Annotated in this window: 98 protein-coding genes, 1 tRNA gene and 1 riboswitch (1 of these 100 running past the window's edge); of the genes, 63 read left to right on the forward strand and 36 right to left on the reverse strand. The window is 39.9% G+C overall.

The window, feature by feature from the left end:
- From NPE20_RS01130 to NPE20_RS01140, 3 genes are all read left to right on the forward strand, one after another.
- Window positions 1-576, forward strand: the 3' portion of a protein-coding gene (locus tag NPE20_RS01130) for an alpha/beta hydrolase (RefSeq protein WP_256536751.1). It extends 426 nt beyond the left edge of the window; 576 of the gene's 1,002 nt are visible here — the last part of the coding sequence; its start codon lies beyond the left edge, outside the window; the stop codon is at window positions 574-576.
- A gap of 26 nt (window positions 577-602) precedes the next feature.
- The gene (locus NPE20_RS01135; RefSeq protein ID WP_256536752.1) at window positions 603-1,076 is read left to right on the forward strand and encodes a Dps family protein; all 474 of its coding nucleotides are present in this window, start codon (window positions 603-605) and stop codon (window positions 1,074-1,076) included.
- Between the two features lie 277 nt (window positions 1,077-1,353).
- A tRNA-Cys gene (locus tag NPE20_RS01140) sits at window positions 1,354-1,423 on the forward strand.
- Window positions 1,424-1,525: 102 nt separating this feature from the next.
- Here NPE20_RS01140 and NPE20_RS01145 read toward each other — a convergent pair.
- On the reverse strand, window positions 1,526-2,011 hold the full coding sequence (locus tag NPE20_RS01145) for a hypothetical protein (RefSeq protein ID WP_256536753.1): 486 nt from the start codon (window positions 2,009-2,011) through the stop codon (window positions 1,526-1,528).
- 59 nt (window positions 2,012-2,070) lie between these two features.
- A complete protein-coding gene (locus NPE20_RS01150; protein ID WP_256536754.1) occupies window positions 2,071-3,261 on the reverse strand; it encodes a right-handed parallel beta-helix repeat-containing protein in 1,191 nt (396 codons plus the stop codon).
- 201 nt (window positions 3,262-3,462) lie between these two features.
- Between NPE20_RS01150 and NPE20_RS01155 the strand changes: the two genes are divergently transcribed.
- From NPE20_RS01155 to NPE20_RS01270, 24 genes are all read left to right on the forward strand, one after another.
- Window positions 3,463-3,852 (forward strand): response regulator, encoded by a 390-nt coding sequence (locus NPE20_RS01155; protein ID WP_256536755.1) that lies wholly within the window; start codon window positions 3,463-3,465, stop codon window positions 3,850-3,852.
- Window positions 3,852-4,967 (forward strand): right-handed parallel beta-helix repeat-containing protein, encoded by a 1,116-nt coding sequence (locus NPE20_RS01160; protein WP_256536756.1) that lies wholly within the window; start codon window positions 3,852-3,854, stop codon window positions 4,965-4,967. The genes NPE20_RS01155 and NPE20_RS01160 overlap by 1 nt, the downstream gene beginning before the upstream one ends.
- A gap of 498 nt (window positions 4,968-5,465) precedes the next feature.
- Window positions 5,466-6,122, forward strand: coding sequence for a polysaccharide biosynthesis/export family protein (locus NPE20_RS01165; protein ID WP_256536757.1), 657 nt, complete (start codon window positions 5,466-5,468; stop codon window positions 6,120-6,122).
- Window positions 6,123-6,156: 34 nt separating this feature from the next.
- A complete protein-coding gene (locus NPE20_RS01170) occupies window positions 6,157-8,418 on the forward strand; it encodes a GumC family protein (protein ID WP_256536758.1) in 2,262 nt (753 codons plus the stop codon).
- A gap of 320 nt (window positions 8,419-8,738) precedes the next feature.
- Window positions 8,739-9,263: a UpxY family transcription antiterminator gene (locus NPE20_RS01175; RefSeq protein WP_256536759.1), complete on the forward strand. Its 525-nt coding sequence runs from the start codon at window positions 8,739-8,741 to the stop codon at window positions 9,261-9,263.
- Between the two features lie 12 nt (window positions 9,264-9,275).
- The gene (locus NPE20_RS01180) at window positions 9,276-10,577 is read left to right on the forward strand and encodes a nucleotide sugar dehydrogenase (RefSeq protein ID WP_256536760.1); all 1,302 of its coding nucleotides are present in this window, start codon (window positions 9,276-9,278) and stop codon (window positions 10,575-10,577) included.
- A 20-nt stretch (window positions 10,578-10,597) separates the two neighbouring features.
- Window positions 10,598-11,620 carry an SDR family oxidoreductase gene (locus tag NPE20_RS01185; RefSeq protein ID WP_256536761.1) on the forward strand — a complete coding sequence of 341 codons (1,023 nt, stop codon included), beginning with the start codon at window positions 10,598-10,600 and terminating at the stop codon, window positions 11,618-11,620.
- Window positions 11,595-13,049 carry a lipopolysaccharide biosynthesis protein gene (locus NPE20_RS01190; protein WP_256536762.1) on the forward strand — a complete coding sequence of 485 codons (1,455 nt, stop codon included), beginning with the start codon at window positions 11,595-11,597 and terminating at the stop codon, window positions 13,047-13,049. Before NPE20_RS01185 ends, NPE20_RS01190 begins: the two co-directional genes overlap by 26 nt.
- An 83-nt stretch (window positions 13,050-13,132) precedes the next feature.
- Window positions 13,133-14,272 carry an O-antigen ligase family protein gene (locus NPE20_RS01195; protein ID WP_256536763.1) on the forward strand — a complete coding sequence of 380 codons (1,140 nt, stop codon included), beginning with the start codon at window positions 13,133-13,135 and terminating at the stop codon, window positions 14,270-14,272.
- Window positions 14,269-15,327, forward strand: a complete 1,059-nt coding sequence (locus NPE20_RS01200) for a glycosyltransferase (RefSeq protein ID WP_256536764.1) — start codon at window positions 14,269-14,271, stop codon at window positions 15,325-15,327. The genes NPE20_RS01195 and NPE20_RS01200 overlap by 4 nt, the downstream gene beginning before the upstream one ends.
- A gap of 27 nt (window positions 15,328-15,354) precedes the next feature.
- Entirely contained in the window at window positions 15,355-17,199 is a 1,845-nt protein-coding gene (gene asnB / locus NPE20_RS01205) for an asparagine synthase (glutamine-hydrolyzing) (RefSeq protein ID WP_256536765.1), read from the forward strand.
- 30 nt (window positions 17,200-17,229) lie between these two features.
- On the forward strand, window positions 17,230-18,291 hold the full coding sequence (locus NPE20_RS01210) for an NAD-dependent epimerase/dehydratase family protein (protein ID WP_256536766.1): 1,062 nt from the start codon (window positions 17,230-17,232) through the stop codon (window positions 18,289-18,291).
- Window positions 18,292-18,371: 80 nt separating this feature from the next.
- The gene (locus tag NPE20_RS01215; protein WP_256536767.1) at window positions 18,372-19,433 is read left to right on the forward strand and encodes a glycosyltransferase; all 1,062 of its coding nucleotides are present in this window, start codon (window positions 18,372-18,374) and stop codon (window positions 19,431-19,433) included.
- 168 nt (window positions 19,434-19,601) lie between these two features.
- Complete coding sequence (locus tag NPE20_RS01220) at window positions 19,602-20,780, forward strand: hypothetical protein (protein WP_256536768.1); 1,179 nt, start codon at window positions 19,602-19,604, stop codon at window positions 20,778-20,780.
- 110 nt (window positions 20,781-20,890) lie between these two features.
- Entirely contained in the window at window positions 20,891-22,063 is a 1,173-nt protein-coding gene (locus NPE20_RS01225) for a glycosyltransferase family 4 protein (protein ID WP_256536769.1), read from the forward strand.
- Between the two features lie 3 nt (window positions 22,064-22,066).
- Complete coding sequence (locus tag NPE20_RS01230; RefSeq protein WP_256536770.1) at window positions 22,067-23,044, forward strand: glycosyltransferase; 978 nt, start codon at window positions 22,067-22,069, stop codon at window positions 23,042-23,044.
- 79 nt (window positions 23,045-23,123) lie between these two features.
- On the forward strand, window positions 23,124-24,278 hold the full coding sequence (locus NPE20_RS01235; protein ID WP_256536771.1) for a glycosyltransferase family 4 protein: 1,155 nt from the start codon (window positions 23,124-23,126) through the stop codon (window positions 24,276-24,278).
- A 42-nt stretch (window positions 24,279-24,320) separates the two neighbouring features.
- The gene (locus NPE20_RS01240; protein ID WP_256536772.1) at window positions 24,321-24,950 is read left to right on the forward strand and encodes a sugar transferase; all 630 of its coding nucleotides are present in this window, start codon (window positions 24,321-24,323) and stop codon (window positions 24,948-24,950) included.
- A 13-nt stretch (window positions 24,951-24,963) separates the two neighbouring features.
- Window positions 24,964-26,001 (forward strand): GNAT family N-acetyltransferase, encoded by a 1,038-nt coding sequence (locus NPE20_RS01245; protein ID WP_256536773.1) that lies wholly within the window; start codon window positions 24,964-24,966, stop codon window positions 25,999-26,001.
- 18 nt (window positions 26,002-26,019) lie between these two features.
- Complete coding sequence (locus NPE20_RS01250) at window positions 26,020-27,207, forward strand: aminotransferase class I/II-fold pyridoxal phosphate-dependent enzyme (RefSeq protein WP_290427153.1); 1,188 nt, start codon at window positions 26,020-26,022, stop codon at window positions 27,205-27,207.
- A gap of 38 nt (window positions 27,208-27,245) precedes the next feature.
- A complete protein-coding gene (locus tag NPE20_RS01255) occupies window positions 27,246-29,204 on the forward strand; it encodes a polysaccharide biosynthesis protein (RefSeq protein WP_256536774.1) in 1,959 nt (652 codons plus the stop codon).
- A 160-nt stretch (window positions 29,205-29,364) separates the two neighbouring features.
- A complete protein-coding gene (locus tag NPE20_RS01260) occupies window positions 29,365-29,778 on the forward strand; it encodes a helix-turn-helix domain-containing protein (protein WP_256536775.1) in 414 nt (137 codons plus the stop codon).
- 97 nt (window positions 29,779-29,875) lie between these two features.
- A complete protein-coding gene (gene glmS, locus NPE20_RS01265; protein ID WP_256536776.1) occupies window positions 29,876-31,711 on the forward strand; it encodes a glutamine--fructose-6-phosphate transaminase (isomerizing) in 1,836 nt (611 codons plus the stop codon).
- Between the two features lie 166 nt (window positions 31,712-31,877).
- The gene (locus NPE20_RS01270; protein ID WP_256536777.1) at window positions 31,878-32,714 is read left to right on the forward strand and encodes an AraC family transcriptional regulator; all 837 of its coding nucleotides are present in this window, start codon (window positions 31,878-31,880) and stop codon (window positions 32,712-32,714) included.
- Here the strand turns inward: NPE20_RS01270 and NPE20_RS01275 are convergent.
- Window positions 32,706-33,533: a formyltransferase family protein gene (locus NPE20_RS01275; RefSeq protein WP_256536778.1), complete on the reverse strand. Its 828-nt coding sequence runs from the start codon at window positions 33,531-33,533 to the stop codon at window positions 32,706-32,708. The genes NPE20_RS01270 and NPE20_RS01275 overlap by 9 nt on opposite strands.
- Before the next feature lie 302 nt (window positions 33,534-33,835).
- Here NPE20_RS01275 and NPE20_RS01280 point away from each other — a divergent pair, with 302 nt between their 5' ends.
- Genes NPE20_RS01280 through cfa form a run of 3 tightly spaced genes read left to right on the forward strand, consistent with a single transcriptional unit; the run spans window position 33,836 to window position 38,306 of the window.
- Window positions 33,836-36,130 (forward strand): T9SS type B sorting domain-containing protein, encoded by a 2,295-nt coding sequence (locus NPE20_RS01280; RefSeq protein ID WP_256536779.1) that lies wholly within the window; start codon window positions 33,836-33,838, stop codon window positions 36,128-36,130.
- A 31-nt stretch (window positions 36,131-36,161) separates the two neighbouring features.
- Window positions 36,162-37,148 carry a histidine phosphatase family protein gene (locus NPE20_RS01285; RefSeq protein WP_256536780.1) on the forward strand — a complete coding sequence of 329 codons (987 nt, stop codon included), beginning with the start codon at window positions 36,162-36,164 and terminating at the stop codon, window positions 37,146-37,148.
- Window positions 37,149-37,166: 18 nt separating this feature from the next.
- Entirely contained in the window at window positions 37,167-38,306 is a 1,140-nt protein-coding gene (cfa, locus tag NPE20_RS01290; RefSeq protein ID WP_256536781.1) for a cyclopropane fatty acyl phospholipid synthase, read from the forward strand.
- Window positions 38,307-38,464: 158 nt separating this feature from the next.
- Here cfa and NPE20_RS01295 read toward each other — a convergent pair whose 3' ends face one another.
- Entirely contained in the window at window positions 38,465-39,019 is a 555-nt protein-coding gene (locus NPE20_RS01295; RefSeq protein WP_256536782.1) for a hypothetical protein, read from the reverse strand.
- 220 nt (window positions 39,020-39,239) lie between these two features.
- Window positions 39,240-39,827, reverse strand: coding sequence for a hypothetical protein (locus tag NPE20_RS01300; RefSeq protein WP_256536783.1), 588 nt, complete (start codon window positions 39,825-39,827; stop codon window positions 39,240-39,242).
- 242 nt (window positions 39,828-40,069) lie between these two features.
- On the opposite strand from NPE20_RS01300, the gene NPE20_RS01305 reads away from it, so the two are divergent.
- The 3 genes from NPE20_RS01305 (at window position 40,070) to NPE20_RS01315 (ending at window position 42,902) form a co-directional block, all read left to right on the forward strand.
- Complete coding sequence (locus NPE20_RS01305; protein ID WP_256536784.1) at window positions 40,070-41,062, forward strand: SH3 domain-containing protein; 993 nt, start codon at window positions 40,070-40,072, stop codon at window positions 41,060-41,062.
- Window positions 41,063-41,070: 8 nt separating this feature from the next.
- Window positions 41,071-42,084: a T6SS phospholipase effector Tle1-like catalytic domain-containing protein gene (locus NPE20_RS01310; protein ID WP_256536785.1), complete on the forward strand. Its 1,014-nt coding sequence runs from the start codon at window positions 41,071-41,073 to the stop codon at window positions 42,082-42,084.
- A 251-nt stretch (window positions 42,085-42,335) separates the two neighbouring features.
- Entirely contained in the window at window positions 42,336-42,902 is a 567-nt protein-coding gene (locus tag NPE20_RS01315) for a DUF6252 domain-containing protein (RefSeq protein WP_256536786.1), read from the forward strand.
- 3 nt (window positions 42,903-42,905) lie between these two features.
- Here the strand turns inward: NPE20_RS01315 and NPE20_RS01320 are convergent, their stop codons facing one another.
- Together NPE20_RS01320 and NPE20_RS01325 are read right to left on the reverse strand one after the other, a co-directional pair.
- The gene (locus NPE20_RS01320) at window positions 42,906-43,382 is read right to left on the reverse strand and encodes a DUF4112 domain-containing protein (protein ID WP_256536787.1); all 477 of its coding nucleotides are present in this window, start codon (window positions 43,380-43,382) and stop codon (window positions 42,906-42,908) included.
- A 37-nt stretch (window positions 43,383-43,419) separates the two neighbouring features.
- Window positions 43,420-44,358 carry a helix-turn-helix transcriptional regulator gene (locus tag NPE20_RS01325; RefSeq protein WP_256536788.1) on the reverse strand — a complete coding sequence of 313 codons (939 nt, stop codon included), beginning with the start codon at window positions 44,356-44,358 and terminating at the stop codon, window positions 43,420-43,422.
- 96 nt (window positions 44,359-44,454) lie between these two features.
- Here NPE20_RS01325 and NPE20_RS01330 point away from each other — a divergent pair, with 96 nt between their 5' ends.
- The 5 genes from NPE20_RS01330 (at window position 44,455) to NPE20_RS01350 (ending at window position 48,837) form a co-directional block, all read left to right on the forward strand.
- A complete protein-coding gene (locus tag NPE20_RS01330) occupies window positions 44,455-46,545 on the forward strand; it encodes a TonB-dependent receptor plug domain-containing protein (RefSeq protein ID WP_256536789.1) in 2,091 nt (696 codons plus the stop codon).
- Window positions 46,546-46,568: 23 nt separating this feature from the next.
- The gene (locus NPE20_RS01335; protein WP_256536790.1) at window positions 46,569-47,192 is read left to right on the forward strand and encodes an HmuY family protein; all 624 of its coding nucleotides are present in this window, start codon (window positions 46,569-46,571) and stop codon (window positions 47,190-47,192) included.
- A 99-nt stretch (window positions 47,193-47,291) separates the two neighbouring features.
- Entirely contained in the window at window positions 47,292-47,612 is a 321-nt protein-coding gene (locus NPE20_RS01340; protein WP_256536791.1) for a DUF6686 family protein, read from the forward strand.
- A gap of 192 nt (window positions 47,613-47,804) precedes the next feature.
- The gene (locus NPE20_RS01345; protein WP_256536792.1) at window positions 47,805-47,984 is read left to right on the forward strand and encodes a hypothetical protein; all 180 of its coding nucleotides are present in this window, start codon (window positions 47,805-47,807) and stop codon (window positions 47,982-47,984) included.
- Between the two features lie 142 nt (window positions 47,985-48,126).
- Window positions 48,127-48,837: a DUF92 domain-containing protein gene (locus NPE20_RS01350; RefSeq protein WP_256536793.1), complete on the forward strand. Its 711-nt coding sequence runs from the start codon at window positions 48,127-48,129 to the stop codon at window positions 48,835-48,837.
- Window positions 48,838-48,849: 12 nt separating this feature from the next.
- Here the strand turns inward: NPE20_RS01350 and NPE20_RS01355 are convergent, their stop codons facing one another.
- The 4 genes from NPE20_RS01355 to NPE20_RS01370 all read right to left on the reverse strand — a co-directional run bounded on the left by NPE20_RS01355 (window position 48,850) and on the right by NPE20_RS01370 (window position 52,134).
- Window positions 48,850-50,106, reverse strand: coding sequence for an aspartate kinase (locus tag NPE20_RS01355; protein ID WP_256536794.1), 1,257 nt, complete (start codon window positions 50,104-50,106; stop codon window positions 48,850-48,852).
- Window positions 50,093-50,911: a DUF3298 and DUF4163 domain-containing protein gene (locus tag NPE20_RS01360; RefSeq protein ID WP_256536795.1), complete on the reverse strand. Its 819-nt coding sequence runs from the start codon at window positions 50,909-50,911 to the stop codon at window positions 50,093-50,095. The genes NPE20_RS01355 and NPE20_RS01360 overlap by 14 nt, the downstream gene beginning before the upstream one ends.
- A gap of 2 nt (window positions 50,912-50,913) precedes the next feature.
- Window positions 50,914-51,333, reverse strand: a complete 420-nt coding sequence (locus tag NPE20_RS01365) for a GNAT family N-acetyltransferase (RefSeq protein ID WP_435529208.1) — start codon at window positions 51,331-51,333, stop codon at window positions 50,914-50,916.
- Window positions 51,334-51,444: 111 nt separating this feature from the next.
- Window positions 51,445-52,134, reverse strand: a complete 690-nt coding sequence (locus NPE20_RS01370; protein WP_256536797.1) for a YggS family pyridoxal phosphate-dependent enzyme — start codon at window positions 52,132-52,134, stop codon at window positions 51,445-51,447.
- 42 nt (window positions 52,135-52,176) lie between these two features.
- Here NPE20_RS01370 and NPE20_RS01375 point away from each other — a divergent pair, with 42 nt between their 5' ends.
- From NPE20_RS01375 to NPE20_RS01385, 3 genes are all read left to right on the forward strand, one after another.
- Window positions 52,177-52,764: a DUF4296 domain-containing protein gene (locus NPE20_RS01375; RefSeq protein WP_256536799.1), complete on the forward strand. Its 588-nt coding sequence runs from the start codon at window positions 52,177-52,179 to the stop codon at window positions 52,762-52,764.
- Window positions 52,745-55,108 (forward strand): endonuclease MutS2, encoded by a 2,364-nt coding sequence (locus tag NPE20_RS01380; RefSeq protein ID WP_256536800.1) that lies wholly within the window; start codon window positions 52,745-52,747, stop codon window positions 55,106-55,108. The genes NPE20_RS01375 and NPE20_RS01380 overlap by 20 nt, the downstream gene beginning before the upstream one ends.
- A 115-nt stretch (window positions 55,109-55,223) precedes the next feature.
- Window positions 55,224-56,297 (forward strand): SGNH/GDSL hydrolase family protein, encoded by a 1,074-nt coding sequence (locus tag NPE20_RS01385; protein ID WP_256536801.1) that lies wholly within the window; start codon window positions 55,224-55,226, stop codon window positions 56,295-56,297.
- A 170-nt stretch (window positions 56,298-56,467) separates the two neighbouring features.
- On the opposite strand, the gene NPE20_RS01390 is transcribed toward NPE20_RS01385, so the two are convergent.
- Window positions 56,468-56,920, reverse strand: a complete 453-nt coding sequence (locus NPE20_RS01390) for a hypothetical protein (protein WP_256536802.1) — start codon at window positions 56,918-56,920, stop codon at window positions 56,468-56,470.
- 516 nt (window positions 56,921-57,436) lie between these two features.
- Between NPE20_RS01390 and recR the strand changes: the two genes are divergently transcribed.
- From recR to NPE20_RS01405, 3 genes are read left to right on the forward strand one after another with little or no spacing between them, the layout of a single operon-like run.
- Window positions 57,437-58,051: a recombination mediator RecR gene (gene recR, locus NPE20_RS01395; RefSeq protein ID WP_256536803.1), complete on the forward strand. Its 615-nt coding sequence runs from the start codon at window positions 57,437-57,439 to the stop codon at window positions 58,049-58,051.
- 6 nt (window positions 58,052-58,057) lie between these two features.
- Window positions 58,058-58,897 (forward strand): glycosyltransferase family 2 protein, encoded by an 840-nt coding sequence (locus NPE20_RS01400; protein WP_256536804.1) that lies wholly within the window; start codon window positions 58,058-58,060, stop codon window positions 58,895-58,897.
- Window positions 58,881-59,696 carry an SDR family oxidoreductase gene (locus NPE20_RS01405; protein WP_256536805.1) on the forward strand — a complete coding sequence of 272 codons (816 nt, stop codon included), beginning with the start codon at window positions 58,881-58,883 and terminating at the stop codon, window positions 59,694-59,696. Before NPE20_RS01400 ends, NPE20_RS01405 begins: the two co-directional genes overlap by 17 nt.
- Before the next feature lie 53 nt (window positions 59,697-59,749).
- Here NPE20_RS01405 and NPE20_RS01410 read toward each other — a convergent pair whose 3' ends face one another.
- Complete coding sequence (locus NPE20_RS01410; protein ID WP_256536806.1) at window positions 59,750-60,694, reverse strand: ion channel; 945 nt, start codon at window positions 60,692-60,694, stop codon at window positions 59,750-59,752.
- Window positions 60,695-60,984: 290 nt separating this feature from the next.
- Here NPE20_RS01410 and trpD point away from each other — a divergent pair, with 290 nt between their 5' ends.
- The 13 genes from trpD (at window position 60,985) to NPE20_RS01475 (ending at window position 83,699) form a co-directional block, all read left to right on the forward strand.
- Window positions 60,985-61,974 (forward strand): anthranilate phosphoribosyltransferase, encoded by a 990-nt coding sequence (gene trpD / locus NPE20_RS01415; protein ID WP_256536807.1) that lies wholly within the window; start codon window positions 60,985-60,987, stop codon window positions 61,972-61,974.
- A 1-nt stretch (window position 61,975) separates the two neighbouring features.
- On the forward strand, window positions 61,976-62,617 hold the full coding sequence (locus NPE20_RS01420; RefSeq protein ID WP_256536808.1) for a phosphoribosylanthranilate isomerase: 642 nt from the start codon (window positions 61,976-61,978) through the stop codon (window positions 62,615-62,617).
- Window positions 62,601-63,782, forward strand: a complete 1,182-nt coding sequence (gene trpB / locus NPE20_RS01425) for a tryptophan synthase subunit beta (protein ID WP_256536809.1) — start codon at window positions 62,601-62,603, stop codon at window positions 63,780-63,782. The genes NPE20_RS01420 and trpB overlap by 17 nt, the downstream gene beginning before the upstream one ends.
- A gap of 221 nt (window positions 63,783-64,003) precedes the next feature.
- Complete coding sequence (locus NPE20_RS01430) at window positions 64,004-66,427, forward strand: ABC transporter permease (protein ID WP_256536810.1); 2,424 nt, start codon at window positions 64,004-64,006, stop codon at window positions 66,425-66,427.
- A gap of 38 nt (window positions 66,428-66,465) precedes the next feature.
- The gene (locus tag NPE20_RS01435) at window positions 66,466-68,880 is read left to right on the forward strand and encodes an ABC transporter permease (protein ID WP_256536811.1); all 2,415 of its coding nucleotides are present in this window, start codon (window positions 66,466-66,468) and stop codon (window positions 68,878-68,880) included.
- A gap of 85 nt (window positions 68,881-68,965) precedes the next feature.
- A complete protein-coding gene (locus NPE20_RS01440) occupies window positions 68,966-71,362 on the forward strand; it encodes an ABC transporter permease (RefSeq protein ID WP_256536812.1) in 2,397 nt (798 codons plus the stop codon).
- A 25-nt stretch (window positions 71,363-71,387) separates the two neighbouring features.
- Complete coding sequence (locus NPE20_RS01445) at window positions 71,388-73,841, forward strand: ABC transporter permease (RefSeq protein ID WP_256536813.1); 2,454 nt, start codon at window positions 71,388-71,390, stop codon at window positions 73,839-73,841.
- Window positions 73,842-73,886: 45 nt separating this feature from the next.
- Window positions 73,887-76,301: an ABC transporter permease gene (locus tag NPE20_RS01450; protein ID WP_256536814.1), complete on the forward strand. Its 2,415-nt coding sequence runs from the start codon at window positions 73,887-73,889 to the stop codon at window positions 76,299-76,301.
- A gap of 45 nt (window positions 76,302-76,346) precedes the next feature.
- Window positions 76,347-78,755, forward strand: a complete 2,409-nt coding sequence (locus NPE20_RS01455) for an ABC transporter permease (RefSeq protein ID WP_256536815.1) — start codon at window positions 76,347-76,349, stop codon at window positions 78,753-78,755.
- A gap of 289 nt (window positions 78,756-79,044) precedes the next feature.
- The gene (locus NPE20_RS01460) at window positions 79,045-79,722 is read left to right on the forward strand and encodes an ABC transporter ATP-binding protein (RefSeq protein WP_256536816.1); all 678 of its coding nucleotides are present in this window, start codon (window positions 79,045-79,047) and stop codon (window positions 79,720-79,722) included.
- Between the two features lie 13 nt (window positions 79,723-79,735).
- On the forward strand, window positions 79,736-81,073 hold the full coding sequence (locus NPE20_RS01465) for a TolC family protein (RefSeq protein ID WP_256536817.1): 1,338 nt from the start codon (window positions 79,736-79,738) through the stop codon (window positions 81,071-81,073).
- A gap of 111 nt (window positions 81,074-81,184) precedes the next feature.
- Window positions 81,185-81,787: an outer membrane beta-barrel protein gene (locus NPE20_RS01470; protein ID WP_256536818.1), complete on the forward strand. Its 603-nt coding sequence runs from the start codon at window positions 81,185-81,187 to the stop codon at window positions 81,785-81,787.
- A gap of 142 nt (window positions 81,788-81,929) precedes the next feature.
- Window positions 81,930-83,699, forward strand: a complete 1,770-nt coding sequence (locus tag NPE20_RS01475; RefSeq protein WP_256536819.1) for a glycoside hydrolase family 9 protein — start codon at window positions 81,930-81,932, stop codon at window positions 83,697-83,699.
- 4 nt (window positions 83,700-83,703) lie between these two features.
- Here the strand turns inward: NPE20_RS01475 and NPE20_RS01480 are convergent, their stop codons facing one another.
- Both NPE20_RS01480 and NPE20_RS01485 read right to left on the reverse strand, forming a co-directional pair.
- Window positions 83,704-84,660, reverse strand: coding sequence for a DUF3667 domain-containing protein (locus NPE20_RS01480; protein ID WP_256536820.1), 957 nt, complete (start codon window positions 84,658-84,660; stop codon window positions 83,704-83,706).
- 131 nt (window positions 84,661-84,791) lie between these two features.
- Window positions 84,792-86,051 (reverse strand): nucleoside permease, encoded by a 1,260-nt coding sequence (locus NPE20_RS01485; RefSeq protein ID WP_256536821.1) that lies wholly within the window; start codon window positions 86,049-86,051, stop codon window positions 84,792-84,794.
- Between the two features lie 150 nt (window positions 86,052-86,201).
- On the opposite strand from NPE20_RS01485, the gene NPE20_RS01490 reads away from it, so the two are divergent.
- Entirely contained in the window at window positions 86,202-86,810 is a 609-nt protein-coding gene (locus tag NPE20_RS01490) for a porin family protein (RefSeq protein WP_256536822.1), read from the forward strand.
- A gap of 57 nt (window positions 86,811-86,867) precedes the next feature.
- Here the strand turns inward: NPE20_RS01490 and NPE20_RS01495 are convergent, their stop codons facing one another.
- Genes NPE20_RS01495 through NPE20_RS01505 form a run of 3 tightly spaced genes read right to left on the reverse strand, consistent with a single transcriptional unit; the run spans window position 86,868 to window position 89,243 of the window.
- Window positions 86,868-87,467, reverse strand: a complete 600-nt coding sequence (locus tag NPE20_RS01495; protein ID WP_256536823.1) for a bifunctional nuclease family protein — start codon at window positions 87,465-87,467, stop codon at window positions 86,868-86,870.
- Between the two features lie 28 nt (window positions 87,468-87,495).
- Entirely contained in the window at window positions 87,496-88,473 is a 978-nt protein-coding gene (locus NPE20_RS01500; RefSeq protein ID WP_256536824.1) for an electron transfer flavoprotein subunit alpha/FixB family protein, read from the reverse strand.
- Between the two features lie 32 nt (window positions 88,474-88,505).
- Window positions 88,506-89,243, reverse strand: coding sequence for an electron transfer flavoprotein subunit beta/FixA family protein (locus NPE20_RS01505; RefSeq protein ID WP_256538659.1), 738 nt, complete (start codon window positions 89,241-89,243; stop codon window positions 88,506-88,508).
- 82 nt (window positions 89,244-89,325) lie between these two features.
- On the opposite strand from NPE20_RS01505, the gene NPE20_RS01510 reads away from it, so the two are divergent.
- Window positions 89,326-89,670, forward strand: coding sequence for a tetratricopeptide repeat protein (locus NPE20_RS01510; protein WP_256536825.1), 345 nt, complete (start codon window positions 89,326-89,328; stop codon window positions 89,668-89,670).
- Window positions 89,671-89,760: 90 nt separating this feature from the next.
- Here the strand turns inward: NPE20_RS01510 and dnaB are convergent, their stop codons facing one another.
- A complete protein-coding gene (gene dnaB / locus NPE20_RS01515) occupies window positions 89,761-91,323 on the reverse strand; it encodes a replicative DNA helicase (protein WP_256536826.1) in 1,563 nt (520 codons plus the stop codon).
- A gap of 282 nt (window positions 91,324-91,605) precedes the next feature.
- On the opposite strand from dnaB, the gene rlmB reads away from it, so the two are divergent.
- The gene (gene rlmB, locus NPE20_RS01520) at window positions 91,606-92,376 is read left to right on the forward strand and encodes a 23S rRNA (guanosine(2251)-2'-O)-methyltransferase RlmB (RefSeq protein ID WP_256536827.1); all 771 of its coding nucleotides are present in this window, start codon (window positions 91,606-91,608) and stop codon (window positions 92,374-92,376) included.
- A 108-nt stretch (window positions 92,377-92,484) separates the two neighbouring features.
- Here rlmB and NPE20_RS01525 read toward each other — a convergent pair whose 3' ends face one another.
- Window positions 92,485-93,570, reverse strand: a complete 1,086-nt coding sequence (locus NPE20_RS01525; RefSeq protein WP_256536828.1) for a mannose-1-phosphate guanylyltransferase — start codon at window positions 93,568-93,570, stop codon at window positions 92,485-92,487.
- 242 nt (window positions 93,571-93,812) lie between these two features.
- On the opposite strand from NPE20_RS01525, the gene recQ reads away from it, so the two are divergent.
- Window positions 93,813-96,005 (forward strand): DNA helicase RecQ, encoded by a 2,193-nt coding sequence (gene recQ / locus NPE20_RS01530; protein WP_256538660.1) that lies wholly within the window; start codon window positions 93,813-93,815, stop codon window positions 96,003-96,005.
- Between the two features lie 128 nt (window positions 96,006-96,133).
- On the opposite strand, the gene NPE20_RS01535 is transcribed toward recQ, so the two are convergent.
- Both NPE20_RS01535 and NPE20_RS01540 read right to left on the reverse strand, forming a co-directional pair.
- Complete coding sequence (locus NPE20_RS01535; protein ID WP_256536829.1) at window positions 96,134-98,038, reverse strand: OmpA family protein; 1,905 nt, start codon at window positions 98,036-98,038, stop codon at window positions 96,134-96,136.
- 39 nt (window positions 98,039-98,077) lie between these two features.
- Window positions 98,078-98,701, reverse strand: coding sequence for a 7-carboxy-7-deazaguanine synthase QueE (locus NPE20_RS01540; protein WP_256536830.1), 624 nt, complete (start codon window positions 98,699-98,701; stop codon window positions 98,078-98,080).
- 152 nt (window positions 98,702-98,853) lie between these two features.
- Here NPE20_RS01540 and NPE20_RS01545 point away from each other — a divergent pair, with 152 nt between their 5' ends.
- Both NPE20_RS01545 and NPE20_RS01550 read left to right on the forward strand, forming a co-directional pair.
- The gene (locus NPE20_RS01545; protein ID WP_256536831.1) at window positions 98,854-99,603 is read left to right on the forward strand and encodes a hypothetical protein; all 750 of its coding nucleotides are present in this window, start codon (window positions 98,854-98,856) and stop codon (window positions 99,601-99,603) included.
- A 6-nt stretch (window positions 99,604-99,609) separates the two neighbouring features.
- On the forward strand, window positions 99,610-99,942 hold the full coding sequence (locus tag NPE20_RS01550) for a Rieske (2Fe-2S) protein (RefSeq protein ID WP_256536832.1): 333 nt from the start codon (window positions 99,610-99,612) through the stop codon (window positions 99,940-99,942).
- A gap of 118 nt (window positions 99,943-100,060) precedes the next feature.
- On the opposite strand, the gene NPE20_RS01555 is transcribed toward NPE20_RS01550, so the two are convergent.
- From NPE20_RS01555 to NPE20_RS01620, 14 genes are all read right to left on the reverse strand, one after another.
- The gene (locus NPE20_RS01555) at window positions 100,061-100,942 is read right to left on the reverse strand and encodes a bifunctional 5,10-methylenetetrahydrofolate dehydrogenase/5,10-methenyltetrahydrofolate cyclohydrolase (protein ID WP_256536833.1); all 882 of its coding nucleotides are present in this window, start codon (window positions 100,940-100,942) and stop codon (window positions 100,061-100,063) included.
- 90 nt (window positions 100,943-101,032) lie between these two features.
- A complete protein-coding gene (gene lepA / locus NPE20_RS01560; RefSeq protein ID WP_256536834.1) occupies window positions 101,033-102,820 on the reverse strand; it encodes a translation elongation factor 4 in 1,788 nt (595 codons plus the stop codon).
- Window positions 102,821-102,878: 58 nt separating this feature from the next.
- On the reverse strand, window positions 102,879-103,646 hold the full coding sequence (locus NPE20_RS01565) for a CPBP family intramembrane glutamic endopeptidase (protein ID WP_256536835.1): 768 nt from the start codon (window positions 103,644-103,646) through the stop codon (window positions 102,879-102,881).
- 4 nt (window positions 103,647-103,650) lie between these two features.
- Window positions 103,651-104,193: a hypothetical protein gene (locus tag NPE20_RS01570; RefSeq protein ID WP_256536836.1), complete on the reverse strand. Its 543-nt coding sequence runs from the start codon at window positions 104,191-104,193 to the stop codon at window positions 103,651-103,653.
- A gap of 85 nt (window positions 104,194-104,278) precedes the next feature.
- Window positions 104,279-105,907: a hypothetical protein gene (locus NPE20_RS01575; RefSeq protein WP_256536837.1), complete on the reverse strand. Its 1,629-nt coding sequence runs from the start codon at window positions 105,905-105,907 to the stop codon at window positions 104,279-104,281.
- A gap of 137 nt (window positions 105,908-106,044) precedes the next feature.
- Window positions 106,045-106,569 (reverse strand): DinB family protein, encoded by a 525-nt coding sequence (locus NPE20_RS01580; RefSeq protein ID WP_256536838.1) that lies wholly within the window; start codon window positions 106,567-106,569, stop codon window positions 106,045-106,047.
- A 53-nt stretch (window positions 106,570-106,622) separates the two neighbouring features.
- Window positions 106,623-107,924: a DEAD/DEAH box helicase gene (locus tag NPE20_RS01585; RefSeq protein ID WP_256536839.1), complete on the reverse strand. Its 1,302-nt coding sequence runs from the start codon at window positions 107,922-107,924 to the stop codon at window positions 106,623-106,625.
- A gap of 39 nt (window positions 107,925-107,963) precedes the next feature.
- Window positions 107,964-108,350: an acyl-CoA thioesterase gene (locus tag NPE20_RS01590; protein WP_256536840.1), complete on the reverse strand. Its 387-nt coding sequence runs from the start codon at window positions 108,348-108,350 to the stop codon at window positions 107,964-107,966.
- A gap of 64 nt (window positions 108,351-108,414) precedes the next feature.
- Window positions 108,415-110,739 (reverse strand): 5-methyltetrahydropteroyltriglutamate--homocysteine S-methyltransferase, encoded by a 2,325-nt coding sequence (metE, locus tag NPE20_RS01595; RefSeq protein WP_256536841.1) that lies wholly within the window; start codon window positions 110,737-110,739, stop codon window positions 108,415-108,417.
- A gap of 171 nt (window positions 110,740-110,910) precedes the next feature.
- Window positions 110,911-111,102: riboswitch (cobalamin riboswitch) on the reverse strand.
- 57 nt (window positions 111,103-111,159) lie between these two features.
- Complete coding sequence (locus NPE20_RS01600) at window positions 111,160-111,639, reverse strand: nucleotidyltransferase (protein ID WP_256536842.1); 480 nt, start codon at window positions 111,637-111,639, stop codon at window positions 111,160-111,162.
- A gap of 2 nt (window positions 111,640-111,641) precedes the next feature.
- Window positions 111,642-111,806: a hypothetical protein gene (locus NPE20_RS01605; protein ID WP_256536843.1), complete on the reverse strand. Its 165-nt coding sequence runs from the start codon at window positions 111,804-111,806 to the stop codon at window positions 111,642-111,644.
- 60 nt (window positions 111,807-111,866) lie between these two features.
- The gene (locus NPE20_RS01610; RefSeq protein ID WP_256536844.1) at window positions 111,867-112,616 is read right to left on the reverse strand and encodes an EcsC family protein; all 750 of its coding nucleotides are present in this window, start codon (window positions 112,614-112,616) and stop codon (window positions 111,867-111,869) included.
- 49 nt (window positions 112,617-112,665) lie between these two features.
- On the reverse strand, window positions 112,666-113,943 hold the full coding sequence (locus NPE20_RS01615) for a DUF5690 family protein (RefSeq protein WP_256536845.1): 1,278 nt from the start codon (window positions 113,941-113,943) through the stop codon (window positions 112,666-112,668).
- Between the two features lie 47 nt (window positions 113,944-113,990).
- Complete coding sequence (locus NPE20_RS01620) at window positions 113,991-115,172, reverse strand: hypothetical protein (RefSeq protein WP_256536846.1); 1,182 nt, start codon at window positions 115,170-115,172, stop codon at window positions 113,991-113,993.
- Between the last annotated feature and the right edge of the window lie 171 nt (window positions 115,173-115,343).

A 115,343-nucleotide genomic window follows, 5' to 3' on the forward strand; every position in this document is an offset into this window, starting at 1 on the left:
GTGGCTATTAACCAAATTTATGCGGCTACAAAATGGGTTGCCGAAAACGGCGCGGAAATTAATGTAGATGGCAGCAGACTGGCAGTTGTGGGTAATAGTGTTGGCGGAAATATGACCGCGGCAACCTGCCTCCAGGCAAAAGCCAAAAACGGCCCTAAGATTAGCCTGCAGGTGATGATGTGGCCTGTTACAGATGCCGGTAGAGATACTGAATCTTATCATTTATATGCGCAGGATAGATTTTTAACAGCCCCGTTGATGAACTGGATGTTTGATCAATATACCACCGATCCGGATGAACTGAAATTGATAACCGTATCTCCTTTGCAGGCCAGTATTGACGAACTTAAAGATTTGCCACCGGCGTTAATTCAGGTTGCAGAAAACGATATACTCAGAGATCAGGGTGAAGCTTACGGGCGCAAGCTGAATGAAGCAGGGGTTACCGTAACCACTGTTCGCTATAACGGAATGATCCATGACTTTGGATTGTTAAATGCCCTGGCAACACTTCCAGGTGTTGGATCGCTTATTGTGCAAGCCGGCGCGGAATTGAAAAAATACTTATTCATTTAATCATACTTATCACAATAAATTAAATCATGAAAACTAACATAGGAATTAAAGACAAAGACCGGAAAGCTGTTTCAGACCAATTAGCCAGATTATTAGCAGACGAATTTGTATTATACACAAAAACCAGAAATGCACACTGGAACATTGAAGGCCCTGATTTTCATGCTATGCATATCTTTTTCGAAAGCCAGTATGAACAATTGGATGAAGTAATGGATAGTGTTGCAGAGCGTATCCGCAAGATAGGCCATTACGCACCGGGTACTTTAACCCAACTTTTACAGCTTACCCATCTTACCGAAAAAAGCGACAGCAAAAATGATAGCCAGGGCTTTTTGAAAGAGTTGCTGGAAGATCATGAAAGTATCATTGAATTTATCAGAGGTAATATAAATGCGATAGCGGATAAATACAACGATGCAGGCACCAGTGACTTTATTACCGGGCTGATGGAAACGCACGAGGGTATGGCCTGGATGATCAGGGCTCACTTCAGATAATTTATCAGATCTTAGATGCTAAAGGACAATTATTCACATTGTTCTTTAAGCATTATTAATTTGAGATTCCCCGGACTTTATGTGGTGCTTACACACAATTGTAAACCGGGTTATCAGTCGCAAATAGGCGTATTAAATATGAAAATGTGATAAAAAGTGTGTTTTTATACAGATTGATGCACAATATGTAAAAAGAGCTATTTTGATGAATTTTATGAATTAAGTTTACTTCAGATTTCAAATCAAGGAAATCTTTTCTAATCAAAACACTTCAAATGGTCAGATGGCTGAGAGGAAGGCAAAGGCCCGCAAGTCCTTGTACAGTGGTTCGAATCCACTTCTGACCTCAAATAAACGATGCGGAAAATGGTGATTAGGCGGAATCTCTAATGAGGTTCCGCTTTTTTGTTGTAAGCTAATTTTAATTATGCTTGTAAGCTATTAAAATCTTAATCCAGGCTTGTTAAGCTGGTTAAAAACAGCAGGCTTCTTTCTTCACGCTGTTTTAATTTTGTAAATAATTCAGCCTTTTCGGGCATCATTAGTGTTTCAGCATAAAAGCTCAATTTTTCATAACTTTTTATTTTAAAATCAATTACCTTTCTCATCCAGATACAAAACCAGGCTTTCTCTTCGGCTTCAGAGCAGCGCAATAAAGAGTTATTAAAATCTGTGATCAATTTCTCAAAAGCAGCATTTGTATGTAACTCCTTATCTAAATATTCATCTCTGAAATAAACTTCAAGGTGAAGAATATTTTGGTTGGTATGATGATAATACTTAAGTATAACTATTTTAAGATCTAACGAATGAACATCATTTACCCAATCAAATAACAATAATTTTAGCTGCATTTCTGCACTTATTAACTCTCCCGAATTCTTGTCTAACATTGTGAGAAAAGTGCTTTTAAAATTATTTTTATTTGTCATCATGTACAGACCAAATTAATTGCTTTAGCACTAATGAGGGCAGTAGGTAATCGTCCTAATCATTATAAGAAAGAAATTAAATAGTTTGAACTTAAATTAAGGTTATACTTATATGTAAGTACTGAGTATACAGAAGCATCTGACAATTGATTACCATCTATATCTTGTATAACCGGATCAACAATTTTTAACTGAATGGTTCTAACCAGCAGGTTTGCCTGTAATGGACTTAATGTGTTTTTCCTCCAGTATGGGTTAATAATATTAAGGTTGCCGGTAACAGTTTCATTAGCTACCTGGCGTGTAAGTATAGCACTTGTTTTGAAACCAACGCTTGAGCCCTTGTCCATATGAGCATTGATCTGAAAACCTATTGTTTTATTAGGGCCACCATATAAGCTTCTGAAACCGATCATCAAACCCGGGCCTGAATTATATTCAGTCCTGGCGCTATTTATAACAATGTTTTTAAATTCATCAGTATATGTCTCGGCTTCAAAGTCAATACCGGCCGAAGGCGGGGTTCCGTCACTATATCCAGCATATGGTGCTTCTAAAAGCAGCCCGTCAACACTGGTTACAGAGATGCCATTTCTGCGGTTATTTCTGCAATAGGCGTTATAAATTTTAATGTTTTTATTAGTGATCTTATCTTTTGCTGCCAAATAAATACCATCTCCCCAGCAATTAGTAACACGTATACCGTTTATAGTAATGTTATAAGCCCCATATAAGCCCAGCCCTTGTCCCCATTCTCCATTGTCCCCAATATGGTTATTTTTATCTCCAACAAGTACTGGGTTGTTTAAAGTAATATTTCCTGCATTTGAAATTCTTAATATGGTATAGTTACCGCTTGATGTAGGTTTTAACAGTAGCTGAGAGCCCGTCAAAAATGTAATTGTTTTATTAGACCCAATGAGCAACCCTTTATCATTAACCATGATGGGGAATGCCGGGAAAACTATTTCAGAATTCTTGTTTATTGCATCCTGCAAATAAGCGGTGTAGTCTCTGGACCCATCTCTTACATAGTTTGATGGTAAAGAACGTGTTACATCATAACCTGTAACAGGGATAGCGGTTGCGCTAAATTTTGTTTTAAGAAAAGGACTCTTTGCGGTGTCGTACTTGTCGACTGCAAGGTCATCTACGTTTTCTTTTTTACATCCCTGATAAACAATAGTTTGTGCAAGTAGGATTGGTATTACCAATAATTGCTTAATTCTAAAAGTAAAGTTTTTTGCTTTCATAGGGCCCAAAATTACAAGCTTATGTTATAGGGCTGATAAGCAATTTTAGGCACATTAATGTGTAATTATTTGTTCAAGCCAAATACTATTATTATAGTTTAACTTGAGCCGTATTATGTTCGGAAATTGTATAACGTTTAGAAATTTAATTACAAAAGATAGGAGTAATTTAGTGATGCATAATAATAGTTTAGTATAACCATGAAAAAGGTGCTGGTAATTGATGATGACCCAATGTATCACCGTATTATGCAACTTATGCTTAGTAAGTATCAGCTATTTGAACCTAGCTTCTATTTTAACGCAACCGAGGTATTGGATTATCTTGAAAAAAACAGAAATACAGTTAACAACCTTCCTGATGTTATAATTAGTGATCTGTATATGCCAAAAATGACGGGCTTGAAATTTTTGGAAATGTTAAAAGAAATATATCCGTTGTTGAGTAAAAAAATTATTATTTATATCGTTTCATCTTCTATAGACCCCAAGGATTTAGCATGTTCAAAAGAATATGAATTTGTAAAAGCATATTTTGTTAAACCTGTTACCCGGGAAATACTGATGGAAATAGCACAAACCCCTGAATAATGATCTTTATTTTTAAAACTGGCGGGCTACTATTTAATATAGCCATTCAACTGTTTTGTACATTCAATGTACCCAATAATTACATTGAGCAGGCTCCTGTTGATAATGTATATGAGGTAATTAACAGCTTGCCAAAAAATTATGTACGCGATGGTAGTGTAGATTATACTTCAGCATTGCAGGCTGCCATATATGAGCACAAAAATTTACTTTTTCCTTCCTTTCCATTATTGGTAAATGATAACGGGCTGCTCATTGGCTCAAACAAAACACTCACCTTTTTACCGGGTAGCGAAATACGGCTAAAAGGCTCTGATAAAAAAAGATATAACATCATCAAAATGGAAAGGGCTGTAAATGTTATTATAAACGGTTTGTTTATAAAAGGAGACAGATACACACATAAAGATACCAGGGGAGAATGGGGAATGGGCTTAGGTATTTATTCGTGCAGCAACATTACCTTAAATAATATAAAAATTGTTGATTGCTGGGGAGATGGGATTTACCTGGGAAATGCCGGTGGAAACGGCCCGCCGAATTATAATGTTTTAATAAAAGAGCCCGAAATAAGTAACTGCCGAAGAGATGGGGTTTCAATAATTACTGCCAGGCGTTTAACAATAATATCACCGCATGTTACCGGCACTAATGGTACTTTGCCTATGTGTGGTATTAATTTTGAACCAAACAACCCTTTTGATGAACTTCAACAGATTAATGTAATAGATCCATCTACCGAAGACAACGTTGGATCTGGTATTTCTATAGGGATAAAAAATTTGTATGGTATGTCATCTAAAAACATTGATATAGCCATTATTCGCCATAAGGATAAAGGGTCTGGGATTGCTCTTAAAATTCATAATTACCTAAGCAGGCGAAAGCTAGCCGAGACAGTTACCGGAAGCATTACCGTTACAAACCCGGTGTGGGCAAAAAATTCAAATTGCGCCATGCGGGCAATTCTATACGACCCCAATTTAAAACTATTTATAAGCACGCCAAGGGTAACAGATCTGCGGGGAAACAGCTTAACGCGCAGTGCAATATTTGATCGTCTTACAGCCGGTCCAAACGTGAATAAAGAAGCACAAATTAGCGTCAGATTTTAACTTATTATTTCCCGGAATTATTAATGTAATAGATATCATATTATTATTTCCGGCAATGGTCATGTTACACTTTTATTGTGTAGTTAATTGTTATGCTTAGTGTGTTTAACTTATTCGGTTTTCATTCTTTCTAATGTTTTCAATTTGTTAAATAGGTGTAAAATAAAAGCTTTTTACATTGTATAACAGTTCTTTATAGTTAAATGTGACCTGTTTTATTTTCGTTTGAAATTTTTTATACACGAAAGTGTGATAAAAAGTGTATCGGATGCACGACTTGTTATACAATCATGTAAAGGGTATTTTACCTTGCGTATTTAATATATAAGTTTGTTTCAACATAAAGAAATAGACAATAATATGAGCACGAAAATTACAAAATTGAACAGGTTTATCTGGGTTATTCTGTGTCTCCCATTAATAACAGGATCATGCAGTACCAACAGGAATTTGGTGTATTTCAGCGATATGCAAAATAGTACCAAATACACAAAAAATGTGACCAAATTATTGGAAGATAGCGAACCCAGAATACAGCCTAACGATTTGCTCAATATTAGAGTTAATACAATAAGTGCAGAGTCTAATACTTTGTTTAACAATATAAGTTATACAAATAGTAATAATTATGATCTTATAAAATCTGGTTACCGGGTAGATAAGGCGGGCGAGATAAGCTTCCCTGTTTTAGGCCAGGTTAAATTAGGAGGGCTGACAGTAGAGGAGGCCAAAGTTAAATTAGTTAAGATCTTAAGCGATTATACTAAAAACCCGGTTGTAAACCTTGATTTTATCAACTTTAAGGTTACCGTAATTGGCGAAGTGCTGCGGCCGGGTACTTATACAGTTAATGATGAAAGTATAACCTTGTTAGGTGCACTTGGTTTAGCCGGCGATATGACGCCATATGCCAAAAGAAATAACGTACTAATTGTTCGCGAAACTAATGGGGTGAGAACAACCGAAAGGATAAACCTAAACAGCAGTGAAATTTTTGAATCAAAATATTATTACCTGAAACAAAACGATATCGTATATGTAGAGCCGGAAAAAGCAAAATTACTTCAAACAGATCAAAACAATCGTTTTATACCAATAATTGCAGCTTCTATGTCTGTTATTGCAGTTGTTGTGAGCATCTTATTAAGAAACTAAAAAATTATTTAAGTATAAAACATAACTGTAAGAAATGAAAAATTTGCCTAAATATCTTAAACACTGGTATTACTTTTTAATAAGTGTAGTATTCTTTATCGGCTTGGCAGTGTTGTATATAATGTATGCCACGCCCGTTTACAAAGTAACTGCAACCATACTAATTCAGGACGACAAAAAAGGTGACGGGATGCTTAAACAAACCGCTTTTAGTGATCTGAATATGTTTCACACCGTTAAGAACGTTGATAATGAGATCCAGCTGTTAAAATCATATAACTTGTTAGAAAAAGTTTTCAAGCAACTATCATTAGACAGCCGTTATTATACCAATGGAACGTTTAGAGAAAAGGAAATATACGGGCGCGACGTGCCGGTTAAAGTAGCCATAACTAAACTATACAATGGAGCTTACGATATTGAACCCAAAATTGTTATTTTAGATGATAGTACATTTACATATTTAGCAGATAAAGACGAAAGAGCGGTAACCTATCAGTTCGGCCAACTTATCCGCGAACCACAATATGAGTGCAGGGTATTTAAATCCTCAACTTTTAAAATAACCAACAAACCAATTTATTTTAAATTTAATAACTTAAAATCAATGGCCCGGGCTTATGCCAATGGCAGGTTAGAAATAGCACCGGTAATAAAAGATGCAAATACTATTTCTTTAGGTGTAAGTGATGCAATATCTCAAAGAGGGATAGATATACTTAACACCCTAATAACAGCTTACAATCAAAATAATGTAGAAAGCAAAAGTAAGCTTGCCCTGGCCACAATCCAATTTATTGATGACCGTATTAAGTATTTGGGTAGAGATTTATCTACAGTAGAACAAAATGTTGCCCAATACAAGCAAAATAACATGGTTACAGATGTAAATGCTGATGCCCAGGTTAATTTGCACCGGGCCGATGATTATAGCTCTGAATTAGGGAAAATAGATCTTCAGTTAAAAATGCTTGACGCCACTGAAACTTACTTTAATCAATCGGTAAACCAATCTACTTTAGTTCCGAGTACACTGGCTATTCAGGATGCAACTTTATCAGCACTTATTAACAGGTATAATAGCCTGCAGCTCGACTATCAGAACTTATTGGGTGTAAATGAACCAAATAACCCACTGGTAATTAATGCAAAACAGCAATTAATTAACCTAAAACAAAGCATCCAGGAGAATCTGCGGAATATTAAAAAAGGCTTGCAGTTAAGCTATAATAATTTGGCCTCAAATACTGCCAGGTTTGAATCGAAGGTTAAAACAGTGCCTACAATTGAGAAGGAATTGCTACAACGTAACAGGCAGCAGGATGTTAAAGAAAGCTTGTTTGCTTACCTGGTACAAAAACGCGAAGAAACTGCGCTTTCATTAACTGCTGCACAAACAGATGCGCAGGTAATAAACAGCCCCAATACAGGCGATGGCCCGGATAGCCCTAAAAAACCGCTGATAATCTTATACTCATTTATTTTAGGACTTATAGTACCTGCCTTTGTTATACAGGGTAAAGAGCATTTAAATAAAAAAGTGCAGCACGTAAGCGAGTTAAAACTTTTGCCAAGCGTACGCATATTGGGAGAGCTAAGCCACTCAAAAGATAAGATGAGTTTGGTAGTAAAAAAGGGCAGTCGTACAAATATATCCGAGCTGTTTAAGTACATCAGGGTAAATTTAAATTGTGATACTACAAATGGTGTCAGCAGGGTACTAATGGTAACTTCAAGCATGCAAGGGGAAGGTAAAACCTTCGTTAGCTTAAATCTTGGTGCAACATTAGCCCTTACAGATAAAAATGTTGTGTTGCTTGAGTTTGATTTGCGGAAGCCGGACTTATTAAATAGATTGAAACTAGACAGCAAGCCTGGAATAACAGAATATTTAAATTCAGAAGACACCAATTTATCTGATATTATCAGACCATCAGGAGTGGCGAACAACTTGTGGGTAATTGGAAGTGGGAAACTGCCGCAAGATCCGTCAGAAGAATTACTTAATCCGAAGCTAGATCAGCTTTTTGAAACGCTGAAAAAGAAGTTTGATTATATCATTATAGATACGTCGCCGGTTGGCCTTGTTGCTGATGCCTTTAGTTTTGAAAGGCACGTAGATGCTACGCTTTACGTGGTGAGGTATAATTATACCAATAAGATGTACCTGAATACAATTGAAGACATATTTAAAAATAGTAAGCTCACCAACCCAATGATTGTTTTAAACGATGCACGGCCCGAAAATTTAGAAAATTACGGATATGCAAGTACTGATTACGTTTATTCGGAATAATATTATTCGGGATAATATATTGTAAGTAATGTCCTTTTGATGCCAGATAAAACTGGCCTGTTATCGTCACTATACCAAAATTATAAGCCGATCCTAAAACAGAAAGCTCCGGTAATTAATGCCACTGCTTACTGTGTGCCCCAAAAACAGAAGGTTTTTAGCCTTCAAAAAAACAGAAGGGTCCTTTGGCCTTCAAAAAAATAAAAAGTTAGCTAATCGGCATGTAACCGAGATGGCGAAGCCATATACCACCACTATACCTAAACTAAGAAAACGATTTTTTAGTATCTGTCCAGGAATTTTCTTAAACAAAAAATATTATGGAATTGGTTTACATCACAAAAAAGAACTTGTCCAGGCGTTGGTTGGTCATCTATACCCGCCCACGCTGGGAGAAAAAAGTAAGTCAGCTATTAGATACGCAGGGTATAATATCTTACTGCCCTGTAAGAAAGATAGAGAATCAATGGGCTGATCGAAAAAAAATAGTGGAGGTTCCGCTATTTGCCTCTTATGTATTCACAAAGGTAAACGCCCTTGAAGAATGCAAAGTAAGGCAAACCCTTGGTGTTATAAATTTTATATACTACCAGGGCAAACCGGCAGAAGTTCAGGATAAGGTGATCGAAGATATTCGTCACTTCTTAAATATTTGCCCGGATATGGAGGTTGTTAGCCTTAATAACTTATCTGTTGGGGATAAAGTCAGGATAAAAAATGGCGCCTTTAATAACCACGAAGGTGAGATAATAGAAATTCAAGGTAAACATGTGCTAATGATGCTTGATAATCTTGGTTGTTATTTGGTAGCCAGGGTGCCGGTTAATAATATCATTATCGCTTAACACTAAACTTTTATGAATAATCAGATTATTGATAACCCTAAAATAGCAATTATAGGATTGGGATATGTTGGCCTTCCGTTGGCTGTAGAATTTGCAAAACAATATAAAGTTTTTGGAATGGATACCAGCACAACGCGGATAAATGACCTTAAAGAATACCGCGACCGTACATTAGAAATTACCCCTGAAGAATTGCAGGACGTAGTTACTTTTGATTGCACCACCACAAAAGGGTTATATCTTACCACCCAAATGGAGCAGACAAGAAATTGTTCTGTATTTATAATAACAGTACCAACGCCGGTTGATAAAAACAACCGCCCCGATTTAACCCCGCTTTTTAAAGCGAGCGGCATGGTTGGCAAAATGTTAAAAAAAGGTGATATCGTTGTTTATGAGTCAACGGTATATCCTGGGGTAACAGAGCAGGAATGCGTGCCTGTGCTTGAAAAACATTCGGGATTAAAATTTAACGTTGATTTTTTTGCCGGATACTCTCCTGAGCGGATCAATCCGGGCGATAAAGAACATACCGTTTCTCTTATCAAAAAGGTTACATCAGGATCTACCGAAGAAACCGCTGAACGTGTAGATAGTTTATACAGGTCTATTATTAAAGCAGGAACCCATAAGGCCTCATCTATAAAAGTGGCTGAAGCTGCAAAAGTGATTGAAAATGCTCAGCGGGATATAAATATTGCTTTTGTGAATGAATTAGCCAAGATTTTTAATAGACTGGGTATTAGTACAAGCGAAGTTTTAACAGCTGCCGGTACTAAATGGAATTTCTTACAATTTAAACCAGGCTTAGTAGGAGGCCACTGTATAGGGGTAGACCCGTATTATCTGGCACAAAAAGCGCAGGAGGTTGGATATCACCCCGAAATAATTTTAGCCGGAAGAAGGTTAAATGATGGCATGGGCAGTTACGTAGCCGATGAATTGATCAAATACATGCTGTTAAATGGCATACAGGTATTAAATAGTAAAATATTAATACTGGGCTTTACTTTTAAAGAAGACTGCCCGGATACCCGTAATACAAAAGTTATTGATATCGTTAACCGGCTTAAAAGTTATCAAGCCAAGGTTTTTATTCAAGACCCATGGGTTAACGTGCAAAAAGTAGAAGAAGAGTACGGAATTGAATTTGACAGTAATAATGGCACCCCCAAAAAGTATGATGCTATTATTATGGCCGTTGCTCATAAAGCCTTTAAGGATATTGACATTAAGCCAATGCTTATGAAGCATACTGTTGTGTATGATCTTAAGGCAACCCTGCCGGATAACGTGGTGAATTTTCGTTTGTAACCTTTAACTATAAAAACAATATGACCAACTACAGTTTACCTTATCACGGTGATAAGGAATTATCTAACTATTCATTTTTAGTAACAGGAGGCGCGGGGTTTATCGGAACAAATCTGGTTGAGTACCTTTTAAAGTACGGAGCTGGTCATGTTCGTGTGCTGGATAATTTTTCGACAGGCCTTAGAGAAAATGTAGACAGATTTTTCCTGCATAGTAATTTCGAATTAATAGAAGGTGACATAAGAGATTATGACACCTGTGAAATGGCTGTTAAAGGAATGGATTTTGTGTTACATCAGGCCGCTTTGGGGTCGGTACCAAGGTCAATTGCAGATCCGGTAACAACTAATGAGGTTAACATCTCCGGGTTTTTAAATGTGATGCTTGCATCAAGTAAAGAAAACGTAAAAAGAGTAGTTTATGCCGCTTCTTCATCTACTTATGGTGACAGTGCCGAACTGCCTAAGGTTGAAGAGCGTATTGGCAAACCATTATCGCCATATGCTATCACCAAATATGTTAATGAACTTTACGCAAGTGTATTTGCAGATGTTTTTAACTTGGAAACTATTGGCCTGCGTTATTTTAATGTATTTGGTAAACGGCAAAACCCAGAGGGCGCTTATGCTGCAGTTATTCCCAAATTTGTAAAGCAACTTATGAATTATGAAAGCCCGGTTATTAATGGCGATGGCAGCACATCCCGCGATTTTACCTACATTGATAATGTAGTGCAAATGAACATTAAAGCCGCGTTAACTGATGACTTAACAGCTGTTAACCAGGTATATAATGTGGCCGTTGGCGAACGTACAACACTAAACGAATTAATAAATCTGCTTAAGAAATATTTGGCAGAAATTGATCCTCAGATTGGGGATGTGCAAATTAAATACGGGCCTGAAAGGGCGGGTGATATAGCGCATTCACTTGCAAGTATTGATAAAGCGGTAAGGTTATTAGACTATCAGCCGCATTATAATATCGCACAAGGTCTTCAGGAAGCTATTCACTGGTATGCAAGAGAACAACAGGCCTCCTGACCGGCAACTGCAGCGCGAAGGCGTAAATGCCTTTAAGTGGGCGCTGGTTGATAAGTTCGGATCACAAGTTATTGTGTTGATGAACACACTGGTGCTGGCCAGGCTGCTTGACCCGCATGATTTTGGACTTATAAGTGTACTTTATATTTTCATGTCCATTTCCAGTGCCTTTGTAGATAGCGGAATGGGAGGGGGACTGATTAGGAAACAAGATCTGAGCAATACCGATTGTAATACCTTTTTCTTATTCAATATTTTCACCGGGGTGTTTTTTTATGGATTGCTGTTTTTCTTAGCACCAGTTATCGCTAATTTTTATCACGAACCAACGCTTGTTATGCTGATTAGAATACTAAGCATAACTGTATTGGTCAACGCGGTAAGTTTAATTCATAAAAGTTTACTAGTTAAAAATTTAAGATATAAACTGGTTACAAGGGCATCGTTCCTGGCAGCTATATTAAGTACTATAATTGCCTTAATATTAGCTTGGAAAGGGTTTGGGGTATGGTCGTTATTAACACTGCAAGTATCCCAATCTATATTCTATATGCTTTTATTATGGAAGTTTTCCGGATGGCTCCCAGGCCTTAAATTCTCCTGGGCATCATTTAAAGAACTATACGGATTTGGATTTGGTTTATTTTTAACGGCATTAGTAAATATTATATACGCCAATATTTATCAGCCGCTAATAGGTAAGTTTTTCTCCATTGCCTATTCGGGATACTTTTATCAGGCTAAAAGGTTATATGAGGTGCCGGTATTATCTATTTCTTCTGTAGTTGACTCTGTTACTTATCCAATATTGGTTAGATATCAAAACAACAGGGAAGGGCTGGTTGAGAATTACCAAAAGATTGTGCGCTTGTTATTATTTGTATCAATCCCCATTATTATAACAATAGGTTTTTTGGCCCACCCGCTGGTGTTGGTATTGCTTGGTAAAAAATGGTTATTCTCTGCAGATCTGCTGCAAATATTGAGTTTTTCGGGTATATTTCTTATCCTGGAAACTATTAACGGTAGCCTAATGAAAGTTGAAGGCCGCACCAAACTGATATTTAAACTGGAAGTGCTTAAAAAGGTTATTATAACCATTAACATTATTATTTTTTGCCAGTTTGGGATTAAAACACTGGTTTACGGCATAGTTATAAATTCCTTTATATCGTTTGTAATCAATCAGTATTTCACCAGCATCAGAATAGCCAGTTATAAAAAATTATTTACCCTGTTTATAATTGGTTCAATAATGGCAATAGTGATACTGAATCTTGCAAGGGTAATACTCAATCCATATTATGCCATATTACTGGGAGGTATAAGCGGCATTTTAACCTATTTAGCAGCAAGCTATTTGCTGAAATTTCCAGAGCTACGGTGGATCTTCATGATCATAACCAATAAAATTAAAACTGTTTCTTAACTGTTTATACTGTAACGTCACTCAATAAAATGATTAAAAAAGGAATAATATTGTTTTTGATACTGATGTATCAATATACATTGATGGCAGATATCTTCCTTAATTCTTATTTTAAACTGCCAACCCCGTTTTTGTTTGGTGTTCCGCTGATCTTATTTTTTGCAGTAAAGAAGTTTTATACGGTTGAATTTGGCTGGGAAACCTTCTTTTTTATAGCCGCCAATTTGCTCTACTATGCTATTGGCCAGGACGATTATAAACCAGCTATTGTAAACTGTATTACATTTATTGTGTGCATGTTGTATTTTAAATCGTTTATTGGAGATAATAACGCCCGTTTTAAAATAGCTGTATTTTTATTCTTTATATTATTAGGAATATCTGTTTGCATAATGCTGGCCGACCATTTATTCCCTCAGCGTGTAGATAGTTTACGATCAACGTTGTTAGGATCGCCTGTAACGCAGAGCCCTACCGGAATAAGTACAACAATATTTACTTTTGGTTATCAGTTGGCTGCATTTACCAGCTTTACAATAGTTGCAGCATTTTTATGGAAAAGAAGTATGTTTTTGCCTGTAGTTGCATTGTTTGCTTGTCTTATAGCCGCCTGGTATGGTATGCAAAGATCAGCACTAATAGCTTTTGGATTATCTGTAATAGGTTTTACCTTATTTTATTATAAAGAAAGAGCTATACCTATATTAGGTGCAACGCTGGTTGGTTGTTTACTCTTCTTTTTATTGGTGCTTAAACCATACGCAAGCACCAGCGATAACATCTTAGATAAAACAAACCGAAACACCGAAAATGGAGAAAACAGATCAGAGCTCTTTTTCGAGAATTTAAAAATATACGCAGATTATCCATTTGGGCTGGTGTTTTATGGAAAGCAATGGAAGGATGCTATAACCGGGAGTTATGTTTTTTCAAGCGGCATTACATCTCACAATGCTTACTTAATGTTTTTTACTTATCTGGGGCCTTTTGTAGGTATTGCTTTACTATTAGGTTTGTATTACCCTGCTTTTAAAGCATTTAAGTTTGCTGCATTTAATATACGAAAGCCCCAACACAAGTTATTTGTGGCCTTATGTTTTTCACTATTGGCCATATCTATCAATTCACTGTTCCATAATGCCTGGTTGGTAAATGCAAACGGCCCCACTGTGTTTTTATATGCTGCTATTTTGCACAAATATGATTTAAATACAGATGTATGAAAAAGAAGGTTTTTTTCATAGTTAGTTCGCTAGTTGCAGGCGGATCAGAGCGGGTTTTTTGGCTGTTAAGCCAGTCTTTTGACAGGGATAAATATGATGTGAGCCTGGTTATTTTGAATGGTGTTAACCCACATCTTTCAACAGACTTGCCAATAAGGATCATTGATTTAAATACTATCAAAGCATCCAGGTCATTTTTAAAACTGTATAAGTTTATAAAAAAGGAAAAACCCTATGCTATTTTTAGTACAGCAGCGCATATAAATTTATTAGTATCCCTTGTTTCTTTTTTTGTTAATGTCCCTATTATAATCGCGAGAGAATCTAATATTTTCCACCAGATGTTAACCATCGGAGACAGGAGTTCAAAGATGTGGGAAATGCTGATAAATATTTTTTACAGGAGGTTTAAGGTGGTTATTTGCCAGTCGGACGAAATGCAAAAATCGTTTATCAATAATTTTGGGATAAAAGAAAATAAACTCACAATAATTCCAAATCCGGTAATCATACCTTTAAATATTGATGCGCCTGCAGATAAGGGATCATATAAGAAAATTTTAATTGTGGCCAGGTTGGTGCCCGAAAAAGGTCATCATCGCCTGCTCGAAATTTTTTCAGAGCTTCCGGCCGATTATCAGTTAACAATTGCCGGTGACGGGCCATTAATGGAAACAATAATAGAAACCGTTAAACAGCTTAATTTGCAGGATAGGGTTTTTATGCTGGGGAGGATCCGCAACGTTACCGAGGTTATTAGCAACCATCATGTTTTTGTACTTACATCTTATACCGAAGGTTTCCCTAATGCTGCGCTTGAGGCGTTGGCTGTAGGCATACCAGTAGTGGCGTTTAATGTAGGAGGGATAACTGAATTGGTTCGGCCAGGTTTTAACGGTTACATTATTGAGCAGGATACACCTCCTGTATTTAGAAATTATCTTATAAAGGCCGCCGAAAAAGAATGGGATACAATGGCCATCCGCGATGATATTGCCCAGCGATTTGCAGTAGATAAAATTGCAAACAGATACCAGGAACTGATCAATTTCTAATTCAGTATTCATTTTAATTTTTAAGTAATGTGTGGAATTTTTGGCAGTACCTTTGAGTATAACGATACTTTGATACGTGCAAAATTAGAGCGTATTAAATTTCGCGGTCCAGACAATGTAGCATTTCAGAAACAAGATGGTATTACCTTAGGCCATACAAGGTTATCAATTATTGATTTGGATTACAGATCAAACCAACCTTTTAATTACGCGCATTTACGCATTGTATTTAACGGTGAGATCTACAACTATCAATACCTTAAAAACAAGCTGATAAAAGAAGGGTATAATTTCACCACACTATCAGATACAGAGGTAATTTGTGCCGCTTATTTGGCCTACGGTACAAACTGTGTTACTCATTTTAACGGCATGTTCGCATTCGTTATTTATGATGTAATAAACAACACCTTTTTTGGCGCCCGGGATCGCTTAGGAAAAAAACCTTTTTATTATTACGACGATCATTCAGGCTTTGAATTTGCCAGTCAGCCATCTGTAATAGCCGAAGGTAAAAAGCTTAGCATTGACCCCGAAGCAATTAATGCATTCCATTTTTGGAGTTGTATTCCTAACTCAACCTGTATTTATAAAGGAGTAAAAAAATTACCGGCAGGCTGTTATTTTACCTATAAAATAGAAAATCAGGATCTTAAGATAACGCGGTATTGGAATATTGACTACAAATGGAGCGAAAAGTTTACCGGAACATACAACGACGCGGTAGATCAGCTTCAGGATATTTTAGAAGACGCCGTAAAAATAAGGATGAATGCAGACGTTCCGTTAGGCGTGTTTCTTTCATCTGGTATCGATTCGTCATTAATAGCAGCTATTGCAGCCTCTCATCATAAATCGGTAAAAACATTTAATGTACGGTTTGATGAAAAGGGATTTGATGAAAGTGCAGCATCCCAAAAAATAGCTGCTCATATTGGTACAAATCATCATACAATAGATTGCACCTATCAGGAAGGGATACAAATGATAGAAGGCTTTTCTAAATATTATGACGAGCCATTTGCAGATTCGAGCGCATTACCAGGTATGTTGCTGGCTTCACATACCAAGCCCTATGTTACCGTAGCCTTAACAGGTGATGGTGGAGACGAAAGCTTTTTGGGGTATAGCCGGTATAACTGGATGAGAAAAATACAGCCGTTTTACAATTGCCCGTTAATTCTTCGTAAGGCAATGGGTTGGTTTCTAAGTCTTTCGCCTAATTACAGGCACAAGTTATTGGCAATGGGGTTGATGCAAAAAGATTTAGCCCAGCTCTACATAAAAATTTGCAGTGGTATGGATCACTCGTACATGCTTGATCCTGAACCTGCTTTTGCACAGATAGATAGATTTTGGTTATATAACCGCCGCAAGCCTTTATTAGAGAGGATTTCTGATTATGACCTTAAAACATATTTAAATAACGATATAAATACAAAGGTAGACCGCGGCTCTATGGCTTATGCCATAGAAACCCGATCACCTTTAATGGATCATCGCGTTGTAGAATTTGCCCAAAGCTTACCTACCTCTTTTAAGATGAATAAGCTGGTTCAAAAGCGTATCCTGAAAGATATTTTATTTAAAAAGGTCCCTGCCGAGTATTATACCCGGCCAAAATCAGGCTTTTCGGTACCGCTTGAAAAATGGTTCAGAAACGAGCTGAAAGAATATGTACTTGATACGCTTACCCCACAAAAATTAACCAACATACCAGGCATAAATGTTAGCGCAACTATGCAAATGATAGGAGAGCATATGGACGGGAAGTGGAACAGGGCACCCCGTATCTGGAGCTTACTGGTGTTAAGCCAGTGGCTGGAATCGCAAGTGCAGGTTAGCACCCCATCTAATGCCCTGGTATTGTAGCAGATTATTACCAACTCAAACACAATAGTAATGAAGATATTAATTACAGGATGTGCCGGCTTTATCGGTTTTCATTTGGTGAAGCATTTAGTTAACTGTCCTATTGAAATAGTCGGTATTGATAATATAAATGATTATTATGATATCAATTTAAAGTATGGCCGCCTGGCCGAACTTGGAATTAAACAGGATAGCATAGTTGCTTCAGCACCTCTTAAAAGCGAATATTATTCCAACTTTACATTTATCAAAATGGACCTGATCGATAAAAATCAGCTTCAGGATATATTTGCTGATTATTCTTTTGATATTGTATGTAACCTGGCTGCGCAAGCTGGTGTAAGATATAGCTTAACCAATCCGCACCTTTATATAGATTCAAATATAACCGGCTTTTTAAATGTGTTAGAAATGAGTAGGTTATACTCAATTAAGCATCTTGTTTATGCAAGCTCGTCAAGTGTATACGGGCTAAATAAAGAGATGCCGTTTTCTACTAACCAACCAACAAATCATCCGGCTTCTATTTATGCCGCTACCAAAAAAGCAAATGAATTAATGGCGCACTGTTATAGTCATTTATATAATTTGCCAACCACAGGCCTGCGTTTTTTTACAGTGTACGGCCCATGGGGAAGACCAGATATGGCTATGTATCTTTTTACTAAAGCGATAATAGATCATAAACCCATAAGTGTTTTTAATATGGGCGAGATGAAGCGTGATTTTACCTATATAGATGATATTGTAAGAGGCATAGTAAAAATTATCGAAAGCCCATATAATCATAAGTATCAATCTGGTGGCGGCAACAATGATGTGCCATCAAGCATATTTAATATTGGTAAAGGGAGCCCTGTAAAACTATTAGACTTTGTTGCCGAGATTGAAAAGAATTTAGGTATCACAGCTAAAAAGAAATTTGTCCCAATGCAGGATGGCGATGTAGCAGAAACATGGGCAAATGTTGATGAACTATATGAGGCATACAACTATTTGCCTAAAGTTACTATTGAAGAGGGTGTAAAGAACTTTATTAAGTGGTATAAAGAGTTTTATGCACCGGCCGAATTGGTTAAAGTAAATTCATAATAATTTTGTTACCTATATCTAAACCATTGCTTATTGTATCCCTTTCAAACAGAGCGGGAGGGGCCGAACAGTGTTTGCAAATGATAGCAAATGCCGCCTGTGCGAAGCAACTTTTTTTACTAAAAGATAACGTTAATATACTATCAAAAGCAGTTAACAGTGATAGCGATTTTGTTAGCAATAAGTCTTTGATTTTTGGATATATATTTTTAATTTGTAAGCTTGTTAAGTATCGTAAGGGATATGTTATTTTAAGCTCTGCTGTGTATTTGAATGCTTACCTGGGTTTTTTAAAACGAATTGGATTTTTAAGATCAGAGATTGTAGTAAGGGAATCAACAACAATTTTTAGCCGGTTTAAGGGGCTAAAAAAACTTAGCTACGTATTAGCATATAAATTAGGGTATCCTGCTGTAAAATTTATTATCTGTCAAACAGAGCTTATGCGTGCACAGTTTGTTAAATATAACTCATTTATCCCCGCAAGTAAGGTAATTACATTGGCTAACCCAATGGATTTAAAAGCCATAAAAGGTGATGCATTAAAAGGAGAAATGCCTTTTAACTTTGAGTTTATTTGCGCCGCAGGCAGGCTTATCCCTATAAAGGGTTTTTCGTTACTTATTAATGCCTTTAAACCTATAGTTGAAAAGAGAAAAGATCTTAAATTGGTTATTTTGGGTGAAGGCCCCGAGAGGGATAACCTTCAGCAACAAATACATCAGCTTGGGCTTGAAGGAAGCGTTATTTTAATGGGGCATGTAGCTAACCCTTATGTTTATTTCAAATACGCAAAAGTTTGTGTAGTATCTTCTATAGAAGAAGGGTTTCCTAATACCTTATTGCAAATGATAGCGTTAAATACATTAGTGGTTTCAACACTTTGCGCCGGTGGTATAGCAGAAATACCGTCAATTTTAAAGGTAGAAACCGGGAATATATATGCCTTACAAAGGGCTATAAATACCTGTTTGGAGATACAAAAACCTCAGGATCGGAGACTTCTTGATGGATATTTAGCAGGTCGCGACCCGCAAAATTTTGTAAATCGGCTCATGAAACAGATCGGAAACTTAAAAAATGATCTTTCTAATCCAAGTATTTTCCCTATAAAAAATACTTTTGGTAAGGTATTAAAATAGAGCTTAAAGCTCTAAAGATTAAACGGTAAAGTTTTTTTTAATAATGATATCATACATACTTATAAACCTTTCTCATTAAAATTACTTTTTAAACAGGGGTGCTGATAGGTTTAACTGGCAACATAGCGCAAAAAAGGTGCGTTTAAGGCTTAGTTAAATTTAAAAAGCATGATTCAAACAAAACACAAAAGCCAAACAACTGTTTTAAAATTCTTATTATTATTAACCCTATTATCATTTAGCCGATGCAAAAAAGATGAAGTACAAACAACACCAGACCTTAAAAAATCAGAACTAGCTGATCTGCCCCCAACCCTGGAAACAATTACAACCGTTTCCTCTACAAGTTACAGAATAGAAAATAGCCTTCCGAGTGGCTATGTTAAAGACGGATCGAGAGATTACACAAGTTACATACAAGCAGCAATTAACAAATATGCTGATGTAACATTCCCAGCCTTCCCTATAATGGTGAACAACACGGGAATAATTATTCCATCAAATAGAAAAGTAAGCTTTTTAACAGGCGGTAAAATTATACAGAAGCCAACATCAGCTACAAACTATAATGCCATCCGGATATATAAAGCAACAAATGTTACTTTAAACAACCCGGTAGTTGTAGGAGACAGATATAAACACTTGGGTTCAACTGGCGAATGGGGCCAGGGAATAACAATCTACGGGTCTTCTAACATTACTATAAATGCTCCAATTGTAAGTAACTGCTGGGGCGATGGTATCTACTTAGGTGCAACAGATAAAATTACCAATAGAAATATTATCATAAATAATGCAAATTGTACATACAACCGCCGAAACGGTATTTCGGTAACCAGCGTTATTGGTTTAATTTTAGAAGCTCCTTATTGCGCTTACAGTAACGGTATATCACCATATGCAGGTATCGATATAGAGCCGTCATACTATACAGATGAAATACAAAACGTTACTATAAACAATGCCAGAACCGAGTATAACCCCGGATACGGTATACAAGCAGGTTTCAGAAGTTTATTTGGTGGTCCAAATAAAACCATCGGTTTAAAAATTGCAAACCATATTGATAAAAGCTCAAAAGTTGCTCTTAAGGTAAGTGCTACACTTACACGCCAGGTAGGTAGCGAAACTGTAACAGGTCCCGTTACTATTACCAATCCATTCTGGAGAAAAAACACTTTAACACCAATACAAACTAACATATTGGTAAAAACAATTAAACTGACTATCACAAACCCTACGGTACAAGATATTAATGGTATTAATTTAAGTGATGCCTCTATTTTATCGTTATTTACTTACAAGACCAATATAAACAGGGAAGCGAACTACTCGCTTACTTTCTAAATTCATAGTTCATAGTTATAAGCTGCGGCCGGGTTGTCATTATAAATAATGGCACCCGGCTGTGCGGCTTATTTACTTCCCTCGTCTCGGTTGGTTAATATATTGATATTATGAAAGATACATTATTACTACTGATGACGCCCAACATGAGCTTACAGAAATGGAAGGCGATTGGTCAATTAAACAGGGAAATTGACATTTACAACTCTTTAATTAAAGCTGCCGGGCTTAAGCTGCTCATATTTAGTTATGGCAGAAATGACCAGCACCTGGTTGAAGATCATCCTGATATTGAGGTTTTAACCATACCATCGTGGATACCGGCAAGCCTGCCTTTCAAATTGCAAAATTTGATATACGAAACCCTGGCCCCATGGTATTATCGCGACCATTTTAAACACGTTATACTTGCAAAAACCAATCAGTTTGCCGCCGGCCGGTTTGGGCTTATACTGAAGTTTCTGTTTAGTATCCCCCTGGTTATAAGAATGGGCTACTACCGTTCTCATTTTCAACCTCTCAGCAAAATTAAAAGCATCAGGGAAAAGATCTTCTTTCGATTCTCTGATAAACTGATTGTAACCTCAATTGCAGCTAAAGAATTTATTAGCGAAACTTATCATATACCCAACAATAAAATATTGTGTATGTGCAATTCCATCGACCAAAGCATATTTAAACCACAGCCAACAGAGAAAGAGTATGATGTGATTTTTGTTGGGCGGCTGGAAAAACTAAAAAACATCAATCTTCTGTTAGAAACTATTACCCAGGCTTCCTTAAAAGCCTTGATCATTGGCCGCGGGGCACTTGCTAAAGATGTAATTGATAGTACCCTAAACAACGACAAAATTACATGGCTGGAATGTGTTAATAATACTGAATTGCCCGCCTATTACAACAAAGCCCGCGCCTTCCTTATATTATCAGATTATGAAGGTTGCCCTAAAAGTTTACTTGAAGCAATGGCATGCGGCATTCCATGTATAGGCACCAATGTACCGGGTATCAGAGAATGTATAGATAATGAACGGAACGGATTGCTGGTAGAAAGAGACGCCGACGATATTCAAAAGAAATTACTTCTCATAAAAAACGACGCTTTATTAGCTAAAAAACTAAGTGATAATGCAGTTAGTTGGGTTAGCAACAATTGCGAACTTGATACAAATATTCGTAAAGAGTTTGAGCTCTTTAAAGATGCTATAAATGCTAAATACATAAATACTCCTTTTAGCAGACCTGTTTCCACAAGTAACACACACGTTTCAACCAAGTTCTAAAATATGCAAGTATCTGTAGTAATGTCTGTGTTTAACGCCAAACGGTATTTAAACGAGGCAGTAGATTCCATATTGGAACAAACCTTTAAAGAATTTGAATTTATCATTATAGATGATGGATCAACCGATGGTTCAGTTCAAATATTAGAGGATTACGCGCTTGTAGATAAAAGAATAGTTCTGATAAAAAACGAGCGAAACCTTGGCTTGCCAACCTCTTTAAATAAAGGGATCCTTTTAGCTAAAGGAAAATATATTGCCCGGCAAGATGCTGACGACATATCCGGAATTTGCCGACTAAAAAAACAACTTCATTATGCCCAGCTTAACCCCGATATTGATATCATTGGTTCAGATTGTTACATAATCGATTTAAATAGTGAGCTGGTTTGCAAAACTATCCACCACAGTAAAATAACAGATTTTAAATCTACGCTGCTTAACCGAAAAGCCATTTTCCCGCACGGTTCCGCATTAATAAAGCGTGATAAGATCATAGCAGCCGGTTTGTACGACACCCGGTTCTATTACTCGCAAGACGGAGAGTTGTGGCTGCGTATGATTAGCAAGGGAAGTAAAATAAAGGTATTACAAGAACCGCTCTACTACTTCAGGATGTTACCGGTTACTAACAACAAAAAAAATGAAGGACAAGCGGCATACAATAAAATTAAACAGCTAATTTATCTCCATAAAGCTGATAACGAAACGATAGATCAGGAAACTATTAGAATAAAAAACACGCTGGCCGCTTATAATAGCGGTGCAAACTTATTACCAAATTATATGGCCGTATACTGGAGAGGATTAGCCAACACCGCTTATTTTAACCAGAATGTTAAAAAGGGTATTCCTTTTAAATACTTATACAAGGCCTTCCGTGAAAAAAATAACCTGAAAGATTATTTAAGCTACTTAAAATTGGTTTTACTATATATATTCCCCGCAAAACCAATAAGATACCTGCTTTCTAAAAGGTAACAGTTATTCAAAATGTATTATAACGAATAGCTTTAGTTATTCGGAAGATTCTCAATCCCTCTTATTTATGGTTAAGATCATGCGCATAACTACTGTGCCTGTTTCACTGTTGGTGTTGCTTAAAAATCAGTTACAGTTCATTTCAAAACATTACCAGGTGGTTGCCATATCTTCCGGAGGCGAGCAACTTGACCAGGTAACCCAGGAAACTGCTGTAAAAACTATCGCGGTTAACATGACCAGGAAGGTAACTCCTTTTAAGGATCTGATATCGTTGATGAACTTAATAATACAGATTAGAAAAGAGCGACCCCTAATTGTGCATACGCATACCCCTAAGGCGGGCTTATTGGGCATGATCGCAGCTAAAATAACCGGGGTACCCATTCGCTTACACACGGTAGCTGGTTTGCCCTTGCTTGAAAAAACAGGGCTTACAAGAAAAGTGTTGGATTTAACAGAAAAGGTTACTTACAGCTGTGCTACAAAAATATATCCGAATTCGACAAAAATGATGGATCTGCTTGTGGGTTATCAATATTGCCAAAAAAGCAAATTACAGGTTATTGGAAAGGGGAGCTCGAACGGAGTTGACACAACCCACTTTAACCCCGAGTTGTTTACTAACGATGATATTAATAAGATATATATCCAACTTGGGTTCCAGAAAAATGATTTTATTTTCAGCTATATAGGAAGGGTAGTTGCTGATAAAGGCATAAATGAATTGGTAGAGGCGTTTGTGAAAATTAACGAGGTTAATAACTCAACCAAACTCCTTCTGGTGGGGCCTTTTGAAAATGACCTTGATCCCTTACAAGTAAAAACACAACAGTTAATAGATAATCACCCATCCATAAAAAGATTGGGTTTTGTAAAAGATGTAAGGCCATATCTTATAGTTGCAAATGTGTTTGTATTTCCAAGTTATAGGGAAGGTTTTCCAAACGTGTTAATGCAGGCAGGCGCCATGGGTATTCCATGTATAGCTACAGATATTAATGGCTGCAACGAAATTATAGAACATAATAATAACGGGCTAATTATTCCGGTTAAAGATACCCAGGCACTACATAATGCTATGCACTTGCTTTACACCGATCGTGCCCTGTTAAAAAGCTTAGCAGAAAATAGCCGGCAAAAGATCCGGGATGATTATGAAACGTGCTATGTAATGAATGAATTACTGAAAGAATACCGTTCTCAGATCGACTTGCATCTGGCTCATCAGTAAAAACTGCAATGTGTTGATGCATTGCTTCCTAAATTTTCCTTTATGTACCGCGCAGTTTTTAAACGTCTGATTGATGTAATGGTGTCTTTTATGCTATTACTTACGCTGTTCCCTGTTATGTTGCTTGTTTATATACTGCTTTGGCTTGTATGTAAAGACAAGCCACTGTTCTATCAAAAAAGAGTGGGCTTGCATAATAAGCCATTTTACCTGATCAAATTCAGGAGCATGACCAATCAAAAAAATGCGGATGGTGAGTTGCTGCCCGAGAAAATGCGACTGACCCGATTGGGCCTGTTTTTAAGAAGATCGTCTTTAGATGAACTACCCCAACTATTTAATATACTATCAGGAGATATGAGCCTGATAGGCCCCAGGCCCTTATATGAACGCTATTTGCCTTACTATACAAACGAAGAGCAGATCAGGCATTCTGTAAGGCCTGGTATATCCGGGTGGGCGCAGGTAAACGGGCGCAACGCCATTTCATGGGATACCAAACTTGCTTTGGATGTATTTTATGTTAAGCATCTATCTTTTAAACTGGACTGTGTAATTGCCTATAAAACCATCATTAATATACTTACTGCCAAAAATATCCTTGCCGATGAAACTTCTACCGTAAGGTATTTAGATAAGGAAAGACCATACCAACCAACTAACAATTATTAATAAAAAATCCTGTATGGAATACCAGATCATTAATCAAAACCAAAAAGATGAATGGACGCAATGCATAAAAAAAGCCGTTGCCTTTGATTTGTATCACACCTGGCAATACAATGCGTTTGAAAAAGCAGACAAACCATTTTTGTTTTTATACCAGCAAAACGACGACTTTATTGCCTTCCCGTTAATAAAAAGGAAGATAGATGACTCCAACTTTTATGATCTTACCTCTGCTTACGGGTATGTAGGGCCTATTAGTAACAGGCAATTTACGCATGCGGATGATGCTTTTTTGGAAAATTTTAAAAACGCGTTTTTGCAATTTTTAAAAAAAGAGGCAATCATCTGTGTGTTTTCCCGCCTGCACCCCATTATTTCACAAGGGGCTGTTTTGAACAAGTTTGGAGGTGTTTATGATAACGGCCAAACAGTTGGTATAGATTTAAACACCCCGGTAGAAATACAGATAAGTAAGTATCGTAAAGGCCACCGAAACGCTATTAAATATCTTAGACAACATGATTATTTAACAAAAGAAGTTTCGACCCCGGAAGGGGTAAAGACCTTTGTGAAAATATATCATGAAAATATGCGGCGTATAAAAGCCGCCAATGAATATTTTTTTAATGAAGAATATTTTTTAAACCTCATTAATGCAAAAGAATTTGATGCAAGGATAATGCTGGTTTATTTAAATGATGAACCAATAGCCGGCGGGGTATTCACCTTTACCGATCAGATCATTCAAGTGCATTTGTTAGGCACATTAACAGAACATCTGGTACACTCGCCGGTAAAATTACTAATTGATGAAGTTAGCTTACTTGGCCGTGAATGCGGCATGCGGTACCTGCATATTGGCGGCGGAATAGGTGGCCAAAACGATTCATTATTCTATTGGAAATCAGGTTTTTCTGATTTGTACTTCAATTTTCAAACCTGGAGATATATCAACAATCAACTGATATATAATGAACTGGTAAAAAGCAAGGCCGAGGAATTTAGCTTCCAGAAAACTGATTTTTTTCCATTGTACCGTAAATCATCTATTTAAACTTTAAAACCTATCGCTATGCCCTCAATAAAAGAGAACTATAAAACCCTTACTAAAAATACCATTAAGATGAACAAGAAAATCTGGCTCTCACCTCCCCATATGGGAGGCAGTGAAATTTTATATGTTAAAAATGCCTGTGATGCTAACTGGGTAGCACCAATAGGCCCTTGTATTGATGGGTTTGAAGACGATCTTTCAAGGTTTTTAGGAGGATCTGTTGGGGTTGCTGCCTTAAGTGCAGGTACCGCAGCAATTCATATGGCATTAATTGTTTTAGGTGTTAAAGCCGGAGACGAGGTTATTTGCCAGTCACTCACATTTGCAGCATCTGCAAATCCTATTGTATATCAAGGTGCTATACCCGTATTTGTTGATAGCGAAGAACAAACGTGGAATATGTCACCGCATTTGTTAGAAGAAGCGATAAAAGACAGGATAGCAAAAGGCAAAACGCCCAAAGCAATTGTTATTGTTCATTTGTTTGGTATGCCGGGGCGAATGGCTGAAATTGTCGAGATTTCTAAAAAATATGAAATACCGCTTATTGAGGATGCTGCTGAAGCATTAGGATCAACTTATGGAAGTAAGAAATTAGGCACGTTTGGTGATATTGGCATACTTTCTTTTAATGGGAACAAGATCATAACTACATCTGCAGGCGGTGCTTTGATCGCCGAAAACAGCGAGTTAGTAGCCAGGGCCCGGTTCCTTGCCACCCAAGCCAAAGAAAATTTGCCTTATTATCAACATAATAATATTGGGTACAATTACCGCATGAGCAATATATGCGCGGGTATTGGACGAGGGCAAATGGAAATTTTGAGTTTGAGGATATTCCAAAGAAGAAGAAATTTTTACAATTATAAGCGGTTGCTTTCATCCATTCCCGGTATAAGCTTTCAGGAAGAAATGTCAACAGATTATTTTTCAAACCGGTGGCTAACAACAATTTTAATTGAGCCAGGTAACGAAAACCTTAATAATGAAAACTTACGCCTGTTTTTAGAAAAATCTAACATTGAGGCACGCCGAATATGGAAACCCCTGCACTTACAGCCAATATTTGAACAGTATCCGGCGTATGTAAACGGCATAAGCGAGAAGATATTTGATAAAGGGCTTTGTCTGCCTTCGGGCTCCAGCCTTACAGATTATGAGTTGAATAAAGTAGTAAAAAGAATTGCAACGTTTTTTGATGTTTAAGATGATGGTTTGCCCAAAAACATGTTAAAGCTAAAGCTATGATAGGAAGAAAAGCCATGTCTAAATGGCTAATATTTGTAGTAGACCAAGTAATTATTTGCTGGTCACTTAGTATTTCTTTGTTCATTGTATTGCAATTTCAATTCAGTGAAATACTTAGAGGATACTTTTTCATTTATACTGGAATATATTTCCTTATAACAACCGTGGTGTTCCTTCGGATGCGCATCCACACGGGCATAATACGGTATTCTAACCTGGCAGATATTTACCGCATATTTTCGGCTGTATTAATAAGCAGTATTATTTACTGGCTGGCAATTACACTGTTGGTTAAACCTTATCTGCATTCGGAATGGAAAAAATTTAGTTTAAGTGTATTGCTTAACTTTTTCATATCCAGCTCTTTATTAATTATATTAAGAATTTATGTACGCCATTTTTTCTTCTCGGGTAGGGCAATGCAAAACGATAGAAAAGAAGTTGTTGTAATATTTGGCACCGACGACTCATCTGTTTTAATAAAACAAGCGCTTGAACTACAGGAACAAAGGGAATTTGCAATTTTAGGCTTCATTGATGATGGAACCGATAGGGTAAATAAATATATACAGCAGAAAAAAGTTTTTTCATCACTTGATTTGCCTTTACTTAAAAACCAGCACAAGGTTACAAAGATGCTGCTAACAGGCGACTTTGTTTTAAGTCCGGCAAAAAAAATGGTTATAGACCGATGCATTGATGCCGGAATAAGGGTATCTATCATACCGCCCTCCGGCCAATGGCTGTATGGCAAACTAAGTTTGAACCAAATTCAGGATCTGGATATAAATGACCTGCTTCAAAGGGCACCGATAATTTTAAACAAGGATAACATTGCGCAAGAGCTTACAGGTAAACGCATATTAATTACCGGCGCAGCAGGGTCTATCGGATCTGAAATGGTAAGGCAGATCATTCGTTACAACCCCGAGCTGGTTATATTATATGACCAGGCAGAATCGCCCCTGCATGAATTGCAGTTAGAGATAGAAGACAAATACCCCGAGGCTAAAACAGCTATTTATTTAGCCAATATTAGGAACTCCGCCCGGCTAAGGGTTTTATTTGAAACCCACCGGCCGCAGATAGTATTCCATGCTGCAGCTTATAAACACGTTCCACTGATGGAAAAAAACCCATGTGAGGCAGTTTGGACAAATATTTTAGGCACAAAAAACCTTGCAGATATGGCAGTGGAGTATGGGGTAGACAAATTCGTGATGATATCTACCGATAAGGCTGTAAACCCAACAAATGTAATGGGGGCATCTAAAAGGATTGCCGAAATATATATCCAAACCCTTAATAGTAAGTTGAATATAATGAATAACACTCTGCCGGAATTGGTTGACAGGTGCAATGGAAGTGGATGTAAAACAACCACAAAATTTATAACCACCCGTTTTGGTAATGTGCTTGGTTCTAATGGTTCGGTAATACCAAGGTTTAAAAGTCAAATTCAAAATGGTGGCCCTATAACCGTAACCGACCCAAAGATAACCCGGTATTTCATGTCAATTCCAGAAGCTGTTGACCTGGTTATGGAAGCGGCATCAATGGGTAAAGGCGGCGAGATCTATATTTTTGATATGGGCGACGCGATAAAAATAGATGACCTGGCAAGAAAAATGATCAAACTGGCCGGCCTGATACCAGATAAGGATATAAATATTGTGTACACAGGCTTACGGCCAGGCGAAAAAATGTACGAAGAGTTATTAAATATAGAAGAAGCATGCATCCCTACACACCACCCTAAGATCAAAATAGCTAAAGTGATACTTTATCCCTTTACCCAGGTAGAAAGCGCTATAAAGCTCTTATTTACCCTAAATAAACGCAGTACCGAAAGCGAAGTAGTGAAAATGATGAAAAAGATAGTTCCCGAATATAAAAGCAATAATTCTGTATTTGAGCAATTTGATCTACAGCCAGCAGATACACTTAATAACTAATAGTTGTACGATATCTGCGTTATGGGCTTTATCATAATATTTTTGAGCTTTTGCAGGTTTTTTACCAGCTCAATCTTTGAATAAATTTACAATCAATTAGCCGAAGAACCAAATTAATTTGCTGAAACTTAACCTAATAACCCTACTAAGTTAATTAATTATGCAACAACACGCCGGTGAAATAATCGAACTCGCAGTAAGACGCAAAGGAGTTAGTATTAGCGAGCTTTCTCGCAGAATGCATGTGAACAGACGTTCCATTTATAATTGGTTTCAGCAACGTTGTTTAAAAATAGAAACAATTTGCGAAGTTGGTTATATTATTGGATATGACTTTTCCCAGGACTTTCCGGACGCCTTTACTCAACAAGGCTTCGCAATTATGGAAAATTTAATTGCAGCTGGTAAAAAGAATAATTTAGATTCATCTAACTCAGTTCATTTTTGGATGACAAAGTATATCGCCGTATTGGAAAAATACAACGAGCTTCTGCAAATCCATGAACAAAACTTCCCTGATTTTGAATTGTCGGGAAACGACCTAATGGGTCAAACAAATCTCATCAATCGATAAAGCAACGCCGGAATACCCCTAATTACCTTGCCTTCACATAAGTGGAGACAAGGGCTGGCTTTTGTAAAAATTTTCAAAAATTTTCAACCAAAATCGTATGTGTGGAATCGTAGGATACATAGGTCATAGAGACGCGTGGCCTGTGCTTATTAAAGGGCTTAAGCAATTAGAGTACCGTGGCTATGATAGTGCCGGTATTGCCCTTTTAGAAGATAAGATAGTTATAAATAAAAGCAAAGGCAAGGTTGCAGATCTTGAATTAAAAACTGAGGGATCTCAGTTTCAAAGTAAGATAGGCATAGGTCATACCCGCTGGGCAACTCACGGCGAGCCAAATGATATAAATGCCCACCCTCATTATTCGGGTAACCAAAAGCTGGCTATAATTCATAATGGCATCATTGAAAATTATCAGGCCATAAAAGAAGCGTTATTATTAAAGGGACATCAATTTGTAAGTGATACTGATACAGAGATACTTATTCATTTGATTGAAGAGATACAGTTAAGAACCAAATTTGATTTACAGGAAGCCGTACGGGCCGCGTTAAAGCAGGTTATAGGCGCTTATGCATTAGTTATTTTAAATGAGGATAACCCGGGCCAGCTTATTGCAGCCCGAAAAGGCAGCCCATTGGTTATTGGGGTTGGAAAAGGCGAATATTTTATTGCATCAGATGCCACCCCGATATTAGAATACACACGCAATATCATTTATTTAAACGATGACGAAATAGCCAGTATCAACTATGATTCTCTGGAGGTGGTAAATTTGGATAATGATGTACAAGTACCCTATATCCATGAACTGGAAATGGAGATAGAATTGATTGAAAAGAACGGCTATGAGCACTTTATGCTGAAAGAGATACACGAGCAGCCCCGTTCGATAAAAGATAGCATGCGTGGGCGCATTTACCCGCTGGATGGCCGGGTGGAGTTAGGGGGCTTAAAAGAGTACGCCGAAAAATTAAAAAACATAAAAAGAATTATAATAGTATCATGCGGCACATCATGGCATGCCGGTTTAATAGCCGAGTATTTATTTGAGAAATATGCACGTATACCTGTAGAGGTGGAATATGCATCAGAGTTTAGGTATCGTAACCCAATAATCGATAAAAGCGATTTGGTTATAGCTATTTCTCAATCCGGCGAAACTGCAGATACGCTGGCTGCATTATCTATCGCTGGTTTAAAGGGGGCTACCTTATTTGGCGTTTGCAATGTAGTGGGTTCATCAATTCCAAGAATGACACATGCCGGGGTATATACCCATGCCGGCCCCGAAATAGGAGTGGCCTCTACAAAGGCATTTACATCGCAGGTTACAGTGCTTACCCTTATGGCGCTTTACGTAGCGCAGCAGCGGGATGTTCTTTCTAAGCAAAAAATGCAGGAGTTACTTACCGAGTTAGAGAAATTGCCAGACCTGGTTGAAACTACCCTTAAATGCGAGGATAATGTGAAAAAGATAGCCGGCATTATTAAGAATGCAAATAATTGTATCTTTTTAGGGCGGGGCAGTGCATTCCCTGTAGCTTTAGAAGGTGCATTAAAGCTAAAAGAAATATCATATATACATGCAGAAGGGTATCCGGCTGCCGAAATGAAGCACGGCCCAATTGCATTGATCGATGAACAAATGCCGGTTGTATTTATAGCCACCAACCATTCATCGTACGAAAAAGTTATTAGCAATATTCAGGAAGTAAAAGCCCGTAAAGGCATGGTAATTTCCGTTATTTCTGAGGGTGATCTTAAAGTTAAAGCAATGTCTGATCATACTATTGAAATACCCGTTACCAATGAATTATTATTGCCTGTTTTAGCAAGCATCCCTTTGCAACTATTAGCTTATCATATTGCCGTTATGCGTAATTGTAATGTAGACCAGCCAAGAAACCTGGCTAAATCTGTAACTGTTGAATAAATATTGACAAAGTCATGAAAAAAATATTAATTAGTACCAGATATTATTATGAATTAATATCTGGTAGCAAAAAAACTATAGAAGCTATATGTTTTGTTTTTGGGCTGGCTTTCATACTTGTTTTATTGATTACCATGTAGTAAAAAATTTAGTTATTGTAATGTGAATGTTACAATTATTATTCTATCTTAACGTAATATTTGATCGCAACCAAATGTTTACTGTCAAAAACCTGGGAGATTCTTTGATATCGGATCAACAAGATAGGATAAAAGGTCAGTTACACGCCATGATGGCTTACTGGGACAGTGACCTGGTTTGCCGTTTTGCCAACGGAGCTTTTCAACAATGGTTTGGCTTTACCCAGGAACAAATGATAAACCGGATCACACTTAAAGAGCTTCTTGGGCCAACATATATAAAATATGCTCCATTTATATTAGGTGCGTTAGAAGGCAATCCCCAAATATTTACGCGGGAAATTACTACACCCACAGGAGAGGTACGAAGATCAATTGCAACCTATTACCCCGATTTTAATAACGAAGAAGTACAAGGTTTTTTTGCATATGTTACAGATGTAACCGATTCAACAATTGTTGAAATTGAGCAATTGTTATTTGAATTCAGAAGTAATATTAATAAAAAAGCACCGGATGTAAGTGAGGTTGGTGTAAATAACTGTATTGAATATAATAAGGTGGATTTGAAAATGCAGGAGGTAGCCGAAACATTAAAAACCAATTTGTTAAACAAATTTCCCGGATTAGAAGAATTGGCCAGCGCCCACTTTATATCGGTATCTAAGCTGAAACGCGATTTTAAGGCTTCATTTAAAGTTTCACCCTATGTGTATTACCGCAACTTACAAATGCAGTTTGCCGAGAAATATATAAATCAAACAAAATGTTCTAAAAAAGAAGTAGCTTCAATACTTGATTTTGCAAACCCGGCAAATTTTTATTCCAACTTTAAAAAGTTTAAAAAAGGGACCTCAGCTTAACTTCAAATAGTACTTATCGTTTAATATAATCCCCACCGGGGTACTTCCTTCCGAAATTACATTTTCATTTATAGTGTAACTTTCAAGATCTGCTTTATCGAGGCAAGAAACCTTTACTTTTTTAATAACATGGTCTGTGTTATTATATGCAAATCTTACACCGCTATAGTTTTCCTGGCTTCTAACCAAATTGATTATATCTTTTGCAGGCATTACCCCGGTAATATATAGCATAGATTGATCTACCGGCGGGAAATAGTGTTCGTTATTATTAATAAATGTAGGATAGTTATTATCGCTTAAAAAATCATTCAGATCTGTTAATAAATTGGGAACCTGTTCCAGCAAATTTTCCCATAACGCTATATTTCCCATCCAATAATACAGCGGGATTGTTTTACGCGATATAATTTCTCCCTCATCAATACCGGTGGTTACCTTATGCAGGCTTATACCGGCTTCTTTTTCGCCGCCCATAATGGTATAAAAAGTGCAATTTTTGCCTTTATATTTTGGAAGATAGCTGGGATGGATATTATATATAGTGTGCGACTGAAGTATCTCTTCCCTGATCATTATCCCAAACGAAAGCATAATAACAAAATCAAAGGTCCCTGCTGCAAGGTTTAACTGCTCGCTCAAGTTAGCATGATTCTTTATTTCAATGATGGGGATCTCTCTAACATAACAGCAGGTTAGCAATTCGTCGTTGATCATTTTTGACTGACAAATCACCGCCGTTACGTTAAAATCTTTATGGCAGTGTATATAATCGCATGCCCTGGCATTGTTTCCTAAATAAATGACATTGTGTTTCATCTTCAGTTTATATAAATTGATAAAGTCAAGATACACCTACCTGTTGGCCAAATCATTGTATTTTATAAAATGTATACTATTATGTGAAAAGTGTGTATCTGTATCCGCTAAAAAATAAGGTGTGAAATTTTCACATCTATTACCCATTATCTTATACAATCGGCTCAATTAATATTTGTTGACAATAGCAAATGTTATATTTCATATAAAAATGAATTCACTATAGAAAACCGATACTAAGCGTGTTATATATTCGATATTTTTTATACCTATTTGTTTTTATAACGCAAATAAACACTGCTATGGGTTCACCCTTAATAGCTGATATTCAAGATACGATAAGTTATACCGGTAAACCAGTGATTTGCCCGGGCGGCCAGCTTGTGTTAACCGGTGCTAATGCCCCCGCCAACAGCGCTTTTAAATGGTATAAGGATAAGCAAGCCTCTCCGATAGCTACTACACCCACATATACAGCAACAACAGCAGGGAGTTATGTATTAAATATTGTAAGCAATGGTGTTTCTTATACCTATCCGGCTTTAATTATAACAAGTAGCCCGCTGCCTGTTGCCAACTTTATTATGGTAAATAATCCCGAATGCGCATCTGAACCAATTACATTTAAAAATCAGTCTACCGGTGACGGGCTAAAGTATGTTTGGAATTTTGGGGATCCGGCAAGTGCACTGAACCGATCATACGAAACCAACCCCGTACACCAGTTTGTAGGGAAACCTGGTGATGGCTCGCAAACATTTACAATTACCTTAACAGTTACCAATAAAGGGGGATGTGTACAAACAACATCAAAAACCATTACATTAAAGCAATCGCCCGGGGTAGAATTAGGTAGTATGGGCAAAACTACCTACGACGGTAAGGATTACTTCGTGGTATGTGAAAATGTGCCAACCGTATTTACCTTTACAAACATTTCATCTACCAAAAGCACTAACGAAAGTTACAACCTGTATTGGGGCGATGGGAGCGGGCAAATTAAGTTAACAGAGTTTACCAGCATTACCCACCGGTACAGGCCGGGGCTGTATGTACTGTTTTATACGGTTACAGGTAAAAACGGATGCAGCCTGGTTAAGAAGTACAGGATTTTTGTTGGCGAGTCTCCAAAGATCGCATTTGCACCCGCCGCGCCTGTTAATACGTGCATAGGTGCGCCGGTTACCTGGTCATTAGGTAACTTCAGTAACAATACAAAAGGCACCCTGTATACAGCTACTTATAGCGACGGTGCTGTTGTTAATTACACTGCCCCGCCTGATACCTTAATGCATACATTTTTATCTAATTCGGTTAATAAAACAAGTACTTATGAAGATAAGACATACAATAATGCCTTTTTAGTAAAAATAGTAGCCTCTAACCCCTGCGGTTCTACAACAGCTGTGTCAGAGCCTGTTTATGTTTCAGACCCGCCTAAAGCTGTTATAAACGGCACCCCAGGCGCAATTTGTTTAAACACACTTGCCAATATAAAAAGCGTGGGTGCAGTAGGTTATACCGTATCGGCAGATGGGGTTCATCCCAATAAATTACTATGGAAAATAACCCCGGCAACCGGGTTTGAAGCCAAGAGCAGTGATTTGGGGAGTGGCCAGGCAGATGGTGATGTGAAAAATTGGATTGCCGGTACCAATGATTTAAATGTCCGCTTTACAAAGGCCGGTAATTATAATATAACCTTAATAGCCGGGGCTGATGTTTGTGGTATCGATTCAACATCGGTGCAAATTTGTGTAACTGATTTACCGGTAGCCTTATTTGATGTAGATGCCGCAGAGGGGTGCTCGCCGGTAATTGTAAAAACCACCAATAAATCTAACAAGCCGTTATGTAACGATAATAGCTATAAATGGCGTGTTTCCTACAAACCTGATGCTTGTAATAACAATACAACGGCATATGTATATCTTGACGGAACAAGTTCTGTTTCCGAAAATCCTGTTTTTCAGTTTACAAAATCGGGCACTTATACCATCTCGCTTGTTAATAGTTTCCCGGTTCAAAACTGTACATCCGAGGTTTATTCCCAGCAAATTGTTGTTAAGGCAAAGCCCATTGTTTATTTAAAAGTTCCGGATATTATCTATAAAGATCAGTCATTCAAGCCCACAATAGAGGTTACAAATTGCAGCCCTGCAGATCAGTTATCAATTGCCTGGGAATATAGCGGCGGTTCGGCAACATTTAGCCAGGGCGAACTTGATTCTTTAAAATATAGTAATTTAGGCACATATAACTTATCTGTTAAAATCACCAGCCAGTGTGGAGTTACTGAAGCAACAGTAACAATTCAGGTAATTAAAAAACCCGACTTTTTTATCCCGAATGCTTTTACACCTAATAACGATGGCGTTAACGATACCTGGAGTATCAAAGGCCTTGATAGTAACCCTCGCAACGCATTAAAGATCTTTAACCGAACGGGGAGTCTATTATATGAATCCAAAACAAACCTTACTCCTTGGGATGGTCAATTTATGGGAAGAAGATTACCTGCCGGTGTATATTATTACACACTGTATTCTGGCGTAGCTAAACAGATGTTTTCTGGCTGGATAAGCATGATCTATTAGCAACCATTTATTCACCATCAATACCATCACTATGAAACGTTTATTAATTTTATTGATCTTAGGGGTCACTATTATTGGATGTAAAAAAGATAACAATAACCCAACAGGTGCAGTACCTAAGGTCACGAACCCCGGTTATGACGGGACACTGCTTTTTGTTGACAAGGCAAGAAATTTTCAAATACTAACAGATGTTGCCTCGGAGTTTTCATCAACCAACCCCAATATAGAGATTACAAGCACCGGGTTAATAAAGCGATTTATGTCTGGCGAGGTAGTGGCCATAACCGTTACAAATAAAGTTAACAGCACTTATAAAAGCACAATATACGCGTTTGCGGCAACAGACGTTACTTTTGTAAAGCCTTATTCAGATTACCATGCAGAGGAAGCAACAGATGCTGTTGGTTCGTATCGCCTGGGTTGGACTACTTTAAATAAATTACCGCTTTTAAACGAAACTTATGCAATTGTTGTAAGGCACGCTGATGCTGATGACGGAATTGATTATTCTGTAAATCATTCAGATGCAGGCCCTGTAAACTGGTGGAAATCATGCGACGCAGCGCAGGCCAGGCAACTGAGTACTATAGGCAAACAAAATGCAACAGACCTGGGTAAGGTTTTTAAAGATCTCAATTATACTATATCCACGGTATATTCAAGTGAGTTTTGCAGGGCTTTAACAACAGCTACCCTTATAAATGCCGGTCCGGCTATTCAAATAAATTCGGGTTTAAATCATCCAAGTCATAATACCAGTGGTAAGCCTTTATTTGATAATTTAGTAAATTTGTTGCAAGCTCAACCAGTAGATAATACGTTAACACTGGTAGTATCACACCATCCACTTAACAGGATCGATAGGACAGATTTTCCAACATTTCCAAAAGTGATCCCTTTTATTTGGACGGGAGCTTATTTTGTAAGGATATCGGCAGACCATAATTTAACATATGAAGGTGCTGTTTCGTTAAGTATGTATAAATTCTGGCGCGACCTTAAATTAAAAAAGTAATTGTATAAAGATATGATCATGCCTTATTTAACAAACAAACAAAGCACCTACGAAAAGGATACTGTTTGCCAGCTTTTAAAAATGGCCGGAATTAACCTTAACGGCCCCGAACCATGGGATTTGAAAGTTAATGACGACCGTTTTTATCATCACGTTTTTGGGCAGGGTTCGTTGGGTTTAGGCGAATCCTATATGGCTGGTTATTGGGACTGTAACCAACCCGATGTTTTACTATACCGTGTATTGAGCGCGAACCTGGAGGAACGGATCCCTCACAACTTAAGAACATTCATTCATTTTATTAAGTCGAAGATATTTAATGAACAGTCTGTAAGGAAAGTACAAAAGGATATCAGGCGGCATTATGACCTGGGGAATGATCTTTTTAAGGCGATGTTAGATAAAAGGATGATCTACTCGTGCGCTTATTGGCGGGATGCCAAAGGGCTTGAAGAGGCACAGGATAAAAAGTTAGACCTGATCTGCAGAAAACTACAACTAAAAAAAGGCCAGCGCATGTTAGATATTGGCTGCGGATGGGGAGGGCTTGCGGGCTTTGCTGCAGAACAATACGGCCTTGAGGTAGTAGGTATCACCCTTTCGCCAGAGCAGGCCAGCTTAGCAAGCCAAACATACCGTAATTTGCCGGTAGAAATTCGTCTGCAGGATTACAGGAGTGTTACAGAGAAATTTGACCGTATTGTATCGGTAGGGATGTTTGAACACGTTGGATACAAAAATTATCCAAAGTATATGAGTGTTATTAATAATATACTTACCGATGACGGCCTGTTTCTTTTACACTGTATTGGATCAAACAAAACTGTTACCCATACCGATCCATGGATGCACAGTTATATTTTCCCTAATGGAATGATGCCATCTATTAAGCAAATAGGCGCCGCCGCCGAAAAGTATCTGGTAATGGAAGACTGGCAAAACATAGGCACACATTACGATCTTACCCTTATGGAGTGGCTAAAGCGGTTTCAGTATGCCTGGCCTAATCTAAAGGATAAGTATAACCAAACATTCTACCGGATGTGGGTATATTATTTGTGTTGCAGCGCTGCATCGTTCCGGGCTAAGAAAAACAACCTTTGGCAAATAGTATTTTCAAAACCTACTAATCATGCACCTTACCAGGCGGTAAGATAATTATACAACCAATTTAATATATATACAATCAACTCAATTATTAAAGGCGCCAATTTACATTGTGCGCCTTTTTTATTGTGCTATGTATATACAAAGTTCCAATAAAAAGCCCCTTAGCTCATGACAGCTAAGGGGCTTTTTATTGGGGCCATCTAAGATTATTCACAACCAAACCCACATGTTTCTAATGATCCACAGATCTCACTAGTTTTGTATACACCTGTTACAGTGTTATGGCTTACATTTTTGTTCACAGTAAGCCTGTAATAAGAGATGTTTGAGCCGGTTGTTCCCAGATCAAATTTTATAACTTTATCCGTGAAACAACTTTGGCCTTTGTCAACTGCAATAGTTGGTGCAAAAGAATTCCAAGTAGTTCCGTCTGTACTTGTTGCACCGCTTACAATATCTGTAGCTTGAATACAAGTACCTAAACTAATATCCCAACCATTTAGGTTCGGCGCTGTTCCATCGCTGCCATTACCGGGATTTAAATTCTTTATCCGCCATTCCCATGTATAAGTTCCATTACCATTATCGGTAATCTTGTACAGATAGATGTTATAAGGTATAGTGGTTTCACTTGAGCCTTCGTTCAAACATTTTTCTGCTACAAATTTTGGAACAACATTTTTTTTGTCCTTTTTACAGGCATAAAACACTGTCATCAGTACCACTATGCCTATACTGATCATTGTTAGTTTTCTTCTCATATGGCTTTAATTTAGTGAACAATTACTAAATATACCTCTTAAAGCAGCCGTATGTTTGCTGTGGATAACTGTTGTGTATCAATTTGAACTATTACACACTCTTCTGCACATTGTTGTACCGTTTACTTTGTAAACTTGCAGGTAAACACTCTCTTGCATAATAAAAAGCCCCCTAAATGATCACCATTCAGGGGGCTTTTTTAAATAAGATCACTTTTAATTACTCGCAGCCAAAACCACAAGTTTCTAATGACCCGCAACCTGTATTAGCACCTGATTTGTAGATGCCTGTTACAGCAGTATGGCTTACATTTTTGTTAATAGTAAGCCTGTAGTAAGAGATGTCTGTGCCGGTTGTTCCCAAATCAAATTTTAGAATTTTGTCTGTGAAACAGCTTTGGCTTTTATCAACCTCAAATTTTGGTGTAAAAGGATTCCAGGTAACCCCATCTGTACTTGTTGCGCCACTTACAACATCTGCAATTGTAACGCAGTCGCCTAAACTAATATCCCAGTGACTTAGATCCTGCACTGTACCGCCGGTACCATTTCCGGGATTTAAGTTCCTTACGCGCCATTCCCATGTATAAGTTCCATCACCATTATCGGTGATCTTATACAAATAAACGTTGTAAGGCGTAGTGCTTTGAGTAGCCAGGCTGGAGGCTCCGCTCAAACATTTTTCGGCTACGATCTTTGAAACTTTGTCAAGCTTCGAATCAGGGGATTTAGTGTCTTTTTTACAGGCGTAAAACACTGTCATCAGTAAGGCGACGCCTACACCGATTGCTGTTAATTTTCTTCTCATATTGTATTTTTTTAGTGAATAATGATTAAATATACCGCTTAGTATGCACGCGATATTATGCTGAGTAGTGGTTGTATATCAAATCATTGCTATTGCACACTTTTCTACACATTATTGTATCAATCAGGAAGTTATGTTGAGTTTTTTAATGTAATACTCCAGAATTTGTCGATATTAGATCGTTGAACTTATAATCATATTTAGTTAGATGAGTGTAAGTCAATATAATCTAACCTATCATCATGACAACAAAATCAGGCTTTACCTTAATGTCCATTCAGGAATTTGAAACCTGGATAGACGCTCTTCGCCTTGCGCGTACCATTTTAACCATCCAGGAACATCACACTTTTAGCCCGGCGTATGCACAGTTTAATGGGAGCAACCATTTCGCGTTGCAGCAAGGCATGAAAAGTTATCATGTAACCCATAACGGATGGAGCGACATTGGCCAGCATTTTACAACTTTCCCCGATGGCAGCATCATGACGGGTCGTTCGCTTGAAACTTCGCCCGCTTGTATAGTAGGGCAAAATGCACATGCCATATGTATTGAGAACCTCGGCAACTTTGATAAAGGTAAAGATGCTATGACCCCGGCGCACCGCGATACCATTATCCGCATTACCGCAAAACTATGTTCCCGGTTTCACCTGCCGGTAAATGCCAATAGCATTGTTTATCATCATTGGTTTGATCTGAGCACCGGCGAACGTAATAATGGCACAAGGAATAATAAGACCTGCCCCGGAACAGGCTTTTTTGGTGGTAACAAGGTAGAAGACTGTGTGGCCAACTTTTTGCCTTTGGTTGCGCTGGCCGGCGGGCCTGTGGCGCCCGTTGCTGATACAACTGCAATATTAAAATATGTAACCGTTACAGCATCGTCATTAAACATCCGCACCAAGCCCGATGCCGCAAGTAACAAGGTTACGGATAGGACAGCCGCAACCCTGGGGGCGGTACTAAGGGTATATAAAGAAAGCAATGGTTGGTATAAGATCTCCGGCAGTCAGGAACATTGGGTATTAGCCAAATACACAACAGAGGTAAAAAGGGCGACAGTAAAGGCCGACACCCTAAATGCCCGTAATGGCCCGGGTAAAGACTTTGAAAAACTGGGTTCGTATACCAAAGGGCAGGAACTGTTTATTGTGAAGGAAGAAAATGGCTGGTGTAAAGTAAACATGGACGACCGATGGGTAAGCAAGGATTTTTTGGCGTTCACTAATTAACATAGCTTATGAAACGTATTATAGTTTGCAGCGATGGTACCTGGAACAAGCCGGGCGATATGTATAAAGGGACAATCATCCGCACTAATGTGCAGAAGATATTTGAAGCTATTTGTAATGAGGATGATGAGCACGTTAAACAGATAAAGTTTTATGACCAGGGCATAGGATCAAGCGGGTCAAAGCTAAGCCGTATAATAGACGGCGCCATTGGCCGTGGGCTTGATGATAATATATTGGACGCCTACAAATTTATTATCTGGAATTATGAGATAGGGGACGAGATATTTCTTTTCGGTTTTAGTCGTGGAGCTTACACGGTACGCAGCCTGGCAGGTTTGATAAGAACGGCAGGCCTTGTAAAGAACAATAACCTACGGTTGATACAACAGGCGTATGATATGTACCGCGATAGGAGCAACATGGCTAAACATCCGGAGGGTGATATTGCCGAAAACTTTAGAAAGCAGTACAGCCAGCCAGACGTGCGTATAAAATTTATTGCAGTTTGGGATACAGTAGGTGCGCTGGGCGTACCGCTGAAGCTATTTTATAAAAAAAAGAAGTATGAGTTTCATGATACTACTTTAAGCAGTTATGTTGACTATGCTTACCACGCATTAGCTATTGACGAGCGCAGGAAGAATTTTGAACCTGCCCTTTGGCAGCAAAGCGAAAATGTAGACAAGAATAACATAAAACAGGTACTAGAGCAAGTATGGTTTGTCGGGGTACACTCAAACATTGGTGGAGGTTACCCGGACGAAGGCCTTAGCGATACAGCTTTAGAATGGATGATAGAGAAAGCTAAGGGAGTTGGCTTAAGTTTTGAGGAAAATTATATACAGGCACAAATTAAGCCCAATGTAAAAGGGGAGATCTACAATTCTAATGGTTTACCATTTTCGCTGTTAGGGCAATTTGTACGGAAAATATCACAAAAGCCGCGAACCAATGAAAGCCTGCACCCATCTGTGCTACAACGCGCTGACGCGGATATTGGTTATAAGTATGAATTATAAGCTATAACCTGTTTAAGCCATTATGAGTTTACATATTTTAACATTTTAAATGTTAAAATATGTAAGCCCGTTTTTTATGATCATATCCTTGTAAACCCTTTTTTAAAATTCAATAGCCTTAGTATCAGCAGTATATTAAAATATAAAATTAACAGGGCCAGAAAGCTTGTTTTGGCCATTTGTTAAAATATGCAAATTCAATTTTTCTGCTTGCAAATCATTTTAGTTTAGTCGCAAAATGTATTTGTAAAATGAAAAAAAAAAACGCCCTTTTCCTGTTCATCATCCCGGTTGTTATCTTATCTCAAGGCTGTAAAAAAGATACTCCCGCAGCTGCTGCAGTCGCCACCCCGGCTTTTCAGGCCTATATCAATACCACCGTGTGGACACCGGACACTATAGCGGCCAATATAACTTATAATGCTGCATTAAAAACCAAGGTGTTTTCCTGCAGCGGTGTTAAAGATCAAAAGAAAGTAGAGATTGTTTTTACCGACCCAAGCCCGGCAGATAATAGTGGGTTAACAATAGGTACTTATAATGTTGATGCAACTTCAAACCTGTTATTTAATTATTCCACACAAAAAAAAGATAATGGGGGCAATTATGTTTTCGAGCCATTTGGTACAGTGCAGCCAAATTCGGGTACATTAGTAATAGCCGGCATTGATACAGTGAAGAAAATTATAACCGGTACGTTTAGTTTTACTTCGTCAAAGTATAATTATGGGCAAGATGGCGGTATAATATCAATTGATCTGGCAACCGTGTCAACCGGAACCATCCAGGATATGCCCTATACCTTTAAACGCGAATAGCGGTTATCTAAACTGCGTAAACAACCAGCGTAAGGCAATATAGCTAAGGTAAAGTATCACGCTTATTACTATCAGTAATACAATTAATAAGATAGCGATAATACCATTACCGCTGCCGGCATGCTTGCCTTCCTGGTAATGTTCTTTTAGTAATTTTATGTTGCGGGTATTGGCTTTTATATAAAAATCAAAGATCTGCCCCAATAAGGGTATGGCGCCAATGGCAGCATCAACACTAATATTAATAGCCATTAAAATAAGTACTTTACGGCTTACCCCATTTTTAGCCATCACATACAGCAAAGCGGCCGATACCAAAAAGCCGGATATATCGCCGGCAAATGGTATTAAATTAAGGATGGGGTCGAGGCCGAAACGGAAGTTTGTGCCGGGTATCCTAAATTTATCATCCATAACAGATGCTATCCGTTCTACCCATTTAAGCTGACCGCTTAGTACTACTTGTTTTGATTTGTCCATACGCCTGTTAATTGAATAAACGAGCGGGATATTTGTTTTAAAGCTGCATTTTATTTACCTGGCTGGGCAAAAATCCAAACCGTTTTTTAAAGGCCGCGGTAAAATGATGTGGATTTTTATAGCCTATTAGTTCGGCAACCTCGCTTACGCTTTTATCATCCTGTAAAAGGGTATAGGCAGTATCCATCCGTAAATCAAACAAGTAACCAAACACAGTATTGCCAAACAGGGCTTTAAAGCCCTTCTTTAGCTTAAAATCATTTAGCCCGGTTTTGCGGGCCAGCTCAATTAACGAACATGGGGTTTGCATGTTTTGAGCAATATACGCTTTAGCTTCCTGCAAACGGGCAATATCCTCCCGGTTAAAACCTCTCGGTACTCCCTGGCTGCTTTCAGCCTGCTGCAGCTGTAAGGATAATAGCTCCAGGATCTTCGATTCAATATAAATTCTGCGGATATAACCCTGCTGCGGGGCCTCCATTATCTCTTTTATAATGGCATGCAGGCGGGTGTGCCTATAATTACCTTTAGTTATGATCGTGTCTTTCTTCAGTTCTTTCCCAATAAGTTTACTTATAAACTTGCGTGTAAGGCACACGGCAAAAACCTTTGCAGATCGTTCATAAATTAAGTCGGTATTTAATAACGAGGTACAGATAGTATGATATCTGCCATCTTTTAATGCCAGCAATTTACCGTTACCAAACTTCGCGCTTAACTCTCCATCTAATACAAAACTCATTATCCAGCAAAAATTATCGCAGTGTAAATTGATAGTGCATGGCTGTTTTATATTGATTTCTATAGTGCAAACACATACGCCGTCAAACCATAGATCGCTGATCTTGAACTTCCCCCAGTTTTCATTTAATTCAGTAACACGTTCTTCATAAGGCCCTGACCCGGCCAAATCTGCAGGATAGGGAAGGGTTATACTTTTTGCTTCGGATGATAAGGATGTAAAGGTTAGTTGCATAAAATCCGTTTGGCGTTGTTTTCAATCCGTTTGGCGTTAACCAGCTGGCTAATCTTAGTGCAAATTTGCATTATTATTTTTAATTAGTCTAAATAAATGAAATACATCTTTGTCTGCATGCTAACTATTACTGCTGTAAGTGCCAAAGCACAGCATACAGATACCTTATCTACAGATACATCTAAGACCAAAAAACTAAAGGAAGTGGTTGTTACCGCCACCCGCACAGCAAAAAGCCTGATGCAATTGCCCATGCCGGTAAGTACCATCAGCAATAAAGAAATTAAGAACAGGGGATTGGTACGATTGAATGAAATCCTTGCCGAGCAAACCGGTTTAAGCGTATTACCCGACGCACACGGACAGGGAATTCAGATCCAGGGTTTTAGTCCGGATTATACTATGATAATGCTGGATGGCCTGCCGCTTATCGGCCGTACAACAGGCATCCTCGATCTGTCTCGCATCACCACAAATAATATTGATAAAATAGAGATCGTAAAGGGGCCGGTATCGTCCTTATATGGCAGCGACGCCATGGCCGGGGTAATTAATATTATATCGGCTACGCCACCGTTGGGTGGTTCGGGTAGTATTTCGGCACGGTACGGTACTAATAAGAATGCGGATATCTCTTTAAACGGAGGTTATGCTACCCAGCGCTTATCGCTATCAGGATTTGTAAACAGATACAGCAGCGGTGGGTATACTTTGGTGCCTCAATCTGGCAGCGCAACCGTATCGCCATTTATTGGCTATACCTTAAACGGCAGGCTGGGGTATAAATTTAGTGATGCCACTAATGTTAAGATCCAGGTACGTAACTATACCAATACCGCGGACAACAACTTTTTGGTTGATGATGACCGCATAACCGGCGATGGTACCGAAAAAGACCTGAATATATCTGCGGGGTTAACGCATCGTTTTACGGAGAAATTTACCGGCGATGTAAGGCTTTACCATGCGGGATATAGTACGAAATCGCTATTGCGAAATACCGCGGATAATTCAATATACGACGAAACGTTTTTCGACCAAAACTTTAACCGTGCCGAACTGCAGGGCGATTATAAGATATTAACCAGCTTAAGGTTTACCGGCGGCGTAGGCGGGCAAACCGAAAGTGTTGTAGCTACCCGTTATAACGAGAAAAAGACCTTCCAATCCGGCTACGCATATGGGCAGGCCGATTGGACACCTTTTAAAAGGCTGAACATTATAGGCGGAGGGCGTTTTGATACGCACAGTGTTTACCGCTCACAGTTTAGCCCCAAACTGGCAGCCAGCTATCAGCTGAGCGATAAATTTGTGATACTGGCATCTACAGGTAAAGGCTATAAAGCGCCAGATTTTAGGCAGTTATACCTAAACTTTACCAATGCGGTTGTTGGCTACAGTGTGTTTGGTACCGAAGAAGCTGCTTTTGAATTACAAAAACTGCTGGACCAGGGGCAGATAGCAAGCATATTAATAGACCCTGCGTCATTACGGACATTGAACGCGGAAAGTTCTACCGCTTACAACTTTGGTTATCGCTACCGTCCGTTCACCAACTTAATGTGGACGGTTAACTTATTCCGCAATAATATCCGCGATTTAATAGACTCTGAACCTATTGCTATCAAAACAAACGGACAATCAGTATTTTCTTACCTAAACCTTCAGCATGTTTATACGCAGGGCGCCGAAACCGATGTAACCTACAGCTTTTTAAAACATTGGACGGTAGCCGGCGGCATGCAATACCTGGAAGCTTACGACCAAACCGTGCTGGATAAAATTAAAGCAGGGCAGGTGTTTGGTACCGACCAGGCAACCCGCGAAACGGTAAAGGTTAAAAAGAGCCAGTACGGTGGTTTATTAAACCGATCTAAATACATGGCCAATGCCCGTATTGCTTACCAGGATGATAAAACGGGCATTATTACATCGGTACGGGCTATTTACCGTGGCCGTTATGGTTTCTCGGATGTAGATGGCAATGGCATAGTTAACCGCGATGACGAGTACGTGAAAGGTTATGTGCTGTTTAATGCATCGGTATCAAAGCTGTTTATCAATAATCAATTACGCCTGCAATTGACCGGCGAGAACCTGGGCAACTATAAAAATCCGGGAGCTATAAGCAACCTGCCCGGCACGCTGGTTTACGCTGGTATCACTTATAATCTTAACAAACAATAATCATACACACTTAAACAAACAACATGAATAAATTTAAAACTCTTGCATTAGTATTATTTAGCAGCACTGCCTTACTGGTAACATCGTGCAGTAAAAACAATGATGAACCCGAGCCGGATAAACCCGTAACCCTTACCATCAGTACCGTAGCCGATTTAGATGGCAGTAAGGCAGCAGTATATTATAGCCTTAGCACAAACAAACAAGTTACAGGGGATGACATCGCTGCAGGCAAATGGGATATTGAGTTCTCATCAACAAATATTTTTGTAAATGGCGGTACATCTGGTTCAGGTAAAACACAGGCACAAATAGTTAACAGTACTTTTGACGACTTAAAAACAGCACCTGCCGACGGTTATAAAACCGATGCTACAGGTGCTAATGCAATAAGCGGTTGGTACTTGTACACCAATACCAACAGTGTACCAAATCATGCGGTACTTGCAGTCCCGGGTAAAATTATTGTAATAAAGACCGGTGATGGTAAATATGCCAAACTGGAGATGAAAAGCTATTACAAAGGTAACCCCGATACCACCACACCGGTATTTGCAGATTTTATGAACAGGGAAACAACGTCACCATCAAGGTTCTACACCTTTAGGTTTGCTTACCAGGCTGATGGCAGCACTACATTACAATAGATAAATGAGCTAATTAAAAATAATAAGTCCTGTTTTTGCCTGCGGTATTTTAGAGCGTTTGCCGCGGGCGATTCAGGCACCAATTAAAACATCACCATTATGTGCGAAACCAGGATACTAACTCAGCGGGGACAATCTGTTATAAGCCATTGCGCCGATTGCGGCATGTTAAATATATGGCACCAAAACTTGATGTTATGTTTTACATCCGAGCAATTCACGTCGTTTCATCGCTTTACGCAGGAAATGGACTTTGAGGACAGATGTTACCCATTCCCGGATGGATCTGAGCGGGTAGTACTGTGTACGCCAAACCTTGATATCAACTTTGTGTTTACCGAAGCCGAGTGGGAAGACTTTAATTCCGCTATGCTGGAAGCTATGTACCTGATGGAAGTGTATAATACCATTTATCAGTAGGCGGTAGGCAGTTTGCGGTTAGCAGTTTGCAATAGCGGGTGGCCTTTCTCTGCAAACTGCAAACTTGGAACTGCCAACTAAATAATAATGCAAACTGCAAACTGTTTACTGCCAACTGAAATCGGTACAGTTGTTGCAAGAGTATAGCAAAGGCCGGTAACGGGCCAAACTGTAAACTTAAATACATCTGTTATGAAAACTAAGGATTCAAAAAACAACGTAACCGGACAAGGTTCTACAACTGCCGATCGTGCTTTTACCGATGCTAAGGAAACACAAAAACAAAAAGGGGTAAGCAATGGCGGTGGCCAGCGCTCCGATCAAACATCGAGCAGGGACAGCGCCCACAAGCCCCAACAAAAAAAATCATAAGTTAATACCTTAAACGCCCTCAGTGAAAGCTAAGGGCGTTTTTTATTAAAGTTCTCTCCTTGTTGGTGTCCCACCAACAAAGGGAAAAAGGGATTTATCATACTACTCCTTTAAACAAAAAAAGTTATATGTTTGACGCACAATGCCCCTAACCTACATCATCTTCGCAATTATATTGCTTACAGCCTGTTATGCCAGCTATAAAACCGACAAATTAACCGGCAGTGGCGCTATAACCGGCGGTGTGGTTGCTTTCTGTATTTACATGGGCACCGGGTTTACAGGCATTACTATGCTGGCTGCATTCTTTGTTTTAGCCACAATAGCCACATCCCACAAAAAGAATGCGAAGAATAAGTTAGGTGATGGCCAGCACCCCGAGAAGCGTGATGCCCGGCAGGTACTAGCCAACGGTGGTGTACCGGCGATATTAGGTTTGCTTGCCTTTATACTACCCGAAAACGCTTTATTGGCAACAGTATTAACAGCGGCAGCATTAGCATCGGCTACCGCAGATACCTTGTCGTCAGAACTGGGTACTGTTTACGGTAAGAGGTTCTATAACATCATCACTTTTAAACCTGACGAAAAGGGCAGGGATGGGGTAATAAGTTTAGAGGGTACACTCATCGGCATTGTAGGCGCGGCGGTTATAGCGGCCGTTTACGCTATCGTATTCGGTTGGAACAGCATGTTCTTATACATTATAATTGCCGGCGCAGTGGGTAACATAGCCGATTCCGTTTTGGGCGCCACGCTGGAAAGAAAAGGCTATATAAATAATAACGAAGTTAACTTCCTGAATACATTTGTAGCATCTATAGTTTGCTGTTTATTAACGTATTATAGCTAATGTATTAATCAGTTACTTTAACACAACCTGCGCGGTATTCCTGTTGGTTTGTTTCATTAAAACTGTTCTGCCGGCTGTTAATTCATCAAGTGTAGCATCAGTATAATGCCTTAAAGTTGTCAGCGTGAGATCGCTGTTGTATTTCACTTTAAACAGTTCTTTTAATGCCAGCAATAGCTTATCAAACCGCTCTGCAGCGTAATCAATACAGGCGGTAAAGCTTAGGGCCGATGTTTGCATCAGGTTAACCTTTATGTGATGATCTGCAAATACGCCGAAGATCTCGCTTAAATGACTCTCGGAGATAAAAGAATAATCGTTGGTGAATATGGAGAGCAACACCTGGTTTTGTTTTACAATAATAACAGGCCTCTCAAATTTGCTGATCACATCAGCCTTTATCACCGTGCCCGGTGCATCGGGGTGAGTAAATGGCTTAACCAATAGGGGGATGTTGGCGTTCTGCAGCGGTTTTATGGTTTTTGGATGGATAACACTCGCCCCGTAATAAGTCATCTCTATGGCCTCCTGATAGCTTAATTCGTCAAACTTAATGGTGTCTGCAAAAAACTTTGGGTCGGCGTTTAATATGCCGGGCACATCTTTCCAGGTGGTAACAGATTCGGCCCCAAGGCACGATGCAAGTATAGATGCCGTATAATCAGAACCCTCGCGGCCAAGCGTTGTAGTAAAATTCTCTGATGTACCGCCCAAAAAGCCCTGTGTTACCACTATGCTGTTATTTAACAACGCAGGGATATCTTTTTGGATGCTTGCACGGGTTTTATCCCAATCTACAATCCCTTCACGGTAAGTATTATCTGTGTGGATATAGCCGCGCACATCCAGCCATTTACTGGTGATGCCTTTATGATTGAACCACGCGTTAACAATACGGGTAGATACCAGTTCGCCGATGGATACGATCTGGTCATAAATAAAGTCGTAATCGTCGTGCGGTTCGTCCTCTATCATCCAGTCAATCTCTACAAAGGTATTGGCTATATCATTAAACACCGGGTGGTTCTCGCCAAACAGTTCGTGGGCTATATGGTAGTGATATTCTTTTATCCCTTCAAATATCTCATGCAGATCATCTGTTCCATTGAAATAAGCATTGGTCAGTTTCTCCAGCTCATTAGTGGTTTTACCCATGGCAGATACCACCACCAATATTTGATTACCTATGTAATTATTTACAACATTGCCCAGGTTTATAACACCCTCTGCATCTTTAACAGATGCCCCGCCGAACTTAAATACCAGCATTTTTATGTATGTATTGTGCAGCGACAGATTGCGGTCGCATTAATTTTTTAATTTGTGAATAGGGTAGCAGCAATTCCGTTTTACCGGCCGCGTATGGTTTTATCTCGTATTGGTTATACACGAATTTGATGCCCGCGGGTGTAATGGAGTAATTTTCATTCAGGGCGAATTTATTATCCTTAAAAAAGTAATCGCGCGCAAGGGAAGAGGTGTCGGTCAGTTTTTCATTCTTCCTGAAGATCTGCTCGGCTATTTTTGTTAGTTCGGTGTGGTAGCCATCCACCAAAATATCATCAACCGTTACGTTTTTGTTGGTTTTACCATCCCAGTTTATAAAACCGGTAAAGCTTGCACCATGCGCTCCTCCCTGAAAATTATAGCCGCCATACTCAAGCGCTACCAACGCCGAATCCTGGCCTATAACTTTAACATAGCTATCCAGTATGTAATACATGGCCGATTTTGGATTGTCTTTTTTAAAATCTGCATACGATTTTAGAAAATTCGTAGCCATTGTATTCAAGCTGGTATCCGGCTTTTCGCTCAGCATAAAAAGGGTTAACAGTTTATGCTTAATAGTATCATTCAAAACAGCCTTGCCTTTAAACAGCGGATATTTTATACTAACTACAGTACATGCACTATCCGGTTTGCTGCCACAATCGGCGGCACGCTCGTGTATGGCCTGGTAGGTATAGGCAAGCGTATCTTTAAATATGGCGTCGGGTTCTTTTTTACCTGGATCGCCCCATTTGCACGCGCTTAACCCTAAAACAGCTAAAAGCAGGAGTGATGTTACTTTCATAATTATAAATTAGCTACCTGTTCTCTTGATAAGGATGCATTTAACCAACCGGCTTCTATGTTTGCCTCGTATTTTTTATAGAAGTTTATTGCAGGTTCGTTCCAGTCAAGCACCTGCCAAACCATGCCGCTAAAGCCCAGTTCACGGGTTTCCTGAAACAGACGGTCAAACAAGATCTTCCCTATGCCTTTACCGCGATATTCTTCGGTCACTATCAGGTCTTCCAGATAAAGTCTATTTCCTTTCCAGGTAGAATAGCGAACATAGTACAAGGCAAACGCAACTATGATACCATCAGCCTCTGCCACAAAAGCCTTCCAAACAGGTTTGTTTCCAAAACCGGCATCTTCAAATTCTTGCAGGGTAACGGTAACTTCTTCGGGTGCGCGTTCAAATAAAGCCAGTTCATGAACAAGTTCCATCAGCCTCGGGCAATCTGCCTTTACAGCAACACGGATATTAAGCCCCCCAACCCCCTGAAGGGGAAGTTTTTGATTTGCTGAGTTTGTAGTATCACTCATTTAAATATTCTGTTAATTATTTTTATAATGTTTAATCACACGGCTGCCAAATATAGTGCTGCCTAAACGTACCATATTACTGCCCTGTTCAATTGCAACCTTATAGTCAGACGACATGCCCATAGACAATGTATCAAACGATTCTTCCTTACGGAAGAAACTCACTTTTATACCGTCGAAAAAGGTTTTCAACTCGTAATACTCATCTTTTATCTGCTTCTCAACATCGGTATTGGTGGCAATACCCATTAATCCGCGTATGCGAATATTCTTTAAAGTAGCGTATTCCTCGCTGCGTAACAGCTCAATAGCTTCGTCGAATCCTAAGCCAAATTTGGTTTCTTCGTCGGCAATATAAATTTGCAGCAGGCAGTCAATCACACGCTTATTTTTTTCGGCATGCTTATTTATTTCCTGCAAAAGTTTTAAACTATCAACAGATTGTATCATGCTTACAAAGGGCGCAATATATTTAACCTTGTTGGTTTGCAAGTGGCCAATCAAGTGCCATTCAATATCTTTAGGTAATTGTTCCTGCTTTTCAACCAATTCCTGTACTGTGTTTTCGCCAAATAAACGCTGCCCGGCATCATAGGCTTGCTGCAGGTCTGCTGCCGGTTTTGTTTTAGAAACAGCCAGCAGGGTAACATTTATATCCCCGGTTTCTTTTTTTAAGCTTTTGATATTATCTGCAATGCTCATTTATCCGTAATTTTGCTTTTTATAACGCCGCTAAATTACAGAATGCAAAAATATATAAGCTTGTTTTTTTCAGTATTGCTTTATTTAACCGCTTGCAAAAGCAATGATGTGCCAAATGGTATCATTGAAGAGAAGGAGATGATAAGCTTACTTACCGATGTACACATAACTGATGGAGCTATATATTCGCTGCCGCAAATACCCGATAGCCTTTATAAATATGGGAGGGATAAATATGTTGCTGTGTTTAAAAAACATCATACAACCGATGATCAATTTCAAAAAAGCCTGAAATATTATACTACACAACCGGATAGGTTACAGGAAATGTATAATAAGATAGATGTTATTATTAAAGCTAAAATAGACTCTATAAACCAGGCGCAGAAGAAGGAAAATGATGCAAAAAACAAGGTTGATAGTGCTGCGAGAAGTAAAACAAATTCAATAAAGCACCCTGCTGATACAATAAAGCCGGTTGCAAGGAAACTAAACGCTAGAGCCAGGATCGATTCCATGAGGCAAGCCAGGAAACTTGCTACGAAAGCCAGGATCGATTCAGTAAAGCGTAGCGCAAACAAAACTAAACAAGCCCGAAAGAAATTTAAGAATGCTGTATCCCCTCAATAGCGCAGATAAGCTTGGGTTCACCGAGGTAAAGGAACTGATAAAAGCGCATTGCCTTAGTGTTATGGGCCAGGAAATGGTTAATAAGATCCAGGTAATGAGTAATTATGACCTGATTGCCAAATTCCTGAACCAGGCAAACGAGTTTAAGAACATCCTGCAGAATGATGCAGCCCTGCCTATAAATAATTTTTACGATATAAAATCGCTGGCCAATAAGGCGCGCATCGAAGGTTCGTTTTTATCTGAGGAAGAGTTTTTTCAGGTACAGGCGTCGTTAACTACCGTTTTCGCGGTGATAGCTTATTTTAGCGAACGCGAAGGCGTATACCCCAATTTGGAAGCCCTGTTTGAACACCTGCCGATAGAGAAAGCTATCCTGAAAAAGATAGATCTGATCATCGATCCAAAAGGGAAAATAAGGCACAATGCATCGCGCGAGCTGATGGATATCACATCAGGTATTGCCAAGGCCGAACAGGAAGCCCGTAAAAAAATAGACCAGATCTTTAAAACCGCATCAAGCAACGGCTGGACGGCCGATGGTTCGTTAACCGTGCGTGATGGCCGCATCTGTATCCCTTTATTGGCCGAGAATAAGCGAAAGATAAAAGGTTTTATACATGATGAATCGGCATCGGGCCAAACGGTGTATATCGAACCGGAAGAAGTGTTCTCGCTCAATAACCGTATCCGCGACCTGGAGTTTGACCGCCGCCGCGAGATCATTAAGATATTAACCTCGTTAACGGACGAATTAAGGCCTTATGTGCCGCTTTTGTTATCGTACCACGGCTTGCTTACCAAGCTCGACTTTGTACGAGCCAAGGCCCTGTTTGCTATTGATATTGAAGGCGAAATGCCCAAGGTGGTTAACGAAGCAAGGCTAAGGTTGCTAAATGCCCGCCACCCTTTACTATACCTGAGTTTTAAGAAAGACCATAAAACCGTTGTGCCGCTTAATGTTGGCATTGACGAAGGTACCCGGGTGATAGTAGTATCGGGTCCTAACGCCGGTGGTAAATCTGTTTGTATGAAAACGGTTGGCCTGCTGCAAATGATGGTACAGGCAGGTTTATTGATACCTGCAAGTGCCGATAGCGTGGTAGGGGTGTTTAGGCAGATTTTTGTTGATATTGGTGATGACCAGTCGATTGAAAGCGATTTGAGTACTTATAGCGCTCATTTATCTAAAATGAAGAAATTTGTGGAAGATGCCAATGGCAAAACGCTGATACTGATAGATGAGTTTGGTACCGGTACCGACCCGCAGTTTGGCGGCCCCATTGCCGAAGCCGTATTGGAAGCGCTGAACCATAAAAAGGTGAGGGGCATGGTGACCACGCACTACTCTAACCTTAAGATCTTCGCCAGCCATACCGAGGGGATAGAGAATGCCTCCATGCTGTTCAATAATACCGAAATGCTGCCCATGTATATGCTGGAGGTTGGCAAGCCGGGCAGCTCGTATGCTTTTGAGATAGCGCAAAAAATAGGCCTGCCGCAAAATGTGCTTAACCTGGCCAAAAACAAAATAAGCAGCGGGCAGAAAAAGGTTGACAGTTTATTGGTTGACCTGGAGCGCGAAAAGAAGGAGATATTTGATACCAAGCTAAAGCTGGACAAGCAGCAGCGACGTGTGGATAGCTTACTGGCCGAGAATGAAGAGCTGAAAAGCTTCTTAGACGAGAACAGGAAAGCGTTATTGAAAGAAGCCAAGCAGGAAGCAAAGAATATTATCCTGAATGCGAACAAGCTGGTTGAAAACACAATTGCCGAAATAAAAAGTAGTAATGCCGATAAAGAGATCACCAAAAACCTGCGCGATAACTTAACAGTAGAACTTCAGAAAAACACGGTTAAACCCGATGTTGTAAAACCAAAGGTGGCTGCAGATGAAGATATTAAACCGGGCGATTGGGTTAAACTGATAGATGGCGATACCACAGGACAGGTGATAGAGCTGATAAAAGACAACGTAGTTATTGCTATGGGCGAACTGCGGACCGTTGTTAAGCGTAAACGTTTAGAGAAGGTTACAAAAGCCGCCGTACCAAAAGAACTGCGCAAATCAATGAATAGCCACACCAGCGATATCGCCAGCTTTAGTCCGGAGATTGACGTACGTGGCATGCGTACCGAAGACGCGCTGTTTGCCATAGAGAAACTTTTTGACCGCGCCCTGATGATGGGTTTTGGTACACTGAAAATATTACACGGTAAAGGCGATGGTATTTTGCGCAAAATGATACGCCAATACCTGAAAAAATATGACCAGGTTGACCGTATGGAAGATGAGCACCCGGACAGGGGCGGTGATGGGATTACCTATGTTTATTTAAAATAGACGTATTTATTTTTGATGAAGCATTGATGAATATTTTTTACAAGCTGTTAAATCAATAACTCAATAACTCAATAACTCAATAACTCAATAAATCAATAATTCAATAATTATTCTGATGAAACGTTCTGCATTTTTCCTATTCCTAACCTTAGCCTTTGTCACCCTCAACTCCCGGGCGCAAACTATTATCAATTTTAATAACCCCAGTGTGAAATACATGGGCCGTATTGCTTTGCAGGATAGCTCTGCCGAACTTACCTGGACGGCATCGTCGGTAATTATCAATTTTAATGGTACAGCTGCTAAGGCCACTTTGAGGGATGATACAGGGCTTGATCGTGTAACCGTTGTAGTTGATGGCAGGGTTACCAATACTGCCATACAGCCGGCCAAAAATCCAACAGAATATGAGCTGGTATCGGGCCTGCCAAAAGGCAACCACAGGTTAGAGCTGTTTAAGCGTACCGAGTATGATATGGGCAGCCTGTACTTCTACAACTTTAATATCAACGGGAAAATACTGGCACCGCCGGTTAATGCCCATAGAATAGAATTTTACGGTAACTCCATTACCTGTGGTTATGCTATTGAAGATACCGCGGGCAAGGATAGGGGAACAGCCGAGTTTGAGAATGGCTATAAAAGCTATGCGAATATCACCGCACGCCACTTTAATGCCTATTATCATTCGATATCCAAAAGCGGGATAGGTGTGGTTATCAGTTGGTTTGATTATGTAATGCCCGATATTTATGATAGGGTTAAAGCGCATGATCCTTCCGCTAAATGGGATTTTAAGAAGTACACTCCCGAACTGGTTATAGTTAACCTGTTTCAGAACGATTCGTGGTTAACTCAAAATAAGGAGCATCCGCAGTTTAAAAAGCTTTTTGGCACTACGCCGCCAACACCCGAATTTATTATTGAGCATTATAAGGAGTTTATTAGATCAATCAGGAGCAAATATCCAAAGGCTAAAATAATTTGCGCTTTAGGTGCTATGGATGCTACAAAAGAAGGCTCGCCATGGCCGGGATACATTGAAAAAGCCGTTGCCGGCTTGCATGATAAAGGTATTTATACCCATTTCTTCCCTTATAAGAACACACCGGGCCACCCAAGCGCCCAAGAGCAGCAGGCTATGGCCGATGACCTGATCGCGTACATTACAAAGACGTTTAAGTGGTAGGTTCCTTTGTCATCCTGAGCGATAGCGAAGGATCTATTATGAACTATGCATAACCACCCTGTCATTTCGAATGAGGTACGAGGAGAAATCTTGTTCGACATGACTATCGGCGACAAGCAAGTAATAACAAGATTTCTCACTATCGTTCGAAATGACATATATGTAACTGCTCACTCCCCAAACCTTTGGTCGGGTGGTTCATTCTTATTGCTATCCTGCTCTGAACCCTCTTTAACAGGGCCGGCGTTTTCCTCATCAGACTGGCCGTTAAACACCGCACCGGTATTTTCAGTATAGTTAGGCTGGCCTAACTGATTGGGGTCTTTAAAGTTACTATCCTCGGGGTGTTCATCTGAGGGTACTGTACGCCTGAAGTATTCGTTGGTATAACCGGCATTTTGAGATGGATTATTTTTGTCATCACCTGATGGGGTGTGGCAGTTCTCGCCAAACCGCTGGCCACCTGCAGGGTTTCCTTCCATACCGGGTTCGTTGCCTGTTTTCTCTTCCGAGCCAAACATAAAGGCTTTGCGGCGCAGGTCTTTTTCTTCCAGGTTGTGGTCGTCTTCTACCTGATAGCCGTGCGGTTTATCTTGCTGTTCGTTATCATTATTTGGTGCCATGACGTTTATATATTGGTTGTATTGTAATAAAGGTTTGAATTTTCTAATTGTTTGTGTTTGTTAAATTAGTGGTGAATTAAAAGCGCATCATATAGGCTTGGCATTTTGTCGTTTTTATGCCTGTTCGCAATGGAACAAAATGGAACGCAATTCGGTCTCTATTGGCTCTTTTTAGTACGTTTCACTAAACTAACTAAGGCGTATTCAGGTCGAAAAAAGGCGATAATTGGCGTTTTTTCTATCGTTGTAAATCGTGTAAATTCTTGTTCCATTCATTAAAAAGTGGAACAGATTAATAAATTATATAATAAATTGTTTGTCAATTATTTATGATTTATATAAGAAGTTAAGCTTTAATTATAGATGACGGATGTAAAAATTTAAACACCTCATTATTAACGTGTTCCACTTGTTCCGTTTTGTTCCATTTCAAAAATGGAACACCGGAACAAAAAGCAATATTTGAATGCCTTGCCGGCACTATGAACCATTGGCATAAATGCGTAAATTCGCCGAATGAATTTTTCATCTAAGTTGCTGGAGGATGCCGTTGCCGAATTTGCGAAACTGCCGGGTGTGGGTCAAAAAACCGCATTGCGTTTAGTGCTGCATTTGCTTAACCGCGATAGGGATGAGGTGCAAAAATTCAGCACTGCCATAAGCAAACTGCGTAACGAAATTCAGTTTTGCCAAACCTGCCATAACATATCCGATCAAAAGGTATGTGAGATATGCTCATCGCCCAAACGCGATCATAGCCTGATATGCGTAGTAGAAGATACCCGCGATGTAATGGCTATTGAAAACACCAATCAATACAACGGTGTTTACCACGTGTTAGGTGGGTTAATATCGCCTATGGATGGCATTGGCCCCGCAGATTTGCAGGTGGATACCCTTGTTGAAAGGCTGAAAGATAACGCGGTTAAAGAGATCATTTTTGCCCTGAGTGCAACCATGGAAGGTGATACCACTATCTTCTACCTGCATAAGCGCTTAAAACAATTCAATATAAATATCTCAACTATTGCCCGTGGCATAGCTTTTGGGGGAGAATTAGAGTATGTGGACGAGATTACTTTAGGACGGTCTATTGTAACCCGTGTGCCATACGAAAATTCCTTATCCTGATCCGCTATGAAACTGTCCGTTATCGTTGTTAATCACAATATGTGCACCATGTTAAAGCAATCATTATTTGCTTTAATTAGGGCTTGTAGGGATATTGATTATGAGCTAATTGTGATTGACGATGCATCCACAGACCGATCGGTAGAAATGATGCAGAACGAATTCCCGGAAGTAAAGATGATCCTTAATAAATTTACCTTTGGTGTAGCAAAAGCCCGAAACCAGGGTATTGAACTTGCTACAGGAGAGTATGTTTTACTGGTCAGTGCGGATACAATTAGCGGCAAAAAAACCATTGAGCAGGTTGTAGAATTTATGGATGCGCATAATAATGCCGGTGGTGTTGGCGTGCGTATGCTTAGTCCGCGTGGACAATTTTTAACCGAGTCCCGAACCGGTTTTACCAGAGCTTGGGGTGGTTTATTAAAGATAACAGGCCTGGCTAAATATTTCACAAAATCCCGCCTGTATAAAAACGATGAATTTTGGATAGAGGAAGAGGAGTTTGCCACAACCGAGGTTGATGTAATAAATGGCGCCTTTATGCTGCTCCGCAAATCGGTTGTTAACCAGGTAGGTGACCTGGATGAGAATTTTGTAATGTTTGGTCATGATATCGACCTATCGTTCCGTATCAGGCTGGCCGGATATAAAAATTACTACTTCCCACGAACTTATATACTTAACTTTAATACACAGCTTCAATCTAAATTTAGCTGGGGCTACATCAGGCATTATTATGGTGCTATGATTATATTCGCTGCCAAATATTTGTTGCATATGCCAGAGCTAAAAATGCCGGGCATCCCACAAATGTTTGCGCCGAAATATGAAATTGAAAGATAAGGTAGTCATCATCACCGGTGCATCATCCGGAATAGGTAAAGCACTTGCTATTGAACTTGCCGGGCGTGGCGCTAATTTAGTATTGGCAGCCCGCCAGTATGTTACTTTATGCAAGATAGCGCAGGATATCCAAACAGAATATAATGTAAAAGCGGTAGCTGTACAGTGTGATGTATCTATAGAAGAGGATTGTGCTGCGCTCATTAAACAAGCTGTATCAACTTTTGGAAAAATTGATATCCTGGTGAATAATGCTGGAATATCTATGCGGGCCCTGTTCAAGGACGTCGACCTTAAAGTTTTAAAGGCGTTAATGGATGTAAATTTTTGGGGGACAGTTTACTGTACTAAATATGCCCTGCCCGAAATTACCAAAACAAAGGGAAGTATTGTTGGCGTTTCTTCTATTGCCGGTTACAAGGGCCTACCCGGGCGCGCGGGTTATTCGGCATCAAAATATGCTATAAATGGCTTTCTGGATGCTTTACGCGTAGAGAACCTTCGTACCGGCGTGCACATTATGGTGGCATGCCCCGGGTTTACATCATCTAATATCCGCAACACTGCGCTTGATAAGAACGGTACCCAACAAGGCGAAAGCACGCTGGAAGAAGATAAAATGATGACAGCCGAAGAAGTTGCCGAAATCATTGCCAACGGCGTAGAAAACCGCGAACGTACTTTAATAATGACCTTTCAGGGGAAGCTAACCGTATTTCTGAGTAAGTTTCTTCCTGCATTTTTGGATAAGCAGGTTTTTAAAGTTTTTGCCAGGGAAAAGAATGCTTTGTTGAAATAGTGTATTGGTTCATTAGTTCAATGTGCATTGGTATTGGATGCACTACCAATCGACTAATGAACCATATTATAATCACCAATCTTACTCATATCTAACTCAATCCTTCCATCTTCATCCCGGTTAAACATGGGGATGAATTTTGCATCCCAAACCATATCATGGGCGGTATAGGAGGTACGTGAATGCACCGTTTGTGAAAATGTATCGTCAAAAGCTTTGAGCAATACCGCGAACGATGCTGCACCTTTTTCCAGATCATCGAGCGTCATATCCATCAATGGGCTATTTTCATCCAAAGGGTGCACAACCGTCCAGTTAAGGGTTAGCAAACTCACAAACTTACGTTCAACCTCCAACGGGAAAAAGCGCCTTATAGGTTTATCATTAACCATTTCATTGTAGGAAAATATTACCTCTACCTGTAAGTCGATCAATACATTTTTACGGATGTTTGCCAGTCGGAACATTAAACCCCGGCCATTTTCCTTGTATGGCGCTACCAATATATTATCGCTGTAAACAATTTTTGCTGATGGTTTTGAGAAACGACCATATAATAAACCTGTTGCCAAAGCAAAGGCCAGTAAGCCTATCATTGATTCAAAGGCAGCTACACTGTTTGCCACCACGCCCCGCGGACTAATATGCCCGTAACCCACCGTTGATATGGTTTGTGCCGAAAAGAAAAAAGCATCTAAAAGATGGCTCATATGGTTATTGCCCGATGCACCGTCGAGGCTATCCATCCCTATTAAAACATATATAGATGCGAAAAACAGGTTGGCAATTAAATAACCGCTAAGCACCACTACCCAGAACTTTGTCCAGCTCATTTTTATAAGCGTGTGGTAAGTATCGGCAGTGTTAAACCGCGAAAGTCCTCTGCGTTTAACATTTACCGAACCATCCTTATTAATAAGCGGCTGGCTTTTTATAACAGGCTGGGGGCCAAAGCCAAGGTCATTTTCGGGGTTAACTTGTTGATTGCGAATAGCCATGCGTTAATTAGTGATTTGGTGAATTAGTGATTTATTGATTAAAAAGTGAAAGACTGCCAAATCAGGCATTCAATAAATCAGTAAATCAATAATTGCTCTTCGTAAAAATATCATAAAGCTTGCTTTTAGTGAAAACAATTTCCATATTTGCTAAACAAAATGAAAGTGCAAATATTAAACAACAATTGGTGGTGGCTTAACGAGAATTCGTAAGGCAGCCTCATTTTTTGTTTTTTTATAAAATATACAGAAGGGTTGCCACATGGTAACCCTTTTTTTATGCCACAAATATGAAACAGATACTCAACCATCTTTTTGAACATAAAACCTTCACCCGCGAGCAATCAAAAGATATTTTGAAGAACATTGCTTTGGGTAAATACAATAATTCGCAAATGGCGGCCTTTATGACGGCCTATTGTATGCGTAGTATTACCGTAAACGAACTGGAAGGTTTCCGTGATGCCATGCTGGAGCTTTGCCTGCCAATTGATTTGGAAACAGGCGAACTGATTGATCTTTGTGGTACGGGTGGGGATGGTAAGGATACTTTCAATATCTCAACCCTGGCATCATTTGTAGTGGCCGGGGCAGGGTATAAGGTAGCTAAACATGGCAATTATGGTGTATCGTCGGGTTGTGGGTCATCCAACGTAATGGAGCATCTGGGTTATGTGTTCACCAATAATGCCGATGCACTTAAACGCAGCATTGATAACGCGAATATCTGTTTCCTGCATGCGCCGCTATTTCATCCAGCCATGAAAACTGTTGCACCTATCCGCCGCGAATTGGGCGTAAAAACTTTTTTTAATATGTTGGGGCCCATGGTAAATCCGGCTAAACCGCAAAACCAGTTAGTAGGTGTGTTTAACCTGGAGCTGGCAAGGGTATATGCATACCTGTATCAAAAATCAGATGTAAAATATACTATTCTGAATGCGTTAGATGGTTATGATGAGATCTCGCTTACCTGCGATTTTAAAACCTTTTCTGCCGAAGGAGAAAAGATAAACAGGATTGAAAGCCTTGGTTTTGATAAGCTGAATGAAGATGAGATAACCGGCGGGCATACCGTTAGCGATTCGGCCGATATATTTATGAAGGTGCTTAACAATGATGCTACCAAGGCACAAAGCAATGTAGTATTAAGCAATGCCGCAATGGCCATTAAAACCATTCACCCGGAAAAAAGCTTTGCAGATTGCTTTTACGAGGCAGAGGAATCGCTGGTAAGCAAAAAGGCATTGGGCAGTTTTAAAACCTTATTAGCTAATTAAGATGAAAATTAAAGTTTGCGGATTAAGAGATCCTGATAATATTAAAGCTGTTGAGGGGTTAACGCCCGATTATATGGGCTTTATTTGTTATGAAAAATCGCCACGTTTTATTGGTGGTATGGATGATGATGAACTGGTAAAAATATCTACCGATATTATTAAAGTGGGCATTTTTGTTGATGAGGATGCCGATAACATTAGTAAGCTGATCTACAAATACAAGTTTGATGCGATACAGCTACACGGAGCCGAAAGCCCGGAGTTTTGCGACATGTTTAAGCACGAGGTGCAGGTGATAAAGGCATTTGGTGTAGACAAAAATTTTGATTTCGCACAGCTTGATGCCTATAAGAACAATGTAAATTATTTTCTGTTCGATACTAAGACAGCTGCACATGGCGGTTCGGGCAAAACATTTGATTGGAGCATACTGAATAAATATAAGCTGGATGTCCCTTTCTTTTTATCAGGCGGATTAAGTCCCAACAACCTGGAGGATGTAAAACAGATACAGCACCCTGCGTTTTACGGGGTGGATTTGAACAGCAAGTTTGAAGTATCACCAGCATTAAAAGACATAGATAAATTAACACAGGCATTTAATACAATAAATACATTTAACAGCAATGAAGTACGGAGTTAACGAAAACGGTTATTACGGAGATTTTGGTGGCGCATATATACCGGAAATGCTGTATCCAAATGTTGAAGAATTAAGGCAGGAGTACCTTAAAATATTAAGCGACCACAGCTTTAAGGCCGAGTTTGACCAGTTATTAAAAGATTACGTGGGAAGGCCTTCGCCATTGTATCATGCAAAAAGATATTCTGAAAAATATGGTGCTAATATTTTCTTTAAGAGAGAAGATCTGAACCATACAGGTTCGCACAAAATAAATAATGCCATTGGACAGATCTTGTTAGCGCAACGCCTTGGCAAAAAACGCATTATCGCCGAAACCGGTGCGGGTCAGCATGGAGTAGCAACCGCTACAGTGTGTGCCTTAAAAGGCATTGAATGTATTGTTTATATGGGCGAAATTGACATGGAGCGGCAGGCACCAAATGTGGCGCGTATGAAGATGTTAGGCGCAAAGGTAGTGCCGGCAACATCGGGCAGTAAAACGCTTAAGGACGCCACCAATGAGGCCTTGCGCGACTGGATAGGCAACCCGGTTGATACCCATTACATCATAGGCTCGGTTGTAGGCCCGTATCCTTACCCGGATATGGTAGCGCGTTTCCAGGCAATTATATCTGCAGAAACAAGAAAACAACTGCTGGAGCAAACAGGTAACGAATTACCGCAATATGTTATGGCCTGTGTAGGCGGTGGCAGTAATGCTATGGGGATGTTCTATCATTTCTTAGATGACGAGAATGTGAAGCTGGTTGCTGTTGAAGCGGCAGGAAAAGGTGTAGATAGCGGCCACTCGGCAGCCACCACATTTTTAGGCAAAGAAGGCGTATTACACGGTAGCCGTACCATATTAATGCAAACTGCTGATGGACAGGTAGAAGAACCCTATTCAATATCTGCCGGCTTGGATTATCCTGGTATAGGCCCGCAGCATGCACATTTATATAAGATAAACCGTGCCCAATATGTAAGCATTACCGATGATGAGGCTTTGGATGCCGGACTGCTTTGCTCGCAAATGGAAGGTATTATACCTGCCATTGAAACCGCACACGCCCTGGCTTATTTAGAAAAAATGACTTTCCAAAAAAGTGATAATGTAGTGATATGCCTATCAGGCAGGGGAGATAAGGATCTTGATACCTATATCAGGCATTTTGGTTTTTAAGTTAGAGGTTAGAGACTGAAGATCAGAGATAGATGAAATTGTTTTTTCTATTCTCTAATCACAAACCACTAAACACTTAATGGTAACTGTATCATAACCGAACACGTACTGTTACAGTTACGTACATATTGTACAGTTACCTATCTATCCAAATAGTTAATTATCAGTATTTTACAACTTTGGTATATGTTTTAGCCTTTATAAAACATAATACCATAGCTATGTTAAAAAACTATTTTAAAATTGCCTGGAGAAACATCGTTCGCCATAAGGCATATTCCATTATAAATATTTCTGGTTTAAGCGTGGGCATTGCCTCATGCCTGTTAATATTTGTTGTACTGCGGTTCGAGCTTAGCTTTAACAAATACAATAGCAATTTTAAGGATATTTATCACCTGGTTACCAAGCAAACCGCCGAGGATGGCATAAACTTTAATCCCGGTGTATCTGTACCTGCACTTGATGCCTTAAGAATCGATTTCCCGCAGGTGAAATTTGCCGCGTTAACTTCAAGTTATGGGAGCCAGATGACCGTACCCACCGGTTCTGATAACGCTGCTGCGGATAAGAAATTTATAGAGTCCATTGGCGTGTTCTTTATGGAACCCCAGTTTTTTGATATTTTCCAAACCAAATGGCTTAACGGAACAAAAGATGTGCTTTCTCAGCCCAACATGGTTGTTATTACTAAGGCTATTGCCACCAAATACTTTGGCGATTGGAATACGGCGATAGGTAAAACCATTAAAATGGATAACACCTTAACCTTAAGAGTTGCCGGCGTGGTTGAGGATTCACCAAATAACAGCGATATACCATTGAAGTTAATGGTATCGTATATTACCTGGAAACAAACAGGAAATACCTATAACTACAACACTGACTGGGGATCTATTAGCAGCAATCACCAGATATTTTTGCAATTACCTGATAATTTAAGCCCTCAGAAATTTGAGGGCCAACTGGTTGGTTTCACCAAAAAGAATTTAACTGATAAGCAGCGTAGCCTGCGCGAACACCTTGCTCAACCGCTTGGCGCAATGCACTTTGATACTAAGATAGGCAATACGCTTGGCGATCACTCCACCAGCAAGGCTACCATTAATACGTTAACATTTATTGCCGTTTTAATTATCCTAATGGCATCCATCAACTTTATTAATCTTTCAACTGCTCAATCGGTTGGGCGTTCAAAAGAAGTAGGCATCCGTAAGGTATTAGGGAGCAGTCGTAAACAGCTGGTTTCGCAGGTAATAGGCGAAACCACAATGGTGATCATGTTCTCGGTGATATTGGCCATGGTAATAGCAAAAATAGCATTACCGTACCTCAAAAATATTTCAAGCGTACCTGATGATATCAGTTTGTTAAATACCGATACGGTAATATTTCTGTTTTGCACTATGCTGGCGGTAATATTATTGTCGGGTATTTATCCCGCACTGGTAATATCGGGCTTTAAGCCGGTTGCAGCGTTAAAAAACAAGATAACTGCCGCGTCAATAGGTGGCATACCGTTACGCCGTGCATTGGTTGTAGCACAGTTTGCTATTGCGCAGCTGCTTATCATTGGTACAATAGTGGCGGTAAACCAAATGAATTTTGTGAATGAGGCTGACCTTGGCTTCAATAAAAATGCGGTTTTGGTTATTCCCGGTTATACCGATAGCATCAGCCTGAGCAAAATGCAATCGTTTAAGCAACAAATTTTGCAAAATCCGGATGTTAAGTCGATGAGTTTTGCTTCGGATGCACCATCTTCTGATAACAACTGGGGTTCGAATTTCTATTTCAACAACTCCATGAAGGATATAAACTTTACTACATTTTTAAAGTTTGCCGATGGTGATTACTTTAAAACCTATGGGCTAAAATTTGTTGCAGGTAAGGAATACGACAGCAACGATACCGCCCGGCAAGTTGTTGTTAACGAGACTTTTATTCATAAACTTGGCATCCAAAAGGCCGAAGACGCAATTGGTAAAACGGTTAAGTTAGGAGGCGGGAAGCGTTGGTTACCTATTACCGGCGTTGTAAAAGATTTCAAGACCAATTCGTTACGTGATGCAGTGAAACCCATCTACATAATGACTCAAAAACAGTACGAATCACAAGTGGCTGTTAAAATCCAGACAAAAAACCTTTCCAAAACAACCAAAGACATTCAAAAGCTTTGGGAAAGTACTTACCCGGAATATGCTTACAACGGCTATTTCCTTGACGAGAATATCGCACGGTTTTACAGGCAGGAAAATCAAATGGCCTTGGTTTACAAGATCTTCTCGGCTATCGCCATATTCATATCGTGCCTGGGTTTATATGGCCTGGTATCGTTTATGGCCGTACAGCGTACTAAAGAAGTTGGGGTGCGTAAAGTATTAGGGGCATCAGTATTCAGCATTGTGTTGCTGTTCTCAAAAGAGTTTATGATACTCATAGCCATATCATTTGTAATAGCTATGCCGGCAGCGTGGTATATGATGTCGGGCTGGTTGCAAAACTTTGCCTACCGCATACCATTAACAGCGGGCGTATTTGTGCTGGCTATTGTATCATCTATAGTGATAGCGTGGCTAACAGTAGGTTATAAAGCAGTTAGGGCGGCACTGGTAAACCCGGTGAAGAGCCTAAGAAGTGAATAGTTAAGAGTTTAGGTATTGAAATTTATCATTTAAATTATATGTTAAAAAATTATTTTAAAACGGCCTGGCGTAGTTTGCTCCGTAACAAAAGCTATGCTATTATAAACATCACAGGGCTTGCCATTGGCATAGCAGCCTGCCTGCTTATATTTTTAGTGATCCATTTTCAAACCGGTTTTGACACCTATCATGCTAAAAAAGACCGCATTTATCGCGTGTTAAATAAACGCACCTCGTCTGAAGGTGTTAAACTAAGGGCGGGTTTACCATTGCCTATAGCAAGAGATTTGCGCGTTGACTTCCCCCAATTACCGCTGGTAACAACTGTTATTAACGATCAAGGGAAACAAATAAGCGTTAAGGATAAGGCAGGACAAATCAAAAGATTTAAGGAAACAGACCTTTATATTACCGACACACAATTTTTTAACGTATTTGACTTTACATGGTTATCCGGCGATAAAAAAACAGCATTGAACGAACCCAATACCGTAGTGCTTACGCAGCGCATGGCAAAGAAATACTTCGGCGATTGGGAAAATGCGATGGGAAAAACTCTCACTTACGAAAACAAGATAGATCTTAAAGTTACCGGTATACTGCAAGACCTGCCTTTAAATACTGATTTACCTGTAAGCATCGCGATATCGTACCCAACTATTAAAAAGACTGACTATAATAACAACCTTGAAGACTGGAACAGCAATTTTGGATCGCATAATTGCTTTATTGTATTGCCCGAGAATGTAAGCGAAGCACGTTTTAACCATGATTTGGTGGCGTTTATAAAAAAACACCGCCCTGATGAAGCTAAAAGAGAAGCATTTTTATTGCAACCGTTAACTGAAATGCATTTTGATACCCGTGTTGGCTTATTCAGCGGGCAAGTATTTAGTAAAGACATGATCAAGACATTAAGCCTTATTGGTGTGTTTTTACTGGTAATTGCGTGTGTTAATTTTATAAACCTAGCCACAGCACAGGCGGTTAATAGGTCTAAAGAGGTGGGTATAAGGAAGGTATTAGGCAGCAAGCGTAAACAACTTATCATGCAGTTTTTAAGCGAAACATTTATCATAACTCTGTTTTCTGTAGTGTTGGCGATGGGTTTAAGCGAAGCGGCTTTACCTGCATTAAATGGCCTGCTCGAAATAAAACTTAGTTCCGGCTTTATTACCGACCCGATTATTGTAACATTTTTAGCAGTGGTACTTATTGTAGTTACCTTATTGTCCGGCTTGTATCCTTCCATGGTGCTATCCGGCTTTAATCCAATAGCTGCATTAAAAAACAAAATTACCGGTGTCAGGAGCAACGGTATTACCTTAAGGCGCGGCCTTGTTGTGGTGCAGTTTGGCATAGCACAAGTGCTGGTAATAGGCACCATAGTTATTATCAGCCAATTAAATCATTTCAAAAACTCGCCACTGGGCTTTGATAAAGATGCTGTAATAACAGTAAACTTACCCAACGACAGCATCAGCCGGCTAAGGATGACTGCTTTACGGAACGAAATACTACAGCAGCCTAATATTAAAAGTTTTAGCTACAGTTTTAGCAGCCCGTCTGATAATATAAACTGGGGTAGCCCGATAACGTATGATAATGCGGCTGTTGAAACCGAATTTAGGGTGAATTTGAAATGGGCCGATGCTGATTACTTTAAGTTATATGATCTGAAGTTTGTTGCCGGCGGGCCTTACGCTAAGAGCGATACTGTAAAAGCTTATGTGGTTAACGAAACACTTCTAAAAAACCTTGGGGTGACAAACCCTAAGGATGCCATTGGCAAAACCATAAATATTTGGGGTGATAAAAACTTAACTCAAAAAATTGTTGGTGTGGTAAAGGATTTTAATGTTACATCGCTACGCGAACAAATACCACCGGTAGTTATGGCAGCCTGGACAGGGCAATATGGTATAGCCAATATCAAGCTTTCGCCAACTAATATGCAACCCACCCTGGCAGCCATTGAAAACCTGTGGACAAAAACCTTCCCCGATAATGTTTACGAACACAAATTCCTTGATCAAAAAATAGAGAATTTTTATAAAAAGGAAAGCCAGCTATCTCAACTATACAAAATATTCGCGGGTATAGCCATTTTTATATCGTGCCTGGGCTTGTATGGTATGGTATCGTTTATGGCGGTACAGCGTACTAAAGAGGTAGGCATACGTAAAACACTGGGTGCGTCGGTAGCAAATATTGTGTACCTGTTCTCAAAAGAGTTTACCGTGCTTATTCTGATATCCTTTGTTATTTCGGCGCCTGTTGCGTGGTATTTTATGCAGCAATGGCTTCAGGGGTTCACGTATCGCATACATCCCGGTTTGGGGATATTTGCTATATCTATTGCATTATCCATCATAATTGCATGGGCAACCGTAGGATACAAGGCCATAAAAGCCGCGCTTGTTAATCCTGTAAAAAGCTTACGCAGCGAGTAAGGTAAGCGAACTATACATATTATACTAAAGCTTAAGGATTTATCCTTAGGCTTTTAAAGTTTGAAAATAATTTATATAAAGCATTATGATAAAGAACTACTTTAAAACGGCCTGGCGAAACCTTTGGAAAAATAAGGTGTCATCAACAATAAATATTGTAGGCCTTGCAATCGGCATGGCTGCTTGTATTGTCATTCTGCTATTTGTATCGTACGAAAGAAGTTTTGACAACTTCCATGGTGAAAACATAGTAAGGCTTAACGAGGTGCAGAAATTCCCTGGGATGGCCGCTTCGCAAAAGGTGGGTTTATCTATGTTCCCTATGGCACCGGCATTAAAGAGCGAGTATCCCGAAGTAAAAAGCTATACCCGTGTAAAGTGGGACCGCAAATACCAAATGACCTACGGAGAAAAAAAAGTTTTTCTATCGCAGGTATTTGCTGTTGATTCAGCTTTTTTAAAGATATTTAAATTTAATGTGATAAAAGGCGATGCGCAAAGCGCCATTGAAAAACCTAACAGTATTGCCATAACCCAGGAAACCGCCGAAAAACTTTTTGGTAACGAAGATCCTATCGGGAAAGTAATAAACCATTACGGCGGCGATACTGTACAGTTTACCGTTACTGCGATAATGGCGAACAGTCCCAAAAATTCTCAGTTACAGTTCGATGCTTTATACTCACTGCCCGGCATCCACCAAAAATGGATGGATAACTGGGGTGGAAACTGGTTAAATACTTACCTGAAATTAGCGCCCGGCACAGACCTTAAAGCGTTTGAAGCCAAAATGCCTGCCTTCCTGAAGAAGCATTTAAAACCCGAGCAAACAGCTTTTTACCAATTATTTTATTTGCCGCTTAAAGATGTGCACGCCAATTCTACTGAAATTGGCCTTGACTATTTGAACTATCAAAAGTTTGATCAAAAATCAACTAATCTTTTTGCAATTATCGCATTCATTGTGCTAATAATTGCCTGCGTTAACTTCATGAACCTATCTACTGCGCGCTCGGCAGATAGAGCAAAGGAAGTAGGCATTCGTAAATCTATAGGCGCCAACAGGCCTCAACTGGCATTTCAATTTTTAGGCGAAACCGTTTTACTATCCTTACTGGCATTAATACTTGCCCTTGTTTTGGTCACAGTAGCTTTACCTTATGTAAATAACCTTAGTCTGCGCGATATTTCATTGCCAGTATTTACCAAACCTTTGTTCCTGGTGGTTATTGTGTTAAGTACCATATTGGTTGGCTTTATATCAGGAATTTATCCGGCGTTGTTCTTATCGTCATTTCAACCGGTAAAGGTTTTAAAAGGCTCTGTAGAAACTGGTAAAAACAAAGGCACATTGCGCAACATATTGGTTGTTGGGCAGTTTACCAGCGCAGTATTCCTTATGATAGCTACTGTGTTTGTTGTTGAACAGCTGAATTTTATGCAGAAAAAAGACCCCGGTTTTACACGTGAGCAAGTGGTTACAGTGCCAATGGATAGGATATCGGGGAAAAAGTATGAGCTATTTAAACAGAGGTTGTTGGGTAATACATTAATTGCGGGTGTAACGGCTTCGCAAGACCAGCTGGGTAGCCACCTGGATCAGTCGGGGGCTACATTTCAATACAAAAACGACCCGAAAAGAGAGCTTGGAGTTACGCAGCTTATTGTAGACAATGATTACCTACGGTTGTATAATATAAAAATAATAGAAGGTAAGGATTTCTCTAAAGACAAATCAGGCAACGGCCGGGAATATATCATCAACGAATCGATGGCCCACGAGCTTTTAAGAGATCACCCGAAGGCCGGAATATCTACCCTTATCGGCCAGCATTTTGGTTTTGATTCGCTTGGTGTTATTACAGGTATCGCCAAAAACTTCAACTTCAACTCGCTGCATTATAAAGTAGAGAACCTGTTAATTGCAAATCAAAGCGACTGGGGGCTTACTATTGCGTCAATTAAAATAAAACCCGGTCAATCACAAGAAGCTCTTGATTTTATAAAGGCTACGTGGAAAAGCTTGAACCCCGATTATCCCTTTGAATACCAGTTTTTAGATGACCATTTTGCCGAGGTGTATCGTACAGATAACCAGGTTAGTAAAATAGTGGGCATACTCGCGGGTTTAGCCATCCTGATATCATGCCTGGGCTTGTTTGGCCTGGCATCATTCTCGGCCGAAAAACGGGTTAAAGAAATTGGGGTACGTAAGGTATTGGGTGCATCAGTACAAAACATAGTTTTGCTGTTATCCGGGCACTTTATTAAGTTGGTATTAATATCAAACCTTATTGCTTGGCCGCTTGCCTGGTATGCTATGGATCTTTGGCTGCAGGATTTTGCCTTTCATATCAATATTACCTGGGGCACGTTTGTATTTGTTGCCTTAATATCAGTAATAATTGCGCTGGCAACCATTAGTTTTCAATCAATTAAAGCGGCAATTGCCAACCCGGTTAAAAGTTTACGGTCAGAATAGAGTTTGGTATTTTAAATTTAGGATCATGATCAAAAATTATTTTAAAATTGGATGGCGTAATATGATGAAGAACAAGTTCTTCTCATTCATCAACATATTTGGGTTATCGGTAGGGCTGGCGTGCTGTATGCTTATCGCCTTGTACCTTAACTACGAAACAAGCCACGATAGTCAGCATAAAAACGCACCGAACATTTATCAGGTAGTAACCGCGTTTATACAAAACGGCAATAAACGCATGAAAATGCCGAATACGCCGGCACCAATGGCGGGCGCTTTAAAGCGCGAGTTCCCCGAGGTGATTGAAACTGCAAGATTGCTAAAATTATTTATCGAGGATAAAACTATCATTCAGTTTAACCCTGCCAATGGTGAGCGTAAATCTTTCCTTGAAGAAAAAGGTTATCTGGCAGATGCATCCTTCTTTAAAATATTCACTTATAACTTTGCCGAAGGGGATGCAGCAAATGCCTTGGCAAACCCACGTACTATAGTAATATCACAAAAACTTGCAGACAAATTATTTGGTACGCAACCAGCACTCAATAAGGTTATTCATGTTAACAGCAACACAAACGGCGAACAGGATTACACCGTAACCGGTGTATTTAAGGAAGGCAAAACGCCATCTCATGTTGATGCCAATTTCTTCTTGTCGGTAAATGGTGGCAACATGGAAGGTTTTATTAAAAGGCAGGCTAATGATTTTGCCAGCAATAATATGTTTTATACCTACCTGTTATTAAAACCCGGTACAAATGCTGCTAAACTACAAGTCAAATTGCCTGCATTTATGGATAAGTATGCAAGTAAGGATCTCAAAAATATGGGCTTTCAAAAGGAGCAATCGCTTATTTCCCTGCGAGACATACATTTGAGCAGCGAAGTTGAAAGTAACGTGACACCACCCGCCAGCAAAACTTATTTATACGTGCTGTTTTCTATCGCGATTTTTACGTTGATCATAGCCTGCATAAACTTCATGAACCTTTCTACGGCACGTTCATCAAAGCGTTCGTCGGAAGTTGGGGTACGCAAGGTATTGGGTGCCGAGAAATCAACCCTTATAAAACAGTTCCTGGGCGAATCTATCCTGATGACCCTGATCGCTTTTATTTTCGCGATAGTTATCACTTTGATATTGCTGCCATTATTTAACCAATTGTCGGGCAGAGTAATAACGCTTTCTGTATCAAAGGACCTGATGTTGTTTTTTGAATTTTTGGTGATGGCGCTGATAACCGGCGTGCTTGCAGGCAGTTATCCGGCATTTTACCTGTCATCATTTAATCCGGTTAAGGTTTTAAAAGGTAAGCTAACCAACTCATTAGCTGTTGTAGCAGTTCGCAAAGGACTGGTTGTATTCCAGTTTATAATTTCGGTAGTACTTATTGTAGCATCGGTAGTTATAGCAAGGCAAATGAACTATATGCGCACTGCTGATCTGGGCTTTGCTAAAGACCAGCAAATTGTTGTTCCGTTACGCACCACGGCTGCAAAATCTGCTTATGCTGCTTTAAAAGCCGAGCTCCAGGAAAATAGTGGGGTGATATCAATTGGTGGCTCGGCCTATTATCCCGGTATATTTAATCCAAGTGATAATTTGATATACAAGGAAGGGCAAACCACTGCCGAGGGTAAGCGTACCCGCCTCAACTATGTTGATGATAACTTTTTACAAACGCTAAATATACAGCCGCTTGCAGGCCGTTTGTTTAGTCCTGATTTTCATTCGGATACTACTAACGGTATTATTATTAACGAAAAAGCCGCTAAAGAATTTGGTTTTAGCAGCGCGAAAGATGCTGTTAACAAGAAGTTGTTCAATAAATTTCAGGATAACACAAATACATTTACCATTGTTGGCGTAGTAAAAGATTTTCATTACGAGGACCTTCATCTGCCGGTAACACCTTATGGGTTTATGTTAAACACCGCAGGCTTTAATTATATGGTAATACATGCCAAGCCTGGTAATATAGCCAGTATGCTAAAAACCATTGAAATTAGTTGGAAAAAATACGACCAGAATGATCCGTTTGACTACAGTTTCCTGGATGAAGATTTTGATAAGAACTACCAGGCAGATACAAGGTTGGCCGGTATAGTTGGCTACTTTACCGTTGTGGCGATACTGATATCCTGCCTTGGTTTATTTGGTTTAGCTGCCTTTAGCGCAGAACAGCGCACCAAAGAAATTGGTGTACGTAAGGTATTAGGTGCAAGCGTAAAAACTATAGTGTCTTTATTATCGGTAGACTTTTTAAAGCTTATAATTGCCTCTATCATTATTGCTTCGCTACTTGCATGGTGGCTGATGAATAAATGGCTGCAGGAGTTTGCGTACAGGAAAGATATAGACTGGACGATATTTGCTTATACGGCAACCATAGCTGTATTTATTGGGTTGATAACCATTGGTTCGCAGGCGCTAAAAGCGGCGTTGGCAAATCCTGTAAAGAGTTTACGTTCAGAGTAAAGAATCAAGATATAAGAAACAAGACTAAAAGTATAATAAAAGTATATGATCAGGAATTATTTAAAAACAGCGTGGCGTAATTTATCACAAAATAAAACCACATCTATAATTAGTATGGCGGGCTTGGCAGTAGGTATCTGCTGCTTTTTATTACTGGCTACTTATTTAATTAACGAACTGAGATATGATCGTTTCCATGCTAAAGCCGATAGAATTGTAAGGATAGCGTACAGCTATCAATCGCCGGATGACAAAGAAGCGCGCTACATTGCTGTTACGCAAACAGCGCCGGTACCTATTTATAAACAGGAGTTTTCTGAGATAGAAGATGGTGTGCGTATATTTAACTACTCTGGCTACAGCCCTGCTGCTGTACAGTATGGCGATAAGCTATTCGCTGAAAAGAGCATGCTTCTTGCCGATGAACCTTTCTTTAAAATATTTTCATTTAAATTTTTGGCAGGTAACCCGGCTAAAGCTCTGGCCGATCCCTCATCAATAGTTATTACGGCATCAACAGCAAAAAAATATTTTGGTACCGATAACCCGATGGGGAAGGTGTTAAAAGTTAATCAAACCAATAACCTGATGGTGACCGGTGTTATAGAAGATGTGCCTTCATACTCACAAATAAAGTTTGATATGATGGCTAATTCGGCTGTTGACCCAGATACCAAAACATATAAATGGAACGCTGCCAGCAATTACTCGTATCTATTACTTAAACCGGGTACGGATATTAAGGCGCTGGAGAGAAAAATGGATGTTTATATTGCTAATATTCTAAAAAGCCAGAATAGGGCCGGCGCTAAAACAATGTACACTTTAGAACCGCTTACCAGTGTCCATTTAAACTCCAAAGCGCTTTACAGCCTGGAAACACCCGGCGATATCAAGTATATCTATATTTTAGGTATTGTTGCGGTTGTATTGCTTGTATTAGCTTGTGTAAACTTCCTTAACCTTGTTACCGCACGTTCTGCAGAGCGTGCCCGCGAAATAGGTGTACGTAAGGTAATGGGTGCTATGCGTGGGCAGCTGTTTAGTCAATTTATTATCGAAGCAGGTATAATAACCTTATTTTCATTAATAATAGGTGTGCTGCTGCTTAGCTTATGTTTTCCTTCATTTAGTTTGTTTGCGGGTCAACAATTGGGTTTTCAAACCTGGAACCTTTCATGGCTTGTATCGGCATTAATGGTGTTGTTTATATTGGTTACATTGCTTGCAGGAACCTATCCATCGTTATACCTCTCTGCTTTTAAACCCATTGTTACACTTAAGGGTAATTCTTCACCGCAGGCAGGTGGAAATATGCTGCGTAAATCACTTGTAGTGTTTCAATTTATTGTATCGGTGTTCTTTATTATCAGCACCCTGATTGCGGGAAACCAGTTAAGATATATGCAGACTTTAAATACCGGTATTAACCGCGACCAGGTTTTGATATTAGATATAGGAAACATAGCATATAACAGTATCGAGGCTTTTAAAAGCGAGATCAATCAGCAAACTGGTGTTTTAGGTTCAACGGCCAGTTATGATTCGCCGGTTAATGTGCGTGGTGGTTATTCTATAAATACTGCAGAAGGTAAACCAACCGATTACAACTTATCTGTTACAGCAATACCTATTGAGAAAAGCTTTACCAAAACATTAGGTATCAAGCTGATAGCCGGCACTCCACTTAATGTTGGTGATGAACAACAGGTTATGGTAAAAGAAACAGAGAACCGCAAATATAGCTTCATATTAAACGAAAAAGCTGTTAGCGCCCTTGGCTGGAAGCCGGAAGAAGCCATTGGCAAAAAGATAGGCCTTAATGGCCGTATGGGCACCATCAAAGCCGTTGCAAAAGATTTTAACTTCGCGTCACTTCACCAGGAAATAACACCTATAGTGATGTTTCCGGAATATGAGTGGTTTGGCAAGTTGCTGATAAAAACATCAGGTAAAAATACCGCCGGCACTATTGCAGCTATACAATCCAAGTGGCACAGCTTTTACGCAAATACACCGTTTGAATACCACTTTCTTGATCAGGAATTTGAAGAAATGTACAAAAGTGATCAACGTACAGGTAGTATATTAATGGCCTTCACCGCGGTAACTATATTTATATCATGTCTTGGCTTATTTGGTTTGGCTGTTTTCTCAACCCGTCAGCGTATTAAAGAAATTGGTATCCGAAAGGTATTGGGAGCCGGGGTTATGAGTATAGTAGGTTTAATATCGTTCGATTTTTTAAAATTGGTACTCATAGCTATCATCATATCATCGCCACTTGCCTGGTACGCCATGGATACTTGGCTGCAGGACTTCGCTTTCCGCATTAGCATACAATGGTGGGTGTTTGCCCTTGCAGGCGGTATGGCCGCGCTAATAGCGTTTTTAACGGTAAGCTATCAATCTGTAAAGGCTGCATTATCCAATCCGATAAAAAGTTTGAGGAGCGAGTAAGTCAAAGAATTAAAGCAAGACAATATAATAATCACTAATTATAATATGTTTAAAACCAACCTTAAAATAGCGTGGCGCAGTTTGTGGAAACACAAGGCTTATTCCTTAATTAATATAATAGGCTTAAGTACCGGCTTAATAGCTTGTTTAATTGTAGCGACGGTTGTTATTGATGAGTTATCTTATGATCATCAATGGACAAAAGGCAAGGATATTTACCGGGTATTATCTATAAACAACAACGTAAAAGGCAATGATAAAATGCCCGTTGTGTTCTCAGGTTTTGGGCCGTCTGTTAAAAAAGATATGCCTGAGGTGGCAGAGTACTGCCGTGTATCTGTTGGGAAAGACAGGTTGCAATTAGGCAGTTATAAAGAAGGCATTGCTTTAAAAGCCATGCGCGCAGAGCCGAGCGTTTGGAACATGTTTGACTTTAACATATTACAAGGCAACCCCAAACAGTTTGTGAAAGGGTATACCAACCTTATCATCAGCAAAAAAATACAGCAACAATACTTCCCCAACCAGGATGTTGTAGGCAAGATCATTTCAAACCTGCCAGAATATGGCAAGCCCAAGCAATATTTAATAACCGGCGTTATTGATGATATCCCGCAAAATACCCACTTAAGGGCCGATGTTATTACCCTTAAAGAATATAAGACAAGTGATAATGTTATGCCCGAAAGCGGCTATTTTACTTTTGAGCCTTCCTATATTTTATTAAAACCCGGTACGCCTGTAAACGCGTTCTCTCAAAAGGTTAATAAGTGGTACAGGGCCTACATGGGTAAAAAGGATGATTACAGTTTCGAGCTTCAATCCATAAAAGATGTTTATCTGAGATCAGATTTTAGTGGCGTACAGACTGTTCACGGCAGCATTCAAAATGTTTATATTTTTTCGGCGGTTGCAGCTTTATTATTAATTATTGCCTGTATTAACTTTGTAAATCTTACCATTTCAAGGGTATTTAATCGTGCTAAAGAAACAGGCGTTCGCAAGGTTTTGGGTGCAGGTAAAGGACAATTACTGGTGCGGTTTTTATCAGAATCGGTTCTGTTTTTTGTGATATCGTTCTTGCTGGCAATATTCTTATATCCATTTCTATTAAAGCCGGTCGAAACTTACCTTGGCCATCAATTGGTATCTAACCTATATAGTTCGGCCTTTTTATTTATAACCGTTTGCGGCGTATTACTGGTAAGTGTTTGTACCGGCTTATACCCAGCGTGGTTTTTATCCAGGCCCAAGCCTATTGTAATACTGCGGGATAAGGTATCTGCGGATATACAGCTCAATTTTTTAAAGAAGGCATTGGTTGTAGGTCAGTTTGTAATATCAGTAGCCATAATTGGTATCACCGTTATAGTTCATAACCAGATCAGTTTTATGAGTAATAAAGATCTTGGCTTTGATAAAAACAACCTATTGAACATTAGCTATACCGAATGGGGCAAAAGCGGCAAAGCATTTAAGCAGCAGGTGAAACAAATATCGGGGGTGCAAAATGCCAGTATTACAGATTGGTATCCTTCATCGGGTGCAGGCAACATGTCGCGTACGGTATTGGTGCAAAAAGATAAAATGGACGTTTATTTTATACAAGGCGATGCCGACCTGCCATTAGTACTAAAGCTACAACTTAAGACCGGCCGTTTGCTTAACCCGCAATTGGGCGCCGATGCTATGGATAGCGACTCGTTAATGAGTGGAAGCAGTAAAGAAACCCTGGCTTTAAAAGCAATGCAGCCGCTGCTGATAACGAATTATACCGCGGGCTTACTGGAAATGAAACTGAATAGCACAACAAGCAAATTTGAGGGTATCCCGGTAGGTATTGTAAAAGACTTTTACAGCGAATCGCTCCACAATAAAATAAAACCTACAATAATACAGGCAGTAAGTAACCCACAATGGGGCGCTATGCTGGTACGTGTAATACCAGGAACCGAAAAACAGGTTTTAACCAACTTAGATAAGTTGTATAAGCAATATTATCCGGATAAACCTTTTCAATACAATTGGGTAAGCGATCAGGTTAACGAACAGTATAAAGCAGAGTTTAAGTTACAGCAGCTGTTTACGTTTTTTAGCCTGCTCATCGTATTTCTGGCATGTATGGGCCTGTTTGGCCTGGTAAGTTTTACCGCGGAGCAACGTGTAAAAGAAATAGGCATCCGTAAAGTTTTAGGTGCCGGGTTAGGGGATATTGTTGGTTTAATATCTAAAGATTACCTGCGACTGGTTATTATATCTATAGTAATTGCAACACCAATAGCCTGGTACGCTATGAGCAAATGGCTGCAAGATTTTGCTTACCGCATTGATATACAATGGTGGGTATTTGCATTAGCGGGCGGTTTAGCTGTTTTAATAGCATTCTTTACTATCAGCCTGCAATCTGTAAAGGCTGCTATTGCAAACCCGGTAAAGAGTTTAAGAAGCGAATAATTTAGAGCTTGGAGAATAGAAATAAGAGGTGAGTTTTTGTAAAACTCACCTCTTTTCCTTTGTAGCCAGTGTGTATCAGCTTTCCTAACCACTAATCTCTATCCAGTAACTGTATCATAACCGAACGCACGCTGTACATAAGCGTACAGTTTTAGCTTTTAACATTCAATATAATAGACTGATATTTAGCTATTTATAAGTTTGGTATATTATTCATACCTGAATACCAAAATCAGTTTAAGAAATTGCAATAAATAACTCAATAATTCAACTAACACCATAATTAAAAATGTTATCACTTCAGCATATTTCAAAGCATTACCAGGTAGGCGGAAACAAGAATTTCGTTATTAATGACATCAGTCTTGATGTTGATGAGGGCGAATTTGTTTCTATCATGGGGCCCTCGGGTTCAGGCAAATCAACCTTGCTGAACATTATAGGTATGCTTGACGAGCCTACCGATGGTTACCATTATTTTGTAAACGAGGCTGTACACCAGCTTAAAGAAAGGCAACGTTCGGCCCTGTATAAACAATACATTGGCTTCGTTTTTCAGGCTTATCATTTAATTGACGAGCTTACCGTTTATGAAAACATCGAAACGCCTTTGATCTATCAGGACGTAAAGGGTTCGGAACGTAAAGCAATGGTAGCCGATATGCTCGATCGTTTTCAGATAGTAGGCAAAAAAGATCTTTTCCCCGCGCAATTATCCGGCGGGCAACAGCAATTAGTAGGTATAGCCCGTGCTTTAATTGCCAAACCAAAACTATTATTGGCCGACGAACCTACAGGTAACCTAAACTCTAAACAGGGCGAGGAGATAATGGAGCTGTTTCGTAAGCTGAACAAAGAAGATGGTGTTACTATAATCCAGGTAACGCACTCTGAAAAAAACGCGGAATATGGTACGCGTATTATTAATCTGTTGGATGGAAGGGTAGAATCTTCAAAAAAATTCTGAACTATAACACAAAATGCGATACTTTAAATTTATACTTTTTAGCTTAATAATATTGGCACCGGCACTGGCACATAGCCAGGCCGTAGATACTTTACTTACTATACAGCAATGTGTCGACATTGCCGTAAAAAACAATCTGGATGTAAGAAAAACCGGACTGCAGCTGCAATCTGCCCAGGTTGATAAAAACCAGGCTAAAGAAAACATGTTGCCAACTATAAACGGACAAATTAATCACGGTATTAACAATGGCCGTAGTATTAACCCTTATACTAACCAGTATGTAAATCAATCATTAAAGTTTGCTGATTACAGCGCAAACTCTGATCTGACCTTGTTTAGTGGATTACAAAACCTTAACAAAATAAAACAAACATCGTTAGCTTATAAAGCCGGTGAAATGGACCTGCAGCAGGCGAAAGACCTTGTAACCATAAATACCATTACAGCTTACTTACAGGTGCTGGATAATACCGAGTTGCTTGCACAGGTAGAGAACCAGGTAAAGGTTTCAAAACAGCAGTTAGATAGGTTAGAGATTTTGGAAAAACAAGGTGCTAACAAACAACCCAATGATTATTACGATTTAAAAGGTACTTATGCTGATAACCAGGTAAGTTATGTTAACGCAAAAGCTACTTTGCAAACATCAAAGCTTAACTTGTTGCAGATATTAAACATTCCATACAGGCCGGAGATAAGATTTGAGAAAGTGGCAAGTGCCGAAATATTAAAACAAACCAATACATCCGATGAGATCTACGCAACCGCTTTAAACCAGCTGGCTTATGTAAAAGCAGCCACTTTAAGGCGCCAGAGCGCAGAAAAAGGAGTTGCAGCGGCAAAAGGTGCTTTATATCCCACGTTATCTTTATTTGGGGGCTTAAACACAAATTATTCGAGTGCAGCACAGTTAAATAATCAACCGATACAATATTGGGATCAATTCAAAAACAACTACAATACGCAGGTTGGTTTTAGTTTGCGGATACCTATCTTAAATTACTTCCAAAACCGCAACAAGGTAACTTTGGCTAAAATTGACCTTCAGAATTATAAATATATTGAAGAAAATACCAAGATACAGTTACGCCAAAATGTTGAGCAGGCATATATGAATATGGCAAACGCTTATGAAAGGTATGTAACCGTGCAGGAGCAGGTTAAAGCTTACGCAGAATCGTTTAGGATTGCAGAGATCCGCTTTAACAATGGTGTATTAAACTCTGTAGAATATGTACTGGCCAAAAACTATTTAGATAGGGCAAACCTTAACCTTATCAACGCCCGGTACGATTGCTTTATTTACAACAAAATATTAGACTATTACCAAGGACGCTTATCACTATAATCGCAACAATTTATTGCGACAGAAGTATCCGGCTTGCAATTACGCAGGCCGGATATTTCATTTTAAAACAATTGCTATATTCGCACGTTAAACCTTAAATCACGAAAAACCATGAAAAAATTATTACTTACATTAAGCCTATTTGTAGCCATAGCCACGGTAACAAAAGCACAAATATTACCAAAAGTACAAGTTGGTATTAAAGGCGGTGTTAACTTATCAAGTCTATCAAATTCGGGAAGTACGTTTAGTGCCGATAACCGTGCGGGTTATCTTGGCGGTATATGGGCGAGGTTTGGGGCGTTAGGCTTCAATTTCCAGCCAGAGCTTTACATTACCAGCAAAAATGTAGATATCAATTCAAGTAATGGCGCTTCAAGTAGTGCAAAGTTCACAAGTATTGATGTACCATTGCTTTTAGGTGGTAAAATTGGCGCATTTGGTTTAGGTGGTAGATTCTACGCAGGGCCGTTATTGTCATTTGCCATTAACAAGGACAATAGTTTTGGATCCGCAGTAGGTGGCGCAACCAGGTTGGATTATAAAGATTCAAACTTTGCTATAACAGCCGGTGCAGGCATTGATATAAGAAGAATATCAATTGATTTGCGTTACGAAGCTGGTTTAACTAAACAAGAGTATATAGATGGTTCTACGAGTATTAAAACCCGTGTTAGCTTGTTTAACCTAAGCTTGGGTTACGCATTTTTATAATTTAACGATATTTTAGAAAAGGGCCTGTGCATTGCACGGGCCCTTTTTGTTTAGTCAAGATAGTATTAAATATGGCAATATAGTATTAGGCATATTGTATGAGATACACTTATATTTATCTGCTTCTAATAAACCTACAATTATGAATAACAGATATTTAAATGGCATTTGGCTTGTTATCGGCTGCTGCTTTTTACAATTAGCTTCATCTGCACAAACTGTACCGGCCGGCAATACAAATATCAAGCTAAATCAAATTGGTTTTTATCCGGCTGCAACTAAGATAGCTGTGATCACCAATGCAAAAGTTGGTAAGTTTTATATTCAAAACAGCAGTAAGAAAACTGTTTTTACAGGCGAATTAAAGCAATCGGCACAATCTGCTTTCTCTGGTAAATATACTTACATAGCCAATTTTACTTCATTTAATAAGCCCGGTAAATATACAGTTAGCATCCTGGGGACCGGAAGTTCATATCCTTTTGAGATAAAAGAATCAGTTTATAAAAATGTTGCCGATGCAGCCATTAAAGCTTTTTACTTTCAGCGGGCATCAATACCGTTAGATGAAAAGTATGCCGGTAAGTGGCATAGGGCAGAAGGGCATCCAGATGATAAGGTATTGGTACATGCATCAGCAGCAACCGACAAAAGGCCAGCGGGGACGGTGATATCGAGTCCGCGGGGATGGTATGATGCTGGTGATTATAATAAGTACATTGTAAATAGTGGCATCACCACAGCCACACTACTTTCGCTTTATGAAGATTTCCCTGAGTACATGAAAACCGTTCAGCTAAATATTCCTGAAAGCAACAACCGGATACCCGATGTGCTGGACGAGATACTTTGGAACCTGCGTTGGATGCTCACCATGCAAGATCCTAATGATGGCGGCGTGTACCATAAACTAACCAATGCCAATTTCGATGGGATGGTAATGCCGGATAAAGCAGGTGCTACGCGGTATGTTGTACAGAAAGGCACTGCTGCTACGCTCGATTTTGCCGCGGTAATGGCACAGGCATCGCGTATATTTAAAAAGTTTCCTGATCAGTTACCCGGCCTTGCCGATTCGTGTTTAGATGCGGCAGAGCTTGCCTGGCAATGGGCAAGTAAAAATCCTAATGTAGTTTATGAACAGGATGCTATGAATAAACAGTTCAGCCCTAAAATTACTACCGGTGGTTACGGCGATAGATATTTTTCTGATGAATTAAGCTGGGCGGCGGCCGAACTATATGTTACTACAGGTGAGGATGAATACTTTAATAACATCGGGTTAGGTAAAAATATAGGCGTGCAGGTGCCATCATGGGCACAGGTAAGGCTGCTGGGATTTTATACGCTGACACAACATCCTGGTATACAAATAGCAAACCATCCAGAACTTAAACAGCTAAAAGAAAACCTGCTGGATTTTGCAGACAGCATAATAGAAGGCGCCGATAGCAATGCTTACCAAACAGTAATGACCAAAGCGCCGGCAAAATTTAAATGGGGCAGTAATAGTGATGCGGCTAATCAGGGTATATTATTAATAAAAGCCTACCAGCTATCGCATAACAAAAAATACCTTAATTCCGCTTTAAGCAACCTCGATTATATTTTAGGCAGAAATGCCGCGGGCTATTCATACGTAACAGGCTACGGCAGCAAGTCGCCAATGCATCCACACCACAGGCCGTCGGTTGCTGATGGTATTGTTGAGCCTGTGCCTGGCCTGCTTTCGGGCGGGGCTAATGCAGGTATGCAGGATGGAGTCAAATTGGCATCAATTGTACCTGATGAAGCTTTTATTGACGACGACAGATCATACGCCACAAACGAGATCGCCATTAACTGGAATGCACCCATAGCATATTTGGCAAACGCTATTGAAGCCTTACAAAGGGAAATTGTAACTAAATAGGTTACTATACTGTGGTAACAGCAGTAATAATAAGTATCACAAAGAAGCTAAGGCTAAATACCAGCATATACATTAGGGATATCCCCAACATTTTACTTACTGTTCGCCAGCGACTACGATTATAAACAACCCTGAGCGAACGATAGATGTACCAGATAACAACCAGTGTAGCCAATAGCTGCAGCCAATCACTCACACTATGCCAACTGTGAGGCAACAGCATATTTATTATTATCACCGCAATTAAAAACAAGAATATAAAGCAATGCAGGTGTATGGCATAAATAATATGCTCTACATAAAACTTACGGTTTTTACTAAAGGCTATTTTTAGGATGAGGGCAAATAGAGGTAGTATCAGGAACATCACCTTTGGCGAATTATGCTGAAGTGCCTCTATAAACATTTTCTGTGCATCTTTGCCCTGGCCTGCCCAATCATAACTCTTATGGGCAATATAGCGTTGTATAACGTTATCGCGTTGCGCAGGAGAGTGTTTTTCCTGTTTTTTTAAATAATCTTCATAGGTGCCATTCCTATCTATTTTTACGCCCAATACATCTATTTGGTCGCCAACATTATAGTCAATATTGTATTTGATCTTTCCATTCTCGCTTACAGGCGTAACTTTTAATTTATCAGCTATGGCTTTTTTTTGTTCGGCAGTAAGGTGCTGTTTTTTACCAATGCTATCAACAGTGGCCCGTTTTACACTGTCGGCCACCCTTTGGGTAGTTGTAGTCTCTTTAACTTCTTTTATCACCTGGTGGTTACCGCGAAACGCCAGTACAAAAAATAAAAGGCTTATAAAAATGTACATTTTTACCGGATGCAGATATTGAGCGCGGTGCCCGGAATTATATTCGTTAGTGAGGTGCCCGGGTTTTAAAAAAAGCGGCCGTAACGTATGAAAAAACTGGTAATCGAAATGAAAATAATCACTTATGGCGTGGTTAAGCATGTGTCCAAGCTTTCCTTCATCTCCAGGTTTTCTTGCCCGCAGTTATGACAAAACTTACCCTCTAAGATAGTTCCGCAGTTAAGGCAATCGTTTTCCTTCCGGTAATGCTTTTTCATTTAATTATTACGTCCTTAAGCAGTTTCTATCGCATGTTTTAGAGCTGCATTATGTTTATATCTAAATATAAACGGGAAAATAACAGCAATAACCAAAGCATAGCCTGCAAAAGTAAGCCATATGCCATGCCAGTTTTTACTTTGATCGGCCATGGTGAAAAACTTATCAATAATAAAACCACTTGCAAAACTCCCAAATAATGACCCAAAGCCATTAACCATCATCATAAATAAGCCTTGCGCACTGCCACGTATTTCGGGTGTGGTTTGTGTTTCAACAAATAACGAGCCCGAAATATTGAAGAAATCAAACGCCATACCATATACAATACATGATAAAATTATCATCCATAAACCACCCGCAGGGTCACCAAATGCAAAAAGGCCAAAGCGTAATACCCAGGCTAACATGCTAAACAGCATTACATACTTTATTCCAAATTTGCGCAAAAAGAAAGGGATAGCTAAAATGAATAGCGTTTCCGAAATTTGGGAGATAGACATGATAATAGCAGGGTACTTCACGGCAATTGTATCTTTATACTCGGCTACATTCTTAAAATCGTGTATATAAGTATCGCCGTAGGCATTGGTAAGCTGCAAAGCTGCACCCAAAAGCATGGAGAAGGCAAAAAAGATGGCAAATCGAGGCGTTTTAAATAATGCAAAAGCATTTAAACCTAATATGCTTGTGAATGATTTATTGGCGGTCTTATTTAAAAGGGGAGGGCACTTTGGCAAGCTGAATGAATAGATACCTAGCGCCAGTGATATTGCCGAAGCGATGTAAAACTGATTAGGAGAAATTTCGTTATGCGTAAGGCTTACGGTCCATAATGCTGCTATAAAACCTACAGTTCCCCATATGCGTATTGGGGGGTATTCTTTAACAACATCAATATTGCTCCTTTTTAAAGCCGAATAGGCAACTGTTATTGATAATGACAAGGTAGGCATGTAAAAGAACATGTTTATCAACATTACCCAAAAAAATGTAGTGGGGTCTTTTACAAGAGGTAACGTAAATAAAGCCGCTGCACCTAAAATATGCATGATGCCGTAAAGTTTTTCAGCATTTACAAGCCTATCTGAAATAATACCGGTAAGTGCAGGCATAAATATGGCCGAAATACCCATTGTAGAGAAAATGGCTCCAAATTGTGCCCCAGACCAATGTTTGTTTTGAAACCAGTATGCACCAATGGTGAGCAACCACGCTCCCCATATAAAAAATTGCATAAAATTCATCAGTATTAAGCGAAACTTAATAGTCATACAGCACTGGTTTAAACAATTAATAGTTAGAATAAATTAAAGGCGAAAAATAGCGAAATAAAGCGATATGGGAAAGGTGGTTTTAATGCGAATTTGAAGCGTTGTTTTTAAGGCAAAAGCTTATCTTCGCGCAAACTTAAATCACAATTTATGACAAAAATTTTTACTACACTACTTGTTGTATTGGGCATTTCTACAACAGCATTTTCACAAACAAAAGGTACAACACAATTTGGCGCTACCATTGGTTACAATGCATCAACCGTAACTGCAAGCGGTTTAACTAACAGCGATTACAGAAGCGGATTTAACATCGGTATTGTGGCTGATCATTATTTTTCAGAAAGCTGGAGTATCAAAGTTAAAGCCCTTTACGATCAAAAAGGCTGGAATAGCGGCTACCTTGAAACAGGCAATGGTAGCTATACCACCAATTATCAGTTAGATTATTTAACTATCCCGGTTATGGCAAACTGGCATTTTGGCCGTACTAAAAACTGGTATTTAAACTTTGGCCCGTATTTGAGTTTCTTATTAAATGCCAAAGAAACAGCTAATAGCATGGATGTAAAAAGCATATTTAGTAGTACTGATGCCGGCCTTGATGTAGGTATTGGTATTAAGTTCCCGGTATCAAACAGTACCAAATTCTTTATTGAGCTTAATGGCCTGGCCGGAGTTTCTGATCTGGTAAAAGACAATCAAGGTTCAACATTAAGAAGCAGTGTATCGGCTATTAATATTGGTCTTAACTTTTAATAGGATTCGATCATAAATAAAAAAGGAGGGTAATCGTTAGATATCCTCCTTTTTTATTTATGACGATTTACGCTTGTTTAGCTCGTCGCGAATCTTAGCGGCTTTTTCATAGGCCTCTTCTGTTAAGGCTTGCTGCAAGCGTGTTTTTAGTTCGTCTTCGCTTAGTGAGGTGTAAGCGCCGGCCGCGGTAGTATGGGTTTTTTCTTCTGGTGTTTCATTAATGTTTTCAAGGTATACAAAATCGTTACCTTCGATTACAATACCGGCTGTTGACAGGATAAATTCATAAGTGTAAATAGGGCAATCAAATCTAACCGACACCGCAATGGCATCAGAGGTTCGTGCATCTATCTCTACTGTTTTTTTACCGTCAGAGCAAATAAGCTTTGAATAGAATATACCATCTATTAGGTTATAGATAATAACTTCCTGCACGGTAATGTTAAATGCCTGCCCCAGGCTTTTAAATAAATCGTGCGTTAGGGGGCGGCTTGGCGTCATTTTCTCTATCTCGATAGCAATGGCCTGTGCTTCAAAACTGCCTATAATAATAGGAAGCCTGCGGCGGCCACTAACTTCGCCCAAAACCAAAGCATACGCGCCCGACTGTGTTTGGCTGTAGGACAGCCCCACAATATCCAGCTTAATCTTTTTCATGTCATTACCCATCACAGCGATATTTTTTTTAAGCTGATGCTTTATACTCTTTAACTGCAGCAATTAATTTCGGCAGTACTTCAAATGCGTCGCCAACAATACCATAATCAGCCACCTTAAAAAACGGAGCTTCGGCATCTTTGTTGATCACAACAATAACTTTTGATGAACTTACGCCGGCAAGGTGCTGTATAGCCCCCGAAATGCCTATCGCAATATACAAATTTGGACTGACAGCTATACCAGTTTGTCCAACATGTTCGCTATGCGGGCGCCACCCTGCATCTGATACCGGTTTTGAACAGGCAGTGGCCGCGCCCAATAGGTCGGCCAGTTCTTCTATCATTCCCCAGTTCTCAGGGCCTTTTAAGCCACGACCAGCCGATACCACAATTTCTGCATCAGGTAAAGATACTTTATCGGTTGAACGAACAATATCTTTTATCATTTCTTTAAAGTCGGATGCTTTTGCTTCCACGTTAAAATCTTCTACCTGCGCAGCAGAACCGCCTTCAACCACTTTATAAGAGTTGGGCGTAAGTGCTATTACTTTGTTGGCCGAGGTTAATTCAACCACTGCAAATGCTTTACCAGAGAAGGCTGTTTTTTTAACGGTAAACTTACCTCCATTTTGCTCTGGCAGGGCAACAGCGCCATCGGCAACACCGGCTTGCAACTTAACACCTAAACGGGGGGCAAGGCCACGGCCACTAAATGAATTGGATAGTACTACTATATCTGCACCATTGGCTTTAGCAGCTTCGGCAATTACCGATGCGTAAGCTTGGTTTACAAAGTTTTTTAGTTTATCGTTTGATACATTTAAAACCTTTTCGGCACCATACCTACCCAATGCTGCTAATTCATCAGCAGCTACATTGCCAATAGATATGGCTATAAGGTTTGTGTTATTTTGGGCGGCAATTGCTTTGGCGTATGATACAGCTTCAAAAGTTGATTTTTTGAATTTACCGCCCGCATTTTCCGCGTATATTAAAACTGACATATTAAAATGTTAATCGTTAAAATCTTTTTAATTTATATAACCCTTGCCTGTGTGTGCAGTAATTCAACCAATTTAGCCGGGTCATCTGCCGAAACCAGGTTAACCTGGCCACGTGGGGCCGGAGTTTCATAACTAATGATCTCTGATAAAGTTTGCACTTCAACAGGTTCAACTACAGCTAAGGGTTTAGTACGGGCACTCATGATGCCGCGCATGTTTGGTATTTTAGGCTCAGCCACACCTTCTGCGCAACCTGCTACAAATGGGAAGGGGATGGTTATCACTTCTTTGCCGCCTTCTATCTCGCGCTCTACAGTGGCTTCAGCATCAGTAACATCTAATTTTTTGATAATAGATACCGATGGGATATCCAACAGTTCGCCCAGCATGCCGGCTACCTTAGAGCCATTGTAGTCGATAGATTCGCGGCCGGTGAGTATCAGGTCAAAAGGGTTCGCTTTAATATGTTCTGCTACCTGGTAAGCAACATACCAGGCATCGTGCGGTTTAGCGTTAATGCGTACAGCATCGGTTGCGCCAATGGCTAATGCTTTACGGATGGTAGCTTCGGTGTTAACCTCGCCAACGTTAATTACAGTTACACTTCCTTTGCCGCCATCAGTTAACTCAATAGCACGTGCAAGGGCAATTTCATCGTACGGGTTTAATATGAACTGAACACCGTTTGTATTAAATTGCGTGTTGTTATCAGTAAAAGTTATTTTTGTAGTGGTATCCGGAACATTGCTGATACATACCAGTATTTTCATCATTGTTATAATTGGTTTATGTTTTTTACAGGTATTGGTAATTAGGACACTGCAAATTTAGTTAAAAAAGAGAGAGTTTAAAATGGAGATAAGCAGATTAGATAAGCTGTTAGCGTTTATACAGAACGAACCCGAAGATGAATTTTTAAAATATGCGCTGGCTACTGAATACCTGCGACTTAATGATTCTGAAAAAGCCCTGAGCTATTACGAAGACCTGGTGAATAATCATCCAAACTACACCGGTACTTACTACCATTTAGGTAAATTATATGAAGCCCTTAACCGTAAAGACGACGCGATAAACACTTATGAGAAGGGTATGGAGATAACAAAAGCCAAACGCGATATGCACGCATTCTCTGAACTGCAGGCCGTTTACCGCTCGGCAAAAGGTTTTGAGGAAGATGATGACGATGATTATTAGAAGAATCAAGACTTTGGAAAAAGTAAAAGCCCGTTTGGTTAAACGGGCTTTCTTATATCTTGATTCTTATGTCTTAATTTCTTGACTCTCTTAAAACGGTGGCTCGTCTTCTATATCATCCATTCTTGATGGGCGAATGATGAAATTACTTGGCTTATCAAAATCTTGTGATGGGTTAAGGCCTGCAAATGCATTGTTGCCTTGTGCCGGGAAGCTATCCATACCCTGGTCAAGATCCTGGAATTTAACATACTTACCTACGAATTTCAACCTTACCTTACCGGTTTCACCGTTACGGTGTTTGGCAATAATAATTTCACCAACACCTTGCGTAGGATTATTATCTTCATCCACATCAAGTCCGTAATATTCGGGGCGATAAAGGAATAGTACCATATCCGCATCCTGCTCAATAGAACCAGATTCACGTAAATCTGATAACATTGGCCTTTTTGAACCGCCCGGCCTGTTCTCAACCGCACGGCTTAACTGCGATAGCGCGATAACTGGTACGTTTAATTCTTTAGCTACAGTTTTCAAAGCTCTTGATATACTACCAATCTCCTGTTCACGGTTACCGCCGCCTTTACCATCTGCCTTACCCTGCATTAACTGCAAGTAGTCAATGATGATTAGCTGGATATCGTGCTGCGATTTTAAGCGGCGGCATTTAGCACGGAATTCAAATATATTAAGGGAGGGGGTATCATCAATAATTAAGGGTGCTGCCTCCAGGCGGCCAATTTTTGAGTGGATCTGCTGCCATTCCCATTCTTCCAGTGTACCCTTACGGATCTTTTCTTGTTCAATTTCGGTTTCGCCGGATATCAAACGATTTACCAACTGAACCGAGGACATTTCCAGCGAGAATACAACAACAGGCTTGTCAAAATCAACCGCAGCATTGCGGGCGCAGCTTAGTACAAACGCTGTTTTACCCATCGCTGGGCGGGCAGCTATAATAACCAGATCGGATTTTTGCCAGCCCGAGGTCATTCTGTCAAGGTCAGTAAAACCGGATGGAACACCTGTTAAACCATCTTTTTTATCTTTTAGCGCCTCAATATCTTTTAACGCCTCATGCACCAGATCGTCCATCTTACGCGAATCACGGCGAAGGTTGTTCTGCGCTATCTCAAAAAGATTCTTTTCGGCTTTGTCCAGCATTTCCAGTACATCAGCGGTATCCTCATAAGCCATACTTATTACCTCGGTTGAGATACGGATAAGCTCGCGCTGTATATATTTTTGTATAATGATACGGGAGTGATATTCAATGTTGGCTGCAGATGCTACACGGTTGGTAAGCTCGGTAATATAATAAGCACCCCCAATCATTTCCAATTCGCCCTGCTGGCGTAACTGTGCGGTTACGGTAAGGATATCTACCGGTGATGTTTTCTCGAAAAGAACACTTATTGTGCTAAATATTTTTTGATGCCTTACATCGTAAAATACCTCTGGTTTTAGTACATCAATTACCGACGAAAGAGCGTCTTTTTCAAGCATTAAAGCGCCTAAAACCGCCTCTTCAAGATCTATTGCCTGAGGGGGTAATTTGCCTAATCCTGCGTAGGGGGAAGGGGTGGTTATCCTGCTTCTGCGGTCGGTAGAATTGGGTTTGTAATTAGGGGTTTCGTTCTCGAAAGTCATACTGAACAAAAATATATAAAAAATGTTCTTGCCTGCTTGTTAATTCGCTAACACTTGAGTTTTCCACATAATGAAAACATTACCAGCGCTATAAATTTTCAAGGTAGTAATTAACATTGTATGTGTATAACGTGTTAATAACGCCATAAGTACTTCATTCTCATATATGTTGATAAATGTTGGCCATTGTTAAGTATTATCAACAATTGTGTAGGCCAGTTAAGTTCAATACCAGTTAAATCAGTTAATATAGCTACTTTTGACGAAATAATTTTATTGAAAATGGCATATAATTCTAAACCTCCACCACGCGAAAGCAATCAGATGGTTTTTGGTATAAGAGCAGTGATTGAAGCAATATTGGCAGGTAAAGAAATTGAGGCTTTATACATGCAACGCGGTCTTGGTGGTGGCCTGCTTAACGAGCTTAAAGAAGTACTTAATGAATACCATATAGTTGGACAGCAGGTGCCGGTTGAAAAGCTGAACCGCATTACCATGAAAAACCATCAGGGTGTTATCGCATTTATATCACCTATCATCTATCAAAAAATAGAAAACATAATACCCGAAGTTTTTGAAAATGGCGAGGTGCCCCTGATATTGGTGCTGGATAGCATTACCGATGTACGTAACATGGGGGCCATTGCTCGTACGGCTGAATGCGCCGGTGTGCATGCTATTGTTATCCCGGCTAAAGGATCAGCACAGATAAACCCGGATGCGATCAAGACATCGGCAGGGGCATTGTATAAGATCCCGGTTTGCCGCCACGATAACTTTATGCAAACTGTAAAGTTTTTGCAGGAATCGGGCTTGCAACTGGTTTGCTGTACCGAAAAAACAAATGATTATATCTATACACCAGATTATACCGCTCCAACGGCTATCATCATGGGTTCGGAAGAAGATGGTATCCGTAACGAGATCATTCGTATATCCGATTACCTGGCCAAGATCCCTATGTTTGGCGAGATAGAATCGCTTAATGTATCGGTATCAACAGGTGTGATCCTTTACGAAGCCATCAGGCAACGACAAGCCACAATTTAGAGTTAAGAATCAAGATATAAGACACAAGAAAGCCCGGTTAAAATATATTGGCCGGGCTTCTCTATTTTTGAGGTCTTGATTCTTGATTCTAAAAATCTTGATTCTCTTCTAAATGTATCTTGCCCCAAATTTATTTTTCACATCGGCAACAACCTGTTTAATGTTTTGCTCCTCGTCGCGGGGGCATATAAGCAGGGTATTGTTGGCTTCAACCACAATATAATCATGCAGGCCCTTTAGTATCACCAGCTTTTCGCCGGGCACATTTACCATGCAATTGCTGCTATCGTACATAATTACTTTTTCTGACGGGATAACCGCATTACCTACATAGTCTTTATCGGCTAACTGATAAATAGAGGCCCAGGTACCTAAATCGCTCCAGCCAAATTCAGATGGCAGCACGTAAACATTAGATGCTTTTTCCATAATGCCATAATCAATAGAAATATTGATACAGCGCTGGTAAACCTTGTGCACAAACTCTTTCTCGTCATCGGTATTATAAACGGAACGCGCCTCGGCAAATATCTCGTGCATTTCGGGCAGGTAGTGATTAAACGAATCAACAATAGCTTTGGCAGACCATACAAAAATACCCGCGTTCCACAAAAAATCACCGCTTTGAATAAATGTTTTGGCTATATCAACAGTAGGTTTTTCAGTAAAGGTTTTTACCTTATGGAAATCCTCATTAAGCGTTTGATCTGTATATTGGATGTATCCGTAACCCGTATCAGGGCGGGATGGTTTAATGCCTAAAGTTATCAGGCAATCATTCTTTGATGCGGTTTCTAAAGATTTTTCAATGGCGGCAATAAAAGCGGTTTCATCCAATATCAGGTGGTCTGAAGGGGCTACAACAATTGCAGCATCGGGATTCATGCTTTCTATCTTAAAGCAACCGTAAGCCACACAAGGGGCGGTGTTACGCATAACAGGCTCGGTCAGTATTTGATCATTTGCCATATCCGGTAGTTGTTTTTTTACCAGGCCGGTGTAATTTTCATTAGTAACAACGTATATATTTTCTTTCGGGCATACTTTCAGGAAGCGTTCGTAAGTGTTTTGTATGAGCGTTTTGCCGGTACCCAATATATCTATAAACTGTTTTGGGTGAGATGTTCTGCTGATTGGCCAAAAACGACTGCCGATTCCGCCAGCCATGATGATGGCATAATAGTTTTTGTTCATTGTATACGTTAAGAATTTTAATTTGGCAAATCCATGCTAAATATGTGCATTAATTTGTAAATCCAGCACTAAGTAAAACTAAATATTTCAATGTGAATTTTACTTTTTTTAAAAGCGATAAATAAACAAATTGTTTTTAATCAAATAATCATTTTAATATAAAATTTTTAACTAAACACAGCGTTTATTTATAAATTTTTGTTATTTTGATCCATAATTTCCAAACGCACAAGTAAATAATGATAGAGACTAAAAAGTCGCTTTTTGATAACCTGCAAAATTTTTTCGGGTTTGATAACTTCAAAGGAGAACAAGAAGCGATTATAACTAATATTTTAGCAGGCAACGATACTTTTGTAATTATGCCTACCGGTGGCGGCAAATCCATGTGTTATCAGTTACCGGCATTAATGAGTGAGGGCACAGCGATTGTGATCTCCCCACTTATTGCTCTAATGAAAAATCAGGTTGACCAGTTGAGGGCCTTCGGAGGTTCGGACAGCATAGCGCATTTTTTAAATTCATCACTAACTAAGGCTGATATATTAAGGGTTAAAGACGATGTACTAAGCGGCAAAACAAAGTTGCTGTATGTTGCGCCCGAATCATTAACCAAACAGGAGAATGTTGATTTTTTAAGACTTAATCAAGTGTCATTCGTGGCCGTTGATGAGGCCCACTGTATTTCGGAATGGGGACATGATTTCCGCCCGGAATATCGCAAGATACGCCAGGTTATAAGCAATATAGGCGATGATATCCCAATTATTGCCCTTACCGCTACCGCAACACCAAAAGTACAGCAGGATATTCAAAAAAACCTGCAAATGAATAATGCAACGGTTTATAAATCATCTTTTAACCGCAATAACCTGTTTTACGAGGTTAGGGCAAAGCGTAATGCTATAAAAGAGATAGTTAAGTTCGTAAAGCAAAATCAGGGTAAATCGGGCATTATTTACTGCCTTAGCCGTAAAAAGGTAGAGGAAGTAGCCGAGGCGTTAAACCTTAACGGTGTAAAAGCACTACCATACCACGCTGGTTTAGACCCCAAAGTACGTGCTGACACGCAGGACAAGTTCCTGATGGAGGATGTAGACGTAATTGTGGCTACTATAGCCTTTGGTATGGGTATAGATAAACCCGATGTTAGGTACGTTATACACCACGATATGCCTAAAAGCATGGAAGGTTACTACCAGGAAACCGGGCGTGCCGGGCGTGATGGTGGTGAAGGTGTATGCGTTGCATTTTACTCGGGTAAGGATATTGATAAACTGCAAAAGTTTATGAAGGATAAGCCCGTTGCCGAACGGGAAATAGGTACGCAGATACTGAAAGAGGTTATTGATTATGCTGAATCATCTGTTTGCCGCCGTAAACAATTGCTGCACTATTTTGGAGAGAATTTTAACGAGGCGGGTTGCAACAACATGTGCGACAACTGCTGCGGACATAAAGTTCATTTCGATGGTGAAGAACACTTGCACAGGGCATTGAGCCTGATTAAACAAATAGGCGAAAAATTCGACGACTGCCACATCATCAATATTTTGATGGGTAAAGATGATGCCCAGGTAAAAAACTACGAACACGATAAGCTTGATTACTTTGGATCGGGCATTGAGCAGGGCGAGAACCTCTGGAACTCGTTAATGCGTCAGGCATTGCTAAATAACTTCCTGTCAAAAGATATTGACCAATACGGCTTACTACATTTAACAAAAACCGGTAACGCGTTTATAGATAATCCTTACAGTATCCGCTTTTTGTTAAACCAGGAGATGGGCCCTACTGATGAGGATGAAGCTGAAGACGGACCTAAACAGGGCGGTGGCGCTTTAGATACGGAGCTGCTGCAGATGCTTAAAGACCTGCGCAAGAAGCTGGCTAAACAAAAAGGCTTGCCTCCGTTTGTTATCTTCCAGGATCCATCGTTAGAGGAGATGTGTACGCATTATCCTATCAATACCGAAGAGCTGAAACAAATATCGGGTGTGGGAGCGGGTAAGGCGTTAAAGTTTGGTGCCCCGTTTATTGATCTGATAAGCAAATACGTAGAAGACAATGATATTGACCGCCCGGTTGATATGGTAATAAAAAGTGCTGCAAATAAATCGGCATTAAAAGTTTTCATTATACAGAATATCGATCGTCATTTAAATTTAGATGATATAGCAGCTTCGAAAGGCCTCACCTACGAAGAAATACTAAAAGAGGTTGAAACTATTGTAAACTCGGGCACAAAGCTTAACCTTAACTATTACATCGACGAGATGATTGATGAGGACAAGCAGGAAGAGGTTTACGACTACTTTAAATCGGCCGAGGTTGATTCTATTGATGATGCTTTAAATGAACTTGGTTCTGATGATTATACCCGCGAAGAGGTGCAGTTAATGCGCATCAAATTCCTGTCGGAAGTGGGAAATTAAATCTTTGAGGTTTTTTACCACAGAGTACATAAAGAGAAAAACCCAAAGGTCACAGAGATTTAATTCTTTGTGACCTTTGTGGTTTTACTGGATTTGCAAATCTCAGTGTTCTCTGTGGTTAAATTCAACTATTTCGCTATTATCATAAACTCTGTCCGACGGTTTAAAGCGCGGTTATCATCTGTTGTATTTGGGGCTATGGGTTGTGCTTCGCCATATCCTTTATAAACCAATCTTGTTGCTACAATACCATTAGCAGATAGGTATTGATAAACCGAATTTGCCCGTTTCTCGGATAGCACAACATTAGTTTCATTATTACCTACATCATCTGTAAAGCCGGATATCTCTATTTTAACGGTTGGGTTAAGCTGTAAAAATTCCACCAGCTTTTGTAGTTCGGCTTTTGATTCGGCTTTCAATTCAAACTTATTAGTGTCGAAGAAGATATTCTTCAATATTACCTTATTGCCCACCTCAATTGGTGATAACAATACTGTGAGGTTAAACGCCTTTTTATCTTTAAGACCAATCAGCGAGAAATTGTCAGAATAGAACAAATATCCGGTTCGGGATATGTTTAAGCCATAATTTTTACCTGCGCTTAATGTTGCCAGAAACTCCCCGGCATCTTCCGAACTATAATCCTGAAAAACCGGAATATTCTTTTGCAGGTCGATGATCTCTATAGCGGCCTCTAAAGGCGCTTTGGTCTTTTTATCTGCTACGGTACCCTTTACGTATGTTACGATGTTAGGCCGCAAGTTAGGGGGTAACTCGAAGGTGTAGATATCATATCCGCCATAGCCTTTTAAGTTATTCGATGAAAAGAAGGCGTAAGAGCCGTTTGCGGTTAGCGTTAATCCATTCTCGTCTCCGCTTGAGTTAATAGGGTAGCCCAGGTTTTCGGGTTTTTGCCATTTACCATCCTTACTTAACCGGCTCACAAAAAGATCTTTATTACCCATTCCCGGCCAGCCGTTACTACAAAAGTAAAAGGTACTGTCATCAGGGTGAATGAAGGGAGATTGCTCGTCATAAGCGGTATTAATTTCCGGCCCCATGTTTTCAGGGTTACTCCAGCCTTTGTCCGTCAGGTTAGATTTCCAGATGTCGTATCCGCCGTATCCACCTTTACGATTGCTCACAAAATAAAGCGTGCGCCCATCTGCACTGATAGAAGGTTGTGCTTCCCAGCCAGAAGTATTTATGGGGGAGCTTAGGCTGAATGGTTTGGCCCAGTCATCGCCCTTTTTTTGTGCGATATAAATATCACATCTACCCAAACCATCGGGCCGATTACAGCCGGTGAAGAACAAATACTTACCATCTTGCGATATAGATTGTGCACCCTCGTTATAAGCCGATGTATTTATGATATTGCTCAGGTATTGAGCGCTTTGCCATTGGTTATTTAACTTGTTGCTTTTATAAAAATCTTCGTTATTATCTATCTTTCGGGTAAAAATCAATGTGCTTTCATCAGCAGTAGCAACAGGTAGATATTCATCTGCAGCAGTATTAATTTCGGCCCCCATATTAACAGGCACAAAAGCTACGGGGTGGGTTAAAGCTTGTATGCTAAACTTGCAATCGGCTATTAATTTTTGAGCATAGGCTGTATTTTGCGCGGTAATATTTGGATAGGTCAGATATTTTTCCAGGTGATGTAAAGCAGGGTCGTATTGGGCGCTGGTTATCTCACAATCACCAATTTTTAAATAAACAGATCGGTTGTATTCAGGGTCTAACTCAATAACTTTTAGGAAGTGTGTAATGGCTGGTTTGTAAATATGCCTCATCCTTAGCACATCTGCTAATTGTGCGTGCGCTTCAATAAATTTAGGATCTGCCTTAACAGCTTGTTCCAGTTGGGTAATGGCCTCGTCATATAAGCGATCATCAAGGCTTTGGTTAGCCCGCGCATAATATTTAATAGCTTCCTGGTCTGTAGTTGAATAACGCTTTTGCTGGGCAAACACACTTACAGATAATAGCAACAAGAAAATAAACAGAAAATAGGTTTTGCGCATTAGTAACTGATACGATAATCAATACACTAAGTTACAATATTAAGGGATATTTAAGTACTTGTGGGTTTGCAATGATATTTCCCATTGTGGATTAGCCATTACATAATCTACAATAAGCGGGGTCATTTCCGCGTGTTTAGACCATTCGGGTTGTAGGTACAGTTTGCAATCGGGGCCAACCAGCTTAGCATGATGCTCTGCAAAAGCAAAATCAGATTTATTAAAAACGATAACCTTTAGCTCGTTAGCCTTGTCGGCCACCATTTGGGTTGGTGCTTTAAACTTTTTAGGCGATAAACAGATCCAGTCCCAATTACCCGAAAGGGGATAAGCACCCGATGTTTCAATAAAGGTTTTAATGCCTTTTTGCTGCAGGTTTTGGGTAAGATAATCAAGGTTATATATCAACGGTTCGCCGCCGGTAACTACTACGGCTTTTGATGGAAACTTTGTAGCATTTTCTACAATGGTATCGGCAGCAGTAAGCGGGTGCAGCTCGGCATCCCAGCTCTCTTTAACATCGCACCAGTGGCAACCCACATCGCAGCCGCCAAGGCGGATAAAATAGGCAGCCTTGCCGGTATTGTATCCCTCTCCCTGTATCGTATAAAACTCTTCCATTAAAGGAAGTAATGTGCCGTCTTCCGGAACCTGGTGTGCCATAATAGGGCGCAAAGGTACGGTTTTGAGCGCAAAGGATAAAGGTAAATGAAGAAACGCTTGTATGAAGAAGCAAAATTGACATTATAACAATAAAATCATTTAACTTTTTAACTTTCAGCATTTTTAACTATTATTACTTGAAATTTCGCCGCATGAAGAAAATATACTTATCGGTAATATTTTTAGCGCTATTGTGCTTTAGCTCATGCGTAGATATTGAGGAACGTTACGATTTTAAGCAAGATGGCGCCTGCAATGTGGTTTATGGCTTTGACATGAGCAAGGCAGTATCCGTACTCATGAACCTGATGACCGACTCGGTACGCGAAACCCCACAATTTGGTATGGTTAAAGATACCACCCTTAACTTTTATAGCGCCCTGCCCGATAGTATCTCCCAAAAAATGAATGCCGAAGAAATGAAAATGGCGCAGGGGAGTGATCTGGCTATTAAAATGGACTTGAAAAAGAACATTATGAAGGTAAGTATTAAGCACGAGGCTAAAAATGCTACCGACCTGCAATATTATCTGCAGCACCTTAGCAGCATATCTATGAATAGCCAGCTAAACAACGTCACTAAAAGATCCTTTGATACACAACCTTTAATAACCGGGCAAAGCTATTACACTTACGAAATAACCGACCATAAGTTTTACCGCATAATTGATAAAGTTAAATTCAATGCCTTTTTGAAAAAGGCGGGTTCTAAATTTGCAATGGCAAAGGCTATGCTGATTGATATGCCCTATAAAGTGATATTGAATTTTGCAAAACCGGTTAAGAAGATCAATAATTCTAAAGCTGTATTATCTGCCGATAGGAGAAGGGTCACGCTGGTAACCACCATGGACGAGGTGATGAAAAACCCTGCTTTAATGAACCTTAAGATAGATTTTTAGTCCTTAATGAAATGGTATCCTATACCCGGTATTGAACTAACCGGTAAGCCATTTATTCGAAAAGTTAAGGTAAGTGGTAAAGGCATCATCGTCATTGGTTATGAGGATAAGCTTTATGCCCTGGGTTCTACCTGCCCGCATGCCGGCGCCGAATTAAGTGGCGGCTGGTGTAAAGAGGGCAAGATCATTTGCCCTTTTCACAGGTATTCTTACGATCTGCAAACAGGCAAAGGCAGCCCCGGCCAAAACGATTACGTAGATAGCTATCCCGTTGAAATAAGGGAAGGCGAGGTGTACGTTGGAATTGAAACTTTTTGGGATAGAGTGTTAAGCAGATAAAAGCGCTGGGTATGTGCGATTCCTTCCCCCGGGAAGGAGGAGGAAGGGGTTAATAAATTGTAAAGCGTTTAACCCCTCCCTAACCCTCCCGTGGGGAGGGAATTAAGGAGAATAATAATTATTCGTAAACCTCTTTATTAGCCGATGATAGCGTGTTTTTTAACAAACCGATAATGGTCATTAAACCTACGCCGCCCGGTACCGGGGTTATCCACGACGCTTTAGGTGCAACACCTTCAAAATCAACATCGCCATATAGTTTGTAGCCCGATTTGGTAACCGTTGATGTTTCGCGGTTCATGCCTACGTCAATTACTACAACACCGTCCTTCACCATATCGGCGGTGATAAAGTTCTTTTTACCAATAGCTACGATAAGGATATCAGCATCAAGTGTGAATTTTTTAATATCAGGTGTGCGGCTGTGGCAAATGGTAACAGTACAGTTACCCGGATAAGTATTGCGCGCCATTAATATGCTCATAGGTGAGCCCACAATATTGCTACGACCAACAACTACACAATGCTTGCCTGAGGTTTCAACGCCGTACTCTTTTAGCATTAAAGTAATGCCATAAGGAGTAGCTGGTATAAACGACGGTAAATTACGCTGCATGCGGCCCAAATTAACCGGATGGAAGCCATCAACATCCTTGCGGTGATCAATACGTTCAGTTACCTTCTCCGGATCGATATGTTTTGGCAGGGGAAGTTGTACTATGATACCGTCGATATCCTCATCGGCATTTAGTTCAGCAACTTTGGCAAGCAGTTCTTCTTCCGTAACATCATCTTCGTAACGTACTAAAGTAGATTTAAAACCTACCTTTTCGCAGTTTTTCATTTTACTGGCAACATAGGTTTCGCTGCCGCCATCGTGGCCAACTAAAACGGCTACCAAATGTGGTTTGCGACCTGTGCGCTCCAAAATTTTAGCTGCTTCTTCAGCTATTTCAACCTTAAGTTTTTCTGATACGTATTTTCCGTCGAGTAACTGCATAATAGATATGAGATATGAGACTTGAGATATGAGATAGAAATTATTCGACTGCCGTCTCAAATCTCATATCTAACATCTCAAATCTAAAGATTAGTCTAATTTCAATACCGCCATAAACGCCGATTGTGGTATTTCTACGTTACCAACCTGGCGCATGCGTTTTTTACCGGCTTTTTGTTTTTCCAACAGTTTACGCTTACGCGATATATCACCACCATAACATTTTGCGGTAACATCTTTACGCATAGCTTTAACCGTTTCGCGGGCGATGATCTTGGCACCAATAGATGCCTGTATAATGATCTCGAATTGCTGGCGCGGTAACAGCTCTTTCAACTTTTCGCAGATCTTTTTACCAAAATCGTATGAGTTACCACGGAAGATCAATGATGATAAAGCATCAACCGGCTCAGAGTTTAATTTGATATCCAAACGAACTAAATCGCTTGGGCGATAACCTATCTGGTGATAATCAAACGATGCGTAGCCTTTTGAGATGGTTTTTAATTTATCATAGAAATCAAATACGATCTCGCCCATTGGCATCTCGAAAACCAGTTCGACACGGTCAGATGTCAGGTATGATTGATTTTTTATAAAACCACGTTTCTGGATACAAAGCGACATCACCGGGCCAACAAAGTCGGACTTGGTAATAATAGTAGCTTTGATATACGGCTCTTCTACACGGTCAATTTTACTTGGGTCGGGCAGGTCAGACGGGTTATTTACTGTTATTTCTTCGCCTTTGGTTGAGTACGCCAGGTATGATACGTTGGGCACGGTAGTAATAACCGTCATGTTAAACTCACGTTCTAACCGCTCCTGGATAATTTCCATATGCAGCATACCCAGGAAACCGCATCGGAAGCCAAAGCCTAAGGCCGCAGAAGATTCAGGCTCGAAAACTAACGATGCATCATTCAATTGCAATTTAGCCATTGATTCGCGCAATTCTTCGAAATCATCGGTATCAACAGGGTATATACCCGCGAATACCATTGGCTTTACTTCTTCAAAACCTTGTATGCCGCTTTCGCATGGGCGGTTAATAGTAGTGATCGTATCGCCAACCTTTACCTCTCGCGATTCTTTAATACCCGATATGATGTAACCCACATCGCCGGTTTTTATAACATCTTTGGGGAGTTGCTTTAATTTAAGCGTGCCTACTTCCTCTGCTATATATTGCTTTTCGGTAGCAAAGAACTTCACTTTATCACCCTTGCGAATCTCGCCGTTCACTACTTTAAAGTAAGCGACAATACCACGGAACGAGTTATAAACCGAGTCAAATATCAATGCCTGTAAAGGTGCTTCCGGGTCGCCAACAGGGGCGGGGACACGCTCAATAATGGCACGTAAAATATCATATACGCCCATACCGGTTTTGCCGGATGCGGCCAAAATTTCTTCGCGTTTGCAACCTATCAGCTCAACAATCTGGTCTTTAACTTCCTCGGGCATAGCGCCGGGCAAGTCCATCTTGTTTAGTACAGGGATAATTTCCAGGTCGTTCTCTAACGCTAAGTAAAGGTTAGATATGGTCTGTGCCTGTATACCTTGTGCCGCATCTACAATAAGTAATGCGCCCTCGCAGGCCGCTATTGAGCGCGATACCTCGTACGAAAAATCTACGTGGCCGGGGGTATCTATCAGGTTCAGAACGTATTTCTGCCCATCCAGTTCATAATCCATCTGTATAGCATGGCTTTTTATGGTGATGCCACGCTCGCGCTCCAGATCCATATCATCAAGCAATTGTGCCTGCGATTCGCGCTGGGTGATGGTGCCGGTATATTCTAATAACCTATCGGCAAGGGTACTTTTACCGTGGTCAATATGTGCTATTATACAAAAATTACGTATGTGCTTCATTCAGCGCAAAAATAACTTTTTAAGCGGATAAATTGGCATGTAATTTTGCCTAATGATTTTACCTGGGTTGCTGCAATAGTTCAAACAGGCAGGCGGTTAGGTTGAAACAGAAATGGAAGAATATGCCATACCAAAGTGTGTTTTCGCGCACGCGTACATAACCTATAAACAACGCGAATGGGATAAGCCAGAATAACGATATAAAACTGAGGTGGATAATGGCAAACAAAAACGCGGAAATGTAAACAGCCTGGTTTGTATCTGACACCTTTAAAAGGCTTTGCAACAAATATCCTCTAAAGCCTAGTTCTTCAAATAAGGCAGGCGTAACCGCGGTGAAAAATACCAATAAAAACATGGCGTAATAATTATCGCGGGACGCATTAAACAGATGTTCTTCCTGCGAAAAGATGGTGACATTTAGCCAATTTACAGAGTAATGTACCAGGAAAGCCCCGGCCATGGCTATGCCACAGTATGCCGACAACTTTTGTAATGAAAACCCCGGCCATTTGAGCAATGCTTTATTTTCTGACCAGTTGATAGCAAAAAAAACAATAGTTAAAAGTATGCCTGCAACTTCAAGAACCAGGTACCACGCCATTTCCTGGAACGCGTCGGTAAATTTACTTAAGCAGCATAAGAGCAGATATAACCCATAAAATACTGCGGCCTGTTTCAACAGGTTCCATTGGTCGGCAACCTTAACTTCTGACGTCGACTGCTTTGCACCACAGCTATTACAAAATTTACTACCGGTGTTTAGTAAAGCTGCGCATTGTATGCAGGCTTTTGTTTCAGGCAGTTCAATCTCTTCGGTTAGCAACGGGTTAATCTTTTAAATTGTGCTCTTTTTTAAACTTCTCCAGTTCAAGCGCCGATTTAATACCGTTTATCAAGTACCCTATGATAACAATTTTAATGATTATACCACTTGCTATGTTAACCGGGTTATCAATGATGAGCAATATTTGAACAATGAGATAAAGCACCAAACCTGATACAATGCAAGCCAGGGGTTTTTTCCGGCTGTAACCACCCAATACTAAAAATAAAACGGCTAAAATTAATGAAGGCAAAGTGTAGGCTAATACATTTGGATCATCCTGCTTCATAAAGAAACTGATGATGGCACCTAACAGAGCGAAACCCGCAAGATAGTATAATGAATTACCAGCTTTTCTTACTTTATCATAATATTCTTTGTAGTATATGCCGGTAACTTCATTTTCACCAATGAATTTACGTTGCTCGTCTTCCGTTCCCTTTAAAGGGTAGCCACAGTTTGTGCAGAAAACATCATCAGTTACAATTTCTGTAAAGCAGGAAGCACACCTCTCTTTTGGTGGTGATATGGTTAGGCTATCGTCCATTTTTATTGTTAAGATTTAGATACCCCAATATAATCATACAAATTGATTATGAAAGAAAATTTTATAATAGTTGATAGGTGTGTCTCTAAAGCACCGCCTGTACAAAAACAGGAGTTTCGGTAACCTGTATTTTTAACTTGCCATTTGTGGTATTTACTTTTTTACTTGTCATAGCATCAGCACCGGGTTTAAGGGTATAAATGGTAGCTGTGGTAGCTTTGCCAAGGTCAAGGGTGTAAGTAGCAACACGGCCTTTTTGATCGGGCACTGTTAATACATACATGGTTTTATGATCAGCGCGATACCTGTCTACAAGCGGGTCGGCATTAATGGTGCCTTTGTAAGCATAGTTACCCATTAGCTTGTTGGTTTGCAGTATATAGTCACCAGCCGGGCGAAGTTTTGTCCCTTCTGCCAAACCGGATGTTGAATATTGTTCAGGGTTATTGGGTGTGGCATCAAACAATTGATAAAAGAACAGGCGTTTTACGCCATGCCGCGCATACATTAATGATGAACGCAGTATCCAGTCGGCCTGGGTTATTAATACCGGCTTATTGCCGATAGGAGGCGCGTGCTGATAACTATGCTGGTTAATGTCGTAACCTGTTTCGGTTACCCATACTTCCGGTTTGTTTTTTAGCCCATTGGCCAGGTTTACAAAATCGTCTGCAACCTTACCTGATCCTGAAAGCTCGGGCGCTACACCTGTAGTAGCGTTTTTATGCGTAAAAACACTTCCATTATTCGAGTACAGGTGATAATTGATCACATCAAAGCATAAGTTAATGCTACCATCGGCTTTTATACCCCGGTTGGTTTTGCACCAGTTTATCATTCTTTGCACATAGTTAATATCAGCGGTAGATAAGCCACCCATCACTACAATCATATTGGGATCGGCAGTTTTAACACCCGCGTTATTGCCTAACGTGCCTTTATGCCCATCGTAAAAAGCCGACATATTAGCCGCATATTCTTCAGGCGTTTGCGTGGCTTTATCGCCCTTCCACCAGCGGTCGTTCTCGTTGCCGCACTCTATATATTTTATTAGGCCAAGGCCAATTTTTACCGTATTTACCGGGTCGTTTTTCCAGCGGGGGCGGCCATCTACTTTTACCAAGTCTGGATTTATCCCGGTATTAGAACCATATCGCGCAGCAAACTGAAATGCAGTGCGTGCCTGTACAATATACGATGCCGGTGACGAGCGGTTAGCTCCATAAGGTGTTGGGACATTCTCATTGTCGCGTTCAGATGTCGGATAAGTGTTCATCATCCATACCGGCAGGTTTTTAATATCAGCTAATACCATAATGCTATCCTGCTTACAACGGCTGTAAATTACATCATAATACCAACTGCCGTTATTGGTTGGGTTGTAAGTATAATTGCCTTCGGTATTCTCCAATTTATTCCAGTTTAGGTAATGCCTCACCGAGCTAAAGGATTTGATGAGGGCCATATTGGCTTCGTAGATCTGGTTGCGGTTGTTTGGTGCTGCAGGGTTCTCTAAAAAGTTCCACTCATACCCGTTTATGCCAAACATGTTTTTTAAAGGGGTTTGGTTGCTGTCAATAGCGTTTACTTTGTTTGGGTTTATCACCCTAACGGTATCTTTACCGGGGTGTACAGGTTCGGAGTGGCAGCGCGAAAATCCAAGAATTGCAATTAATACAGAAAACATCCATTTATAGGAAAATAGTAATTGCATACCTAACATTTACAAGACGAATTAATTTGGTTAAAAAGCGCTTAAAGGTATTAACAATCTGTTAAACCCGGTTATCTTTAAACAAAAATGCCACACCGTATTACCGGCATGGCATTTTATAAGTTTTGTTCTTTGGCTTAAAATAACATTTCGTTTGGAGGGGTTGCACCTTTTAAACGGATGTAAATAGTGGTTTGGCCACGGTGGTGTGTTTGGTGCTCAAACGCTTTTGCTAATAGCAAGCCACGGGTTGATTTCATTTTACCCATAGCCACTTCTTCTTTAAACTGAGCGTCTGTCATAGCCTGGATGCTGGCGATAGCAAAATCGTAGCTGTCTAAAACCGCTTTGGTAGTAGCCTCTTTTGTTTGCGCGATCGTTTTCTCTACCGAAACATCTTTGCCAAGCGGACTTGGTTTGCCAGTTGCTGTAGAGATAAAGAAATAATTTGCATCGGCAAGATGAAGCATTTGGCCGGCAAAGCTGCGCACTTCCGGGGTTGCTTTAAATCCGTAACCATCGGCAGGCATGGCATCTAAATAAGCTTTAGTGTAGGCCTTAGCGCGTGTCCATTCGGCAACGGTCTGGTCTTTGGTGATCTGCGCAAAAACCGAAGTACAGGCAAACACCATTACGGCTAAAAGGAATGATAATTTTTTCATATTAGGTTAATTTAAGTTTTCAGGATAAAGATAATTTTTATTGGATAATAATCCTACCTCGATACCTCTATCTTTATTTTCCTGCCTTTTATCTTTTCATTCTTCACCAAAGCTACTGTTCGTTCTATAAGGTTGCGTTTTACTGCGGCATATGATGAATAATCCAGCACCTCTATTAACCCAAGGTCTTCTTTAGCCAGTTCGCCTTTTTTAAGCAAAAGTCCCACGATATCAACCTTGTTTATTTTATCCTTTTTACCCGCAGCTATATAAACCGTTGACCATGGCGATAATGCCGGAATAGTGGTTTTCTTCGGCAATACTTCTTCCTCGGGTATCTCGCTCAGATAGTCGGGCTTTTCTCCTGACGCTAACAGCAAATAGGAGGTACCCGTTGCATGCATGCGTGCGGTACGGCCATTACGGTGTATAAAGGCTTCTTCGTTATGGGGTAACTGGTAATGAACTATATGCTCAATCTCTGGGATATCCAGTCCCCGCGAGGCAAGGTCGGTGGTAATTAATATATGATGACTGCCATTCCTGAATTTGAGCAAGGCACGTTCACGATCGTCCTGTTCCATACCGCCGTGGAAAATATCATGTGGCAAACCCATATCATAAAGCAGATCGCTGACGCGATCAACAGCTTCGCGGTGGTTACAAAAAACAAGTGTTGGTTTATCGCTTATCTTACAAATAAGAGCGAACAAGGCATCAAGCCTGTCGGCAGGTTCGCATATCACTACTTTCTGTTTCAGATCCGGAGTAGATTCCGCATTTGTTAAGTAATCCAGCTTTGTTGGTCGGTTAATGCCGGTGAAAGAGGGGATCTCGTCCATTTGTGTGGCCGATGTAAGTATGCGTTTTTTAATGTTCGGCAATTGCTTAATGATGTATGACATATCTACCTGGAAACCAAACTCCAGCGCTTTGTCAAACTCATCCAGTATCAGGGTAGTAACCGTACTTGTATCAAACGTTTCGCGACGGATATGATGAGCTATACGGCCCGGCGTACCCACTATAACAGCTGGCGGCTGCGAAAGGCTGTTTAACTCTATCTTTAGCGGGTGACCGCCATAAAAACAATTTACCTTAAAGCCGCTGCCCAAACTGCGAAAAACTTGTTCTATCTGTAAAGCAAGTTCGCGCGAGGGCACCAGTATCATTACCTGTACGGTTGGTATATTGGCATCCAGCAATCCCAATAATGGCAGCAAAAAGCCCAATGTTTTACCCGACCCAGTAGGCGAAAGTAATATTACATCGCCTTTTTTAGCGGCGGCAATAGCAGCTTCCTGCATAGGGTTAAGGGCATTTATATTAATTTTTTGAAGCGCTTGCTTTATCATGTGTTATGGATGGAAAGCCACAAAGATAAGCTAAACCCGCTACTTAATTATCCTAACCGGTTTCTTATGCTCATCTATCGCCACAAAAGTAAAACTGCCATGTACAGCAAGCTCGCGGCCCTCGGCATACATTTGTTCAATATAGATCTCTACATTAACCTTTAAACTGGTATTACCAACGGTGCTTACACGACCGATCAGCTCTACAATTGTGCCTGCCGGTATAGCCTTTTTAAAATCTATTTTATCGCTGCTAACGGTAACCATTACCTGGCGGCTAAAGCGGGTGGCAGTAATAAAGGCTACTTCATCCATCATGTGCATGGCGGTACCGCCAAACAGGGTATCGTAATGGTTGGTAGTATTTGGGAAAACGGCTTTAAAAATCCGGGTTTCAGATGCTTGTATTCTATCGTCTAAGGTCATTGTATGTATGTAAAAGCCTCACCTAAATCCTCTCCAAAGGAGAGGACTTGGCTTGGCATGTTTATCAAATAATTACAGGCTCTGCAATCGTAGCGCGCATTTCTTTGGCGGCGGCTACCATTTCAATTAAAGCCTTTTTGGTTTCGTCCCAGCCACGGGTTTTAAGGCCGCAATCGGGGTTTACCCAAAGCTGCGTATCCGGGATAACCGCTCTTGCTTTTTTAAGCAGATAGGTCATTTCATCCTTGTTAGGTACGCGTGGCGAATGGATGTCATATACGCCCGGGCCAATTTCGTTCGGGTATTTAAAATCGGCAAATACATCCAGCAGTTCCATTTGTGAGCGCGATGTTTCAATGGTTATTACATCGGCATCCATATCGGCAATACTCTGGATGATATCGTTAAACTCCGAATAACACATGTGGGTATGGATCTGCGTATCATCTTGTACACCGCTTGCCGAGATCCGGAATGCCTTAACAGCCCAGTCTAAATAAGCTGTCCAGTCTGCCTTGCGCAGCGGCAGGCCTTCGCGTATAGCGGGTTCATCAATCTGGATGATTTTTATACCGGCGTTTTCCAGGTCGCAAACTTCATCGCGTATAGCTAATGCTATTTGCGTACAGGTTTCAGATCGGGGCTGATCATTACGTACAAACGACCATTGCAGGATAGTTACCGGGCCGGTGAGCATACCCTTCATCCATTTATCGGTTAATGACTGCGCATAAGCCGACCATTTAACCGTCATAGCATTAGGGCGCGATACATCGCCATAAATAATTGGTGGCTTTACACAACGGCTGCCATAGCTTTGTACCCAACCGTTTTGGGTAAAGGTAAAGCCTTGCAGCTGCTCGCCAAAATACTCCACCATATCGTTGCGTTCAAATTCGCCGTGTACCAAAACATCCAGATTGATATCTTCCTGCCATTTTACGGCTTTTTCGGTTTCTTCGGCTATGTGCAGATCATATTGGGCCTGGGTAATAACGCCTTTTTTTAACTGCGCCCGCCAACTGCGCACCTCGGCAGTTTGCGGGAACGACCCAATAGTGGTAGTAGCAAACAGCGGCAAGTTTAATAACTCCTGCTGCTTTTGCTTGCGCAATTGGAAAGTGCTTTTACGTTGTACATCACTTTCGACTATTGATGCAACACGCTCTTTTACAATGTTATTATGTATAAGTGTTGAAGTTTTACGTGAAGCGTTATCATGCTTGTTCTCCGCCAGTTTATACTGGGTGCCTACACCTGGGTTATCTGTCGACAGGCTTTTTAATAACGCTATTTCATTTACCTTTTGTTTAGCAAAAGCCAGCCATTGTTTAATTTCGGGCGTAAGAACTCGATTGTTATTCTCACTTTTCAGATCGCAGGGCGAATGGATGAGAGAGCAGGACGGGGCTATCCAAATACGTTCGTCGCCAAGTTTTTCTTTTGCTTTTTGGATGATGGTAAGCGATGCCTCAAAATCGTTCTTCCAGATGTTACGGCCATCTACGAGACCTAAGGAAAGAATTGTTTTGGCAGGTAACATATCCAGCACCTCATCTAATTGCTGCGGTGCACGTACCAGATCAATATGCAGGGCATCAACAGGTAAAGATGTTGCCAAATCTGCGTTATTGCCCAGTTTTTCGAAATAGGTAGTAAGCACAAACTTTAGGCGAGGGAATTCCTTGCGGAGCTGCTTGTAGGTATTTCTGTATGCCTGCTGCTCTTTTTCAGAAAGATCGAGCAATAGAAAGGGCTCGTCAAACTGGATCCATTCGGCACCAAGGTCCTGCAATTTAGTAAGGATCTCGGAGTATACCGGCAGCAGATTTTTTAGCAGATCTATCTTTTCAAAGCCGGCTTCTTTCTCTTTGCCTAATAACAGATAGGAGACAGGGCCTATTAGCACAGGTTTAGTGATGATACCTAATTGCTTAGCCTCATAAAATTCGTTGGTGATTTTTGTAGAGAATAGTTTAAACTGTTGATCCTTACAAAATTCGGGTACAATGTAATGGTAGTTGGTATCAAACCATTTGGTCATTTCCATGGCTACAACATCTAACCCGTCCTTTTGATAACCTCGGGCCATAGCAAAGTACAAGTCAAGTTCTTCATTGCCTTGTTTCAGGATCACCTCGTTGTAGCGTTTTGGGATGGCGCCAAACATAAGGGAATGATCCAATACATGGTCGTAGTAAGAAAAATCGTTTGAAGGTATCAGGTCTATTCCTGCATCCTTTTGTATCTGCCAGTTTTCGTGGCGGATGGTTTTACCTACCGTTAGCACGTTTTTGTGCCCGGTTTTGCCTGCCCAGTAACTCTCGCAGACTTTTTTCAATTCGCGTTGGCCACCAATGCGCGGGTAGCCTAAATTTTGCGTTAGCATTGCTTTAATTGATTAAATGAATAAATCGGTTAAAGCTCTCTGGCTAAACTTCGCAATGCGTTTTTGATATGGGGTGATGGGAAATAGGGATATAGGTCATCCTTGCATTATAAATACAGGTGTAACGAAAGCTATATCAAACCACAGACCATTGCTTCATACCGCGAAAGCATTGTCAATTCAGTATGGCAGGTCTCCTGACTTGTAACATTTTTGCCATCCTTCCCATCCGTTTTGTGCGGACAGTGGACATTGCATTGGCAAAAACCTTTTGTGTTACTTACAGTTGCGCGACAGCTCGTGATTTGCACACGATTCCCTATTAGTCTACAATTAAGTAAAACCTATACCGGTTGATGAAGGAAAGTAAAGAACTTATATCGGCCCAAAGGTAAGTAATATGGGTGAGGAAAGTGAGGATTAACTACCTTCTCTTAGTTTCTTGATCTCTTCAAGTGCATTAATATCAATTTGATCTTTTGGACGATTAACAACTTTCTTGTTTTCTATAAGCTGATCGATGTGCAAAAATGGAACACTTACACCTTCAATATCAGCCACAGATGCCATTTGTAAACACTCGTCAAATGTATATTGTTCAAGGCCCTTCATGTTGGTAAGAACATCCAATCGAAGTCCATTATTTAGAATAAATTCAGTCCAACCAGGCAAAAAACGCATATTTTCTATCGCTGGGTAATCACCCATTGCACAATCAACAAGAGCGTTTCTAAGGGCTTTTCTATTATCAGGGGTATCATTTAACCAAATATCTAAATCGCCGGTAAAACGCTGAAAACCATGTAAGTTTACAGCATAGCCACCAACCATAATATATTGCACATTGTTTTCCTGAAGGGCTCTCCAAAAACTTAGTATTTCTTCATCAAATACATCCACAATTATTTGCTGATATACGGTTTATGAGATATCACAGCCTTAGACATAGTTTGCTGTATTTTATATAAGCGGGTAGCCATTTCAAAGCGCCCTTTATAACTGCGTTTTAAACCTTCCTTCAAAAGTTCTAATTCAGCCTTATCAAATGACGTTTCTTTTTTACTCATGACTTTAACTCATCTCAAATTTAAAGAAAAAGGCTTCTATTAACAAATACCTTTCTGTAACTAATGCATCGGTAAGGGAAATGCCGGCGATGTGCCTATCATCCGCATTCTAAAGCAATTCATGGCGGTATCGCCCAGTTGAGCAATTAGTTTATAGTTGGCAATGGCACCAACAGCAGCACCTATAATGGGTAGTAGTTGGGCCATCTTTGCAAGATCTATATAATCACGGTATTCCTGTTGAAATATCCGCCAGTCAAAATCTTCCGCGTTTTGTGGTAACCGGCTACTATAATTATCCCAATCCTTTAGCAGCAAGTATATTTCATTTCGCCGCTGCTGACTGGAGTAGGCAAGTTGGAAAATGTAGAGCAGGTGTAATCTTTCCTTATAATCTTTAACATTATATCCATAAAGCGAGGCGATATTAAACAGCAGTTTCATTTTTATACCAATAAGCACCGGGAAATCAGCAAAACCCATCAAGATACCGCCGGCACCCGTTACAGCGCCCTCTACTGTGGCTGTTTTTTGATAAAATGTTATCTGTTGCTTAATATGGCTTTCCCTTAATAACAATGAAGCATCATGCGGCAACGTAATGCTTGTGGAATATTTAATACCAAACATAGCCGCCTTTATCATTTTTTCGATAGTTACGGTTATTACCTGATGCGCCTTCTCTGGTATCAACCCGTTAATTTTACCCTGCAAGCTTTTTGCTATCCGGTTTGATAACGAAGGCCCCTTTTGCATTTTTTGCTGCCAGGTTTTTAATTCTGCCAGAGCTTCTTCTTCATAGGATATCATAAAAGTAAAGATACCTATTTTCGAAATTATGATTATGCTTTGGGTAGAGCTATTGAGATGAATGCATTGCCTTGTATTTTCGTGCGAAATAAATAGCTGAGAATAACGTAAGAACCAGCCCAATGGCTGATAATGCAATTACACTGTTAGAGAAAAACGTAACCCAGTTAACTTGTACCTTGAAAATTTCCTTCGAAAACAACACGCCCACACTGCCCACATACCCAAAAGAATCGGCTAGGTATATTAGGAAACCAACATTACCCGCGTACCTGAATGTGGCTATAAGTCTTTCGAAGAACACGGCATTAAACGGGATATATACCATGTACAATCCCAGCCCTACGATCATCATCCACCAAAGGGGCGCTAAACTTTGGTTTATAAACGCGATGGCAGATAAGCCTGCCAATAAAAAGCCAATGCCTATAAATACATGGGCGGTCATCAGCGCTTGGTAGCTATTCCGTATCATCACCATGCTGCCTATTAGCACAAGGATGACGAGCGTGATTGGCGTTTCAGTTTTAGAGAATATAGCCGGCTGATTAAAGAAACCCATTTCCTTCCACATCTCGGCCCCAAAATTATCGCGGATATCCCTAAAAATAGTCGCGAATGTGTAGATGAGGATACATGCGGCAAGGCCGGGCAAAAACTTAAGTACAAAAGCCTTACGTTGCGCTTTGCTCATTGGGGTGCGTTCCATCCGGTCGGTAATATCACCGGCATCAGGTGGCGGGATCTTTTCCATCAGATAAACAAACAGCAGGAGCGGTACAGCGAATAAAAGTCCCGTAAAAAATGGCACCCAGAATTCGGTAACGCCAAATTGCAGCATAAGCCAACCACCGGCCGACCGAACAAACCCCGATGCGAAAATAAAGCTGACGGCTAATGTAGCGCCAATAAAATCGGTACCACGGCGGCCTTCAATATAAGAGAAAACTACACCCCAAAGCATCCCCAGCGGAAAGCCGTTGATAAACAAGAACAGGATATTATAAGGCACAGGAACCAACGCGAAGCCCAGCCAGCTAAGCCATGCAATGCCTGTAAGTAAAAGAATTACCGGCCCTCGGCCGGTGCGTTTAAGTTCGGCAATATACTTTACTCCATAAAACTTGGCCAGCATATAGCCCAATACCTGGCTTATTACCAACAAGGTTTTATAACTGTAACCTGCAACGGTAATACCATCAAACGTGGCTACTGTGAAAGATTTTCGGAAACCAAATATCATGGTGTAGGCCAAAAAAACTGTGATAGCTGCGTATATGTTTATTTGGAACCGGGTACCGTTAATTTTACTGGACTTAAATAACATGAATTAGGTTTTACTGCAATATAGGTAAATAGACTACGGTTTTCTTTCTAAGCCCTGTATTTTAGACCTGTTAATTTATTCGGTTTTAGGTAGATATAATCATTTTTGAAATCCAGTATTATATTAAATCTCTTAAAGAGATCATTACCCAAATAATTAATTTCAAAACCAGACGGGTTTTTGCTGCCTAAAATAAGCGTTGGGACATTGGTAAGCTCAAAACCGTTGAGTTTAAAAATGGGGGATAGTACTGTTCTGGTTTCATATTTTACGCCCCTTGGGTCGTGAAGTATAGATGTTTTGATCACTTTTAAGTCTTTTGAAAAACCCTGTCGCCCAGCCCAGGTACTATCTAAAATGAGGGCCTGTTCTGATCCTATATCCATTAAAAAGTTACCGGTAAACTTTTTATCCGCCACTTCAAAGGTGCCTTTAATGTAAGCATAAGAGTGCGTAAAACCGAGTTTTGATCTTACATAACCTTTTAAAGCTTTCGGCAGTTTTGAGTGGATAATTAAAAGATGATGGTCATAATCAATTTCAACCTGCTTGCCTTCAAATAGGTTCCAGCCAAATCTGCCATCCATATCATGTGCTGTTACCATTGTAGGGATAACCTCGGGGGTATTCCAAATTATAGTGCCCATTTGCAGCTTAAATACCTTATTCAAATTATTATAATTTGGAGTTGTTTTGCCGGCTAAGGCATCAGGCTGGTTTGATAATAATTTCGTCTTTTTCACTATCGCATCCTTCGTTAAATGAAAATCGAAAGAGGTAAGATCAAAATGCAGGTTTAATGTATCTGTATTGTTTATAACGGATGTGACTTGTATAGCATTGTATGCCGTAAGTGTGAAAGGAATGGTATCCGGTTTAGCGATAGTATTACTTAACAAACTCGCTGGATGTATAGCACTTGCAATTTGAGTATAGAAAGAATCTCTGCCATTTAACACCACAACAAAGTTATATTTTGTACCGGGTTTTACTTTTACCCTGATAGAGTCTATATCGGTATAAAAAGTAACCCATTTTGTTTTCCTTGTTCTATCGGCAGTGAAAACATCTAATTTGATGTTCGGATTTAACGACCAGGCATTTTTATCCAGATAGCCGCCATCGTTTATGGCTACATTTTTAGAGGTGGCTTTAATTACCGGCAATTTTGATTGTGCAAAAACTGATTGAACCCATAAAAACGATATAAGGAGGGCAATGTATTTCATTTGTTTACTGAATGTTTGTCTGTTTTAAACTTAATAAGCTAATTTACTTGCCGTATAAAGATGCAAAATAAAAACAGCACAAAAAGCAGTTTAACACTTACTTATAACACTGTTACAAATAATTTACTTAGGATTGTTTTAATGTAAATTTATCTGGCAATGTTTTTATAA

This window comes from Mucilaginibacter aquariorum (genome assembly GCF_024498135.1).
GTDB lineage: Bacteria > Bacteroidota > Bacteroidia > Sphingobacteriales > Sphingobacteriaceae > Mucilaginibacter > Mucilaginibacter aquariorum.

Excerpts from the sequence above, each read along its gene's own strand:
- NPE20_RS01580 (WP_256536838.1), bottom strand. The coding sequence starts at position 106,569 with ATGAAAAAATTATCATTCCTTTTAGCCGTAATGGTGTTTGCCTGTACT.
- NPE20_RS01375 (WP_256536799.1), top strand. The coding sequence starts at position 52,177 with ATGCAAAAATATATAAGCTTGTTTTTTTCAGTATTGCTTTATTTAACC.
- dnaB (WP_256536826.1), bottom strand. The coding sequence starts at position 91,323 with ATGACTTTCGAGAACGAAACCCCTAATTACAAACCCAATTCTACCGAC.
- rlmB (WP_256536827.1), top strand. The coding sequence starts at position 91,606 with ATGGCATATAATTCTAAACCTCCACCACGCGAAAGCAATCAGATGGTT.
- NPE20_RS01495 (WP_256536823.1), bottom strand. The coding sequence starts at position 87,467 with ATGAAAAAGATTAAGCTGGATATTGTGGGGCTGTCCTACAGCCAAACA.
- NPE20_RS01460 (WP_256536816.1), top strand. The coding sequence starts at position 79,045 with ATGTTATCACTTCAGCATATTTCAAAGCATTACCAGGTAGGCGGAAAC.
- NPE20_RS01170 (WP_256536758.1), top strand. The coding sequence starts at position 6,157 with ATGAAAAATTTGCCTAAATATCTTAAACACTGGTATTACTTTTTAATA.
- NPE20_RS01315 (WP_256536786.1), top strand. The coding sequence starts at position 42,336 with ATGAAAAAAAAAAACGCCCTTTTCCTGTTCATCATCCCGGTTGTTATC.
- NPE20_RS01445 (WP_256536813.1), top strand. The coding sequence starts at position 71,388 with ATGATCAAAAATTATTTTAAAATTGGATGGCGTAATATGATGAAGAAC.
- NPE20_RS01545 (WP_256536831.1), top strand. The coding sequence starts at position 98,854 with ATGAAGAAAATATACTTATCGGTAATATTTTTAGCGCTATTGTGCTTT.
- NPE20_RS01300 (WP_256536783.1), bottom strand. The coding sequence starts at position 39,827 with ATGAGAAGAAAATTAACAGCAATCGGTGTAGGCGTCGCCTTACTGATG.
- NPE20_RS01295 (WP_256536782.1), bottom strand. The coding sequence starts at position 39,019 with ATGAGAAGAAAACTAACAATGATCAGTATAGGCATAGTGGTACTGATG.
- trpD (WP_256536807.1), top strand. The coding sequence starts at position 60,985 with ATGAAACAGATACTCAACCATCTTTTTGAACATAAAACCTTCACCCGC.
- NPE20_RS01410 (WP_256536806.1), bottom strand. The coding sequence starts at position 60,694 with ATGGCTATTCGCAATCAACAAGTTAACCCCGAAAATGACCTTGGCTTT.
- NPE20_RS01470 (WP_256536818.1), top strand. The coding sequence starts at position 81,185 with ATGAAAAAATTATTACTTACATTAAGCCTATTTGTAGCCATAGCCACG.
- NPE20_RS01225 (WP_256536769.1), top strand. The coding sequence starts at position 20,891 with ATGAAAGATACATTATTACTACTGATGACGCCCAACATGAGCTTACAG.
- NPE20_RS01245 (WP_256536773.1), top strand. The coding sequence starts at position 24,964 with ATGGAATACCAGATCATTAATCAAAACCAAAAAGATGAATGGACGCAA.
- NPE20_RS01195 (WP_256536763.1), top strand. The coding sequence starts at position 13,133 with ATGGCAGATATCTTCCTTAATTCTTATTTTAAACTGCCAACCCCGTTT.
- NPE20_RS01185 (WP_256536761.1), top strand. The coding sequence starts at position 10,598 with ATGACCAACTACAGTTTACCTTATCACGGTGATAAGGAATTATCTAAC.
- glmS (WP_256536776.1), top strand. The coding sequence starts at position 29,876 with ATGTGTGGAATCGTAGGATACATAGGTCATAGAGACGCGTGGCCTGTG.
- NPE20_RS01285 (WP_256536780.1), top strand. The coding sequence starts at position 36,162 with ATGAAACGTTTATTAATTTTATTGATCTTAGGGGTCACTATTATTGGA.
- NPE20_RS01500 (WP_256536824.1), bottom strand. The coding sequence starts at position 88,473 with ATGTCAGTTTTAATATACGCGGAAAATGCGGGCGGTAAATTCAAAAAA.
- NPE20_RS01310 (WP_256536785.1), top strand. The coding sequence starts at position 41,071 with ATGAAACGTATTATAGTTTGCAGCGATGGTACCTGGAACAAGCCGGGC.
- lepA (WP_256536834.1), bottom strand. The coding sequence starts at position 102,820 with ATGAAGCACATACGTAATTTTTGTATAATAGCACATATTGACCACGGT.
- metE (WP_256536841.1), bottom strand. The coding sequence starts at position 110,739 with ATGCTAACGCAAAATTTAGGCTACCCGCGCATTGGTGGCCAACGCGAA.
- NPE20_RS01475 (WP_256536819.1), top strand. The coding sequence starts at position 81,930 with ATGAATAACAGATATTTAAATGGCATTTGGCTTGTTATCGGCTGCTGC.
- NPE20_RS01335 (WP_256536790.1), top strand. The coding sequence starts at position 46,569 with ATGAATAAATTTAAAACTCTTGCATTAGTATTATTTAGCAGCACTGCC.
- NPE20_RS01145 (WP_256536753.1), bottom strand. The coding sequence starts at position 2,011 with ATGATGACAAATAAAAATAATTTTAAAAGCACTTTTCTCACAATGTTA.
- NPE20_RS01255 (WP_256536774.1), top strand. The coding sequence starts at position 27,246 with ATGATAGGAAGAAAAGCCATGTCTAAATGGCTAATATTTGTAGTAGAC.
- NPE20_RS01490 (WP_256536822.1), top strand. The coding sequence starts at position 86,202 with ATGACAAAAATTTTTACTACACTACTTGTTGTATTGGGCATTTCTACA.
- NPE20_RS01510 (WP_256536825.1), top strand. The coding sequence starts at position 89,326 with ATGGAGATAAGCAGATTAGATAAGCTGTTAGCGTTTATACAGAACGAA.
- NPE20_RS01440 (WP_256536812.1), top strand. The coding sequence starts at position 68,966 with ATGATAAAGAACTACTTTAAAACGGCCTGGCGAAACCTTTGGAAAAAT.
- cfa (WP_256536781.1), top strand. The coding sequence starts at position 37,167 with ATGCCTTATTTAACAAACAAACAAAGCACCTACGAAAAGGATACTGTT.
- NPE20_RS01420 (WP_256536808.1), top strand. The coding sequence starts at position 61,976 with ATGAAAATTAAAGTTTGCGGATTAAGAGATCCTGATAATATTAAAGCT.
- trpB (WP_256536809.1), top strand. The coding sequence starts at position 62,601 with ATGAAGTACGGAGTTAACGAAAACGGTTATTACGGAGATTTTGGTGGC.
- NPE20_RS01305 (WP_256536784.1), top strand. The coding sequence starts at position 40,070 with ATGACAACAAAATCAGGCTTTACCTTAATGTCCATTCAGGAATTTGAA.
- NPE20_RS01605 (WP_256536843.1), bottom strand. The coding sequence starts at position 111,806 with ATGAGTAAAAAAGAAACGTCATTTGATAAGGCTGAATTAGAACTTTTG.
- NPE20_RS01620 (WP_256536846.1), bottom strand. The coding sequence starts at position 115,172 with ATGAAATACATTGCCCTCCTTATATCGTTTTTATGGGTTCAATCAGTT.
- NPE20_RS01535 (WP_256536829.1), bottom strand. The coding sequence starts at position 98,038 with ATGCGCAAAACCTATTTTCTGTTTATTTTCTTGTTGCTATTATCTGTA.
- NPE20_RS01590 (WP_256536840.1), bottom strand. The coding sequence starts at position 108,350 with ATGACCTTAGACGATAGAATACAAGCATCTGAAACCCGGATTTTTAAA.
- NPE20_RS01525 (WP_256536828.1), bottom strand. The coding sequence starts at position 93,570 with ATGAACAAAAACTATTATGCCATCATCATGGCTGGCGGAATCGGCAGT.
- NPE20_RS01575 (WP_256536837.1), bottom strand. The coding sequence starts at position 105,907 with ATGCAATTACTATTTTCCTATAAATGGATGTTTTCTGTATTAATTGCA.
- asnB (WP_256536765.1), top strand. The coding sequence starts at position 15,355 with ATGTGTGGAATTTTTGGCAGTACCTTTGAGTATAACGATACTTTGATA.
- NPE20_RS01435 (WP_256536811.1), top strand. The coding sequence starts at position 66,466 with ATGTTAAAAAATTATTTTAAAACGGCCTGGCGTAGTTTGCTCCGTAAC.
- NPE20_RS01155 (WP_256536755.1), top strand. The coding sequence starts at position 3,463 with ATGAAAAAGGTGCTGGTAATTGATGATGACCCAATGTATCACCGTATT.
- NPE20_RS01550 (WP_256536832.1), top strand. The coding sequence starts at position 99,610 with ATGAAATGGTATCCTATACCCGGTATTGAACTAACCGGTAAGCCATTT.
- NPE20_RS01235 (WP_256536771.1), top strand. The coding sequence starts at position 23,124 with ATGCGCATAACTACTGTGCCTGTTTCACTGTTGGTGTTGCTTAAAAAT.
- NPE20_RS01175 (WP_256536759.1), top strand. The coding sequence starts at position 8,739 with ATGGAATTGGTTTACATCACAAAAAAGAACTTGTCCAGGCGTTGGTTG.
- NPE20_RS01455 (WP_256536815.1), top strand. The coding sequence starts at position 76,347 with ATGTTTAAAACCAACCTTAAAATAGCGTGGCGCAGTTTGTGGAAACAC.
- NPE20_RS01340 (WP_256536791.1), top strand. The coding sequence starts at position 47,292 with ATGTGCGAAACCAGGATACTAACTCAGCGGGGACAATCTGTTATAAGC.
- NPE20_RS01390 (WP_256536802.1), bottom strand. The coding sequence starts at position 56,920 with ATGGCACCAAATAATGATAACGAACAGCAAGATAAACCGCACGGCTAT.
- NPE20_RS01215 (WP_256536767.1), top strand. The coding sequence starts at position 18,372 with ATGATAGCAAATGCCGCCTGTGCGAAGCAACTTTTTTTACTAAAAGAT.
- NPE20_RS01270 (WP_256536777.1), top strand. The coding sequence starts at position 31,878 with ATGTTACAATTATTATTCTATCTTAACGTAATATTTGATCGCAACCAA.
- NPE20_RS01280 (WP_256536779.1), top strand. The coding sequence starts at position 33,836 with ATGGGTTCACCCTTAATAGCTGATATTCAAGATACGATAAGTTATACC.
- NPE20_RS01405 (WP_256536805.1), top strand. The coding sequence starts at position 58,881 with ATGAAATTGAAAGATAAGGTAGTCATCATCACCGGTGCATCATCCGGA.
- NPE20_RS01450 (WP_256536814.1), top strand. The coding sequence starts at position 73,887 with ATGATCAGGAATTATTTAAAAACAGCGTGGCGTAATTTATCACAAAAT.
- NPE20_RS01350 (WP_256536793.1), top strand. The coding sequence starts at position 48,127 with ATGCCCCTAACCTACATCATCTTCGCAATTATATTGCTTACAGCCTGT.
- NPE20_RS01615 (WP_256536845.1), bottom strand. The coding sequence starts at position 113,943 with ATGTTATTTAAGTCCAGTAAAATTAACGGTACCCGGTTCCAAATAAAC.
- NPE20_RS01160 (WP_256536756.1), top strand. The coding sequence starts at position 3,852 with ATGATCTTTATTTTTAAAACTGGCGGGCTACTATTTAATATAGCCATT.
- NPE20_RS01330 (WP_256536789.1), top strand. The coding sequence starts at position 44,455 with ATGAAATACATCTTTGTCTGCATGCTAACTATTACTGCTGTAAGTGCC.
- NPE20_RS01180 (WP_256536760.1), top strand. The coding sequence starts at position 9,276 with ATGAATAATCAGATTATTGATAACCCTAAAATAGCAATTATAGGATTG.
- NPE20_RS01345 (WP_256536792.1), top strand. The coding sequence starts at position 47,805 with ATGAAAACTAAGGATTCAAAAAACAACGTAACCGGACAAGGTTCTACA.
- NPE20_RS01370 (WP_256536797.1), bottom strand. The coding sequence starts at position 52,134 with ATGAGCATTGCAGATAATATCAAAAGCTTAAAAAAAGAAACCGGGGAT.
- NPE20_RS01400 (WP_256536804.1), top strand. The coding sequence starts at position 58,058 with ATGAAACTGTCCGTTATCGTTGTTAATCACAATATGTGCACCATGTTA.
- NPE20_RS01485 (WP_256536821.1), bottom strand. The coding sequence starts at position 86,051 with ATGACTATTAAGTTTCGCTTAATACTGATGAATTTTATGCAATTTTTT.
- NPE20_RS01555 (WP_256536833.1), bottom strand. The coding sequence starts at position 100,942 with ATGCAGTTACTCGACGGAAAATACGTATCAGAAAAACTTAAGGTTGAA.
- NPE20_RS01220 (WP_256536768.1), top strand. The coding sequence starts at position 19,602 with ATGATTCAAACAAAACACAAAAGCCAAACAACTGTTTTAAAATTCTTA.
- NPE20_RS01190 (WP_256536762.1), top strand. The coding sequence starts at position 11,595 with ATGCAAGAGAACAACAGGCCTCCTGACCGGCAACTGCAGCGCGAAGGC.
- NPE20_RS01320 (WP_256536787.1), bottom strand. The coding sequence starts at position 43,382 with ATGGACAAATCAAAACAAGTAGTACTAAGCGGTCAGCTTAAATGGGTA.
- NPE20_RS01610 (WP_256536844.1), bottom strand. The coding sequence starts at position 112,616 with ATGATATCCTATGAAGAAGAAGCTCTGGCAGAATTAAAAACCTGGCAG.
- NPE20_RS01240 (WP_256536772.1), top strand. The coding sequence starts at position 24,321 with ATGTACCGCGCAGTTTTTAAACGTCTGATTGATGTAATGGTGTCTTTT.
- NPE20_RS01150 (WP_256536754.1), bottom strand. The coding sequence starts at position 3,261 with ATGAAAGCAAAAAACTTTACTTTTAGAATTAAGCAATTATTGGTAATA.
- NPE20_RS01585 (WP_256536839.1), bottom strand. The coding sequence starts at position 107,924 with ATGATAAAGCAAGCGCTTCAAAAAATTAATATAAATGCCCTTAACCCT.
- NPE20_RS01505 (WP_256538659.1), bottom strand. The coding sequence starts at position 89,243 with ATGAAAATACTGGTATGTATCAGCAATGTTCCGGATACCACTACAAAA.
- NPE20_RS01480 (WP_256536820.1), bottom strand. The coding sequence starts at position 84,660 with ATGCTTAACCACGCCATAAGTGATTATTTTCATTTCGATTACCAGTTT.
- recR (WP_256536803.1), top strand. The coding sequence starts at position 57,437 with ATGAATTTTTCATCTAAGTTGCTGGAGGATGCCGTTGCCGAATTTGCG.
- NPE20_RS01200 (WP_256536764.1), top strand. The coding sequence starts at position 14,269 with ATGAAAAAGAAGGTTTTTTTCATAGTTAGTTCGCTAGTTGCAGGCGGA.
- NPE20_RS01360 (WP_256536795.1), bottom strand. The coding sequence starts at position 50,911 with ATGAAAGTAACATCACTCCTGCTTTTAGCTGTTTTAGGGTTAAGCGCG.
- NPE20_RS01275 (WP_256536778.1), bottom strand. The coding sequence starts at position 33,533 with ATGAAACACAATGTCATTTATTTAGGAAACAATGCCAGGGCATGCGAT.
- NPE20_RS01430 (WP_256536810.1), top strand. The coding sequence starts at position 64,004 with ATGTTAAAAAACTATTTTAAAATTGCCTGGAGAAACATCGTTCGCCAT.
- NPE20_RS01355 (WP_256536794.1), bottom strand. The coding sequence starts at position 50,106 with ATGCTGGTATTTAAGTTCGGCGGGGCATCTGTTAAAGATGCAGAGGGT.
- NPE20_RS01250 (WP_290427153.1), top strand. The coding sequence starts at position 26,020 with ATGCCCTCAATAAAAGAGAACTATAAAACCCTTACTAAAAATACCATT.
- NPE20_RS01570 (WP_256536836.1), bottom strand. The coding sequence starts at position 104,193 with ATGGACGATAGCCTAACCATATCACCACCAAAAGAGAGGTGTGCTTCC.
- NPE20_RS01385 (WP_256536801.1), top strand. The coding sequence starts at position 55,224 with ATGAAACGTTCTGCATTTTTCCTATTCCTAACCTTAGCCTTTGTCACC.
- NPE20_RS01380 (WP_256536800.1), top strand. The coding sequence starts at position 52,745 with ATGCTGTATCCCCTCAATAGCGCAGATAAGCTTGGGTTCACCGAGGTA.
- NPE20_RS01365 (WP_435529208.1), bottom strand. The coding sequence starts at position 51,333 with ATGGAACTTGTTCATGAACTGGCTTTATTTGAACGCGCACCCGAAGAA.
- NPE20_RS01230 (WP_256536770.1), top strand. The coding sequence starts at position 22,067 with ATGCAAGTATCTGTAGTAATGTCTGTGTTTAACGCCAAACGGTATTTA.
- NPE20_RS01465 (WP_256536817.1), top strand. The coding sequence starts at position 79,736 with ATGCGATACTTTAAATTTATACTTTTTAGCTTAATAATATTGGCACCG.
- NPE20_RS01540 (WP_256536830.1), bottom strand. The coding sequence starts at position 98,701 with ATGGCACACCAGGTTCCGGAAGACGGCACATTACTTCCTTTAATGGAA.
- NPE20_RS01135 (WP_256536752.1), top strand. The coding sequence starts at position 603 with ATGAAAACTAACATAGGAATTAAAGACAAAGACCGGAAAGCTGTTTCA.
- NPE20_RS01325 (WP_256536788.1), bottom strand. The coding sequence starts at position 44,358 with ATGCAACTAACCTTTACATCCTTATCATCCGAAGCAAAAAGTATAACC.
- NPE20_RS01260 (WP_256536775.1), top strand. The coding sequence starts at position 29,365 with ATGCAACAACACGCCGGTGAAATAATCGAACTCGCAGTAAGACGCAAA.
- NPE20_RS01210 (WP_256536766.1), top strand. The coding sequence starts at position 17,230 with ATGAAGATATTAATTACAGGATGTGCCGGCTTTATCGGTTTTCATTTG.